This is a genomic window from Streptomyces spongiicola, from assembly GCF_003122365.1.
GTDB lineage: Bacteria > Actinomycetota > Actinomycetes > Streptomycetales > Streptomycetaceae > Streptomyces > Streptomyces spongiicola.
In genome coordinates, this window is sequence record NZ_CP029254.1 from 7070177 (window position 1) to 7180417 (window position 110241).

The 110241-nt window shown below is 71.5% G+C and carries 82 protein-coding genes and 3 pseudogenes (1 of these 85 running past the window's edge); 28 read left to right on the forward strand and 57 right to left on the reverse strand.

The genetic code is table 11. The annotated features are described in order from the left end of the window. Both DDQ41_RS30695 and DDQ41_RS30700 read right to left on the reverse strand, forming a co-directional pair. A protein-coding gene (locus DDQ41_RS30695) for a ferritin-like domain-containing protein (RefSeq protein WP_109298028.1) crosses the window boundary here: on the reverse strand, positions 1-1653 show its 5' end (the start). 1662 nt of this gene lie to the left of the window's left edge; 1653 of the gene's 3315 nt are visible here — the first part of the coding sequence; its start codon is at positions 1651-1653; its stop codon lies beyond the left edge, outside the window. Beyond that, complete coding sequence (locus tag DDQ41_RS30700) at positions 1650-3164, reverse strand: flavin monoamine oxidase family protein (RefSeq protein ID WP_109297393.1); 1515 nt, start codon at positions 3162-3164, stop codon at positions 1650-1652. Before DDQ41_RS30700 ends, DDQ41_RS30695 begins: the two co-directional genes overlap by 4 nt. Before the next feature lie 397 nt (positions 3165-3561). Between DDQ41_RS30700 and DDQ41_RS30705 the strand changes: the two genes are divergently transcribed. The 4 genes from DDQ41_RS30705 to rfbB (DDQ41_RS30720) all read left to right on the forward strand — a co-directional run bounded on the left by DDQ41_RS30705 (position 3562) and on the right by rfbB (DDQ41_RS30720) (position 8253). Then, complete coding sequence (locus DDQ41_RS30705; protein ID WP_245990876.1) at positions 3562-4821, forward strand: glycosyltransferase; 1260 nt, start codon at positions 3562-3564, stop codon at positions 4819-4821. Then, on the forward strand, positions 4818-6038 hold the full coding sequence (locus DDQ41_RS30710) for a cytochrome P450 (RefSeq protein WP_245990835.1): 1221 nt from the start codon (positions 4818-4820) through the stop codon (positions 6036-6038). The genes DDQ41_RS30705 and DDQ41_RS30710 overlap by 4 nt, the downstream gene beginning before the upstream one ends. Positions 6039-6238: 200 nt before the next feature. Continuing rightward, positions 6239-7303, forward strand: a complete 1065-nt coding sequence (locus DDQ41_RS30715) for a glucose-1-phosphate thymidylyltransferase (RefSeq protein ID WP_109297395.1) — start codon at positions 6239-6241, stop codon at positions 7301-7303. Then, positions 7300-8253 (forward strand): dTDP-glucose 4,6-dehydratase, encoded by a 954-nt coding sequence (gene rfbB, locus DDQ41_RS30720; protein WP_109297396.1) that lies wholly within the window; start codon positions 7300-7302, stop codon positions 8251-8253. Before DDQ41_RS30715 ends, rfbB (DDQ41_RS30720) begins: the two co-directional genes overlap by 4 nt. A gap of 274 nt (positions 8254-8527) precedes the next feature. On the opposite strand, the gene DDQ41_RS30725 is transcribed toward rfbB (DDQ41_RS30720), so the two are convergent. Next, positions 8528-11242, reverse strand: coding sequence for a helix-turn-helix transcriptional regulator (locus DDQ41_RS30725; RefSeq protein ID WP_262508627.1), 2715 nt, complete (start codon positions 11240-11242; stop codon positions 8528-8530). Between the two features lie 1133 nt (positions 11243-12375). Here DDQ41_RS30725 and DDQ41_RS30730 point away from each other — a divergent pair. Then, complete coding sequence (locus DDQ41_RS30730; protein ID WP_162602770.1) at positions 12376-13431, forward strand: hypothetical protein; 1056 nt, start codon at positions 12376-12378, stop codon at positions 13429-13431. A gap of 50 nt (positions 13432-13481) precedes the next feature. Continuing rightward, positions 13482-14696, forward strand: coding sequence for a DUF6236 family protein (locus tag DDQ41_RS30735; protein ID WP_162602771.1), 1215 nt, complete (start codon positions 13482-13484; stop codon positions 14694-14696). A gap of 724 nt (positions 14697-15420) precedes the next feature. Here the strand turns inward: DDQ41_RS30735 and DDQ41_RS30740 are convergent. From DDQ41_RS30740 to DDQ41_RS30825, 16 genes are all read right to left on the reverse strand, one after another. Then, entirely contained in the window at positions 15421-16146 is a 726-nt protein-coding gene (locus DDQ41_RS30740; protein ID WP_109297400.1) for a dienelactone hydrolase family protein, read from the reverse strand. Positions 16147-16720: 574 nt separating this feature from the next. Beyond that, positions 16721-18226 (reverse strand): GMC family oxidoreductase, encoded by a 1506-nt coding sequence (locus DDQ41_RS30745; protein WP_109297401.1) that lies wholly within the window; start codon positions 18224-18226, stop codon positions 16721-16723. Positions 18227-18401: 175 nt separating this feature from the next. Continuing rightward, positions 18402-19325 carry an SDR family oxidoreductase gene (locus DDQ41_RS30750; RefSeq protein WP_109297402.1) on the reverse strand — a complete coding sequence of 308 codons (924 nt, stop codon included), beginning with the start codon at positions 19323-19325 and terminating at the stop codon, positions 18402-18404. Next, entirely contained in the window at positions 19322-20389 is a 1068-nt protein-coding gene (locus DDQ41_RS30755; protein WP_245990842.1) for an ROK family protein, read from the reverse strand. The genes DDQ41_RS30750 and DDQ41_RS30755 overlap by 4 nt, the downstream gene beginning before the upstream one ends. Further along, a complete protein-coding gene (locus tag DDQ41_RS30760) occupies positions 20370-20744 on the reverse strand; it encodes a cupin domain-containing protein (protein WP_109297403.1) in 375 nt (124 codons plus the stop codon). The genes DDQ41_RS30755 and DDQ41_RS30760 overlap by 20 nt, the downstream gene beginning before the upstream one ends. Continuing rightward, positions 20741-21907, reverse strand: coding sequence for a sedoheptulose 7-phosphate cyclase (locus DDQ41_RS30765; protein ID WP_109297404.1), 1167 nt, complete (start codon positions 21905-21907; stop codon positions 20741-20743). Before DDQ41_RS30765 ends, DDQ41_RS30760 begins: the two co-directional genes overlap by 4 nt. Then, positions 21879-23981, reverse strand: a complete 2103-nt coding sequence (gene malQ, locus DDQ41_RS30770) for a 4-alpha-glucanotransferase (protein ID WP_174720340.1) — start codon at positions 23979-23981, stop codon at positions 21879-21881. The genes DDQ41_RS30765 and malQ overlap by 29 nt, the downstream gene beginning before the upstream one ends. A gap of 17 nt (positions 23982-23998) precedes the next feature. Continuing rightward, on the reverse strand, positions 23999-27307 hold the full coding sequence (locus DDQ41_RS32960) for an HAD-IIB family hydrolase (RefSeq protein WP_162602772.1): 3309 nt from the start codon (positions 27305-27307) through the stop codon (positions 23999-24001). 14 nt (positions 27308-27321) lie between these two features. Beyond that, a complete protein-coding gene (locus DDQ41_RS30790; RefSeq protein WP_109297406.1) occupies positions 27322-28242 on the reverse strand; it encodes a carbohydrate kinase family protein in 921 nt (306 codons plus the stop codon). Further along, complete coding sequence (locus DDQ41_RS30795; RefSeq protein ID WP_109297407.1) at positions 28239-29372, reverse strand: sugar phosphate nucleotidyltransferase; 1134 nt, start codon at positions 29370-29372, stop codon at positions 28239-28241. Before DDQ41_RS30795 ends, DDQ41_RS30790 begins: the two co-directional genes overlap by 4 nt. After that, entirely contained in the window at positions 29365-31458 is a 2094-nt protein-coding gene (locus DDQ41_RS30800) for a glycogen/starch synthase (protein ID WP_262508628.1), read from the reverse strand. The genes DDQ41_RS30795 and DDQ41_RS30800 overlap by 8 nt, the downstream gene beginning before the upstream one ends. A 2-nt stretch (positions 31459-31460) precedes the next feature. Next, on the reverse strand, positions 31461-32930 hold the full coding sequence (locus DDQ41_RS30805; RefSeq protein WP_109297408.1) for a phosphotransferase: 1470 nt from the start codon (positions 32928-32930) through the stop codon (positions 31461-31463). A 7-nt stretch (positions 32931-32937) separates the two neighbouring features. Then, positions 32938-33738, reverse strand: coding sequence for an ABC transporter permease (locus DDQ41_RS30810; RefSeq protein WP_109297409.1), 801 nt, complete (start codon positions 33736-33738; stop codon positions 32938-32940). Beyond that, entirely contained in the window at positions 33735-34544 is an 810-nt protein-coding gene (locus DDQ41_RS30815) for an ABC transporter permease (protein ID WP_262508629.1), read from the reverse strand. Before DDQ41_RS30815 ends, DDQ41_RS30810 begins: the two co-directional genes overlap by 4 nt. Continuing rightward, positions 34541-35560 carry an ABC transporter ATP-binding protein gene (locus tag DDQ41_RS30820; protein ID WP_262508630.1) on the reverse strand — a complete coding sequence of 340 codons (1020 nt, stop codon included), beginning with the start codon at positions 35558-35560 and terminating at the stop codon, positions 34541-34543. Before DDQ41_RS30820 ends, DDQ41_RS30815 begins: the two co-directional genes overlap by 4 nt. Before the next feature lie 2 nt (positions 35561-35562). Further along, a complete protein-coding gene (locus DDQ41_RS30825) occupies positions 35563-36855 on the reverse strand; it encodes an aspartate aminotransferase family protein (RefSeq protein WP_109297411.1) in 1293 nt (430 codons plus the stop codon). Between the two features lie 260 nt (positions 36856-37115). Here DDQ41_RS30825 and DDQ41_RS30830 point away from each other — a divergent pair, with 260 nt between their 5' ends. Together DDQ41_RS30830 and rfbB (DDQ41_RS30835) are read left to right on the forward strand one after the other, a co-directional pair. Beyond that, positions 37116-38183: a glucose-1-phosphate thymidylyltransferase gene (locus DDQ41_RS30830; RefSeq protein ID WP_109297412.1), complete on the forward strand. Its 1068-nt coding sequence runs from the start codon at positions 37116-37118 to the stop codon at positions 38181-38183. Then, positions 38180-39157, forward strand: coding sequence for a dTDP-glucose 4,6-dehydratase (gene rfbB, locus DDQ41_RS30835; RefSeq protein ID WP_109297413.1), 978 nt, complete (start codon positions 38180-38182; stop codon positions 39155-39157). Before DDQ41_RS30830 ends, rfbB (DDQ41_RS30835) begins: the two co-directional genes overlap by 4 nt. Positions 39158-39421: 264 nt before the next feature. Here the strand turns inward: rfbB (DDQ41_RS30835) and DDQ41_RS30840 are convergent, their stop codons facing one another. From DDQ41_RS30840 to DDQ41_RS30855, 4 genes are all read right to left on the reverse strand, one after another. Further along, positions 39422-40447: a LacI family DNA-binding transcriptional regulator gene (locus DDQ41_RS30840; RefSeq protein ID WP_109297414.1), complete on the reverse strand. Its 1026-nt coding sequence runs from the start codon at positions 40445-40447 to the stop codon at positions 39422-39424. Positions 40448-41525: 1078 nt separating this feature from the next. Beyond that, entirely contained in the window at positions 41526-42506 is a 981-nt protein-coding gene (locus DDQ41_RS30845; protein WP_109297415.1) for an NAD(P)-dependent alcohol dehydrogenase, read from the reverse strand. A gap of 11 nt (positions 42507-42517) precedes the next feature. Continuing rightward, positions 42518-42799, reverse strand: coding sequence for a hypothetical protein (locus tag DDQ41_RS30850; RefSeq protein WP_109297416.1), 282 nt, complete (start codon positions 42797-42799; stop codon positions 42518-42520). Next, entirely contained in the window at positions 42799-43110 is a 312-nt protein-coding gene (locus tag DDQ41_RS30855) for an ArsR/SmtB family transcription factor (protein WP_216365047.1), read from the reverse strand. The genes DDQ41_RS30850 and DDQ41_RS30855 overlap by 1 nt, the downstream gene beginning before the upstream one ends. A 422-nt stretch (positions 43111-43532) precedes the next feature. On the opposite strand from DDQ41_RS30855, the gene DDQ41_RS30860 reads away from it, so the two are divergent. Then, positions 43533-44764 (forward strand): IS3 family transposase gene (locus DDQ41_RS30860; protein ID WP_373995419.1). Its coding sequence is split into 2 segments (ribosomal slippage): positions 43533-43856 and positions 43859-44764, totalling 1230 coding nucleotides; the frame shifts between segments, so codons are not numbered across the junction. Between the two features lie 32 nt (positions 44765-44796). Continuing rightward, positions 44797-45078: pseudogene (locus DDQ41_RS30865) on the forward strand (transposase); the annotation flags it as partial. Between the two features lie 105 nt (positions 45079-45183). On the opposite strand, the gene DDQ41_RS30870 reads toward DDQ41_RS30865, so the two are convergent. The 5 genes from DDQ41_RS30870 to DDQ41_RS30895 form a co-directional block, all read right to left on the reverse strand. Further along, a complete protein-coding gene (locus tag DDQ41_RS30870; RefSeq protein WP_109297419.1) occupies positions 45184-45717 on the reverse strand; it encodes a hypothetical protein in 534 nt (177 codons plus the stop codon). A gap of 114 nt (positions 45718-45831) precedes the next feature. After that, the gene (locus DDQ41_RS31955) at positions 45832-46086 is read right to left on the reverse strand and encodes a hypothetical protein (protein WP_174720341.1); all 255 of its coding nucleotides are present in this window, start codon (positions 46084-46086) and stop codon (positions 45832-45834) included. A gap of 5 nt (positions 46087-46091) precedes the next feature. Next, positions 46092-47060: an oxidoreductase gene (locus DDQ41_RS30880; protein WP_109297420.1), complete on the reverse strand. Its 969-nt coding sequence runs from the start codon at positions 47058-47060 to the stop codon at positions 46092-46094. Between the two features lie 220 nt (positions 47061-47280). Beyond that, positions 47281-47568, reverse strand: a complete 288-nt coding sequence (locus DDQ41_RS30885) for a DUF4287 domain-containing protein (protein ID WP_109298035.1) — start codon at positions 47566-47568, stop codon at positions 47281-47283. A 707-nt stretch (positions 47569-48275) separates the two neighbouring features. Beyond that, positions 48276-50048: a molybdopterin-dependent oxidoreductase gene (locus DDQ41_RS30895; RefSeq protein ID WP_109297422.1), complete on the reverse strand. Its 1773-nt coding sequence runs from the start codon at positions 50046-50048 to the stop codon at positions 48276-48278. A gap of 418 nt (positions 50049-50466) precedes the next feature. Between DDQ41_RS30895 and DDQ41_RS30900 the strand changes: the two genes are divergently transcribed. The 5 genes from DDQ41_RS30900 (at position 50467) to DDQ41_RS30920 (ending at position 59176) form a co-directional block, all read left to right on the forward strand. Then, positions 50467-51705, forward strand: coding sequence for an acyl-CoA dehydrogenase family protein (locus DDQ41_RS30900; RefSeq protein WP_109297423.1), 1239 nt, complete (start codon positions 50467-50469; stop codon positions 51703-51705). A 164-nt stretch (positions 51706-51869) separates the two neighbouring features. Further along, complete coding sequence (locus DDQ41_RS30905) at positions 51870-53330, forward strand: FAD-dependent oxidoreductase (protein WP_217364454.1); 1461 nt, start codon at positions 51870-51872, stop codon at positions 53328-53330. A 32-nt stretch (positions 53331-53362) separates the two neighbouring features. Beyond that, entirely contained in the window at positions 53363-56041 is a 2679-nt protein-coding gene (locus tag DDQ41_RS30910) for an AMP-binding protein (RefSeq protein WP_109297424.1), read from the forward strand. Positions 56042-56119: 78 nt separating this feature from the next. Next, positions 56120-57739: a tyrosine 2,3-aminomutase gene (gene cmdF / locus DDQ41_RS30915; RefSeq protein WP_109298036.1), complete on the forward strand. Its 1620-nt coding sequence runs from the start codon at positions 56120-56122 to the stop codon at positions 57737-57739. 96 nt (positions 57740-57835) lie between these two features. Beyond that, the gene (locus DDQ41_RS30920; RefSeq protein ID WP_109297425.1) at positions 57836-59176 is read left to right on the forward strand and encodes a condensation domain-containing protein; all 1341 of its coding nucleotides are present in this window, start codon (positions 57836-57838) and stop codon (positions 59174-59176) included. A gap of 67 nt (positions 59177-59243) precedes the next feature. Here DDQ41_RS30920 and DDQ41_RS30925 read toward each other — a convergent pair whose 3' ends face one another. Then, entirely contained in the window at positions 59244-60830 is a 1587-nt protein-coding gene (locus tag DDQ41_RS30925) for a 4-hydroxyphenylacetate 3-hydroxylase family protein (RefSeq protein WP_109297426.1), read from the reverse strand. Between the two features lie 247 nt (positions 60831-61077). On the opposite strand from DDQ41_RS30925, the gene DDQ41_RS30930 reads away from it, so the two are divergent. Then, positions 61078-62262 carry an acyl-CoA dehydrogenase family protein gene (locus DDQ41_RS30930; protein WP_109298037.1) on the forward strand — a complete coding sequence of 395 codons (1185 nt, stop codon included), beginning with the start codon at positions 61078-61080 and terminating at the stop codon, positions 62260-62262. A gap of 34 nt (positions 62263-62296) precedes the next feature. Continuing rightward, on the forward strand, positions 62297-62728 hold the full coding sequence (locus tag DDQ41_RS30935) for an SgcJ/EcaC family oxidoreductase (RefSeq protein WP_109297427.1): 432 nt from the start codon (positions 62297-62299) through the stop codon (positions 62726-62728). 107 nt (positions 62729-62835) lie between these two features. Here the strand turns inward: DDQ41_RS30935 and DDQ41_RS30940 are convergent, their stop codons facing one another. The 7 genes from DDQ41_RS30940 to DDQ41_RS30970 form a co-directional block, all read right to left on the reverse strand. Continuing rightward, a complete protein-coding gene (locus DDQ41_RS30940) occupies positions 62836-64092 on the reverse strand; it encodes a cytochrome P450 family protein (RefSeq protein WP_109297428.1) in 1257 nt (418 codons plus the stop codon). A 114-nt stretch (positions 64093-64206) separates the two neighbouring features. Next, positions 64207-65073: a phytanoyl-CoA dioxygenase family protein gene (locus DDQ41_RS30945; RefSeq protein ID WP_109297429.1), complete on the reverse strand. Its 867-nt coding sequence runs from the start codon at positions 65071-65073 to the stop codon at positions 64207-64209. Next, a complete protein-coding gene (locus DDQ41_RS30950) occupies positions 65070-65333 on the reverse strand; it encodes an acyl carrier protein (RefSeq protein WP_109297430.1) in 264 nt (87 codons plus the stop codon). Before DDQ41_RS30950 ends, DDQ41_RS30945 begins: the two co-directional genes overlap by 4 nt. Before the next feature lie 55 nt (positions 65334-65388). Further along, positions 65389-66285 (reverse strand): prephenate dehydrogenase/arogenate dehydrogenase family protein, encoded by an 897-nt coding sequence (locus tag DDQ41_RS30955; protein WP_109297431.1) that lies wholly within the window; start codon positions 66283-66285, stop codon positions 65389-65391. A gap of 98 nt (positions 66286-66383) precedes the next feature. Continuing rightward, entirely contained in the window at positions 66384-67190 is an 807-nt protein-coding gene (locus tag DDQ41_RS30960; RefSeq protein ID WP_109297432.1) for a TIGR03084 family metal-binding protein, read from the reverse strand. An 88-nt stretch (positions 67191-67278) separates the two neighbouring features. Then, positions 67279-68946, reverse strand: a complete 1668-nt coding sequence (locus DDQ41_RS30965; protein WP_109297433.1) for an FAD-dependent oxidoreductase — start codon at positions 68944-68946, stop codon at positions 67279-67281. Further along, positions 68943-69521 (reverse strand): DUF5987 family protein, encoded by a 579-nt coding sequence (locus DDQ41_RS30970; RefSeq protein WP_109298038.1) that lies wholly within the window; start codon positions 69519-69521, stop codon positions 68943-68945. Before DDQ41_RS30970 ends, DDQ41_RS30965 begins: the two co-directional genes overlap by 4 nt. Positions 69522-69814: 293 nt before the next feature. Here DDQ41_RS30970 and DDQ41_RS30975 point away from each other — a divergent pair, with 293 nt between their 5' ends. After that, positions 69815-70915 carry a ParB/RepB/Spo0J family partition protein gene (locus DDQ41_RS30975; RefSeq protein WP_174720342.1) on the forward strand — a complete coding sequence of 367 codons (1101 nt, stop codon included), beginning with the start codon at positions 69815-69817 and terminating at the stop codon, positions 70913-70915. Between the two features lie 39 nt (positions 70916-70954). Beyond that, entirely contained in the window at positions 70955-71725 is a 771-nt protein-coding gene (locus tag DDQ41_RS30980) for a helix-turn-helix transcriptional regulator (RefSeq protein ID WP_109297434.1), read from the forward strand. A 114-nt stretch (positions 71726-71839) separates the two neighbouring features. Here DDQ41_RS30980 and DDQ41_RS30985 read toward each other — a convergent pair whose 3' ends face one another. From DDQ41_RS30985 to DDQ41_RS31000, 4 genes are read right to left on the reverse strand one after another with little or no spacing between them, the layout of a single operon-like run. Further along, positions 71840-73189 (reverse strand): cytochrome P450, encoded by a 1350-nt coding sequence (locus DDQ41_RS30985; protein ID WP_109297435.1) that lies wholly within the window; start codon positions 73187-73189, stop codon positions 71840-71842. Further along, positions 73186-73731, reverse strand: a complete 546-nt coding sequence (locus tag DDQ41_RS30990) for a flavin reductase family protein (RefSeq protein WP_109297436.1) — start codon at positions 73729-73731, stop codon at positions 73186-73188. Before DDQ41_RS30990 ends, DDQ41_RS30985 begins: the two co-directional genes overlap by 4 nt. Next, positions 73728-74186, reverse strand: a complete 459-nt coding sequence (locus DDQ41_RS30995) for an acyl-CoA thioesterase (protein ID WP_109297437.1) — start codon at positions 74184-74186, stop codon at positions 73728-73730. Before DDQ41_RS30995 ends, DDQ41_RS30990 begins: the two co-directional genes overlap by 4 nt. A 3-nt stretch (positions 74187-74189) precedes the next feature. After that, complete coding sequence (locus DDQ41_RS31000; protein WP_449451401.1) at positions 74190-77189, reverse strand: SDR family NAD(P)-dependent oxidoreductase; 3000 nt, start codon at positions 77187-77189, stop codon at positions 74190-74192. 128 nt (positions 77190-77317) lie between these two features. Here DDQ41_RS31000 and DDQ41_RS31005 point away from each other — a divergent pair. Continuing rightward, positions 77318-77596 (forward strand): annotated as a pseudogene (locus DDQ41_RS31005) (acyl-CoA dehydrogenase); the annotation flags it as partial. A gap of 31 nt (positions 77597-77627) precedes the next feature. Here the strand turns inward: DDQ41_RS31005 and DDQ41_RS31010 are convergent. The 7 genes from DDQ41_RS31010 to DDQ41_RS31040 all read right to left on the reverse strand — a co-directional run bounded on the left by DDQ41_RS31010 (position 77628) and on the right by DDQ41_RS31040 (position 87322). Continuing rightward, the gene (locus DDQ41_RS31010) at positions 77628-80390 is read right to left on the reverse strand and encodes a type I polyketide synthase (RefSeq protein WP_262508631.1); all 2763 of its coding nucleotides are present in this window, start codon (positions 80388-80390) and stop codon (positions 77628-77630) included. Then, positions 80387-81511: an enediyne biosynthesis protein gene (locus tag DDQ41_RS31015; RefSeq protein WP_109297438.1), complete on the reverse strand. Its 1125-nt coding sequence runs from the start codon at positions 81509-81511 to the stop codon at positions 80387-80389. Before DDQ41_RS31015 ends, DDQ41_RS31010 begins: the two co-directional genes overlap by 4 nt. 2 nt (positions 81512-81513) lie before the next feature. Further along, the gene (locus tag DDQ41_RS31020) at positions 81514-83364 is read right to left on the reverse strand and encodes a CRTAC1 family protein (RefSeq protein WP_109297439.1); all 1851 of its coding nucleotides are present in this window, start codon (positions 83362-83364) and stop codon (positions 81514-81516) included. Positions 83365-83420: 56 nt separating this feature from the next. Beyond that, on the reverse strand, positions 83421-84413 hold the full coding sequence (locus tag DDQ41_RS31025; protein ID WP_109297440.1) for a DUF1702 family protein: 993 nt from the start codon (positions 84411-84413) through the stop codon (positions 83421-83423). A gap of 85 nt (positions 84414-84498) precedes the next feature. Then, positions 84499-85476 (reverse strand): DUF1702 family protein, encoded by a 978-nt coding sequence (locus tag DDQ41_RS31030; protein WP_109297441.1) that lies wholly within the window; start codon positions 85474-85476, stop codon positions 84499-84501. Positions 85477-85581: 105 nt separating this feature from the next. Then, entirely contained in the window at positions 85582-86025 is a 444-nt protein-coding gene (locus DDQ41_RS31035) for a winged helix-turn-helix transcriptional regulator (RefSeq protein WP_109297442.1), read from the reverse strand. Between the two features lie 73 nt (positions 86026-86098). Next, entirely contained in the window at positions 86099-87322 is a 1224-nt protein-coding gene (locus tag DDQ41_RS31040; RefSeq protein ID WP_109297443.1) for an IS701 family transposase, read from the reverse strand. 412 nt (positions 87323-87734) lie between these two features. Here DDQ41_RS31040 and DDQ41_RS31045 point away from each other — a divergent pair, with 412 nt between their 5' ends. Next, positions 87735-88355, forward strand: a complete 621-nt coding sequence (locus DDQ41_RS31045; RefSeq protein WP_172607845.1) for a TetR/AcrR family transcriptional regulator — start codon at positions 87735-87737, stop codon at positions 88353-88355. 56 nt (positions 88356-88411) lie between these two features. On the opposite strand, the gene DDQ41_RS31050 is transcribed toward DDQ41_RS31045, so the two are convergent. The 3 genes from DDQ41_RS31050 to DDQ41_RS31060 all read right to left on the reverse strand — a co-directional run bounded on the left by DDQ41_RS31050 (position 88412) and on the right by DDQ41_RS31060 (position 90667). Next, on the reverse strand, positions 88412-89200 hold the full coding sequence (locus DDQ41_RS31050) for an SDR family NAD(P)-dependent oxidoreductase (RefSeq protein WP_109297444.1): 789 nt from the start codon (positions 89198-89200) through the stop codon (positions 88412-88414). Between the two features lie 50 nt (positions 89201-89250). Beyond that, on the reverse strand, positions 89251-89967 hold the full coding sequence (locus DDQ41_RS31055) for an HAD family hydrolase (protein ID WP_167450294.1): 717 nt from the start codon (positions 89965-89967) through the stop codon (positions 89251-89253). Between the two features lie 82 nt (positions 89968-90049). Continuing rightward, positions 90050-90667, reverse strand: coding sequence for a ScbR family autoregulator-binding transcription factor (locus tag DDQ41_RS31060; protein ID WP_109297446.1), 618 nt, complete (start codon positions 90665-90667; stop codon positions 90050-90052). A gap of 113 nt (positions 90668-90780) precedes the next feature. Here DDQ41_RS31060 and DDQ41_RS31065 point away from each other — a divergent pair, with 113 nt between their 5' ends. Together DDQ41_RS31065 and DDQ41_RS31070 are read left to right on the forward strand one after the other, a co-directional pair. Next, positions 90781-91725 (forward strand): ScbA/BarX family gamma-butyrolactone biosynthesis protein, encoded by a 945-nt coding sequence (locus DDQ41_RS31065; protein ID WP_262508632.1) that lies wholly within the window; start codon positions 90781-90783, stop codon positions 91723-91725. 661 nt (positions 91726-92386) lie between these two features. Continuing rightward, positions 92387-94009 (forward strand): helix-turn-helix domain-containing protein, encoded by a 1623-nt coding sequence (locus DDQ41_RS31070; protein ID WP_174720343.1) that lies wholly within the window; start codon positions 92387-92389, stop codon positions 94007-94009. Here the strand turns inward: DDQ41_RS31070 and DDQ41_RS31075 are convergent. The 3 genes from DDQ41_RS31075 to DDQ41_RS31085 form a co-directional block, all read right to left on the reverse strand. After that, entirely contained in the window at positions 93964-94731 is a 768-nt protein-coding gene (locus DDQ41_RS31075) for a DUF6008 family protein (RefSeq protein WP_109297448.1), read from the reverse strand. The genes DDQ41_RS31070 and DDQ41_RS31075 overlap by 46 nt on opposite strands. 287 nt (positions 94732-95018) lie before the next feature. Beyond that, entirely contained in the window at positions 95019-96152 is a 1134-nt protein-coding gene (locus DDQ41_RS31080; RefSeq protein ID WP_109297449.1) for a ParB/RepB/Spo0J family partition protein, read from the reverse strand. Then, the gene (locus DDQ41_RS31085; protein WP_109297450.1) at positions 96149-97387 is read right to left on the reverse strand and encodes a ParA family protein; all 1239 of its coding nucleotides are present in this window, start codon (positions 97385-97387) and stop codon (positions 96149-96151) included. The genes DDQ41_RS31080 and DDQ41_RS31085 overlap by 4 nt, the downstream gene beginning before the upstream one ends. 414 nt (positions 97388-97801) lie before the next feature. On the opposite strand from DDQ41_RS31085, the gene tap reads away from it, so the two are divergent. The 3 genes from tap to DDQ41_RS31100 all read left to right on the forward strand — a co-directional run bounded on the left by tap (position 97802) and on the right by DDQ41_RS31100 (position 101379). Next, positions 97802-100021, forward strand: coding sequence for a telomere-associated protein Tap (gene tap / locus DDQ41_RS31090; RefSeq protein ID WP_109297451.1), 2220 nt, complete (start codon positions 97802-97804; stop codon positions 100019-100021). Positions 100022-100027: 6 nt separating this feature from the next. Beyond that, a complete protein-coding gene (gene tpg, locus DDQ41_RS31095; RefSeq protein WP_109297452.1) occupies positions 100028-100582 on the forward strand; it encodes a telomere-protecting terminal protein Tpg in 555 nt (184 codons plus the stop codon). 191 nt (positions 100583-100773) lie between these two features. Then, positions 100774-101379 carry a dihydrofolate reductase family protein gene (locus DDQ41_RS31100; protein WP_109297453.1) on the forward strand — a complete coding sequence of 202 codons (606 nt, stop codon included), beginning with the start codon at positions 100774-100776 and terminating at the stop codon, positions 101377-101379. 166 nt (positions 101380-101545) lie between these two features. Here the strand turns inward: DDQ41_RS31100 and DDQ41_RS31105 are convergent, their stop codons facing one another. Next, a complete protein-coding gene (locus DDQ41_RS31105) occupies positions 101546-102262 on the reverse strand; it encodes an NAD(P)-dependent oxidoreductase (RefSeq protein WP_109297454.1) in 717 nt (238 codons plus the stop codon). A gap of 169 nt (positions 102263-102431) precedes the next feature. Between DDQ41_RS31105 and DDQ41_RS31110 the strand changes: the two are divergent. Together DDQ41_RS31110 and DDQ41_RS31115 are read left to right on the forward strand one after the other, a co-directional pair. Beyond that, positions 102432-103022 (forward strand): annotated as a pseudogene (locus tag DDQ41_RS31110) (TetR/AcrR family transcriptional regulator C-terminal domain-containing protein); the annotation flags it as partial. Between the two features lie 177 nt (positions 103023-103199). After that, complete coding sequence (locus tag DDQ41_RS31115; protein ID WP_174720344.1) at positions 103200-105743, forward strand: DEAD/DEAH box helicase; 2544 nt, start codon at positions 103200-103202, stop codon at positions 105741-105743. A gap of 48 nt (positions 105744-105791) precedes the next feature. Here the strand turns inward: DDQ41_RS31115 and DDQ41_RS31120 are convergent, their stop codons facing one another. The 3 genes from DDQ41_RS31120 to DDQ41_RS31130 are packed head-to-tail and all read right to left on the reverse strand — an operon-like array spanning position 105792 to position 108822. Next, positions 105792-106193, reverse strand: a complete 402-nt coding sequence (locus tag DDQ41_RS31120; RefSeq protein WP_109297455.1) for a DUF6009 family protein — start codon at positions 106191-106193, stop codon at positions 105792-105794. Then, positions 106190-107713, reverse strand: a complete 1524-nt coding sequence (locus DDQ41_RS31125) for a DNA primase family protein (RefSeq protein WP_109297456.1) — start codon at positions 107711-107713, stop codon at positions 106190-106192. Before DDQ41_RS31125 ends, DDQ41_RS31120 begins: the two co-directional genes overlap by 4 nt. Beyond that, on the reverse strand, positions 107710-108822 hold the full coding sequence (locus DDQ41_RS31130) for a bifunctional DNA primase/polymerase (protein ID WP_373995508.1): 1113 nt from the start codon (positions 108820-108822) through the stop codon (positions 107710-107712). The genes DDQ41_RS31125 and DDQ41_RS31130 overlap by 4 nt, the downstream gene beginning before the upstream one ends. Positions 108823-110241: the final 1419 nt, after the last annotated feature.

A 110241-nucleotide genomic window follows, 5' to 3' on the forward strand; every position in this document is an offset into this window, starting at 1 on the left:
GCCGTGGTCGTAGCCCAGCGCGGCGGAGCCGGGCCGGTCCGGGTCGCACGGCAGGTCGTCCGGGCCGGTGGACAGCAGGACCCGGGCCGTCCCGGACGCCGCGCCCCGCAGGGTGAACCAGCCCCGGCCCTCGTCGTCCGTGTCCAGAACACACGTGCTCGACCATCCACCGCCACCGCCACCGCCATCGCCACCGCCATCGCCACCGTCCCGCCGTCCCGCACGCACCCGGACGACGCCGACGTCCGAGCACCGCGCGTCGGGGGACGCCGCGACCGGGTCACGGGGCAGGGCCCGGGGGTTGAAGAACTGCCGCACGCCGATCCCCCCGACGGCGGCCGGCCGGCCCCGTACGAAGGACCGCACGAGCACCTCGGCGTCGTGGTCCGGGTCGTCCGCGTCCCTGGGGTGCTCCAGGATGAGGGCCGCGTCGTCGGCCTGGACGTTGACCTCCTTCTCGCGCAGGTGCACCACGGGACCGCCGGGGCCGGTACCGACCAGGTGCAGCGCCTCCTCGGCGGCCTCCCTCGCCGGCATCTCGACGGGGACCGTCACCAGGCCGCCGGCGAGGGCGTACGCCTCCCCGAGATAGGTCTGCCGGGGCACCCGGGCGACCAGCCGACCGCTGTCCGCCGTCCGCAGCTCGAGATCGCCCATGTCGACCGGCCGGGCCTCGGCCCGGCCGTCCCGCACCGGGCCGGAGACGGGCATCGCGGTGATCATGTTGAGCATGGCGTGGTCGTCCGTCAGATGCACGGTGAGGTTGTGCGGTCCCCCCGGCCCGGGGCGGCTCGGGACGAGCAGACGGCCCGCCGGGTAGGTGCGCGGCTCGCACGGCCGCCAGGGAGCGATGGTTCCGCGCAGCCGCCAGCGGCCCGGGCGGTCGGGGGCCTCGGGCGCGGACGCGTGGCCGAGCGCGAACTGCACGACCAGCCCTCCCGCTTCCCCGCAGGCCACCGTGTCCCGCAGGCGCCGTACGGCCGGTGAGACGGCCGCCTCGTCGAGCCAGGCCGGCTCGCCGTCCCCGGCGACGACGAACTGGTGGACCACGGACCGGCGCAGCCGCTTGGCCAGCCAGTGCTCCCCGACGTCCCGCACATGGTGGGTGTTGTGCCACCTCGGGGGGTGGAAACCGTGGACGTCGCCGGTGGCCATGTAGCCGACGTCGTGGGAGCGGCCGTCGCGCCCGAAGCAGAACTGTCCGACCATGAGGGTCGTCGTCCAGTCGGAGGCCGGGTCGACGTCGAAGACCCGCGCCCGGTTGACCGTGGTGCCGAGGTACTCGTTGTAGTGCCCCCACATGTCCACGGCGCGCCCGATCACCGGATCCCCGGTGTCCGGCTCGCCCGCGCGGCACTCGACCGCGGTGATCCGCGCGTCGACGGCGAAGTGCCCGTTGCCGGCGAAGTCCTCGCCCTTGGCCGCACTGAAGGGGCCGTCGTCCGCCGGCCGGCCGGTGCTGTCGTACCGCGGCCCGATCAGGTCGAGGTGGTCGTGGTACTCGCCCGGCGGACGGTGGGGCGGGAAGGGCTGCCCGTCGGCGGTGAGCGCCGTGTTCGTGGCCAGGTCGACGAGGCCGCTTCGGGCGCCGGTGGGGGCATGGGTGGTGGCGGTTCCGGCAAAGTGCAGCCGGGGCAGGTCGAAGACGCTCACGCCGACCGCTCCGAGCGGCTCGGTCGGGCGGCGGCGAACACGCCCCTGGCACGGGGCTCGTACCACTCGATCTCGTGCGCGGCGTCGATCGCCGACTCGATGGCGCCCTCGATCCACGCGGGCTTCGACGAGCAGTGCTCGCCGGCGAAGAAGAGGCCCCGCTGCGGCCGGGCGGCCTCGCGGCGCTCGGCCTCGCGGAGGGCGGCCTCCTGGCCCCATCGGACCGTGGCCGCTCCCCAGGACCATCGGCGTGCGCCCCAGGCCCGGCCCGCCACCCCCAGGACCATGCCCGGCCTGCGCAACTCCGGGTGCATCACGCTGAGTTCCCTGGTGACGAGGGCGTTCCGCTCGGCCTCGCCGAGCCGGGCGAGGGCGTCGGCGTCCGGGCCGATGGAGTAACTGGCGAGCAGCACCGCGCCGAGCGCGGGGTCGCCGTCGGCGGGCGGGTAGTACGTCTGCCGGACGTGGCCGCCGGTGAAGGAGGCGCCCCCGCTGATGCCGTCCTTCTCCCAGAAGGCCTCGCGGCAGTGGAAGGCGATCTTCGTCGCCGGCCAGTACTTCGTCTGGTGGACGATATCCAGCTTGTCCTGGTCGAAGCCGGTCAGCCGCATCCTCCTGAGCACGGTGAACGGAATGGTGCACACCACGTAGTCACAGGTCCTGGTGACCGTCGTGGCGCCCTGGCGGATCCGCAGGTCCACCGCGTCGTCGCGCACGTCGATGCCCACGACCTCCCGGCCCAGCGAGATCCTGCCGCGGATCCGCGCGGCGAGCCGCCGGGGCAGCGCGTCCATGCCGTCCCGCAGCCGCACGATGCTGGAGCTGGTCTCGTCGAGCACGTCGTCGAGGAAGCGCTCCAGCCGGAGCGGGCAGGACGACCGTATTCGCGGGTGGTCGGCGAAGAAGGCGTGCAGGTCGATCCTGTTGTGCGCGGTACCGCACCGGTACGGCGTCAGGTCGATGTGGTCGACGAGGTCGAGCAGTTCCACGCCGATGTCGTTGTGCAGCCCGTCGTAGAACTGGCGGGGTGCGATGGCCCTGATGCTGGCGTCCAGCCAGGCCCCGAACAGCAGGGTGTCCTGCCGGTAGTGCGCGCTCGGCAGCCCGGCGGCGAAATCGTCGACGAGGGTGTCGTGCGCCTCGCGCACCCGAAGGTATCCGGTGGGACCGGGCAGGTAGGCGGCGTCGTCGGAGAACAGCGTCCGGAACTCGCGGACCTGGTTCTGCAGGCCGAGTTCGGCGATGTAGTGCATGGTCAGCCGGTGCCCGGCGGGTATGCGCATCGCGCCGAGCTCGGCGAACGGCCCGGCCTCGCCGGCCCCGGCGAAGCGGTGGGTGTGAATACGGCCGCCCACCTCCCGGCTTCCCTCGATGATCTGGACGTCGTGTCCGAGGCGTTCCAGTTCATAGGCGGTCACCAGACCGGCGATGCCGGCGCCGATGACGGTCACCTTCTTCGGTCCACCGATGGCGCCGTCCGGCCCGTCACTGTCCTGCAAGGGTGCCGTCACAGGTTTCCTCCAGTACGCGAAGTCCGAGGCCGGGCTGGGTGGGATGAACGCGGCGCCTCTCCGTGTCCCGAAGGGGCGATGCCGGGGATTGCGCATCGGCCATTCTTCGGGTGACGCAACCGCGTCCGTATCCCCCGGCGGACCCGGGCGCGAGTGGTTCGGCGAGCCGTCCGCCGGCGTGAACGGGGCGGCGTGGCGGCGCCATCCTGCGCGAGTGCGCGGGGTTTTCCCGCCGCCGCGATCCAGCCCCCCGGCAGGGTGATGCTGGCGTGCGTGGGCGGTCGGCCCCCGTCCCGCGGGGACCAGGGCCACCGACGCAATCCGCGAGACGCCTGAGGAGGCGATGTTGACGCGCGTGCTGATCGCTACCACACCGGCACAGGGACACGTCGTGAGCATGCTCGAGGTCGCATGCGAACTGACCCGGCGCGGCCACGAGGTGCGGTGGTACACCGGCCGGGCCTTCCGGCGGCAGGTGGAACAGACCGGGGCGCACTTCGAACCCATGCACCCCGAGGTCGACTTCGGCGGCAGCAGCCGCGAGGAGGCCTACCCCGACCACGCGGGGCTGTCCGGACTCGCGAACTTCAAGACCGGAGTCCGCGACATCTTCTACCGGACCGCACCGCGCCAGATGGGCGACCTCCTGGCGGTCCTCCGACGGTTCCCGGCGGACTGCGTACTCGCCGACGACATGTGCTACGGCGCCTGCTTCGCGAGCGAGCGCACCGGCATCCCGCTCGCGTGGCTGGCCAATTCGGTCTACATCCTGGGCAGCAGGGACACCGCCCCGCTCGGCCGGGGGCTGGGGCCGAGCTCGTCGCGGCTCGGCCGGGCACGCAACGCACTGCTCCGCTTCGTCTCGGACCAGGTGGTGATGCGGGACCTGCGCCGGGAGGCCGACCGGGTCCGGGCCTCCGTGGACCTGCCGAGGCTGAACACCCCCGCCATGGAGAACATCGCCCGTCCGCCCGCGCTCTATCTGCTGGGCACCGTACCGTCCTTCGAGTTCCCCCGCGGCGATCTGCTCCCGGGCACCCATTTCGTGGGCCCCCTCCTCGGGCTGCCCCCGGAGGACTTCGACCCGCCCGCCTGGTGGGAGGACCTGCACGGCGGCCGGCCGGTGGTACTGATCACCCAGGGCACCACCGCCAACGACGTCGAGGGGATGCTCGTCCCGGCCGTACGGGCCCTGGCCGACCAGGACGTCCTCTTCGTGGTCACCACCGGGACGGACCTGGACGTCGACCGGCTCCGGCCGCTTCCGGACAACGTACGCCTGGAGCGGTTCATCCCCTACCACCATCTGCTGCCGCACGTGGACGTGATGGTGACCAACGGCGGCTACAACGGTGTCAACGCGGCCCTCGCCCAGGGGGTGCCCCTGGTCGTCGTACCGGGCTCGGAGGAGAAGCCCGACGTGGCCGCGCGCGTCAAGTGGGCCGGCGCCGGCGTCGTCCTCGAACGGCCCGTGTCGAGGGCCGGCCTGCGGGACGCGGTGGCCACCGTGCTCCACGACGGCGGCCACCGGCGGAGGGCACGCGCACTGGCCCGGGAGCACCAGGGCTGCGACGCCCCGCGACGGGCCGCCGATCTCATCGAGTCCATGGCCGATTCCCAGGGCCAGATCCCCACCGGCGGAGGTATCACACGGTGAACACCACGAGGACCGACCTCAAGGAAGCCCCCGAGACCAGCATGCCCGTGGACCCGGGTCCCTTCGACTGCATGCCGGAACTGCTGGCCGCAGCGCGCGTGGCGCCGGTCGTCCGCATCCCCTACCTCGGCGAGCACGCCTGGGTCGTCTGCGACCCCGAGCTGGTGCGGACCGCGCTCGCCCATCCCAGGATGGCCAAGGACATCACCCTGGTCCCCGACTTCATGCGCCGGCCCGGTCTGATGGTGGGATCGCAGCCGCCCCCGGAGTACGCCCGCGCCATGATCATGAGCGACGGCGCGGACCATGCCCGGATCCGGCGGGTGCACCAGCCGGTGCTGAGCCCGCGCAACACCGAGAAGTGGGGCGAACGGGTCGGCGTCAAGGTCGGTGGATTCCTCACCGAGCTGGAGCAGTCGCGATCCGCCGGGTCCGCCGGGGTCGACGTGGTCACCGACTACACCCACCGGGTCCCGCTGGCCTTCATCTCCGAGATGCTCGGCCTGCCCCTGGAAGCCGAGCGGCGGCTGCGGAGCATCACCGACGTCATGCTCTACTCCTCCGACTACCCCGCACGCCGCGAGGCGGTCGGCGCGCTGTTCGGGGCGGTCGAGGGCTGGGTGAAGGACCCCGCCCCGCTGCGGGAGGGTGTGATCACGGGCTTCCTGGCCGCGGCGGACGGGCCGGACGCCGTCACCGAGGGCGAGGTCGTCGTCTGGACCGTGGGCATGATCATCACCGGCTACGAGACGACCGGGAGCCTGATCTCCGCCTCGCTGTACGAGGCGCTGCGCCGGCCCCCGGAGGAGCGGCCGCAGTCCGAGGAGGACATCAGGGGCTGGATCGAGGAGGCCCTCCGGGTCCATCCGCCGTTCCCGCATCCCACCTGGCGCTTCCCCACCGAGGACATCGACCTCGGCGGCTATCTGATCCCCAAGGGTGCCCCGGTGCAGGTCAGCATCGCGGCGGCGAACCGCGGGCCGGACGAGGGCGCCGACAGCTTCGAGGCGGCCCGCGCCGGGCACGGCCACCTCAGCTTCGGCCTGGGCATGCACTACTGCATCGGCGCCTCGCTGGTCCGCCTGGAGGCACAGATCGCCGTACGGGAGTTCCTGCGCCGCTTCCCGAAGGCGCGCCTCACCGGTGAGGACGCCGTCGTGTGGGAGTCGGAGTGGATGATCCGGCGGCTGAGCACCCTGCCCGCCGTACTGAACTGACGACGTGCCCACCGGCGTCCTTCCCGCCTCCCGGCACCGGGAGGCGGGGGACGCCGTACGGGGCGCCCGGCCCCGTGCCGACCGCCCCGAGGACCCGGCCACCGGGCGCTCACCCGGGCGGCCCGGGCATCCAGCCCTTCCAGACGAGTTGGGGAGACGATGACTCCTGCCCTTGCGGCCGACCTACCGGCGGGGCGCCGATGAAGGCGCTCGTGCTCGCCGGCGGCTCCGGTTCCCGGCTGCGGCCGATCACCCATACGTCGGCGAAACAGCTCGTGCCCGTCGCCAACAAGCCGGTCCTCTTCTACGGCCTCGAATCGATCGCCTCGGCGGGCGTCCGCGAGGTCGGCATCGTCGTCGGCGACACGGCAGCCGAGATCGAGGCCGCGGTCGGCGACGGATCGCGCTTCGGTCTGGACGTCACCTACCTCCCGCAGGAGGCACCGCTGGGGCTCGCCCACGCCGTGCGGGTCGCCCGGGACTACCTCGGCGACGACGACTTCGTGATGTACCTGGGCGACAACTTCATCGTCGGAGGCATCGGCACGCTCGTGGACCGCTTCCGGGCGAACCGCCCGGACGCCCAGATCCTGCTGACCCGGGTGTCGGACCCGCGTGCGTTCGGCGTGGTGGAACTCGACGACGGCGGCCGGGTCACCGGCCTGGAGGAGAAGCCGGAGCATCCGAAGAGCGACCTCGCGCTGGTCGGCGTCTACATGTTCACCGCCCGGGTGCACGACGCGGTGGACCGGCTCGAACCCTCGTGGCGCGGGGAGCTGGAGATCACGGACGCGATCCAGGAGCTGATCGACTCGGGCTGCCGCGTGGAGTCGGCGCCGGTCTCCGGCTACTGGAAGGACACCGGCAACGTCGCCGACATGCTGGAGGTCAACCGCCTGGTCCTGGACGGCGTCGAGACGGACTGCTCGGGCGAGGTCGAGTCCAGCGAGCTGGTCGGCCGGGTGGTGATCGAGAAGGGCGCGACCGTCACGGGATCGCGGATCGTCGGTCCCGCGGTCGTCGCGGCGGGTGCACGCATCCACAACTCCTACATCGGCCCGTTCACCTCCATCGACAGCGGATGCTCGGTCGTCGACAGCGAGGTCGAGTACTCCATCGTGCTGCGCGGGGCGTCCATCGCCGGGGTGCGGCGCGTGGAGCGCTCGCTGATCGGACGCGAGGTCGAGGTGACGTCGTCACCCCGGGCCCTGCGGTCCCACCGCCTCGTCCTCGGCGACCACAGCAAGGTGCAGGTGGCGTCATGAGAATCCTCGTGACCGGCGGCGCCGGTTTCATCGGCTCCCACTTCGTACGGTCCTTCGCCGGCGAGGACGAGCTGACCGTCGTCGACAAGCTGACCTACGCCGGGAACCCGGCCGGCCTGGCGGCCGTGGAGGACCGCCTCACGTTCGTACACGGCGACATCTGCGACGCGGCGCTCATGGCCGAGGTGGTTCCCGGCCACGACGCCGTCGTCAACTTCGCCGCCGAGTCGCACGTTGACCGGTCGATCGCCGGCGCGGAGGAGTTCGTCCGCACCAACGTCCTCGGCGTGCAGGCCCTCATGCAGGCCTGCCTCGACGCGGGCGTCCCGAGAATCGTCCACGTCTCCACCGACGAGGTGTACGGCAGCATCGACAGCGGGTCCTGGGACGAAACCGCCCCGCTCAGCCCCAACTCCCCCTACGCCGCATCCAAGGCCGGCGGTGATCTGATCGCACTCGCCTACGCCCGCACCCACGGGCTGCCGGTCAGCATCACCCGCTGCGGCAACAACTACGGGCCGTACCAGTACCCGGAGAAGGTCGTCCCGCTCTTCGTCACCAACCTCCTCGACGGCCTGACCGTCCCGCTCTACGGCGACGGCACCAACGTGCGCGACTGGATCCATGTGGCCGACCACTGCCGAGCCGTCCGGCTGGTCGCCGACCGAGGGGAACCCGGAGAGGTCTACCACGTCGCCGGCACCGCCGAGCTGACCAATCTGGAACTCACCGCCCGGCTGCTCGACGCACTGGGCGCCGACCCGCGACTCGTCGAGCGGGTCCCGGACCGCAAGGCCCACGACCGCCGCTACTCCTTGGCCGACGCCAAGTTGCGGGCACTCGGGTACGCCCCGTCCACCCCCTTCGACAAGGGTCTGGCCGAGACCGTCGAGTGGTACACGACCCACCGCGAGTGGTGGGAGCCGCTGAAGAGGCGCGGGACCCCCTGAGGTGCGAGGGCCCGACGGCGAAACGGGGCCGTGCCGACCGGCTGCTCCGCAGCGGGGGTCCCCTCGGCGCGGGCGCGGGCGCGGGGGCGCCAAGACCGCCAAGACCCGTGTTGGCCGTGGCGGTCTTGGCGCGGGCGCGGGCGCGAGCGGGGGCGGAAGGGGAGGGAGGGAGCGCACACGAAGGAGCCGATGCCGCCCCGCCACCAGGGGGCGCCGCCGCCCGGCGACACGAAGCTGCCTGCCGGACGGCTGTCGCGGCCCTGGGGGCGAAGCGCTACGCCCTGAGCCGGATCAGTGCCGTGCGGGACCGGATCCCCAGCTTTCGGTAGATCTGCCGCAGATGGAATCCCACCGTGTGCGGGGAGATGAACAGGTGGCGGGCGGCCTGCTGGTTGGTGAGGCCGCCGGCCACCAGTTCCGCCACCTTCCGCTCGGTCCTGGTGAGGCTCTCCCAGCCGGAGAGCGGCCGCTTGGCGTGCTGCCAGTGCCGGCGTCTCACCCCGAGCCCGCGCAGGCGGGCACGAACCCGGGCGGCGTCCCGCTCGCCGCCGAGTGCACCGTAGGCGCTCATGGCCCGGTCCAACTCGCTGATCGCGTTCCCGTGGTCCCCGCGGTCGAGCAGGAGAGCGGCGTGGTCCTCGGCCGCCGCCGCCTGCGCCCACGGGTTGCGGTGCAGCCGCCCGGCACGGGCCAGGGCCTCGGGGTCGCCCTCGGCGAGCGCCCGGGCGTGCAGGGCGGTGGCGAGCACCGAGGGGAGGCGAGGGTTGCGGACAAGGACGTCCTGCGTCGTGCCGATCACCATCTCGACGAGATCCGGCCGGTCAGCGGCGAGCATGGAGCGCACACACCAGGCCGCGGCGGCCGGGTCCTCCATGACGGCTTCGCGTAGCGCACCTGCCTGGGCCCCGAGTTCCGCGAGCACCTCCGCCGCCGCAAGGGGGCCGGCCTGGGCCTCGGCCAGCCGGGCGTTCATCAGGAGGCGCGCCGCCCACCAGGGGCTGGAGACGTGCTGGGGGAAGTGCTTCTTCAGGGCCCCGACGTGTTCCTCGGCCTGGGTGAGCGCCCCCCGGCGCAGAGCGACGGAGGCCAGGACCAGCCATGCCTGCGGTGCGAGCATCGGGATGCGGCGGCCGTCGGTGCCCACACCGGCCCGGGCCTCCGCCTCGGCCTCGTCCAGTCGGCCCTGGGCGAGATGCAGTTGGGCGCGGAGAACGGCCGGGACGGCGGTGGTCAGCGCCCCGGTCACCGGGGCGCTCGTGTCGGCGGAACCGCGGACGACGGCCGCCGCCTGCTCGTACTCGTCGGTCCTGGTGAGGGCGAAGGCCAGGAACCAGCGGGGATCGAGCATCTGCTCCTCCTCGCTCGTGAGGTCGAGCGCGACCGCCTCGCGCAGGGTGCTCACCGCCTGCCCCACCTCGCCGTCGCGCCACTGGCCGAAGGCGCGGAAGGTCATCGCACCGACCACCACGGCCCGTGTGTGGCGGTCGGGAGCGTCGAGGATCTGCTGCGCACGGTCCATCGCGGTACCGTCGCCGGTCAGATAGGAGGCGGCGAGGTGGGCGATCACGGCTTCCCGGTGCTGGCTCCCGGCCCGTCGCGCCGCCAGCGCGTCGCCCGCGGCCCGACGCGCCGACTGCACGTTTCCGAGCAGCAGCAACGCGGTCGACATCGCCGCCTTCAGCGCGGCCACGTCCTCTGCGAACTCCGCGGGTAACGGGGGAGCCAGCGGCGCCGCGTCGTCGATCGCGGCCCTGGCCAGGGCGATCGCCCGCTCCAGGTGGCCCGCCTTGGTGAACGCCTCGACCGCCGTGCGCGCCAGGCGCAGGCGTTCGGCCTGACCGGGGGCCAGCAGTTCCATGCAGCGGGTCGCCAGGGACGCCGCCGTGGAGGGATCGGCGGCGAGCAGCTTCCGCGCGCCGTCGGAGATGACGCGGATCTCCTCCGCGTTCCCGGGCTGGGCGACATGGACCAGTTGAAGGGCGGCGCGTTCGACGCCGTCGGGACGCGGCAGCAGCATCTTCGCCGCCTGCCGGCGCAACAGGGCGCACACCGGCGGCGGTACGGAGTCGAGCAGGACACGCCAGATCGGCTCGGTCCTGAAGGCGAGGTCGTGTTCACCACAGACCAGCAGGCCCCGGTCGACCGCTTCGTCCACCGCCGTGAGCAGGCCGGCGGGTGCTTCGCCGAGCAGGGCCGACAGGTCCTCCGGTGCGAACGGCGATCCGAGCACCGCGGCCAGCCTGAGCGCCTTCAGGGTGGGCTCGGAGAGTGACCTGAGATCTTGCTGGATGAGCACGGAGAAGCGTTTCGGCACGGGCGCGGGCGAACCGCCTCCCAGCAGGGCGGCGCCGGGTGGGCCGAGCTGCAGCCGGGAGGTGCCGTCGACCACGCACAGGTCGTCTTCCGCGAGCCCGCGCATGAGGTCGATCACGGCACGGGGCGTGTCGTTGACGCTCTCCGCCAGGGCGAGGAGAGCCGGGTCGGGGGCGGCCCCGGTGCAGTCGGCGACCAGACGCACGAGCGCCTCGCCCTCGATGGGCCCCAGCTCCCCCACGTCTTCCACCGGAAGCCCGGCACGGAGCGAACCGAGACAGTCCTTCAGCGGCTCGTGCAGCGGGTCGCCCCGGTCCGTGCTGAAGGCGATCATCCAGAGGATCGGGAGCCCCCTGAGGGCAACCACGAGGTCGCGCAGTGCCGTCAGGGCGGGCCGGCTCGCCAGGTGCAGATCGTCGAGAACGACGGCGGTGCGGATGCCGTCGGCATGGCGAAGCCGTGTCCGCGCCGCCTCGATCGCGGCGTCGGAGCCGGCCGGGGTACCGTCCACGACCGCGAAGCCGTCGGCGTCGGCGAGCTTGGCGGCTTCCGCCAGGAAGCGGGTCTTCCCCGCACCGGGTGCCGCCTCCACCAGGAGGACCGCGCTGCGCCCGCCGCGCGCCACCCGGCGCAACTGTGCGCCGGTCCGGGCCAGTTGCTTTTCCCGGCCGCGCACCTCTGCTGGGGAAATGGGGTGCCTCGGGTGAACCGGGGCGGAATCTATCTTGCTTCTCTCCATTACCGACCGCGAAGAGGCGTGCATCTTCTCCCTCATCGACAACTTTGATCAAGCCATTTCATATCCGATCACAAGACCGCTCGGGGGGCAAGACCACCCATAGCGTCCCTTTGCCGCACCGTCGCCGTCGGTAAATCGCCCGGAAACCGACCGGAAAACCAGTCGGCGAAAATGAGCAGGGCGTCGTCAGGTACCGGCCACGAGCCATGCTGCAGGACGACCACCCCATGAACGCAAGGGATTCGGCCCCCGGGCGCGCCGTCTGGGATCTGATCGCCACGGCGGCCTCCCTGCGCGGAAAAGCGCCCACTCTCCGCCGGACCAGCACCGAAGGCAGACCGTGGCGATGACTGCATTCTCGCCATCTTTGGCCAATTCCCGGCGCGTCCTGACCGCATGCCTTCGTCTTGCCGGCGGCGCCCCTCTCCCGGGCAGCGCCCCCGCGGTCGTTGCGGTTGCCGGGCACCGGGGACCCGACCCGCAACCGTGGAGTCGTGGTGTGCGCCTTGCCCCGGAGGGGTCGACGTCGTGTCGAGGGCCGCCTCGGCCGCGACGGCCGCACCCTCACCGCTCAGCCCTCGGCGGTCTCCCGCCGGGACGGTCCCTCGACACCCCCGCGACCGCGAGGTGCCCGTCCTCGGATCCCCCGGATCCGGTGTCCCGGGTGTGCGCGATCACGTGCCCGTCAACGGGCTCACCGTTCCGTTCCGCGGCGGAGGGGCTCAAGGCGTCAACGGTCGAAGCCGAACTGAGCAAGCGTCAGATAAACGGCCCGGGGGCCGGCTTGCGCCTCCTCGGCCACCTCCTCCGCCTCATCCCGCCCAGCCGGTCCCCGGCAAGCGATCGGCGGCTGCGAAAAACTCCGGCAGAGCCCGATTCACGACACTCCCGCCGGGCCCGGCCTCTAGCATGGGGAAGCCGAAGTGGCACGGTGGTCAGCGCATGGCCGGGAGGGGAGGACCGTGGCAGCGGAGCGCAGCCTCAGCAGGTTTTCCGGTTGGTCGGAGATCCAGCCGTTGTGTACCAGCGGAATACTGGCGGACCAGCGCCCGTTCTTTTCCGGGACGCACGTGCAGAGCCGGATGTCCGAGGTGCGGCGAGCGATCAACGACATCCGCATCCACTGGGACCGCTACCCGGACTTCATGGCGGAACTGCGCTCCTATATGGAGCGGGTGAGTCCGGTTTCCCCGGGAGCGGCCGATCCCGTACTGGACAGCCAGCTGGCGGAACTCTTCGCCAGCACCAAGGACTGGGCCGACCGCCGGCCGGACGGCGGCACGCGGCCGGAGGACTACAGCGCGGTCCGCCTCTACACGTCCGACGCCGGATACCAGCGCATCTTCAGCACCATCAACAGGGCCTTCCGCACCGTGTCGCTGACGGGTGACCCCGTCGCCCTGCGCAGCGCCGCCTTCCTCGTGGAGCTGCTGAGCATCGACCTGTTCAACTACCGCCACACGCACCGCGCGGCCGACGACTTCCAGGGAACCGTCTACCGGGGCATGGCGGTCACCGCCGAGGAGGTGGAGGCATTCACCCGGGCCGCCGCAGGCCCGGTCGAGCAGCGCTACCTCTCCGTGCCCCTGGCCATGATGTCGGCGAGCCGCAGCCGGGAGAAGGCGACGGCCTTCGCACGGGAGACCGCCAGGCGCTTCCCCGACCGCATCCCGCTGCTCTGGAGCATCGACGTCGCGGGACTGCCGCCGGACCTCCTGGGCGCCTACCGCTCCGCGTTCCCGGCGAGCATGGTCACGTCGATGTGCGCCGTCCCCGTCGACGGGCTGTCGGCGTACGCGTACGAGAAGGAGGTGCTGCTGCGCGGCCCCTTCTTCCAGATCCTCGGCATGACACCGGGCGGCACCGCGGGCCCGGGCAGCGGGCCGATGCACATCATCGAGGCCGTCATGCTCAACAGCAACCGCGACCACGTCACCACGATCGCCTCGGACGAGGGGGAGGACCGCCGGTCCAGGGCCCTCTTCCGCACGGTCGTCACCATGCACCGCGCGGGGCTCTGCCTGGACTACGCGCGCACCCGCGGACTCGACGCGGACGCCGACGTCTACCGCGCACAGCTCGACAGGGACAGGGCCGAGTTCGACCGGCTCGCGGCGGCCGCATAGCCCCGGCCGCCGGCAGATCGCAGACCAGCGGACGACGATTGGCCCTCACCATGCCAGACCCCGTATCCGACCTCGGCCTCTACTACCCGTACTTCCACGTCCGCGATGAGCGCTGGCTGAAGATGTCCGCGCTGTACTGGCCCGCCATCGTGCGCATCGTCCCGGAGGACTACGCGATCCGCGACTCGCGCACCGTGCGCGTCCTGGCCGACCAGGCCGGCTTCATCGAGAACGCCAGCCCCGCGGCCGCGGTGGACGCCATCGCACCCCGCTTCCTCGAACTGCTCGCGGGCAACGAGGGAGCCCTGCGGGCCGCACTGCGCGTACAGCAGCGCGACATGGCCGCCTTCGACCGTACCGCGTCAGGCACCTCGGCCACGGCGCCCCACAGGCCGCGCCTGGCCGCGCTCCACGAGAGCCAGGTTCGCCCGGACCTGACGCGGGCCCTGGTGGAGGCGGGGCTGGCGGTCCGGGGGCGGCTGACCCTGTCCCACGAGGTGGACGCGCGCTGGCTGGTCCTTCGCGAGCGCTTCGTCTCCCTCTACATGAGCTGCCTCGCGGAGGAGTTCGGCTCGGTGAACCACCTGGAGCTCACCACCGACCAGCCGCATGCGTTCGCCCTCGCCAACGGCTGGTCGGCCGATCTGCTGGCCGGGTATCTGCTACGTACGCCCGCGCCGACGGATGCGCAGGCCGGGCCGTCACTGGCCGAGCGCATCGGGATCCTCGCCCTCGGGCTGGTGGTGCCCGCGGACATCGACCGGGTGTCCGCCGAGCAGATCGTACGGCTGCGCCGGCACCACGGCCGGGAGTTCCTCGCCTTCCGCCGGGCGGTGGGCCAGGCCGCCGCCGAGCTGGCGTCCCTGGCGGACATTCCTGATGGCCGCACCCTCGACGCCCATCTTCGGAACGAGGTCAACAACCGTTTCGCCCTCCCCCTGAACGAGTTGCGCCAGTGCCTGGCAGGGATGAAACTCGACACCGCGACGGCCGCTGTCAACGTCAGGACTCAGCTCCCCGCCGGCGTCACGCTGACGGGCGGCGCCTGGCTCGCCGGCCAGACGCTCGTGGCCGGTGCCGTCGCCGCCGGATTCGGGCTGCTTGCCATCGGCCACACCTCCCGCCAGGCGCGCAGTACGGCCCTGGCCGCCGCAGGCCCCGCCGCGTACCTTCTTCACACCGGAAAAGCCCTCAGCGAGCGCCGCCTGCTGTCCCGCACACTGCACCAGATGGCCGGCATCGCGAGCCCGGCGGTGCGCGGTTGACGCCCGGTGCCCTCAGGAACGGCCGCAAGGAGGCCGTCGGGCCGGGCGTACCGCCGGGAGGGACGAGACCGAGCAGGTGGTCGACCACCCGTGTGGCAGAGGCGGGACCCGTTCCCGAGTGGTGGACACTTCTGGGGCCGGCCCCGGCAGGGGCCGGGCGGGCGGCCACTCCTGTGGTGAGGAAAGCCCGCTCGCCCGAGTCCCGGGCGGACGGTGTCGCGCTGCACCCGTCTGATCCGAGCCGCACCTTCGAGGGCATCGGCAGGGTCCGCGCGGGCGGCACATGACCACCGTGCCCGGAACCGTCCGCCACCTCCGCGCCGGCGGTCGGCACGAGCACGGACAACGCACTCGTCGAGTCCTTCAACGCCGCCCTCGGACGCGGGACACCGCGCGGTGCCCGCCGCTTCGACGGCGCTCGCGTCCGCCGCCCGGAAGACTTCCGCTGGAGCACGCGCCACGACACCCGCCGCCGGCCCATGCGAACAGCGCACCGTCAGCGCACCGTGCGAACTCGCCCCCTGAGCATCCGCCGGTATCGGAGGCCCGGTGACGGGGCCATCGCGCCGCCGGTCGTCGCTCCGCCGAAGACCGGCAGCGAGCGCCCGGCCGCGAGGTCCGCCGAGCCCACTGCCGGCCGCGGGAGCCCGAATGACGCTGCCCAGAGCGGTGCCCCGGAGCCGCGGGCTGTCGGAGCGGGTGATCAGAACCCGGTCTGCCCGGGTCACCCCGTGACGGGCAGGCACTCGGCGAGCAGGTCGACGACGTCCCGCCAAGCTCGCCGTGCGTGCCGAGGGTGGTAGCCGACGCCGGGAAGCACGATGTGGTCGACCGGTGGGTGATGGAAGGCGTGCAGGGCGCCGCCGTAGACCACGAGCCGCCAGTCGACGCCCGCGGCCTGCATCTCGGTGGTGAACGCGTCCCGCTGCGCGGGCGGCATGATCGGGTCCTCCGACCCGACCCCGGCCCACACCGGGCAGCGAATGCGCGCTGCCTCGCCCGGTCGGCCCGTGGTCAGTCCGTTGACTGTCGCGATCGCACGCAGTTCGACGCCGTCGCGCCCGAGTTCCAGCGCGATGGCGCCGCCGGTGCCGTAGCCGACGGCGGCGATCCGGTCCGGGTCGGTCCGCGGCTCGGCGCGGAGCACGTCGAGCGCCGCGTGGCCGATGCCTCGCATGCGGTCGGGGTCCGCGAGCAGCGGTACGCAACGGGCCAGCATCTCCTCCGGGTCGTCCATATAGCGCCCGCCGTGGAGGTCGAAGGCCAGCGCCACGTAACCCAGCTCCGCGAGCGCATCGGCCCGGCGGCGCTCGACGTCGCTGAGCCCCACCCCCTCGGGCCCGACCAGGACCGCGGGCCGACGCCCGACACCGGCCGGGACCGCGAGGTGCCCGATCATCGTCAGGCCGTCGGCCGCGTATTCGATCGTGTGCGTTGTCACCGTCGTCATGAGCCGTGACTGTAGTGACCGCCGAGCCCGGTCGGGCCGGTGTTCTGCTCCGGGCGGAAGGCCGGTCTCTCGCCGTTCCGGAACCGCCCGTCGGCGGTTCACCCCAGGGCCCGCGCACCGAACCGCCGTCGGCCCGGAGGGCGCGCGCCGGACGCCGCCGTACGCGGCCGGGTTTGCCGACGGGCCCCACCGCAGAGGATGGCTGACCGGCGGGTAGCCGCCGGCCCCGTTGCCGCACCGCTGCTCGGCGAACACCGCAAGGCTCACCGGACTGCCCGCCGCCGGCAGCGTGCCGTCGACCGCCCACTCCGCGCGCCCCGCCCGGGCCGGGACACCCCGGTCCCATGGGCCTGTCGCCTGTCGCCTGTCGCCTGTTGCCCGTTGCTTGTCGCCTGTTGTCCACCGTCGTGCGGTCGGCCCCTGGTCCGTGCGGCCCCTGGTCCGTGCGGCCCCTGGTCCAACGGCCCCCGATCCGCCGCTGCCTCCCGATCCGCCCGGCCGAGATCCGTCGGTGCGGTGCCGACTCGGCCGGGCGTCGACTGCGCCTCGTGCGGCCGCGCCCCCGCGTCTCGTCTCAGCTCCGGGCCGCCTCGGTCCGCATGGCGTCGGCCAGGAGCTCGGCCACGGCGAGGACCGGCAGCTGGGTGTTGGCCGCCGGCACCGTGGGCAGCACGGACGCGTCGGCGACCCGCAGGTTGGACACCCCGTGCACCCGGCCCGTGCCGTCGACCACGGCGTACGGATCGTCCGCGGGTCCCATGGCGCAGGTCCCCACCGGATGCCAGTAGGTGCCCGTGCGGGCCCTGATCTCCTCGTCCGTGAAAGTGGCGGGAACTCCGCCGGGCGGCCGGACCAGCTTGCCGAGCGCGGCGGTCGCCGCCAGCTCCCCGACCAGGTCCAGCCCCCGCCGGACCACGGCGAGGTCGTGGCCCTCCGGGTCGGAGAAGAACCCGGGGCGGATGTCGAGGGCCTCGGTGGGGTCGGCCGAGCGCAGGGCGACCCGGCCCCGGGAGGCCGGCTTCATGAGGAAGGAGGAGATACCCGCCTCGTACCGGCCCGGCGGCAGGCTGCCGAAGAGCGGCGGGCCCGCCACGGGGAGGAGGTGCAGGTCCCAGGACCCGGGCGGGCACCGGTCGCTGGCGGCCCTGACCAGCATGCGGCTGACGTAGAGGTCGCCCGCCGCCTCCTTGCCGGCCAGCGCGGCCTCGAGTGCTCCGGTGGGTGCCAGCGGCACGAACACACCCGGTTGGTCCGACAGGTTGGCTCCGACACCGAGCAGCTCGGCCTCGGGCCGGATGCCGTGCTCCCGCAGGTGGTCCGCCGGCCCGAGGCCACTGCGCAGGAGCACGGCCGGCGAGCCGTACGTCCCGCACGCGACGATGTAGTCGTCGGCGGCCAGGGTGGTCCGTTCGCCGCCGCGGACGATGTCGACGCCCCGCACCCGGCCGCGCACGATGTGCATCCGGTCGACGAGGGCCGCGTCGAGGACCGTCAGACCGGGGCGCTCCCGCGCCGGGTCGAGGTAGGCGAACGCCGCGTTCCAGCGCAGCCCGTCGAAGGAGTTGATGAGCGGGGTGCCGTAGCCGGGGGTGCCCGAGGTGCCCATGTCGACCCGCGGGTAGCCGAGTTCACCGGCCGCCTCCAGCGCTGCGCTGCTCCAGACGGAGAACTCGCTCTCCGGGACCGGCCGCAGCCCCATCCGCTCCACCGCGGCCAGGCGGAACGGCTCCATGGCCCGCGCCGACCATCGCCCGCCTCCCGCCCGTACCCAGTCCGCGTGATCCGCGTGGGCGCCCCAGGTGTTCCAGCATCCGTTGACGCACGAGGAGCCGCCGATGATCCGGGCCCGGATGCGGTGCGCGGCCGCGTGCCGCTCCCACACGTGGTCGCGCGGCAGACTCCGGGCGTCGAGCAACGTGCGCGGCCATCCGCCGTCCCGCGGTCCGTAGTCCCGGCCGGCCTCGACCAGGCAGACCGACCGGCCCGGGTCCTCGCTCAGCCGGGCCGCGAGCACGCACCCGGCCACACCTCCGCCGAGTACGACGACGTCGTAGCCCTTCACCGATCCTGCGTGTGCCATACGTCTGCTCCACCATCTCGCCGCCGGACGGCGGCGGTCTCACGGGCCGGGCGGGGCGGGTCCGCCGCCCGGGAGGGGTGACGCGCGCGGCCACACGGTGTGCGGCACGGCGCGTGGGCCGGGTGTCCCGGCGCGCGTCCGGGCGTGCGGTCGGCCGCGGCGCCCGGCGGGGTGCTCAGCGTGCCGCCGCGAACGCCGCGGCCAGGTGCCGGGCACCCTCCCGCACGCCGCGCACGGCGATCGCCCCGGTCGCCGGCAGCCGGCCGAGCAGGGAGCCGGTCAGACACGCGTTCTCCGGACGGGAGGCGTAGCGGGTGGCCGCCCGTGGCACCGGCACCACCAGGCGCGCCGGAGCCCCCAGCGTCTCCGCGACGACCGAGGCCCACGCGGCACGGCTCACTCGGTCCGGTCCGCCGAGGTGGAGGACCGGCGGCACGGGCGCCCCGGCGCCCAGCACGGCCGCCGTGACCTCCGCCACGTCGTCCACCAGCACCGGGGTCGTCCACTGGTCCCGCGGCACCGTGACCGGCTCGCCGCGCAGCAGCCGGTGTGCGCACGCGGCGAAGAAGTTGAGCCACTTGCCCGCGTCCGCCGGTTCGTGGCCGTAGACGAGGCTGACCCGCAGCACCACCGCGTCCGCGGCCGACGCGAGCACGGTCTCCTCCGCCCGCAGCTTCGCGTGGCCGTAGGCGTTGGCCGGGGAGACCGGGGCGTCCTCGGCGTTCCCGGGGCGGGACCCGTCGAAGACGTTGTCGGTGGAGATCATCAGCAGTCGCGCGTCGCCGGCCGACGCGGCGAAGTTGGCGGCGGCGGCGGTGTGCGCCGAGACGGCCAGGGCCGGGTGCTCCTCGCACCAGGTGACGTCGGAGGGGCCGTGCACGAGGACCACGCGCCGCGGATTCAGCCTGGCCGTCAGCCGGCCGCACGCCACGGGGTCGGTGGCGTCCAGGGCGTGCCAGCGGACGCCCGGGAGGTCCGGTAGGTGCCGCGGGTGACGGCGCGAGGCGAGGGCGACGGGCTCTCCCGACGCGGCCAGCCGCCGCGCGATACCCGTGCCGACGAAACCGCTGCCGACGACGAGGGTGCCCCCGGCGGTCATCGCGCGCCCGCCGGGGACCGCCGGGACATCCGGTCGGCCAGCAGCCGGCCGACGCCGATCAGACCGTGGTCGTCGTCCGGTCTGCCGAGCGACACCATGGCGCCGACCGCGTCCGCGTCCAGGCCGAAGAGCCCCAGCCTCACCAACTCGCCCACCAGCAGCTCCCGGTAGCGTTCGCCGACCGCCAGGGCGAAACCCCCCATCACGATGTACCGGCACACACCGACGGAGGTGAAGACGGCCCCGATCGCCTGCGCGAGATACGTGAGGGTGCCGCGCAGCACCTGCGTGGTGAACGCGTCGCCCTCCCGGACCGCGGCCGCGATCGCCGGGTTGCCGATACCGGACGCGCGGCCGGCGCAGCGGGCGGCCAGCCCGGAACGGGCGAAACCGGCCGGGTCGGCCGCCGCCGCACGGCGGACCGCGGCGAGCACCCCGCGCCCGGAGGCGACGGCACCGAGGTGGCCGCGCCCGCCGCAGTCGCACAGCGGCGCGCCGGGGGAGGGATCGCACACCCAGTGGCCGAGTTCACCCCCGTGCCCGTCCGCGTCGAGCAGCACCTCGCCGCCCCGGAACACCTTGTTGCCGATGCCGGAACTGACGGTGATCAGACAGAACGGCTCGGTCTCGGTGGCCGCGTAGCGCCAGGCGGCGGCGGTCAGGTCGTTGACGACCACGACCGGCACGCCGATCCGCTCCGTCAGCAGCTGCCCGAGCGGCAGCGGTTCACCCCGCCGACCCCACACCGTGGGGGCGGCCAGCACCAGGCCCCCGGCCGAGATCGGCCCGGCGAAGGCCACGCCGACCGCGCGCGGTGGCGTACCCGCGGTGTGCCGGCCGGCCTCGCGGACGATCTGGTCCACGACGCGGCGCTGCAGGCCGGCCACGGAGTCCCGGGGGTGACGGGCCATGCCCTCGACCGGCACCCGGCGCACCCGGGAGACGGCCCCCGCGGCCGGGTCGTAGCTCCCGGTCCGCAGTGTCGTGCCCCCCAGGTCGAGTACGGTGAGGACGTCGCCGGATCCCTCTCCGCCGCCGTGGCGGTCAGACTGCGGGCTGATCACGGAGCTCCTCCTCGAAGACCAGAAGCCACAGATCGGCGGCCGAGTCGTTGACGAGGCCGTGCTCGCCGTACGGACGGTTGACGACGACGTCCCCGGTGCCGACGCGGAACTCGGTTCCGTCCCGGTACATCAGGCCGCTGCCGCTGATCACGACGTACGTCTCACGGTCCCGGGCGTGCCGGTGGCGCCCTATGGACGTCCCCGGCGGCAGCACGGCGATGTCGACGAACTCCGCTCCCGGGCTCCCCTCGGCGCGGGAGAACAGACGGTGGGCGAGGATGGTCCCCAGTCCGCCGTGGTCGTGCTCCTTGCCGCGCAGGAGCGTGTCGAGGTTCACCACGTCGCGGGCGGTCACGACATGCCCCCGTCGCGCGCCAGCGCGTCCAGGGCGGCCCGCAGCACGTCGGCGGGCACGTCCTTCAGCCGCTCCACGAAGTCCGCCTTGCCGATGCCGGTCGGCACCACGAGGTGCAGCTCGCGTCCCCGCCGCTGCCAGGACGCGTGCAGGGCCTGCGTCATCAGCTCCGGGGTGCAGGTGGCGGGGTCGAACACGGGAAGGCCGATGCGGCGCAGCAGGTCCACCACGCGCGCGCAGCTCTCCGCGTCGACGAGCCCCAGCAGCCGGGCCAGATGGGCGGACAGGGCCATGTCCACGGCGACCGCCTCACCGTGTTCCAGGCGGTGGCCGCCGGCCGTCTCGATCACCGGGCTGAAGGTGTGCCCGAAGTCGACGAGCCGGGCGAGGTCGTGCTCGCGGAGGTTGGGGCAGAGCTCCTCCATCATCAGCCGCATCGAGGTGCGCAGCACATACGTCTCCAGCGCGCCGTCGGAGGAGCGCAGGAAGGCGTCCGGGTGCTCCTCCAGCGTCCGGAAGAGGTCGGAGTCGAGGATCACGGCCATCTTCACGATCTCCGCGAGGCCGCAGCGGATCTCCCGGGCCGGCAGGGTGGCCAGCAGGGCGGGATCGTTGATCGACCCGTGCGCGGGGTGGTAGGCCCCGAACATGTTCTTCGTGTGCAGGGCGTTGACGCCGGTCTTGACCCCCACGCCCACGTCCACCTGCCCCACCAGGGTGGTGTTGACCTTGATGTAGCGGATGCCGCGGGCGTACATCGAGGCCGCGAAGCCCACGACGTCCGCGACGATCCCGCCGCCCACGGCGAGCATCACCCCGTGCCGGTCCAGGCCGGCCGCCTTGGCGACGGCGCACACCCGCTCCACCGACGCGAGTGTCTTGTTCCGTTCACCGCTGTCGACGGTGTGCACGCTCCAACTGCCCGGCTCCAGGCGCGCGTCGAGATAGGCGCGCAGCCGGTCGCCGTGGATGCGGTCCACCGTGGGGCCGACGAACGCCACCACCCGGCGCCCTTCCACGCGGTCGGCGAGGAGCGGGTTGCGGGGGTCGAACACTCCGTCGGTGACGTCCACGCGGTAGTGCGTGCCGTCCGGTGCCAGCAGGTCGAAGCCTCCGGGGTCCTCTCGGACTCCCTCAAGCTGAGCAAGGGCCTGGCCTGACATCTCTCTCCTCGGTCTTCGTTCCGTGCGGTCCGCCGTCGGTGAACACGCGGGTGACGGCCTGTACATGGGGATGGGCGGGCATTTCCTCCAGGGGGACCGGCCGGCCGTGCCGGTCCGCCACCGGCAGCCTCCAGTTGGGGTGCACCCCGGTGGTGCCGGGGAGGTTCTGGGGCCTGCGGTCGCCGGTGGCGTCCGGCAGCCAGACCCCGAGCAGCGTCGACGGCGTGCGCGTCAGGAAGCGGTGCAGGGCGACCAGCTCGCCGTCGGCGTCGGGCAGCAGGTCCAGCCGGCGCAGTTCCGCCAGCCAGCCGTCCCGTTGGGCCGCCGCCTCCGCCTTCTCCTCCGGTTCCGGGCGGGTCAGCAGTCCCAGCCGGGCTCGCAGGTCGACGTGTTCGCCGCTCAGCCAGGCCGCGGTCGTCGGCAGGTCATGGGTGGTCAGCGTGGCCAGGCAGTTCCTGCGCCACTGCCGCGGCGGCAGCGGACCGTGCCGCCCCTCGGAGCCGCCCAGGTACTCGAAGCGCTGCACCGACGTGCCGAGCACGCCGCGCGCGGCCAGCTCCTCGCGGACCCCGCGTTCCACCGTGCCGAGGTCCTCGCCGATCACCGCCACCCCGGCCCGGTGGGCCTCCAGGAGCAGCACACCGAGCATGGCCCCGGCGTCGTAGCGGACATAGGTCCCCTCGGACGGGGGCCGGCCCTCGGGCACCCACCACAGGCGGAACAGCCCCATGACGTGGTCGACCCGCAGGGCACCCGCGTGTCGCATGCCGGCGCGCAGCAGACCGGCCAGCGGCCGGTAGCCCTCGGCGGCCAGCGCGTCGGGCCGCCAGGGCGGCTGGCCCCAGTCCTGTCCGCGGGGGTTGAAGTCGTCCGGGGGCGCCCCGACGCTCATCCCGCCGGCCAGACAGTGCTGCAGCGACCAGGCATCGGCCCCCTCGGGGGCGACACCCACCGCGAGGTCGTGCACCAGGCCGATGCCCATGCCGGCGTCCTTCGCCGCGCGCTGGGCGCCTTCGAGCTGCTCGTCGGTGATCCACGCCAGCCAGCGGTGGAACGCGACGGCTTCCGCCAGTTCCCCGCGCGCCTCGGCCACCCGCGGCGACCGGGGATCCCGCAGCGCCTCGGGCCACGACCGCCAGGCGCCGCCGTGCACCTCGGCCAGTGCGCACCAGGTGGCGAAGTCCGTCAGATCCTCGCCCTCGCGGGCGACGAACGCCTCCAGCGCCGCACGGCGGCCCTGGGGTGGCGGCACCTCGTACACCCGGCGCAGGGCCTCGTACTTGAGGGCGCGTACCGACTCGCGGTCGATCAGCCCCCCGCCGCTCAGCACGCGCTCGTTGAGGGCCCGGGCCCGGGCGGCACAGGAGTCCACCGCGCGGCGGGCCTCCCCGGCCAGGTACCGGTACTCCGGCACCTCCTCCACGCGGACGTGCATCGGGTCCGCGAACCGCCGCGAACTGGGCCGGTAGGGCGACGGATCGGGCAGCGGACCCGGCTCCACCGCGTGCAGCGGCCCCAGTTGGACGAATCCGGCGCCCAGCGCGCGGCCGGACCAGGAGGCCAGCTCCGCGAGATCGGCCAGGTCGCCCATCCCCCAGGACCTGTGGGAGAGCACCGAGTACAGCTGGATCAGGAAGCCCCAGCCGCGCCGCTCGGGCACCGGGATCCGCTCGGGCACCGACAACAGCGGGGCGGACGCCCGCCGTCGGCCCTCGACGGCGTGCAGGACGTGCGCGCCGGGCGGCAGCGGCTCTCCGGGACCGCTCTCGCCGCCGCCCTCCAGGGCGACACGCGCCGCGGCGCCGGGCGGCAGCCCCAGCCGCGCGGCCGATCCGGCACGGACGACCACGCACGGCGGAAGCAGCCTGCCCTCGTCCGCCGCGCGCCGGGTCGTGAGCGCCCGCTGCGCGGCGTCCGGGGTGCTCGCGTCCACGCCGCACGCGGCCAGCACCGCGACCAGGGTGTCCGGGGCGACGGCGACGCGGTCACCGCGGTCGGTGACGTACCCGGTGCTCACCCCGTGCGCGCGGGCCAGTTCCCGCAGGGACGCGTCGGGTTTGGTGGGGCGGGTCATGGACGGTCTCCCTCCGGTCATGGACGGTCCCCCTCCGGCGCGAAGAGGCGTTCGAGGACCGCGGCGACCCCGTCCTCGTCGTTGCCCGGCGCGACCTCGTCGGCCATGGCCCGCAGGTCGTGGTGGGCGTTGGCCACCGCCACGCCGCGGGCGGCCCAGGCCAGCAGCGGGATGTCGTTGGGCATGTCCCCGAAGGCGACGGTGTCCGCGCCGGTGAGGCCCAGCAGTTCGGCGGCCCGGGCCGCACCGGTGCCCTTGTCGATGCCCGCGGGCAGGACCTCCACCATGCCCTTGACCGAGTGCACGACGGTCACCTCACCGCCCGTCAGCCGCCGGGTGACGGCGGTCAGCCGGTCCTCGTCGACGTGCGGGTGGTGCAGGATCAGTTTGTCGATGGGGGCGGTCCACAGCCCGCCGGGCTCGGTGGTCACGTCCCAGCCGTGACGGACCCGTTCCCCGAATCCCGCAGTGACCTTGAACCGGCTCTCCGGCGGCGAGGTGACGACGCCGAGCTCGACCCGGCCCAGTTCCGCCTCGACCCGCTCGACGACGTGACGGGCGAGATCGACGTCCAGGGACACCGAGGACAGCAGCCGGTCGGCCCCCGCGTCGTACAGCTGCGCGCCCTGGCCGCAGACCGCCAGCCCCCGGTAGCCGAGGGCGTTCAGGAACTCCCGGCAGGCCACCGCGGGACGCCCGGTGACCACCAGGTGGTGGGCGCCGGACGCGATGGCGCGTTCCAGTGCCCGGCGGGTGCGCGCGGATACCGTCAGGTCGCTGCGCAGCAACGTGCCGTCGAGATCGGTCGCCACCAGCCGGAACTCGGGTGCGCGGCTCGGCACGGTGTCCCAGACGACCCGGCCGGAGCGCAGGGTCACCATGGCGACGGCGTGGCTCCCGACGGGCGGCCCGTCCAGCGTCCCGGTGAACACGCCGTCGCCGTCCGCGGTGAGCGGCCGGAGGACGGCGCCGGCGGGGGAGGGGGCCGGTTCGTCGGAGGCGAGGGTCTCGGGGACCGATTCCAGCGCGGGGAGCGGCGCCCGCGGGTCCGCCGGGTCCGCAGGCGCCGCTCCCCGGTTCCCCGTGGCCGAGGCGACGGTTCCGGCCGCCCCGGCGCCCGTGACGGCGGTGGACGCGGCGCCCGGTGAGGCGACGGCTGTGGATGATCCGGCCGTGGACGAGCCGGCCGTGGAAGGGGCCGCCATGGGGGAGGCGACCGCGGACGCGCCGGTCGCCGGGGCGGCGGCGGAAGCGCCGGGCGCGCAGGCCGCGGTCGCGCACACGGCCGGGACGCCGGCCCCCTCGGCCGCGCCCCGGCCCGCCCCTGCCGAGGGCGCCTCGACCACCAGATCGACCCGGTTCGCCTCGGGGTGCCCGTACCGCACGTGCGAGGTGCCGTCCGGACCGCCGGTGAGCCGGAAACGGTCCGCGAGCCGGGCCTGCCAGTCCGGGCGGCCCGCCCACCGGGCCAGTTCGGCACAGCGCGCGAAGTCCCCCCGGAGGTGGGCCGATGCGAGCAGCCTCTCCCGGTCCTCCGCCGCGAGTTCGTCGACGCCGCACCCGAGAGCGCGGGCGAGGGCGGTGGCGTCACCGCGTTCCCTCGCCTCCCGTGCGACCAGGTCCCGGTGCCCGGCCTGCGCGGCGGGCGGCAGCGCGTCGAGCCAGCCGCGCGCCACCAGTTCGCCTACCGGGGGCTGCGCCCGCTCGCCCCGCAGCAGACGCTCGTAGGCCGCCAGGCGCAGGTCCGCGCTACGCGTCCAGGTGAACGAGCGGCCCAGGCGACGGGCGTTGCCCGACAGCCGGGCATAGGTGTCGGGGGCCGTGCGGAAGACCGTCACGGCCTGGCGTATTCGCTCGGCGAGGGCGCGGGCCAGCCCCGGGTCGTCGTCGCGGAAGGAACCGGGCACCGAGAACCCGGTCGCGTCCGGGTCGTCGAGGGGCCGCTGGTGCCCGAAGTGGGAGGTGACCCGCTGGGCGGTGGCGATGGGCACCGCCCCGCAGGCCATGGCCTCGGCCTGGGCGATGAGGAAGCCGTCCAGCTCGAACTTGGAGGGGAACACGCAGAAGTCGGCGCACACGGCCTGCGCGAACAGCGTGTCCTCGTCGGCGAGCCGCCAGTCCAGGTGGAGTTGCCCCGGATACCGGTCGGCGAGCTGCTGGAACGCGGCGTTCGCGACCGTCGCCGGGGTACCGCCGCCTCCGGTCGAGCAGCGGATCACGAAACCCACGTCCGGATCGCCGGCCAGCACCTCCTCCACGGCCCGCATCAGCTCCAGCTGTCCCTTGTGGTGCACCGCGTAGCGGGCGGCGTGGTAGAAGACCGGACCTGACCCCGTCAGGCCGAGCGACCGGCGCACCGCGGCCCGGTCCACCGCCTCCGGGGCGCGCTCCAGCCAGCTGTCCGCGATGCCGCAACCGCCGGCCAGCAGCCGGTCAGGCCGTTCGCGCAGCCGCCGGGCGACGGGCAGCGTCCGGAACAGCGCTTCGAACGGCGTGTCCTGCCACGTGACGTAGTGGTCGCGCTGACCGGAGGACACGAAGTCGATCAGATCCGCGCCGTCGACGACCAGCGGGAACACGCCCACGTGGTCCGGGCCGTACTCGACGTGCATCCGGGTGCCGGCCAGTGCCCGGGCCATCGTGGCCACGGGGGAGTCCTCGGCGGGAGGCGGCCCGTCGAGGGCGTCGAGGTCCGGGCCGCGCACCCCGAACAGCTCCAGCAGCCGCTCCACCTGCGGCCGGTACACCTTCTGCGTCACGGGGGAGTTCGCGGCGACCGTGCTCACCGTCCGGTACCGGTCGTCGCCGGCGAGAACCGCGGGCAGCAGGTAGTGGTAGTAGGGCTCGAAACCGTGGACGACGGCCGGGCCGTCCGCCAGGTACCGCTGGACGAACCGAAGACCGCCGACCTGGAAGACCAGCGGCTTGAGGTACGCCAGGTCCCGGCCCTCCGAGGCCGGGGGCGGGTAGAGCCGGTCCGGCAGCAGGTCCAGGAAGGCGTCGGACAGCAGGTACACGTCCACGCCGTCCAGGCGCAGCAGGTGGGCGCGGGTGTCGAGGCGAAGGCTGATCTCCGCGGGCCGGCCCGGCCACACCTTGGGGTCGAGCACCAGCGGCACCGTGTGCTCGTCGCGGTGATCGAGTTTCCGTACGTCGAACCGCTCGCGCAGGGCCGGTATGTGACCGTGCGCGGGGGTGACGAGCGAGACGCGGTGGCCGCGTGCGGCGTACTCGCGGGAGAGGTTCCACACGAGCGGGGACAGCCCGCCGCGCATCAGCCGGTTGTCGAAGCCGCCGCACTCGAAGGAGAAGGCGATGATGTGCACCCGGGGCGCTCCCTCTACTCCGCCGTCCCGGCGCGTGCGCAGGCCGCGCGCAGGCCGGGCAGGTCGATGAACTCGGTGTGGGTGCCGGCGGCACCGCAGGCGAAGGCCCCGGACACCGACCCCGCCAGCACGCACTCCTCCATCGGCCGCCCCTCGAGGTGGGCGTGGAGGAAGGCGGTGACGAAGGCGTCGCCGGCCCCGTTGGAATCGACGACCGGCCGCTCCGGGCGCACCGCCGGGAAGTGGCGCGCCCTGGCCTCGCCCCGCACGAGCACATGGCAGCCGTCCGCTCCGTCGGTGGCCACGACGAAGCGGGCCCGGCCCTCGCCGACGATGCGGTGCAGGACCTTGTCGAGCCGGTCGTGGACGGCCGCGGCGCTCATGAAGACGTAGTCGGAGGACAGGGCGTAGGTGAGGTGGTGGGGGTTGACGCCGTCCCAGTCGTGCAGGTCGGTGGAGCTGGTCACCCCGAGCCGGTGGATGTCCTCGTACAGGTCGCGGTTGTGTCCGACGATCGAGAGGTGCACATGGCGCGCCCGCTCCAGGTGGGGGAGGTAGAAGGCGCGGGGCAGCCGCAGGTCCTCCGGGTGCCGGGAGTCGTAGAAGGAGAAGCGGCGGCCCTGCGCGTCGACCAGGTTGACGCCGCGCGGGGTGCCGTGCGGGGACACCACGTGGCTGAAGTCGAGGCCGCGCTCGGCGTACGCGGCGAGCACCGCGTGGCCCTGCGGGTCGTCGCCGAGGAAGTCGATGAACCCGGTGGCGAGGCCCAGGGCGTGCCAGCCGAGAGCCACACCGTTGCCGGTGTGCGCCACGTAGTCGAGCACGGGGGGCACGTGCAGGGAGTCGCCCGGGGGAACCTCCAGCTTCTCGACGCGGACGACGGTGTCCACACCGGCTCCGCCGACCACCAGGACGTCGTAGGGGGACAGGCTCATGTACGGGTTCCTTCCGTGACGGCGGCGGTGTCCTCGACCCGCTGCACGTGTCCGTTCTCCAGGACCACCGCCGAGTCGATGTCCTGTCCGGGGCGGATCGTGGCACCCGGCAGCAGCACGCTGCGCCTGACCCGGGCGTCCGCCCCGACGGTGACGCCCGGGAAGAGCACGCTGTGCTCCACCCGGCCTTCGTTGACGAGGTCCGCCGGGACCAACGAGGCGACCACGCCCAGGGAGTCGCCCACCCAGCCGCGGTCCACCCCGGGGCGCACGGTCCTGGGCATCCGTTCGACGGGGAGCCCGGCCCGTGGCCCGCCGGCCGCGAGCATCAGGTGGGCCCGGTGGTAGCGCTCGACGGTGCCGATGTCCTCCCAGTGGCCGGCGACCTCGTGGCCGCGGATGTCCTCGCCGGCCGCGAGCATCGCGGGGATGACGTCCCGGCTGATGTCGTGCTGCCAGTCGGTGCCGTCCAGCTTCTCGAGGTAGCGGCGCAGCACCGCGGCGTCGAAGACGCAGAACGCGGCGAAGACCAGGTCGCTGGTCGGTTCGGCGGGCTTCTCCACGAACTCGGTGAGCCGGCCGGCGCGGTCGAAGCGCACCATGCCGAACAGGTGGACCCAGCGCCGCTCGATCCGCTGGTAGGCGACGGTCAGGGCGGCGCGGGAGGCCCGGTGCTCCGCGATCAGCGGCCGGTAGTCGAACCGGTAGACGTGGTCGGCGTGCAGGACCAGGACCTGTTCGCGGCCGCCGCCGAAGACGTGCCCGGCCTTGCGGATCAGGGCGTCCGCCGTGCCGCGCTCGGCCGGCCAGGTGCGTTCGGGCAGTTCGCGGGGGAGCGCGGCGCCCGCGGCCCGGTAGGCGTCGTCGTACGGTCCGAAGTGCACCCGGAAGCCCGGGTCCCGGTTCCACACCCGGTGCAGGTCGTCCATCAGCCGGCGTTCCTCGTACTGGGACAGCAGCAGCACTTCCCCCAGTCCCGAGGCGCGCGCGTTGGCGAGACTGAAGTCGATCAGGCGGCAGGCACCCCCGTACGGGACGAGCGGCTTCAGACGGCCCTCGCCCAGCGGTCCCATGCGCCGCCCCTCGCCGCCCGCCAGCAGCACCGCGCGCACTCCTGCCCGCTCAGCCATGACGGGCCTCGTCCCAGGTGACCCGGCCGGAGGACAGCGTCAGCAGCAGCCGGGATCCCGCCGACGGCGGCGGTCCCTCGAACGCGCCGGCCCCGGTGCGGCGCAGCTCCCGTACCTCGGGCAGTGCCCGTGCCGCCGGGCCGCGGGGTGCCGGGGTCACCAGTTCCACCCGCTCGGCGTGCGGCAGCCGGTACACCAGGGTGCCGTCGCCGGTGACCGAGCACCGCCCGCGCAGGTTTCGCACCTCCTCGGCGGTCACGGCGGTGGGGAAGCGCTCCACGATCCGTTCGCAGGCCGGGAAGTCGGCGCGCTCCCACGCCGCGTGGAAGAACCTCCGGGCGACCGGGGTGCCGACGGGAGAGCGGCGCGCGTACGCCGCCAGGTCGCCATGGGCGAGCGCCGCCTCCTCGGTGATCTCCTCGTTCTTCAGGAGGCCGAACCAGCCGTGCCGCAGGGCCCGTTCGGCCGGCAGCTCGGCCGGCTCGCCCCGCCACAGGCGGCGGAACGCGGCGAGGTGCAGGTCCGCGCAGTGCTCCCAGGTGAACCGCCGGGCGAGGGCCGCCGCGCGCTCCGACAGCTCCCGGTGGCGGGCCGGGTCCTCGGACCACAGCGTCACCGCCTCACGGATGCGCGCGACGAGCGCGGCGGTGAGCAGCGGGTCGTCCTCCGCGAAGGAGCGGTTGACGGCGAGCCCGGTGGTCTCCGGCTCGGGCCGGGCGTGCAGGAAGTGCGCCATGCCCTCCTGTGCGGTGGCGATGGGCACCGCACCGCAGACCATCGCCTCGCCCTGGGCGATGAGGAAGGTGTCCATCTCGAACTTGGAGGGGAACAGGCAGAAGTCGGCGGCCGACGCGTACTCGAACACCCGCCGCTCGTCCACCCGCCGAGACTCCAGGTGCAGCCGGCCCCGATGCCGTTCGGCGACCTCGCTGAAGTAGGGGTCGTCGAGCGGGGCGCCGGAGATGCAGCGCACCACGAAGTTCGCGGCCAGGCCGTCGCCCAGCACCCGGTCGACGGCGCGCATCAGCTCCAGCTGTCCCTTGTGGTGCAGGGCGTAGCGCGCGTTGTGGAAGAAGGTGGGCAGCGCGGGGTCCAGTCCGAGGCCCGCCAGCACCTCCGCCCGGTCCACCTCGTGCGGGTCCCAGGCGAGCCACCGGTCGGATATCGCGCAGCCCCCGACGAACATCTTGTGCGCGTTCTCCCGCACGGCCTCCGCCAGGGGCAGTTCGGCGAAGAGCGTCTCGAAGGGGGTGTCCCGGAAGGAGGCGTAGAAGTCGAGCTGGCCGGGCGAGAGGAAGTCGACCAGATCGGCGTTCTCCAGGACCAGTCGGTAGACGGCCACGTGGTCGGGCGGGTACTCGTAGTGCAGATGGGTCAGTTGCTGGTACTGGCGCACCGCTTCCAGGTCCGGCCTTGCGGGCGGGTCCTCTCGCGGGAGGACGGCCGGTGTGCCGAGCAGCTCGAGCAGCCGGCGGACCTCGGGACCGTAGACCTTCTTGGTGATCGGCATGTTGCTCTGCACCGTGCTGACGACGTGCTTCGTCGGGTCGTCGCGCAGCGCGGCCGGCAGCAGGTAGTGGTAGAAGGGCTCGTGGGCGTGGACGATCGCCCGCTCCCGGCCGAACCAGTGGCGCAGGAAGCGCACGCTGTCCACCTGGAAGACCAGCGGCTTGAAGAAGACCAGGTCGGAGCCTTTGGCCGAGTAGGGCGGATAGAAGGTGTCCGGGAGCCGGTCGAGGTGCTCGTTGGAGAGGAAGTACAGGTCCACGCCGTCGAGGCGGATGCGGTGCGCGGTGGTGCGCACGGGCAGCTCGACCTCGGCGGGGAATCCGTGCCACACCTCCGGGTCCAGCACCAGCGGCAGGCGGTACTCGTCCGTGTAGCCGAGGTCCTCGACCTCGTACCTGCCGCGCAGGTCGTCGAGCCTGCCGTGCGCGGGGGTGACGAGGGAGACCCGGTGCCCGCGGGCGGCGAACTCCCGGGACAGGTTCCACAGGTACACCGAGGTGCCGCCCTGCAGGAAGGTGTGGTCGAAGCCGCAGCATTCGAAGTAGGTCTCGATGATGTGCATCGGGGGCTCGGTCACGTTCACGTCCTTGCTGGCAGGGTCGGGGCCGGGGGGCGGGCGCCGAGCGCGAGGGCGTGGCGCAGGTCGATCGCGGCGTGGTAGGGACGGGCGTGGTCGATGTTGTAGGCGAGTTCGTGCAGCAGCCGGCCCAGGTACAGCAGCCGGCGCAGGGGGTCGTCCGCCGTTCGTCCGAGGAACAGCCGCAGCACGTGCGCCCGCCAGACGTCGGCGGCGTGGAAGACCAGGCGCAGCTCGGCGCGCGGCCCCGGCCGCCAGTCGCCGGCGCCGTCCAGCGCGCCCCGCATGGTCTCGGAGGAGTCGGCGCCGAGGCGCCGTGCGCTCTCGAAGGCCGCCTCGTCGGCGGTGAAGTACTCCAGAGCGCGCTGGACGGCGACGAGGTCCTGCACCGGTGACTGCGCGGCCCAGCCCGGCTCGCCGGGGCCGAGGGCGGGGGTGGACATGTCGATGACGTTCATCGACCAGCCGCCGTCGTCGCGCGGCCGGCACAGCAGGTGGGACAGGTGCAGGTCGCCGTGGCACGGCCCGGAGGGGAACCCCGCCGGGGCGGTGTCGAAGGCGTCGCGCAGCGCGGTGCTCTCCCGCCGCAGGGCCGCGAAGGCTGCGGTGCGCGGGGCCGTGGGCAGGGCGATGTCCGCCGAGGCCAGTTCGGCCGCCCGGACGGTGGCCCGGGACAGCACCTCCCGGACCGGGTACGGCGGTACGGGGCCTCGGCCGAGCCGGCCGGCGAGGTCGCGGTGGAAGCCGGTCAGGAAGCGCCCGGCGTCACGCAGGTTCTCCGCCAGCGGGCGCAGATGGGTCCGTACGAGGTCGTCGAGGTCGCCGGGGGTCCGGCCGTCGGTCACCTTCGGCCACAGGGACCGCATGCTGTGCCGCAGCGGCAGGTCGATCCCGTCCCCGGGCGCGTACCGGTAGAACACGCCCAGGGGGTGGCGAGTGCCGTCCGCGGGGTCGGTGTAGGTGTAGTCGCCGGCCCAGTCGGGGGTGCGGCCGGTCCGGTTCATCAGGCGCAGCAGTTCCGGTTCCCGGACGGTCCCGTCCAGCCGCCGGTAGGTCTTGTGGACGTAGGGCGTCCCGTCGTTCTCCACCAGGGACAGCACGTTGGAGGACCAGCCCCGCTCGAACGGCAGCGGGCGCACCGAGCGCGCCGTCAGTCCCGCGCCGCGGAAGAGCACGTGGCCGCCGCGCGCGGTGGGCAGGCGGAGCCCGGCGCTGAGCGCGTCCAGCACGGCCGGCTCGAACTCGGCGCTGCCGTGGGCCTCCTCGGTGCCGGTCGGTGTGGGCGCGGACCGCACCGGGACGAAGTAGCGCCGTCCCGCGGCCGGTCCGCCCACGGCGGCCACGATCAGCAGCCGGGCGGCGGTGCCGAGCAGCGCGTGGTCGACGCACTCGAAGCGCTCGGCCCGCCGGCCGTCCTCGGGCATCCAGGGGGCGGCGCGCAGTAAGGGGCCGAGATCGTCGTTTCGTATCATGCCCGACTCAACTCCCGGTCATCTCGTATCGGTTGACGCCGCGGCGCCAGACGGACAGCGCCAGTGCCAGGGCGCCGGCGGTCACCACGGGCAGCCAGCCGAGCAGGCCGGTGGTGCCGGTCAGCAGGTAGCTGCAGGGCACGTAGGCGGTGAAGGCGAAGGGCAGGACCCAGGTGAGCAGGGCCTTGAGCGAGGGGTGGTAGATGTCCAGGGGGTAGGCGGAGAACTCCGAGACCTGGTTGGCCGCGTACATCGCGGGCATGCTCGTCACGGTCCAGAAGGACAGGGAGGCGAAGAGCAGCTTCACCGAGGTGTGCAGCAGTGCCCCGCACAGCACGAGCAGGGGCGCCAGCGCCCACTGCACCGGGCTGAGGGTGAGGCCGAGTTCGCTTCCCGCGTACCCCACCAGTGCGGCGCCGACGACGAGTTCACCGAGGCCGTCGGGGTGGAAGAAGCGCTCCGACAGCAGGGAGAACAGCGGGTCGACCGGCCTGACGAGGTAGCGGTAGAACTCGCCGCGCTGGACGAGTTTGCGGCCCAGTTCCCACAACTGGTCGGTGAAGAGGTGGTCGAGCCCGCGCGGCAGCAGGGAGAAGCCCAGCAGGAACAGCACCTCGTGGTACGACCAGCCGCCCACGGCGGGAACCTGCCGGAAGACGAGCCCGACGACCGCCGTCTGGATGCCGACCCGCACCAGGAAGGCGCCCGCGCCGAGTACGAAGTCCGTGCGGTAGGCCGCCAGCCGGTGCAGCCCGACCCCGCCCAGGAACCAGGCCAGCCCCAGGTACCGCGTCACCGTGCGCGTCATCCGCCGAGCACCTCCAGCCGTCCCATGGCCGCGCGCCACAGCACGGCGCACAGCAGCGACAGCGCGGCCGCCCAGCCCACTTGCTGGGCGAGCAGCCCGGCGGCGTCCGTCCAGCCGTCGTAGCGGCCGAGCAGCAGGGTCAGCGGACCGTCGACCATCCCGCGGAAGGGCAGGGCCTTCGCGACCGCGGCCAGCGGGCCGGGCATGAGCGCGATGGGCACGAGCTGCCCGGCGAAGAAGGCCACGACGCTCTGCTTGACCATCCGCACCCCCCATGTGTTGGTGGTGAGGAAGCCGGTCATGCCGGTCAGCAGGTTCACGCAGAACGCCAGCAGCACCGACAGGGCGGTGGAGACGGCGAACAGCAGCACATCGGCCGGGCGGGGCACGCTCAGCGGGACGAGCAGGGCGAACAGGCCGAGGACCGGCAGGCCGACCAGGACGGCGTTGGCCCCCACGACCGGCAGGCAGGCGAAGAACCGCATCACCGGGTAGCTCACGGGACGCACGAGCATCACCGCGACGTCCCCCCGGTACACCTCGGCCGCGACCTCGTCGTCCACCCGGTTGGTGTGCAGCACCTGCAGGATCTGGGCCACCAGCAGGTAGGTGGTGATGTCGGACACGGTGAAGCCCCCGGGTCCGCGGCCGGGCGTGCCCTCGTACACCGCGCGCCACAGGAAGACGGTCACCGCCGCGCCGGCGGCCGCGGTCATCGCGGTCATCGCGAACATCGAGCGGTACTGCAGCAGCGACTGCAGGCCACTGGTGGCGAACGGCGTGTAGCGGCGCAGGCGGGCGGTCACAGGGCGCCGTCGCGTGCGTGGCCGGGGGAGCGTGAGCCGCCGTAGATCCTGCGGAGCACGTCCTCCAGGCCCGGTTCGGGTGCGTACCAGTCGGCGAGGTCGAAGTGGTCCAGGAGGAAGGTGAGGACCTGCCGGGAGGAGTAGCGGCCGGCCGGGTAGTCGAGGCGGATGCGGCCGCCGTCGTCCGGGGCGGCGTGCACGCCCGGCAGGCCGGCTTCGACGCGCTTGCGGACGGTCTCGGCCGCGGTGCCGTCCCGGTGGTCGAAGACGACCGAGCGGTGGTCGGCCGTGCGCAGCAGGTCCCGCAGGGTCCCCTGGTGGACGACCCGGCCGTGGTCGACGACCAGGGCGCTGTCGCAGATCGCGGCGATGTCGGCGATGTCGTGGCTGGTGAGCACCACGGTGGTGCCGAGTTCGCGGTGGGCGCGGTTGACCAGCTGGCGCACCGCGTCCTTGAGCACCATGTCGAGGCCGATCGTGGGCTCGTCCCAGAACAGGACGGCGGGGTCGTGCAGCAGGCTCGCCGCGATCTCGGCGCGCATGCGCTGGCCGAGGCTCAGCTGCCGTACGGGTGTGGAACCCAGCGCGTCGATGTCGAGCAGCTCCCGGAACAGGTCGAGGTTGCGCCGGTAGACCGGTTCGGGGATGTCGTAGACGCGGCGCAGGATGCGGAAGGAGTCGGGTACCGACAGGTCCCACCAGAGCTGGCTGCGCTGGCCGAAGACGACGCCGATGGTGCGGGCGTTGCGCTGCCGGTGCCGGTACGGCTCCAGCCCGGCGACCGTGCAGCGGCCGGAGGTGGGCGTCATGATGCCGGTCAGCATCTTGATCGTGGTCGACTTGCCGGCTCCGTTGGCCCCTATGTAGGCGGTCTTGGTGCCGGCCGGTATCTCGAAGGAGACGTCGTCGACGGCGCGCACGACGCGGTACCGGCGGGTGAGGAGGGTGGAGAGGCTGCCGAGCAGGCCGGGTTTGCGTTCGGCGAGCCGGAACTCCTTGACCAGATGCTCCGCCACGATCACGACGTCACCCGCTCGATCGCCTTCTCCAGCAGGCGCAGGCCCTCGTCGAGCAGTGCCTCGTCGAGCGTGAACGGCGGTGCCAGACGCAGGATGTGGCCCCCCAGGGAGGTGCGCAGCCCCAGGTCGAGGGCCGTCGTGTAGACGGCGCGGGCCACCTCGGGCGCGGGCGTGCGGCCGACGGGACAGGTGACGAACTCCAGGCCCCACAGCAGCCCGAGCCCGCGGACCTGGCCCAGCTGGGGAAAGGCGGACTCCAGGGTGCGCAGGCGGTCCTCCATGATCTCTCCGAGGACGCGGACGCGGTCGATCAGCCGGTCGCGCTCGACTACTTCGAGCGTGGCGCGGGCGGCGGCGATGCCCAGCGGATTGCTCGCGTACGTCGAGGCGTACGCGCCCGGGGCTGCCGCCTCCGGCCTGCGCAGCAGCTCCCCGCGGCCGGCGAGCAGGGCGAAGGGGAACCCGTTCGCCGTGCCTTTGGACAGCATCGCCAGATCCGGCTCGACGCCGAGGAGTTCACTGGCGAGGAAGGCCCCCGTGCGGCCGCCGCCGGTCAGGACCTCGTCGGCGACGAGCAGCACACCGCTGTCGCGGCAGGCGCCCGCGACGCGCTCCCAGTAGCCCGGGGGAGGCACGATCACGCCGGCCGCGCCGAGGACGGGTTCGAAGACCAGCGCGGAGACGTTGGGCTTCTCGGCGATGTGCCGGCGCACCAGGGTCGCGCAGCGCAGGTCGCACGAGGGGTACTCCAGCCCCAGGGGGCAGCGGTAGCAGTAGGGGCTGTAGCCCAGCACGCTGTTGCCGCTGAAGGCCTGGTGGCCGATGTCCCAGTGCACGAGCATCCGGGCGCCCATGGTCTTGCCGTGGAAGCCGTGGCGCAGGGCGCCGATCCGGTTGCGGCCCGGCGGCGCGGTCGCCTGGACGACCCGCAGGGCGGCCTCGACCACCTCCGCGCCGGTGGAGAGGAACGCGTAGGTGTCGAGCTGTTCGGGCAGCAGCCTGGCGAGGAGCTCCAGGAGCTCGGCGCGCTCCGGCGTGGCGCTGTCGTGGACGTTCCACAGGCGGCCGGCCTGGGCGGTGAGGGCCTCGACGACCTCCGGATGCCCGTGGCCCAGGGACTGGGTGAGGGTGCCGGCGGCGAAGTCGAGGTACTGGTTGCCGTCGAGGTCGGTCAGCACGGGACCGCGCCCCTCGGCGAACACCCGGCGTCCGTGGACTGCTTCCTCGGAGGCGCCCGGCGCCAGGTGCCGGGCCTCCCGTGCCAGGTGTTGTGACTGCCGTAAACCTGTCATCGCTGTCCCTGCTCGTCGGACCGGCCGCACGCGATCGCCGGCCGACTGCGCCGAGATGCGGCGCTGTCGGCGGCTCGGACTTGAGTCAAACACTTGAACGCAGACTGCTGCAAGACCTTGCGGATCGTTTCAGAAAGTTGTTGCGGACGGGGGTGGCGCTCTGCTTGAGTCGAGGTGCCCACGGCGACGCCGCTCCCGTCATACGAGGAGGGACCTGTGAGAACACGCCCCCAGACCGGACCGCCCCCGCGGAGGCCGAGGTGAAGGCCCTGGTCCTGGCAGGTGGCACCGGCAGCAGACTGAAACCCTTCACGCACACCGGCGCCAAGCAGCTGCTCCCCATCGCCAACAGGCCCGTGCTGTTCTACGCGCTGGACTCCCTCGCCGCGGCGGGCATCCGGGAGGTGGGCGTCGTGGTAGGCGCCTACGGCCGGGATGTCCGTGAACTGGTCGGTGACGGAGCCGACTTCGGCTTACGCATCACCTATCTGCGGCAGTCCCGGCCGCTCGGCATCGCGCACGCGGTGCGCATCGCCCACGACTTCCTCGGCGACGAGGACTTCCTGCTGTACCTGGGGGACAACTACCTCCAGCAGGGCCTGACCGGCCTCGTCCGCCGCTCGGCCGCCGATCCCGCGGCGGCCAGGCTGCTGCTCACCCCGGTAGAGGACCCGTCCGCGTTCGGGGTCGCGGAGGTCGACGCCGAAGGGAACGTGCTGCGTGTGGAGGAGAAGCCCGACGCCCCCCGCAGCACCCTCGCGCTCATCGGCGTCTACGCCTTCAGCCCGGCCGTCCACGAGGCGGTACGGGCCATCACCCCCTCCGCCCGCGGCGAACTGGAGATCACCCACGCCGTGCAGTGGATGGTCGACCAGGGACTGCGCGTACGCGCCGAGACCACCATCGGGCCCTGGCGCGACACCGGCAGCCCGGAGGACATGCTGGAGGTCAACCGCCACGTCCTGGACCGGATGGAGGGCCGGATCGAGGGCAAGGTCGACGCCCGCAGCGCGCTGGTCGGACGGGTCCGGGTGGCCGAGGGCGCGGTCGTGCGCGGATCACGCATCGTCGGCCCGGTGATCATCGGCGCGGGTGCGGTCGTCAGCAACTCCCGCGTCGGCCCGTACACCTCCATCGGGGAGGACTGCCGGGTCGAGGACAGCGCCGTCGAGTACTCGGTCCTGCTGCGCGGCGCCCAGGTCGAGGGGGCCTCCCGCATCGAGGCCTCCCTCATCGGCCGCGGCGCCGTCGTGGCTCCGGCTCCCCGTCTTCCGCAGGCTCACCGGCTGGTGATCGGCGACCACAGCAAGGTCTATCTCACCCCATGAACTCAGCCATCCTCGTCACCGGCGGAGCGGGTTTCATCGGCTCCTCCTACGTACGCCGCCTCCTGTCGTCCCGGGTGCCGGGACGCACGGCGGTGACCGTCCTCGACAAACTCACCTACGCCGGCAGCCTCGCCCGCCTGCACGCGGTGCGCGACCACCCCGACCTCACCTTCGTCCAGGGCGACGTGTGCGACGCGCCGCTCGTCGACACGCTGGCCCGACGCCACGACCAGATCGTGCACTTCGCGGCCGAGTCGCACGTCGACCGCTCGATCGCCGACGGCGGTTCCTTCACCCGCACCAACGTGCTCGGCACCCAGGTCCTGCTCGACGCCGCGCTGCGCCACGACGTGCGCACCTTCGTGCACGTCTCCACCGACGAGGTGTACGGCTCCCTCCCGCACGGGGCCGCCAAGGAGACCGACGTCCTGCGTCCGTCCTCGCCCTACGCGGCGTCGAAGGCCGCCTCGGACCTCATCGCCCTGGCCCACCACCACACACACGGCCTGGACGTCCGGGTGACACGCTGCTCGAACAACTTCGGCCCCCACCAGCATCCGGAGAAGCTCATCCCGCGCTTCCTGGCCCGCCTGCTGTCCGGCGCCACCGTTCCGCTCTACGGCGACGGACGGTACGAGCGGGACTGGCTGCACGTCGACGACCACGTCCGGGCCCTCGAACTGGTCCGTCTGTCGGGCCGGCCGGGGGAGATCTACAACATCGGCGGCGGCACCTCGCTGTCCAACCTCGAACTCACCCACCGGCTGCTCGCCCTGTGCGGCGCGGGCCCGGAGCGCATCGAGCACGTGGAGAACCGCAAGGGCCACGACCGGCGTTACGCGGTCGACCACGGCAAGATCACCACCGAACTCGGCTACCGGCCCCGCGTCGACTTCACCGCCGCCCTGGCCGACACCGCACAGTGGTACGGACGCCACGCGGACTGGTGGCGTCCGCTGCTCGCCGCCGCCTGACGGGAGGAGGCGCGTTGCCCGCCCGGGCGGTGGGTTCAGGGATGAGCGGTCGCGGGCGACGCGCACCGGCCGGCAGACGCCCCGGACGTGGGTGCCGTGGAGCGAGCGGGAGTGGAGTGTGCGCGGCCCGGTGGTGCTCTTCGGGACGAGCGGGCGCGGACCACGGGCGGTCGGGCGCAGCCGACCGGGCCCCGGCCGCCGGGGCGGCGCACTGCGCCCCGTCGGCGCGCGGCGGTCCACCGGGTCCGATCCGACCGGCGGCCGTCAGCGCACGTCGGCCGGGCGCCGACCGCGTCGCGGTCCGGCGGCGGTGGAGCCCCGGACCACCAGTTCCGGCATGAAGACGAACTCGGTGCGCGGCGTCGGCCTCCCGGCCATCTCCTCCAGCAGCGCGTCCACGGCGATCTGCCCCATCGCCTTGACAGGCTGTCTGATGGTGGTCAGGGGAGGGTCCGTGAAGGCGGTGAGCGGCGAGTCGTCGAAGCCGACGACCGAGATCTCACCGGGAACCGTGAGCCCCCTCTGCCGTGCGGCCCGGACGGCGCCGAGAGCCATCATGTCGCTGGCGCACATGACGGCCGTACAGCCCCGGTCGATCAGGGCGGACGCCGCGGCCTGGCCCCCCTCCAAGGAGAACAGCGAGTGCTGGACCAGTTCCCGGGACTCCCGTGCGGTCAGTCCCAGTTGCTCGTGCATGCCGTCGCGGAACCCCTCGATCTTGCGCTGTACCGGCACCAAGCGCACCGGGCCGAGCGCGAGCCCGATCCGCTCGTGCCCCAGTTCGGCCAGGTGCGCCACGGCCAGACGCATGGCCGCCCGGTCGTCCGGGGAGACGAAGTGCGCCTTGATCCGGGGGGAGAACCCGTTGACGAGTACGAAGGGCACGTGCCGTTCGCGCAGCCGGTCGTACCGTGCGGTCCCGGTGTGCGGTCCGGAGACGAAGACGATGCCGGACACCCCGCGGCTGACGAGTACCTCCGTCAGTTCGTCCTCGCTCGAGCCACCGGGCGGCCGCGTGGCGAGCACCGGCGTGTACCCCTGGCGTGTCAGCGCCTGCCCCATCACCTCGGCCAGCGCGGGGAAGACGGGGTTCTCCAGCTCCGGTGTGATCAGGCCGACCAGCCCCCTGCGACGCTGCCGCATGGGGTGGGCGTAGCCCAGCGCGTCGAGTGCGGCGAGCACGGAATCGCGGGTGTCCGCGGCCACACCGCGGTTTCCGTTGAGCACGCGGCTGACCGTGGCCTTGCTGACGCCCGCCCGGGCGGCGATGTCGGCGAGCCGCGTGGTCATGGTCGTGCACTCTACCCGCCGGCCCTCACCGAGCCCACTGCACGGGGAGGCCGGCGGGGCTGGGACGTGACGACCGTCTTCGCGCGCTGTCGCACGGCACGCGCACGCCGGTGACCCCGCGGCTGGCTCCGCAGCCCGGGCATGCGCCCCGTGTGCCCCCTCGCACAATGGCTGGAAGTGCTTGCTGAACCTGGATCCGCCGCGTGATGGTCGGTCTGCGGGCGACGAATGGAGAAGAGGTGCCTGCTGGCCTGGGATGATGGGAGTTCCTACGCCCACATCAGTCCCACGTGGCAAGGCACCTCCCTGTGGACAGCCACCGGTCAGCGCATGCTCACCTGAACCGGGCGACCACCCTGCCGCCCGCGATCCGGAAGGACCTCGGAGACCCAGCACCGGACGGCCACCCAGCCCATCGCGCTGCCCGCACCCCGAAAGATCACCCCGAGCCCACCCGATACTGAAGATCAGAATTCACGCGGTGGATCCAGGTTCAGTGGACGCCCTTCGCGGCAGAACTCATGAGAAGAAGAGGCACTGGAGAGCCGGATGCGATTGACGTCGCACGTCCGGTTCGGTGGAGGCCGTTGGAAAAGGGCCTGGTCACAGGCACCTTGCTGGCGGCCTACCCAACCGCACGCCGGGTTCGGCGAGCGGCCCGGAGAAACGGACCGGTGGCAACAGCAGCACCGCGCTCCGGGCCGACTCAACCGACGCATGGTCCAGCGGGCCTGCCCCTTGCGGCCGGTGTCGGCGCTGAGCGCCGACACCTCGGCCCGGGCCTGGCGGGAGCGGAGCGCGTCCCGCACCCGCAGCCGGTCGCGCACAGCCAGGCGCAAGTGACGCCCAGGTCACGGTCGTGGTCGATACGTTCCCACTCAAGATCCGGACATCGGGGCGGGAAGCGCGCAGGCGCGGCGGCCTGCCTTCGTACAGACTCGTCGGCGCCGACGCCCTGCAGCGGTCACCCCGCCCCCGTCGCCGTATCTCGCACACCACGGCATGCAGTCACCGCTCCGAGCCGACCAGGCACTTCACCAGATGCACCCTGCCGAGCCGAACGTCAGTAACGCCAGGCTCAGAGGGTGACGACGACCTTGCCCTGGGCGTGCCCGGCTTCGAGGTAGCCGATGGCCTCGGGGAGCTCGCTCAGGGGATAGGTCCGGTCGATGACCGGCGCGACCTTTCCGGATTCGAGCAGGTCGCGGACCGCCTCCAGGCCGTCCTGGGCGGGGTCCGTGATGAAGAAGACCAGCCGCTGCCGCGTGAAGCGCGACAGCACGAGCGCACGGGCCACCCGGCCCAGGGGGCCGAGGAAGCGGCCTCCCGCGCCGCTGACGAGGACGAGCGTCCCCTCCGGGGCGAGCACCCGCCGGTACGCCGACAGCGGACGGTTGCCCACGTTGTCGAGGATGAGGTCGTAGCGCCGCTCGCCGGTGGTGAAGTCCTGCTGGGTGTAGTCGACGACGTGGTGGGCGCCGAGGGTCCGGACCATCTCCACGTTCGCGGTGCTGCACACGCCGGTCACGTCGGCACCCAGTGCCCCGGCGATCTGCACCGCGAACGTCCCCACGCCGCCCGCCGCGCCGTTGACCAGTACCGCGTGCCCGTCTCGCAGCCGCCCGTGGCGGTGCAGGGCCAGGTAGGCGGTGAGCGCCGCTACCGGCACGGACGCGGCCTGAGCGAAGGTCAGGCCGGCCGGCTTCTTCACCACTCCGGCGTCGTGGCGGATCGTCACGTACTCGGCGAACGTACCCAGACGGTCAAGCCCCTGGCATCCGAACACCTCGTCTCCCGCCCGTAACGTGGTGACGTTCTTGCCGACCGCTTCGACGTGCCCCGCCAGGTCGGCGCCCAGTCGGCCGGTCCTGGGCCGTGACAGCCCGCCCTGCACCCGCGTGATGTAGGGCGTGCCCCGCATGGTGTGCCAGTCCAGCGGATTGACCGAAGCGGCCCGGACGCGGACGAGCACGTCGTCGTCGCCGACGACGGGCATGTCGAGGTCCTCTAGTTCAAGGACCCCGGGTGGGCCGTAGGTGTGGAACCGGATGCCTCGCATGGTGCCTCCTCTCATTCGACGCTCAGCAGAATCTGTTCGATCGACGCGGTCCGCGCACGCAGCTCGGCCAGGTCGGCGGCCACGCGTTTCTGCGCGTCGAGGGTGTTATCGGCCAGTTGTTCGAAACGATGTGCGAGCTGCCGCAGGTCTTCCGCTCGGGCGGCCGAGTGCTTCTCCTTGCGGGTGTCGAACAGGCCGACGATGACTATGGCGACCAAGAAGGCCGCCACGATGACCACGGCAACGAGGAAGATCGCCGAAGGCCAGGACATTTCCCCTCCGAAGGGGTCCATCAGGTGTGCTCCTTGGGTCGGGGACCCTTCTCCGGGTCCTGCTTGGTGAGGGTCTTGGCCGCCTCGGCCACGGCCGACGCGGTCAGGTGCAGGCTGAAGTCGGTGATGTCGTAGTACTTCATGGCCTTGCCGTCCTCGGACAGCTCCAGTCGGCCGACGACCAGGCCCGCGGCTTCCAGCCGCCGCAGGTGCATGTGCAGGAGCGGACGGCTCACTCCCATCTCGCGGGCCAGCCGGCTCACGTAGTCGCGGCCCCCGGCCAGTGTCGCGACGATGCGCAGCCGAATCGGATGGGCGAGCGCCGCCAGCATCTCGACCAGTTCGTCTCCGCTCGGGCCGCTTGCTGTCACAGAACACCTCTACGTGTAAGAAACTTCTGACACGTGAAGAGTCTAGCTTGCCACCACCGGTGCCGACAATGGCGATGAAGGCGCGGAAGACGGAGGGCGTGGGGAGAGCCCCCGGCACGGCACGTGGGCGCGCCCGTGGCCCAGGACGGGCTTGCACCAGCCGTGCAGATGCCGTCGGGGGCTGGTCGGCCCGCTGGGCGCGCAATCGTTCGGCGGCCGATCGCCCCGGGTCCCCCATGACGGGCGGCGGGCGGCGCGGGTTCGTCGCGCACGGCCGCGGTCGGCGGTGGCGGCGAATTTCCCGGCCGCGGCCGGGACCTGTCCCCGAGTGGTGGACACCTCTGAGCCCGGCCCCGGCAGGGGCCGGGTGGGAGGCATCTTTTATGGTGATGAAGGTCTACTCGCCCGAGTTCAAGGCGGACGCTGTCGCGCTGTACCTGTCGGACCCGAGCCACACCTTCGAGGGCATCGGCAAGGATCTGGGGATCAGCCGCGAGACGCTGCGTAACTGGGTGCGGGCCGAACGGGCCCGCCACGGCGGGGGCAGCACGACGAGCACGGAGAAGAACAGGGTGGATTCCCCGCCGACGGCCGAGGAGCTTCAGGCCGAGAACGAGGCCCTGCGCCGGGAGCTGGCGGCAGCGCGCAAGGAGATGCAGAAACTCGCCACCGAACGGGACATTCTCCGCAAGGCGACGAAGTTTTTCGCACAAGAGATGACCTGGTGACCAGCCGCTTCCAGTTCGTCGAGGACCATCACCGCGCCTGGGGCGTGAAGCGGTTGTGTCAGGTGCTGGAGGTCGCCCGCTCCAGCTTCTACAAGTGGCGGGCCGGCCGCGCGGCCCGCGCCGCGCGTGAACAGGCCGACGTCGCTCTCGCCGAGCGGATCAGGGCCGTGCACGCCGAATGGGACGGCACCTACGGCCGGCCCCGTATCACCGCTGATCTGCGCGAGGACGGCGAGCGCGTGAACCACAAGCGCGTCGGACGAGTCATGCGCAAGTACGGCATCGCCGGGCTGCGGCTGCGTAAGCGCCAGGTCACCACCGTGCCCGAACCGTCCGCCGCAGCGATGCCCGACCTGCTGGGGCGCGACTTCACCGCGAGCGCACCCAACACGAAGTACGTCGGCGACATCACGTACCTGCCGGTGGGCGACGGCGAGTTCCTGTATCCGGCGACCGTGATCGACTGCTTCTCGCGGCGGCTGGTGGGCTGGTCGGTCGCCGACCACATGCGCACCTCGCTGGTCACCGACGCGCTCCGGGCCGCCGCCCGGACGCGGGGCAGCCTGGCCGGCGCCGTCTTCCACAGCGATCACGGAGCCCAGTACAGCTCCCGTGAATTCGCGGCCCTATGTACCGAGTTGGAGGTGAAGCAGTCCATGGGCGCGGTCGGGACCAGCGCGGACAACGCCCTCGCCGAGTCGTTCAACGCGACCCTCAAACGCGAGACGCTCCGTGGCGCCCGCCGCTTCGACGGGGCCCGTGCCTGCCGCCTGGCGGTCTTCCGCTGGACCACCCGCTACAACACCCGCCGACGGCACTCGGCGAACGGACAGCAGGCACCAATCGCCTACGAACAGCATTCAGCTACCCTGACGCTTGCCGCATAACGACACGAACAGGTGTCCACCCTTCGGGGTCAAGGCCCAAGAACTATCGGTACTCCACCTACCGCCGGGTCGTCATCGACGCTGACACCCGTCTGGTCGTTGTGGTGGGCCGGCCGCTTGCGGGGAACCGCAACGACTGTAGGGCGTGGGAGGAGTTTGGGGCCAAGGCTGCCGTCGGCAAGATCCTCACGATCGCCGACGGCGGTTACCTGGGCACCGGACTTGTCATCCTGCACCGCCGGCAGCGTGGCCAGACCGAGCTCCCGGACTGGAAGGAGGGACACAACAAGTCCCATACGCAGGTCCGAGCCCGTGGCCGCCTACGGCCACTTCGGCCGCGAACTCCCCGACTTCACCTGGGAACGCACCGACCGCATCGACGCCCTCCGCGCCGCCGCCGGCCTCGCATGACCCCGGGGTCATCGCAGCCGCGGCCGGCTCCGCCTGACGTCCAACGCCGTTGGGACCTCATGCCAACGGCTCCGCCGGGCGTGCCTCTCGGGGCGCCTGCCGGGCCCGTTCGTCGTGGCTCTCAGACGGCCCAGGGCGCCGAACACGCCCGCGGCGATGAACGCCGCCGCCATCAGTGCCGACGCGCGGCTCGGCTTCGCCGACATCCAGTGGTGCAGACGGTCACAGAAGAGACCGGTGACGACGAGGAGCAGCACCGCCGTGACGACGATGTTGCCGAGCGTTTGAAGTCCGAAGACCGCCGCACCGTACAGCACGTTGCGGCTCTCGGCCGCGTCCCTGAACAACTGGCGGAACAGCGGGAACGGACGCCCGACCAGGAAGGCGCCGATCAGGCAGCCCATGAACACCATCGGCGCGTTCGGGAAGCGCGCCGCGACCCGCCTGAGCGGGCCGCGCACGATCCCGAGCGACGCCAGACCCGGATACGTCATGACGAGGCCGATCAGCCCGTACGAGGCGCCCCGAGAACCCGGAGCCACCGCCCTGACCCTGGTCGAACTGCGGAATGCCGGTACCGGCCAGCGCCACGATCACCCCGTACACGGCCGACACGGCTGTCGCCCTGGCCGTCTGTGTCTTGGGGAAGTTGGTGGCTACCAGGGGCCGCCGTAGGCGAAGTGGGTGTGGTCCTCGGATTCGGTCGTGTCCTGTGGCGAGGGCTGACTCGGTCGCTCCTCGTGCTGTTCCGTGCGGTCGGGTGCCGCGGGGCCCGTCTGCCATGTGGCGCCTCCCACATCCGGCAGCGGTGTTTCGAAGCTGCGCCAGACCCACGCCCACGCGGCGACCGCGTGGAAGCGTCTGTGGCCGATGCCCGTACCGACATCGGCCGCGATGCTTTCGTTCGTCATCGTGTTCACCGTCCTGTCGCCTGGGGCGGGCGCGCCGCTGGTTCGGGCGTACATGCCGGTGTGTCCGCGGGGGTGAGTCGGTAGCGCACCCCGGTCAGGTCCTGCGACAATTCCCAGAGTCGGACCTGCGCCGACACATCCAGTGACACCCGGCTCGAGCGCGCCGGCATCGGCTTACCCCGGCTCTCGAAGAGCGCGTGCGGGCCGAGGTAGGCGCCACCCGGCACGAGGTAGTCCGTGGCGGCTCGCAGTGACGGCAGGGCTGCCTGCTCCGGAGGCTGCGCCAGCCACCGCAGGGCCGCCCCGGCCACCGGCCGCAGCAGTGCCGGCGCGTCGCCGTGCCACAGCCCGGTCGCCGACAGGCCCGGGTGCGCGGCGAGGGAGACGGTGGCTGCGCCCGCACCGGCGAGCCGGTGCTGCAGTTCCCTGGCGAACATCAGGTTCGCGAGCTTGGACCGCCCGTATGCCGTCACCGAACGCCTGCCGCTCGTCGAGCGGGCCTGCCCGTCGTCGAAGCCGGCGGTGCCGGCCCGGTGTGCCAGGCTTGTGACGGTGACGACGCGGGAGCCCGGCACATGCCGCATCAGGTCCAGCAGCAGGCCGGTGAGAGCGAAATGCCCCAGGTGGTTGACACCGAAGTGGGCCTCGAAGCCGTCCTCGGTGCGCCGGAACGGCGGGAACATCACCCCGGCGTTGTTGACGAGCAGGTCCAGGCGCTGATGTCGGCCCCGTATCTCGGCAGCCGCCTGCCGTACGGAGTCCAGCGAGGCGAGGTCGAGGCGTACTACCTCGGTGCGGCCGCCGATGCGGGCCGCGGCGGCAAGGCCCCGTTCGACGTTGCGGCAGGCGAGTACGACATGAGCCCCGCGGGCCGCGAGCGTTCGGGCCGTCTCCAGCCCGATCCCTCCGGAGCCTCCGGTGACCAGCGCGGTCCTACCGCTCTGGTCGGGAACATCTGCCGTGGACCAGTCCATGTCGCCTCCTCGTCGCCCGCGCAGACCGGTCCTTCATCGTCGGTACACGTGCACGAAGCGGCCAACTTCCAGAGTGCGGACCAGTCGGCCGCCGGTCGTGTTCCACACCGTTGGCCGGTTCGCATACCGCCCCGGTCTGCAGGGCGTCTGCCTTCCGAACCGAGCCGAAAACGACGACTCCGGCTGGTTCACGGCCTGGCGTTCTTCGTCCGCGACGGGGTCAGGGCCGGTTGTTCTTCCCGTCGAGCCACAGCACGTCGGAATCGTCGCGGTGAGTGCCGTCCGAACCGACGTGCTTGCCGGAGATCTTCGCGCCGTTCTTGAAGACGTGCACCAACGCCATCCCGTGGCCCCGGCCCAGACCGTGGTCTTCCTTCAGCCACTCCAGGACCGGGCCGGCCTTCAGCGTCGGGCCTTCGAAGCCGCGCTCCTTCGCCAGCTCGATGAACTGCCGGGGCGTCAGGCCCGTCTTGTCCTCGATGTTGTCCAGATAAGCCTGAAAGGACATGTGCTCCTCGCATTCCGATTCGTCCACACGGCCGGTGCCGACCACCTCCAGTGTGCGCGCGTGAAGGTCTGCCAGGGCCCTCGCCCGGGACTCGGCACGACCTAGCCACGTCACGGGATGTCCAGCCATCCTTCGGCAGAAATCCCGGTGCCACCGGCGTCGCCAGATCGTCCAGCGGCACGATCACCTCGGTCGTGCCGTTTCTTCTCCTGTGCTCTCACTACGCTCCCCTCCTGCGGAGTTGGCACGTGACCTGTTCAGATGTGTCCACGGCGCGTCCCATCGGAGGCGGGAAGTGAAGAAGATCCCCGTGGAAGGGTGCTAGATGTCGCGGGCAGGATCCCGGCTCCGACCACAGGGTGAGAGCGTGCCGAGGGGACGATCCGTTACGAGGGAAACCAGAGATGGCGTACGTCGAGATGGTCTACGGCAGCCAGGCCGAGTGGGATTCCTTCCCGGCCGAGGCATGGCCCGAGGCGTCGCCAAACCGTGGAACCCACCTGCTGGAACTCCTCGGCGACCACACCGCGGCGGGAGCCGCACACCACGAAACGTCCCCGGCATTGCCGAACAGAGTGACCTCACCGCAGGAGCCTGCCGTCTCGAAAGCCTGGCAGGCCCCTCTTCAACGACCAGCCTGTCAGGATGACACCATGATCGAATCTACTGCTCTGGCGACGTTCCGGAACTGGACCCGCACTGACGGATCATTCCACTCCTCCTGGTCGAAGGGTTCCGCACTGTCGTTGGGTTCGTTTGGTTCGGGTTGGTTCTTGGTTTGGTGAGTTGTGTTGGTTGGTGCTGTTTTGGTGTTTTCGGGGTGGTTTGTTGGTGGTTGGTGTTTTGGTTGTGTCGGTTGGGGTCGTGTTGTTTGTTGAGGGGTTGATTGACTGTTTGTGGGGGTGGGTGTGTTTTTTGTTTGTCTGGGTTTTTTGATGTTGTGTCAGGTTGATGGTGTGTTTTGGTGGGGTTGTGGTCGGTTGAACCACCGGGTGGTCGGTTGAACCACCGGGTTGTGCCGGTTCCAGTTTTGATCCCTGGCCGGCGGCGATCAGGCAGAGCCGGGCCATGATCTCCGCCTCGGAGAGCTGCCCGGGTTCGAGCGGGAGGACCGGTGGCGAGAACCGGGTGTAGTTGCGCACGGTGACGGTGAGCAGCAGCAGGTCGTAGTGGGGCATCTGCATCATGCGCGGCGGCGGCAGGATGACGTGGGCGCGCCGGGTGGTCTCGTTGAGGTACGGGTCGACGCAGACCATGAAGTCCAGGCCGTCGAGGGCCCGTCCCAGGCGGGGGCCGTTGGGCGCGGACAGGACCAGGTTCCCGGCCACGCAGATCAGCGCCCTGACCTGCCCCTCGCCGGGGGTCTCCATCTCGTCGGCGAGGGTCGCGACGGGCAGTTCCCCGAGGGCCTCCGGCAGTCCCCGCACCCGGCTGTGCCAGCGGCCGGAGGTGAAGGGGCGCGGGCCCCAGGGCACTTCGAGGGTGGCGGGGCGGGTGAACATGACGCCGCCGGGCCGGTCGAGGTTGCCGGTGAGGGTGTTGAGCACGTCCACCAGGTACTGGGTGAGGGTGCCGAAGTCTGCGGTGCTGGTGCCCACGCGGGTGTAGACGGCGGCGGTGGGCGCGGAGGCGAGTTCGCGGGCGAGCCGGACGATGGTCGCGGCGGGCACCCCGGTCGCGGCGGACACGGCGTCGGGGGTGAAGGGGGCGGCGTGCTCGCGCAGTTCCCCGAGCCCCTCCGTCTCGACGCGTACGGTGGTGAGGTCCTCCGCGAACAGCGTGTGGACCATGGCGAACAGCAGCAGGGCGTCGGTGCCCGGCCGGACGAAGACGTGCTCGTCGGCGAGGTCGGCGGTGCGGGTGCGGCGCGGGTCGACGACGACGATCCGGCCGCCGCGCGCCCGGATCGCCTTCAGCCGTCCGGGGAAGTCGGGGGCGGCGCACAGCGAGCCGTGTGACTCGGCCGGGTTGGCGCCGATGACCAGCAGGTGGTCGGTGCGGTCCAGGTCGGGCACGGAGATCGCCATGGCGTTGCCGAACATGAGACCGCAGGAGACGTGCTTGGGCATCTGGTCGATGGTGCCGGCGCTGTAGAGGTTGGTGGTGCCCAGGGACTGCGAGAGCGGGCCGCGGTAGAAGATGCCGCCCATGGTGTGGAAGGTCGGGTTGCCGAAGTAGGCGGCGACGGACTGGCGGCCGTGGTCCTCGACGACGCCTGCGAGGCCTTTCTCGACAGCTCGGAAGGCCTCGTCCCAGGTCGCCTCGCGCCACTGGTCGCCGGTGCGGATCATCGGCGTGCGCAGCCGGTCGGGGTCCTCGTCGATCCGGCCCAGGCTGGCGCCCTTGGGGCAGACGTAGCCCTTGGAGAACGGGTCGTCGGCGTCGCCGCGGACGCCGGTGACGCGGTCGTCGTCGTCGAGCTCGATCCGCAGTCCGCAGACGGCGTCGCAGACGGGGCAGGTGCGGTGCGCGGTTCTCAACGGGACTCCAGGTCGTCGGGTGGCGGATCCGTCGCGGCCGGCACGACGGACCGGGCGGTCCGACGATCGCACCGCGCCTTCGCGGGCCGCATCTTCCCGCGTGCGGTCGTGCCCGCCCGACGGGCCGCCCGTACGGCCGGTGCCGCCGGTGCCGCCCGTACTCCCGGTGCCCCCGGTGCCGCCCGTACTCCCGGTGCCCCCGGTGCCGCCCGTACTCCCGGTGCCCCCGGTGCCCCCGGTGCCGCCCGTACCCCCGGTGCCGCGGCGGCGCTGCGCAATCAAGGAGATGCCCGCCTCGGCGAGCGGGTGCGACGCTGCGAGCCATGGCCGTGGGCCAGGGTCGCAGTGCGGCGCGACATGGGCGGGTGCCCTGTGCCGCGGTGCGGCTTCATTCCAAGGCGAAGGAAACCGCGCAGCAATGACCGTCACCGCGAGTGCTTCCGAACGGACCGCCGTCCCGGTACCCGAACCCGGACTGACCCCGGACGAGGTCGTGGCCCGGGCCGAGGAGCTCGCCCGCGGGCTGATCGGCCGCCAGGCCGAGACGGAGCAGCGCGGCTTCTACGCCGAGGACACCCATGAGGCGTTCCGCCGGGCGGGCCTGTACCGGATCCTCGTTCCACGGCGCTACGGCGGTTACGAGTTCGGTGTCGAGACCTTCATGCGCGTGGTGGTCGCCCTTTCGCGGGGCTGCCCCTCGACGGGCTGGATGTACTGCCTGGGCGCCGCCCACGCGCACGCGGTGGCCGCCCTGTTCGACGAGCGGGCGCAGTCGGAGATCTTCGCCTGCGGCGACTTCCTGTGCCCCGCGACGGTGGCTCCGAGCGGCACGGGCCGGCGCACGGCCGACGGGCGGTGGCTGATCGAGGGCACCTGGCGCTACTGCTCCGGATCGCCGTACGCCACGCACTTCCTGGGCCACACCCTGGTCGACGACGGGGACGGCGAGGTACGCCCCCTGCTGTTCGTCGCCCCGCGCGAGACGTTCAGCCGGCTCGACGACTGGGGTGCGCAGCTCGGTCTGCGGGGCAGCGGCTCGCACGGCCTCCGGATCGAGAACGGGCTGATCCCTGACCGGTTCACCCTGGACACCCACCTCAGCCAGGTGAGTGTCGCCGACGGCACCCCGGGGCGCGCCCTGCACGGCAACCCGATGTACGGGGGCGGGCCGCTGAGCTTCATGATCCTGGAGGACGCGGCGCTCGCGGTCGGCATGGCCAAGGGGGCTCTCGACGCGTACGAGGAGCTGATGAGGTCGCGGCAGACGATGTTCCCGCCCGTCGTCACCCGCTTCGAGGATCCCGACTTCCAGTACTGGTACGGCGAGGCGGCCGGTCTGGTGCTCTCCGCGGAGGCCGGCCTGCTGGGCGCGATCCGGATGTGGGACGAGGCCGCCGCTGTGGGAGGCGTCACTCCCGAGCACGAGCTGCGGGTCGCCGCGGTCTGCCGTGAGGCGGTGCGGATGAGCTGGCGCGCGGTCGAGAGGTATCTCTTCCCGACCGCCGGTTCCAGCGCCGTCCGCAACGGCGAGCGCATGGAACGGATCTGGCGCGACATGTCCATGCAGCAGAGCCATGCCGGAATCGCCGTCTTCCTGTTCACCGCCGCCAACCGGGAACTCGCGCGCGCCCGCTTCGGTGCCGCGGGCGCCCGCTGAGTTCCCCGGCCGCCCGCCCGGACGGCGCGGCGGCCGGGGGCAGCACACCAGGAGATGCGCCGCGGTGAGCCGGGGCGCGACGATCGGCTCCTCTGGAGCCGATCACCTGATTGCAGACCAGACCAGAATTCCACCCCATAGCGGGGAATTTCGAGGAGGTACCCGTGTCGGGCGACAAGACCGGTACTCGCGCGGTGGTACTCGGCGGAAGCATCGCCGGCCTGTTCGCGGCCAGAGTGCTCGCCGATGCCTACGACGACGTACTCATTGTGGACCGCGACGTCCTGGTCGGGGTGGAAGGGCCGCGCAAGCACTGCCCCCAGAGCCGGCACATCAACGGCCTGCTGGCCCGCGGCCAGCTCGCCATGGAGGAGATGTACCCGGGGATCACCGAGGAGATCTTCGCGGACGGCGTCCCCACCGGCGACCTCGCCGGCCATGTGCGCTGGTACTTCAACGGTCGGCGCCTCAAGCCGGAGGTCGCGGGCCTGACCTGCGTGGCCGCGAGCCGCCCCATGCTGGAGAAGCACATCCGCCGGCGCACCGCGGCGCTGCCTGCGGTCTCCTTCCGCGAACAGCACGACATCCTCGGCCTGGTGACGACCCCGGACCGCGGCCGGGTCACCGGCGTCCGCGTCCAGAGCCTGCTCGGGGAGGGCGGCGAGGAGGTCATCGAGGCCGACCTCGTGGTCGACGCGACCGGCCGCGGCTCGCGTACCCCCGTATGGCTGGAGGAGCTCGGCTACCCGCGGGTTGTCGAGGAGCGCAAGAAGATCGGCCTCGCTTACGTCACCCAGCACTACAGGCTGCTGGCGGACCCGTACGACGGCGATCTGTCCATCAACCCGGTGGCCTCGCCCGCGCTGCCCCGCGGCGCCATCTTCACCAAGACCGACGGCGACCGGGTGGAGCTGACCACGTACGGCCTGCTCGGCGACCACCCGCCGACCGACCAGGAGGGCCTGTACGCCTGGGTGAAGTCGCTGGCGGTACCGGACATCCACGACGCGCTGCAGCACGCCGTGCCACTGGACGAGCCGGTCGCCTTCCGCTTCCCGACGACGCTGCGCCGCCGTTACGAGGACTTGGACCGCTTCCCGCTGGGCCTGCTGGTCACCGGCGACGCCGTCACCACCTTCAACCCGGTCTACGCCCAGGGCATGACGGCCGCCGCGCTCGGCGCCCTGACCCTGCGCGACCATCTGCACACCGGCGCGGCCCCGATCCCCGCGCAGTACTTCCGCGATCTCGCCACCGAGGTCATCGACCCGCCGTGGGAGATGACCAACGCCGTCGACCTCACCTTCCCCGGGGTCCAGGGCGAGCGCACCAGGCAGGTCAAGGCGGCTCAGACCTTCCTGAAGCTGGTGCAGACCGCGGCCGTCCACGACGGCAAGGTCACCGCCGCGTACATGCGGGGCGCCGGACTCGTCGACAAGCCCGACGCCATGATGCGCCCGGCGTTCCTCGCCCGTGTGCTGTGGAACGTGGTGCGCGGCGCGATCACGGACCGGCTCGGCGGCGGCGCGGAGGGCGCCTCCGCCCGCCGCCCGGTGGCGACGGCCCCGCCGTCGCCCCAGGCCTCCTCACCGTCCCGCGGCGACGAACTCGTCTCGACGAACTGAGCCGCACCCGGCCTGCGACGAAGGGAGTGGGCGTGACCGAGACGGCCCGGGTGGTCCGTGCGTACGCCGTGACCGGCGGCCTCCGCCTGCCGGCGCTGCGCGCCGCCTGGCACGGCGTCGCCGCGCGGCACCGCGCCCAGGACGGCGGTGCCGCCGGGCCGGGCGGGGACGCCCGCCCGATCGCGGAACTCGGCGACGTCACGGATCCCGGTCCGTGGCAGGCCGCCGAACGGCTGTGGGCCGACCCCTCGTCCCTCGCCTTCCCCGCCGGGCACGGTCCGGCCGCGCGCCTGACCGTCGCGCGGTGCGCCGATGGCGGACACCTCGTGCTGCTGGCCGCGAACCGGGCGTTCGCGGCCGGCGGCCACCGGCTCGCCTCCCTCGTCGACGGCCTCGGCGCCGCCTACGCGGCCGCGGTCGGGACCGGGGGCGACCCGGCCGTCGCCTCGTTCGACGGGGGTACGGGGCCGGCCGGGGCCGTCGGGGCGCTGGCCGCCTCCGAGGGGGCCGCCCCTTCCGACGTCCTGCTGGCCGCGTACTGCTGCCTCGTCGGGCGCCACCGCGACACGGAGCGGCCGGTCGTGGCCGTGCGTGGGACGGACGGCGGCCGGACGGCGGTCCGCGCCGACCTGTCCGGCGGCGGCCTGCCCGGCGGCCCGTCCTTCCGTGAGCTGGTACGGCAGATCTCCGTGTCGGCCCACGAGCCGGCCCCGGACGCTCCCGTGGACGCGGCGTTCGTCGTGGAGGGCCCGGCTGAACCGGTGCTCCGGCTGCCCGGTGCGCGGGTTCGGCGGCTGCGGGCCGGCGGTGACCTGCCCGACACGGATCTCACCCTCGCGGTGCACGACGGCGCGCCCCGCCTCACGGGCTCGCTGGAGTACCGGACCGCTCCCTCCGACTCCGCGGCCGCTCCCGGTCTGCTCGGCCAGCTCCGCACCCTTCTGGACGCGGCGCTGACCGACCCCGGCACACCGGTGGCCGCCCTCCCCCTGGAGACGCCCGAGCGGCTCAGCTCGGCCGTGCGCGAGGCGGACCTCACCGGCACGGGGCCCGGCAGCGGGCCGCCCGTGCACGAGCGGGTGCGTGCCGCGGCCCTGGCCACGCCCGGCGCGCCCGCACTGGACACCGCCCAGGGCACCGTCACCTACGCCGAGTTGAACGCCCGGGCCGCGGGAGTCACGGACGCGCTGCGCGCGCTCGGCGTCGGCGAGGGCGCGCCGGTGGCGCTGCGGCTGCCCAACGGCCCCGGCCAGGCCGCGGCGCTGCTCGGCGTCCTCGGCGCGGGCGCCCACGCGGTGGGCCTCGCCGCCCGGGACTCTGGGGAACGCGTCAAGGCCGTGCTCGCCGGGCTGCGCCCGCACTGCCTGGTGGTGGCCGGGGAGCAGGCCGCCGCGCCGCTGCCGACCTGGTACCGCGTCGAACTGGGCGGCCACGTCCTCGACCTGGACGCCCTGCCCCTGCCGGACCCCGGTGGCTCCCCCGGCTCCGCCGCCCCGCTCCCGAAGGACTTCCCGACCGGCCCGGCCTCCCCCGTCCGGGCCCTGCCCTGCGCGGGCGGCGCGGTCGCGCCGCCCGCGCAGGGCCCCTCCGGCGCCGCGTCCGACCGGTGGGCCTACATCGCCTACACGTCCGGCTCGACCGGCGCGCCCAAGGGCATTCCGCAGACCCACCGGACCTTCGCACAGTTCGTCGACTGGTTCGCCGGCGCCTTCGGCATCGGGCCCGGGTCCCGTGTGGCGCAGTGGGCCCAGCCCGGCTACGACGCCTCGCTGGTCGAGCTGTTCTCGGCACTGACCACGGGTGCCGCCCTGTGCCCGGTCCCGGAACGGCTCCGGGCCCACCCGGAGAAGCTGGCCGGCTGGCTGGAGTCGGAGCGGATCACCCACTTCCAGACGGTGCCGAGCTTCGCCCGGGAACTGCTCGCCGCGCTCGACACCGCGGGCGTGCGGCTCCCCTCCCTGAGCCACCTCCTGCTCGCGGGCGAGGCGTTGCACGGGGAACTCGCCGATGCCCTGCGCGCCGCGCTGCCCGGGGTCCGGCTGGTCAACCTGTACGGCGCCACCGAGACCGTCCTGGCCACCTGGCACGAGGTGGACGGGGCGGTCGGCGACGGCTTCGTGCCGGTCGGACGTCCGATCCCGGGCCGTCAGGTGCTGGTCCTCGACGAGCACGACCGGCCCTGCCCCACGGGTGTCACCGGCCGCATCGTGGTGTGCGGCCCGTACGTCACCCCCGGCTACGTCGGTGCCGAGCGGCCCGGCGAGGCGTTCCGTCCCGTGGCCGGCCCCGCCGGGTCCGGTCTCGTCGGCGGAGCCTGCTACCGCGGCGGGGACCTGGGGCGCCGGCGCTGGGACGGTTTGCTGGAGTTCCGGGGGCGGGCGGACTCCCGGGTCAAGATCCGCGGTACCCGGCTGGAACTCACCGACGTCGAAGCCGCGCTGGGCTCCGACCCGTCGGTGGCCGCGTGCGCCGTGGTCGCCCGTACCGCCGCGGACGGGCTGGTGGAGCGGCTGGTGGCGTACGTGGTGCCGAGCGGCGGACCGGACGGCGATCCGGCCGACGCCTCGGGCGCCTGGCGCGCCACGCTTCGCGGCTGGTTCGGCAGGGCGCTGCCCGCGGTGTCGTTCGTGACGCTCGCGCGCCTGCCCCACAACACCGGCGGAAAGGTCGACCGGCGTGCGCTGGCGGACCTTGCGCAACCCCCGCGCTGAGCGCCTTCCGGCGCCCGCCGTGGGCCGGATTCCTACCTGTATACGTTTCCAATCCATGATGGGGTGAATGTCGTGACCATGCTCGAAACCGGCTTCTCGGTCGAATCGGACGGGTCGAGCGTCAGCTTCGACGGCGAGACCCTCGACGTCCCGGCGGTGCGCCGGGTCGCCGAGGACCTGGCCCGGGTATCCGTGGCCCCGGAGGCCCTGGCCAAGGCCGCACGGAGCCGCGCCCAGTTCGAGAAGATCATCCATGACGGCGCCCCCGTCTACGGCGTCACCACCGGTTACGGCGAGATGATCTACATGCTGGTCGACCCCTCCAAGGAGGTCGAACTCCAGACCAACCTGGTGCGCAGCCACAGCTCCGGCGTCGGCCCGCTCTTCGCCCAGGACGAGGCCCGCGCAGTTGTCGCCGCCCGCCTCAACGCCCTCTCCAAGGGCTACTCCGCGGTCCGGCCCGAGCTGCTGGAGCGCCTGGCCCTCTACCTGAACCGGGGCATCACCCCGGCCATCCCGGAGATCGGCTCGCTGGGCGCCAGCGGCGACCTCGCCCCGCTCTCGCACATCGCGTGCACGCTGATCGGCGAGGGGTACGTCCTCCGGGACGGCAAGCGGGTGCCGACCGGCCAGGTGCTGCGCGAGGAGGGCATCGAGCCGCTCCAGCTGCGGTTCAAGGAGGGCCTCGCGCTCATCAACGGCACCTCGGCCATGACCGGCCTCGGCTCCCTGGTCGTGGGCCGCGCCCTGGACCAGGTGCGCCAGGCCGAGATCGGCACCGCGCTCGTCCTGGAGGTACTGCGCGGGTCGACCAGCCCGTTCCAGGCCGAGGGCCACGACATCGCCCGCCCGCACCAGGGCCAGATCGACACCGCGGCCAACATGCGGGCGCTGCTGGCCGGCAGCGGCCTGGTCCTCGACCACGCCGAACTGCGCCACCAGGCCGAGGAGCAGCGCGGCGGCGGCGACGTCTCGCGCACCGAGGTCTACCTGCAGAAGGCGTACACGCTGCGCGCCATCCCGCAGGTGGTCGGCGCCGTCCGCGACACGCTCTACCACGCCGCGGAGAAGCTGCGGACCGAGCTGAACTCCTCGAACGACAACCCGCTGTTCTTCGACGGCAAGGAGGTCTTCCACGGCGCGAACTTCCACGGCCAGCCGATCGCCTTCGCGATGGACTTCGTCGTCCTGGCCCTCACCCAGCTCGGGGTCTTCTCCGAGCGGCGCACCAACCGCCTGCTGAACCGTCACCTCAGCGACGGGCTCCCGGAGTTCCTCGTCGCCGGCGAGCCCGGCCTCAGCAGCGGCTTCGCCGGCGCCCAGTACCCGGCCACCGCCCTGGTCGCCGAGAACCGCACGATCGGCCCCGCCTCCACCCAGTCCGTCCCGTCCAACGGCGACAACCAGGACGTGGTCAGCATGGGCCTGATCGCCGCCCGCAACGCCCGCCGCGTGCTGTCCAACAACACCCGCATCCTCGCCGTGGAGTTCCTCGCCGCCGCCCAGGCCGTCGACCTCTCGGGCCGCCGCGACGGACTCAGCCCGACCGGCCGGGCGACCTACGACACGATCCGTTCGCTGGTGCCCACGCTCGACCGCGACCGCTACATGTCCGACGACATCGAACTGGTGGCCGCGGCCCTCTCCCGCGGCGAGTTCCTCGGGGCCGCCGAGCAGACCGGCACCGTGCTGGTCTGAGCCCCGCGCTCCCCCGACCCGGTCGCTTCCGGCGGGGCCGCCCCGAGGCGCCCCGCCGCGAGCGACGCCCGACCCCACGAGACCTGGGACGAACCGATGAGTATTCCGCTCTCCTTCAACCAAGAGTTCCTCTGCATGTTCGACCAGGGCGACGAGGAGGGCCCCTTCGGGCCCCTCTACAACATCGTCGGCGGCTGGCGGCTCACCGGAAAGGCCGACACCGAAGCACTCCAGGAGGCACTGAACGACGTCGTGGCCCGTCACGAGGCGCTGCGCACGACCGTCGTGCGCACTCCTGGCGAGCAGCGCCAGGAGATCGGCCCGCCCTCGCCGGTGTCCCTGGACGTCCGGGAGATCCCCGAGCCGGACCCGGCACTGCGCGACCGCCGCGCCGAGGAGCTGCTCATCGAACTGGAGGGCGGGCGGTACGGCGTCACGGAACTGCCGCTGCTGCGCGCGGTGCTGGGCCGGTTCGACGAGGAGAACGCGGTCCTGGTCCTGGTCGTCCACCACACGGCGGCCGACGAGGTCTCCATGCAGCTCATCATCCGCGACCTCGGCGTGCTGTACGCCCGTCGGCGCGGGCACGACACCGGGGAACTGCCGGAGGCGACGCCGTTCCGCGACTTCGCCGTCTGGGAGCGGGAGCGGTACGCGCCCGACGCGGAGGTCAGGGCCCGCGCCTACTGGCGCGAGCAGCTCGCCGGGGCGACCATCACCGGTGTTCCCAGCGACCACCCGAAGTCCGCGGCCGTGCCGAAGACGACCTCCGTGCATCGCTTCCTGGTCGGCGCGGAGCTGACCTCCGCGGCGCTGGCGGTGGCGAAACAGACGCGCAGCTCGGCCTTCATGGTGCTGCTCGCCGCCTACAAGGTGTTCCTCAACGAGCGGGTCGGCGTCACCGACGTCGCCGTACCGACGATGGCCTCGGGCCGTGGCCCCGCCCGGTTCCAGAACACCGTCGGAGCGTTCTTCAACTTCGTCCCGCTGCGCACCGACCTGTCGGGGGCGGCGACCTTCCGCGAGGTGGTGGAGCGCACCCGCGCCACCTGCCTGAAGGCGTACGGGAACTTCCTGCCGTTCGGCCAGGTGGTTGCCGAGGCCCCCGCCTCGGCGGCCTCGTTCGCCGCGGACGACCTCGGTGTCGTCGCCTTCCAGGTGTTCCAGTTCCCGGCGCTGGAGGGCGAGGAGGCCGGCGACCTGCGGATCTCCGAGATCCGCCGCCGCCTGCTGTCGCAGGACGTCTCCACCGACATCCCGGACGGTGTGATGTTCCAGCTCGACATCGACCCCCTGTCCGGCGAGATGCTCGGCCATCTGGGGTTCAACACCAACCTGTTCCACGAGGCGACGATGCGGGAGTTCGCCGCCGGGTTCGTCAGGGTCCTGGCCCGTACGGTCACCACCCCCGACACACCGCTCGAGCTGGCCTCCTGAGCTCTCGCGGCCCGTACCCCGTCCGCCCGCACTCCCCCGGGGACCGCGGGCGGACCGCTGGGTGCGCTCAGCCGTCCGCCAGGGAGCCGCGGACCCGGGAGCGCAGCTCGTCGAAGGAGGCGAGGTCCGGCACGGTCCAGCCGTCCAGGTCGTACTCGGAGAGGCACTCGTCCACGAAGGCCTTGTACCCGTCGACCTGACCGGAGGTCACCTGCGAGAGCAGCAGCTCCACCCGGGAGTTCTCGTGGTTGCCGGCGTAGTTCCGCTCGTACAGTTCGTGCCGGCCGCCGAACTCGGTGCCGACCGCGTCCCACAGCAGCTTCATCACCTTCACCCGGTCCACGGCCTCCACACCCCCCGAGCCGCGGAGGAACTTGTCGAGGTACGGCCGCACGTCGGGATTCCTGAAGTCCTCGGCGCCGGAGTTGACGTAGATCAGGCCGCTGGCGACGTCCTGCTGCACGATCTCCCTGATCCGCGGGTAGCCGATCTGCATGAACCAGCGGTAGGCCATCCCGTACTGCGGATTGGGCAGCAGCGCCCCGTTCTTCCACTCGACGGGGTTGCGGGCGGCTGCGTCCGAGAGGCCCCAGAACAGGTTGCGCCAGGCCAGCACCTCGCCGACGCGGCTCTGCACGCCCCGGAAGTCCTTGGTCCCGGTGATCTCCAGCGCCTTGACCAGCAGACCGGCGATGAACTCCAGCTTCACGGCGAGGCGGGTGCAGCCGTGGAAGGTGAAGCGCTCCACGAAGCCGGACCGGCCGGGGAACATCTGCACCTTGCCGAGGTGCCCGTAGACGAAGACGTTCTCCCAGGGGATGAGGACCTTGTCCAGGACGAGGATGGTGTCGTTCTCGTCCAGCCGGGACGACAGCGGGTAGTCGAACGGGCTGCCCATGGCGGCCGCGGTGGCGGTGTAGGACGGGCGGCAGATCAGCTTCATGCCCGGCGCGTCCATGGGCACGGTGGCGACCAGCGCGAACTCCCGCTTCCTGACCGGCAGGCCGAAGTGGGCGATGAAGTTGTAGTGGGACAGGGCGGAGCCGGTGGCCACCACCTTGGCGCCGCTGACCACGAGACCGGCGTCGGTCTCCTTCTCCACGTGGATGAAGACGTCCTCCACCTCGTCGGGCGCCCGGTCGCGGTCGACCGGGGGGTGCACGATGGCGTGGTTCCAGAAGAGGACCTTCTCCTGCGACTCCCGGTACCAGCGGCGCGCGTTCTCCTCGTACGGGGCGTAGTAGTCGGCGTTGGCGCCGAGCGTGCCGAGGAACGAGGCCTTGTAGTCGGGGCTGCGCCCCATCCAGCCGTAGCCCAGCCGCGCCCATGCCGCGATGGCCTTCTGGTCGGCGACCAGGTCCTCGGCGCTGCGCGGGGTGGTGAAGAAGCTGTGGGTGTACCCGTCGCTGCCGGTGTCCGTCGGCTTGGTGAGGATTCCGCGCTGCGCCGGGTCGTGCAGGGCGTCGTACATCCGCGCCGTCATGCGGATCGGATTTCTGAATGCGGGATGGGAGGTGACGTCCTTTACCCGTTCGCCGTAGAGGTATATCTCCCGGTCGTCCCGCAGACTCTCGATATATTCGTCACCGGTCAGCGGGCGGGTTTTGCGCTGCCCTTCGGCGGGGCCGGCGGGGATATCCTGACGATCGGTCATCGGATTTCTTCCCTCTTCCTCTTCCACGAGGCGCTTTCGAAGACATGCTGCGCGCCTCATGGTCGCAGCCGGGGCCGGTCGGGGCTTCTCCCAGGATGCGGCATCGGGCGTCGCGAGGTTCGGCACGGGAGGTCCCGCAATCCTGAAGATGCAGGGCCTCGCAGCCGGCTGGGAGGGTCGTCGTCATGTATCGCGGACGGCCGTTTTCCGTCGTCCGGGGATGGGACGTCCTTTGGAGGATATGGTGCTGACGACGACCGATGTTCCTACGCGGGAACAGCTTGTTCGTCGAGCGTCCGAACTCGTGCCGCAGCTCCGTGAGAACGCAGCCTGGTCGGAGCAGAACCGGCGTATTCACGACGATTCGATCGATGCCCTGGCAGACGCCGGAGTCTTCCGGATGCGGGTGCCCGCCCGTTTCGGCGGGTACGAGGCCGACACGCGCACGCTCGTCGACGTGGCGGCCGAGATCGGCCGTGCCGACGGCTCCACCGGCTGGACCGCCTCGGTGTACTGGATCCCCACCTGGATGGCCGGCCTGTTCCCGGACCACGTCCAGGACGAGGTCTTCTCCACCCCCGACGTCCGGATCTGCGGCACCCTGAGCCCGAGCGCGATGGCCTCCCCCGCCGAGGGCGGCCTCGTCGTCAACGGCAAGTGGGGCTTCATCAGCGGTGCGCTGCACGCACACTGGCAGGTCGTCGTCGCCGTCCGGATCGAGCCGGACAGCGAGCCGATGCCGGTCATGGCCCTCGTACCGCTCTCGGACCTGCGGATCGCCGACGACTGGGACACCTCCGGCCTCAGAGGCACGGGCAGTGTCAGCACCGTCGCCGACGACGTCTTCGTCCCGGCCGACCGCGTCCTGCCGCTGGGCGTCGTCATGCAGGGCCGGGGCGGCGCCTCGCAGGCGAACGCCGGATCCGCGATCCACCGCGCCCCGCTGCTGCCGGTCGCCTCGGCGTCCTCGGTCGGCGCGGTGCTGGGCATGGCGCGCGCCGCCAGGGATGCCTTCCTGGAGCGACTGCCCGAGCGCAAGATCACGTACACGGACTACGCGAGCCAGGCCGAGGCCCCGCTCACCCACCACCAGGTCGCGAACGCCACACTCAAGATCGATCAAGCCCAGTTCCACGCCCACCGCCTCGCGGACCTCGTCGACTCCAAGTCCGCGCAGGACACGCCGTGGACCCTGGAGGAGCGGGCGCGTGCCCGCGCCGACATGGGCGCGGTGATCCAGCTGGCCAAGGAGGCCGTGGACATCCTCGCCTCGGCGAGCGGCGGCTCCTCCGTCTACAGCGGCGTGGCGATCCAGCGCATCGCCCGGGACATCCAGGCCGTCAGCCTGCACGCCCTGATGCACCCCGACACCAACACCGAGCTGTACGGGCGGGTCCTGTGCGGCCTCGAGCCCAACACGCTCTACGTCTGACCCGACCGGACCAACGCACAGCAAGGGGACCAGCATGACCGCAGCACCACCGGCCGCGCCCGCCACCGCCGTCTCCGACGCGGACAAGGCGGCCGTCGCCGCACTGCCCGGCCGTATCGTCGAGGCCTGGGCCGCGCACGACGCGGCGGCCTTCGCCCGGGTCTTCACGGCCGACGGCACGATGATCCTGCCCGGCGTCTACCGCAGCGGGCGCTCGGACATCGAGGCGTTCATGTCCGCTGCCTTCCAGAGCCCGTTCAAGGGCACGCGGGTCACGGGCGCGCCGCTGGCACTGAAGTTCCTCGGCGAGGACGTGGCCCTCGTGATCACCGAGGGCGGTGTCCTGGCCCCGGGCGAGTCCGCCGTCGCCGACGAGCGTGCCATACGCGCCACCTGGGTGGCCGCCAAGCAGGACGGTGCCTGGCTGCTCGCCGCGTACCAGAACAGCCCGCGCGACAGCGCCTGATCCGTCCGCGGCGGCGTCCGACCCACCCGGCGCCGCCGCGGCACACACCAGGAGCGGCACCCCCCGGGTCCGGAAGCGGGGGGTGCCGCTCTTCCTCGTGCCCGGGGTCAGCGGGTGCCCGCACCGGCCGGAACGGGGGCGGTCAGGCGCACGGGCAGTGCGCGGTGGCCGTTCATGATGAACGTGGGCAGCGGCTGCAACTCGTCGGCAGGCACCGCCAGGGACAGTTCGGGGAAGCGCTCGAACAGGGTGGACAGGCCCACGGTGGCCACCAGGCGGGCGACGCCGGCACCAAGGCAGTAGTGGGGTCCGTGGCCGAACGACAGGTGCTCCTTGTCGGCGCGGGTGATGTCGAAGTCGCCGGCGCTCTCCCCGTGCAGCTTCGGGTCGCGGCCGACGCCGCTGTAGTTGACGAGGATCGGGTCGCCCCTGGGGATCGTCACCCCGTCCAGTTCGATGTCCTCGACGGCGTACCGCAGCGGCAGGTGGGCCAGCGGCGACTCCACGCGCAGTGTCTCGTCGATCACGTCGTCCCACGAGGCGCGGCCGGACCGGACGAGTTCGAGCTGCTCGGGGTGGGTGAGCAGGGCGGTGATCGCGTTGTCGAAGAAGTTGATGGTGGTCTCCGAGCCGGCGCCGAGGATGGCGAAGATGGTGTCGCACAGCTCGGCCTCCGACAGCCGGGAGCCGTCCTCGTCGCGGGCCGCGATCAGGTCGCTGGTGATGTCCTCGCCGGGGTCGGCGCGCTTGTGGGCGACCAGCTCCTCCATCGCGCCGCGCCAGTTGAGCAGGACCGCCTGGGCCTGCTCGGGGGTGACGGTGGTGTCCACCATCATGTCGATGACCTTGGCGGTGGCGGTGCGCGCCTCCTCGGACATGCCGATCAGCTCGGCGACGAGCATGGCCGGCAGCGGGTACGCGAAGCGCTCGCGCAGATCGACGACCTCACCGGGCTCGGCGGCCTCCAGCGCGTCGAGCAGCCCGTTGGTGAGCTGCTCGATGAGCGGGCGGACGGCCTGGGTGCGGCGGGGTGTGAAGGCCTTGCCGACGAGCCGGCGCAGCCGGACGTGGTCCTTGCCGTAGGCGGTGACCATGTTGTCCATGGCGACCCAGCTGATCATCTCCCAGTCGGGGCGGACCCGGCCCTCGATGAAGTCCGGCCAGTGGTTGCGGGCGCTCTTGGTGACCTTCGGGTCGGTCAGGATCCTGCGCACGGACGCGTAGTCGTTGACGGACCAGGCGTGGACGCCGCCGGGGAGTTCCACCCGCACGGCCGGTCCTCGGGCGCGCAGGTCCGCGGCCTCGGAGTGAATGTCCCGGCCCGTGGTGTCGAGGGTGTGTGCGACGGGGCATTGCAGCGACATGGGTTCTCCCGCGATGACGTTTTCGGTGGTGGGGGCCGGGCGGGTCGGGCGTCGGTGCCGGCCGTGGAGTGGCGGAGCCGGCCGGTGCGTACCGGCCGGCATTCCCGGGGGGTGCTACGGGACGGGTGCCGGGCGGGGCCCGGGGCCGTCGTCGGCCAGGAGGACGTACGGGTCGTCCATCTCGTACCAGCCGAGGCCGGGCGGGCAGCGGTCGTAGCCGAGCAGCCTTCGCACCTCCTCCGGGTAGGCCAGGACGGACTCCCGGGGCACCGCGAGGTACTGGTTCTCCTCCTGGCGGAGGTTGCCGAGGTCGAGCGCGATGGTCAGGCCCGTACGCGGGGTGTCGGTGGTGTTGGCGCCGCCCCCGTGGTAGACACCGCCGAGCCAGACCAGGCCCGAACCGGCCCGCATCTCGGTGGGGACCGCCTCCTCGGCCCGCGGCGGGCGCTCGTCGTCCCAGTGATGGCTTCCGGGGATCATCAGGGTGCCGCCGTTGTCGGCGGTGAAGTCGCTCATGGCCAGCATCAGCTGCACCCGGCTGGTGGGCCCGGGGTGGCGGCGCAGATGGAGCGCGTCGTCCCGGTGCAGGGGCTGTTTGCCCTGACCCTGGTGGATCTGGATGGCCTGGGTGCCGCTGATCTGGACGGTCGGCACGAGGGCGGTACGGGACCGGCCGATCCAGACGTGGACCGGCCGTTGCATGATCCGGCGGGCGGCGCCCAGGAACAGGGGGTGCGTCACCACCGGGGTGAGCCGGTCGGTCCGGGCGAAGACGGAGGAGACCCGGCGGGTGCGGGTCCCGTTGTACCAGTCGCCGCTGTAGTCGCGGGCGTCGAGGGCGGGGCCCAGGTCGTCCCACAGCGCCTTGAGGGTGCCGGCGTCGGCGAGGTCCTCGACGACCAGCGCTCCGTCGCGTTCGAGGATCTCCACGGCCTCCTCGAGGCCGCTGTCGGGTGCGACCCGTCGAAGACCGTCCGTCACGGCGTCACCCTGGTGCCGCCGGAACGGGCCCCGACGAGGCGGACGAGGGACTCGAGGGTCGGGTCCTCCTCGAAGATGTCGCCGACCTCGATCTCCGCGCCGAGTTCCTCCTCGATACGGATCACCAGGCGGGTGGCGGAGATGGACTCACCGCCGGACTCGAAGAAGGTGGCCCCGGACCCGGCCCCGGGTGCGTCTCCGAGAACCTCGGTCCAGATCTTCCTCACCGTCTCGGCGGCCGTCGCCACATCGGTGCTCATACGCTGCTCTCCCTCTCCCGTCGGGCCGCCCACCGGGGCGGGTGCGCTGGCAGCTTCACACCGGCGTCCGGCAGCGGGCATCTCCTGGATTGCGGGACCCTGTGGCGTCGAGCAGGGCGGCCCGCCCGCGGTGGCCCTGGAGGAGCAGTCCGCCGACGGAGACGGAGCAGGTGTCGCCGCCGTCCCTCAACGCCGAGGCCATCAGGACGAGATCGGCGGCCACGCGCTCCACCGAGGCGGCCACGGCGGGGGCGTTGTGGGTGAGGATGTCGCTCCACAGGCCGGGGTCAGAGGCGGCGATCCGCGTGGTGTCGCGCAGACCGCCGCCCGCGAGGGCGAGGACGTCGGGGGCGGCGTCCGCGAGCTGGGCCGCGAGCGCGACGGCCACCAGCATCGGGGTGTGGGAGACGGTGGCGACGGCCTCGTCGTGGGCCGTGGGCGGCATCGTGTGCGCGACCGCGCCGCACAGGGAGACGAGTTCCTCGACCGCGGCCGCGGCCTCGGGGTGGACGGAGGGGCCGGGGCACAGGATCCATGGCCGGCCGGCGAACAGGCCGGGCTCGGCGGCGGCCGTGCCGGACAGCCCCCGTCCGGCCATCGGGTGTCCTGGAACGTAACCGCGCAGGTCGCAGCCGCGCAGCACGGCCTCTTCCCAGATCAGCCCCTTGGCCGCGGCGACATCGGTGTAGGCGCGGCCCAGCCCGCGGGCCTGGGCCTCGTAGAGCACGTCCACGACGGCGGACGGCGGGGTGGCGACGACGACGAGGTCGGCGGGCGGGGCGTCGGGCGCCAGCGGGGCGCCGGCCCCCCGGCCGGCGCCCAGCGCCACCGCCGCGGGGTCCGGGTCGGCGAGGGAGACGGCGATCCCGGAGCGGCTGAGGCGCAGAGCGAGGGAGGTGCCGATCAGCCCGCAGCCGATCACGGTGACGCTGCGCAGTCGGGGGCGGCTCATGGTGTCTCCTGGTGGGCTTCTGCTCTGCGCGGGCGGCCGGGGCCGCCGGGCGGAGACGGGGGTCCACCGGGCGGCCCGGCGGCGGCGCGGAGGGCGGGTCAGTCGCAGCACGGGTCGGCGAACTGTCCGGGGGTCCGGCCCTCTCCGGCGGGACCGCGGTAGGCCTGGGCGATGTCGAGCCAGCGGTCGGCCTCGTCGCCGGCGGCGGTCAGGGCGAGGTCGTCGCGGTGGCGGCGCCGGGTCACCAGGAGGCAGAAGTCGTGGACAGGGCCGGTGATCTTCTGTGCGGCGTCCTCGGGGCCGAAGGCGAGAACCTCGCCGGCGGGGGTCGTGAACTCGAAGCGGAACGGCTCCTCCGGCGGGGTCAGACCGCGGGAGAGATATCCGAAGTCGCGGGTCAGGACCGCGAATCGGGCCAGGTGGCGAAGGCGCTCGGTGGGTTCGCGGCGCACCCCGAGGGCGTCGGCGATGTCCTGTCCGTGGCCGAACAGCTCCATGATGCCGGCGGAGGCCAGGACGGCCGGCGGCAGCGGGTTGACCAGCCACGGCACCACCGAGTTCTCCGGGACGGCGGCCAGCGCCTCGACCGAGGCGTCGCCCTCGCTGCGGAACCGGGCGAGCAGCTCGCTCGGCGGGAAGCAGTTGAACTGCTGGAGGGCGGCGTTGACGGCTCCGTCGAAGTTGTGCGAGGCCGAGGCGGCGATTCCCCTGAAGGTGTCCGGGTCGGCGGCGGCCGTCTTGGCGAGCCGGAAGATGAAGGTCAGATGGGCGACCTGGTCCGCGACGCTCCAGCCGGGGGCCGGGGTGGGCTTGCTCCAGTCGGCCTCGTCGATGTCGCGTACGAGGCTCTCGACCTCGTCGATGTCGGCGGCCAGTGCCTTGAGTACGTCGTTGAGGGTGTCCATGTCCTGATCACTCCCGAGAGGTGGGTACGAGGTTGATTGTTTGATGCAACTCACTGTTGCCGCTGAGTGCTTCGGCGCGACTCGCCGATCAGACGCCGGCCAGCTCCTTCTTCCGCAGCAGCGGCAGCACGGCGTCGCGTCCGCTCTTGTAGCCCGTGGGGGCGGGGGCGCCATAGGTGACGGCGATGCCCTTGGCCCGGGCGGCGGCCACGATGTGCGGCACGGCGCGCTCGGCGAGGGCGGCGATGGTCATCGCCGGGTTGACGGTGAGGGCGCCGGGCACGGCGGATCCGTCGGTGACGAAGATGCCGGAGTGGCCGCGCAGTTCGCTGGTGTCGTCGAGGGCGGAGGTGTGCGGGTCGTCGCCCATGCGGCAGGACGCCAGGGGGTGCACGGTGTAGGCGCCGACGAGGTCGTTGGTCCACGGCATCACCTTGGCGAGGCCGTCCTTCTCCAGGATCTCCTTCACATCGGCGTCGGCCTGGTTCCATCCGTGCCAGGTGTTCTCGGTCGGCTTGTAGGAGAGGTTGCCGCGGCCGAGCATCTGCTGGGAGATGCGGTGGGAGTTGCCGGTGGCCGGCGGCGGGCCGAAGACGCCCTCGTTGTCGTCCTCGGTCATGCAGAAGATCGTCAACCAGGACTTCCAGTGCTTGAGGATCTCCTTCTTCTCCTTGCCGAACCAGGTCGGGCCGGAGGCGTCGGGCACCTGGGCGAGGATGGTGCCGAGGCCCGGCGGGAAGTAGAGCTGCTCGAGGGAGTAGCGGGAGTACTCGGGCAGGGAGCCGTCGAGCTTGTCCCAGCTCGCCACGGTCGGGCCCTTGCCGATCGCGTTCGCGCCGTAGGGCAGCTGCCCGTCGCCGCGGCTCAGGCCGAGGATCTCGGCGACCTTGTCCTCGTTGAGGATGGCGGTGTTGAGGCGTTCCCCGTTGCCGGAGAAGTAGCGGCCGACCGCGTGCGGCATCGTGCCGAGGCGGGTCTCGCTGCGCTGCAGGATGACCGGGGTGGCGGCGGCGCCGGCGGCCATCACGACGATCTTGGCCTCGATGACGCCGGAGCCGCTCTGCAGGCGGTAGTCCTCGTCGTCGACGATGTTGTAGTGGACGCGGTAGTCGCCCCCGGGAGTCCGCTCCAGGTACTGCACCTCGTGCAGCGGGCGGACCTCCGCGCCGTGGGCGAGCGCGCCGGGCAGGTAGTTGACGGTCAGCGACTGCTTCGCCTCGAAGCGGCAGCCCGCCATCATGAAGTTGCAGTTGACGCACTTGGAGTTGTCGATGGCCGCGGCGAGCGGGTTGGCGGTGCGCCCGGCGTGGTTGCAGGCGGCGGCCCACAGGCCGCCCGCGTAGGAGGCGTCGCTCCAGTCCTGCTTGCTGACCGAGAGGGACTCCTCGATCCGGTCGTACCACGGGTCGAGGGTCTCGCGGCTGACGGACTTCGGCCACATCCGGCGACCGATGCCGCCGTGCCGGTCGAAGACGAACCTGGGGGCCCGCGGCATGGCCGCGAAGTAGACGACGCTGCCGCCGCCGACGCAGTTGCCGCCCAGCACGCTCATGCCGTCGCCGACGACGAAGTCGAAGATCCGGGTGTAGGAGGAGCCGAGCTTGTAGTCGTGCTCGAACTCGTCGTTCTTCAGCCAGGGCCCCCGCTCCAGGACGGTGACCTTCGCGCCGCCGGCGGCCAGGTGGTAGGCGGTGATCGCACCGCCGAACCCGCTGCCGATGACCAGGACGTCGGTCTTCTCGGTCGTGTCGCTCATGCTGGGCTCCCGGAGGGGGTGGTGTCGGGGTGGAGGTCGGCGAGCCGGCGGCCGTAGCCGAAGTCCCGGAAGCGCCACAGCCCGTCGGTGTCCGGAACGGTGATGCCCATGGCCGCCAGGCCCGGGTGGCCGTTCTCGATGGACTCGTCGGTGTGCAGATGGGCGGCGGAGTCGAAGGCCATGTTGCAGAAGAGGGAGAGCAGGACCCAGAAGTCCTTCTCCGGGTGGCCCGGCGTCGTCAGTTCCTCGATGAGCCGGACGCGGTCGTCGTAGTCGAGGGACACGAACGGCGGGACGGTCCCGTCGAGCGTGCGGCCGGTCTTCTCGGCGTAGGCCCTGGCGTGGTCGTTGACCCGGCTCGCCAGGTCCTCGAGCCCGTCGTGGATGCCGGTGGCGTCCCAGCGGAGCAGGTCGAGGGCTCCGCAGGCGACCGCGCCGCCGCCGGTGCTGACTCCGGCGACAGCCCGGTCTCCGGGCCAGCGCTTCTCCCCCGGCACGATGGTGTCCGCGTAGGCCTCGAGGGTGAAGGTGGCAGCTTCTGCGATGTCGACCTTGCGCTCGGGGATCCTTCTGATCCTTCTCACGGCAGTCAACTCATCCTCCAGTCGGTTGGCGGGGACTTCCTGCTGGCGACGAGGAGAACGTAGAACTGCTGAGTTCTTTCAAACAACCAACACATACGGCGTTCACCGAACGCAAGTTGCACCACACAACCAGACGAAGTCGAAGCGTCGCCCCCGTCCGACCCCAAAGAAAAACGATCGACCGGTTATATTCTGGGGTGCGTGTCGCGTTCTGTGGTTCCCAGGCCTCCTGCGGATACGAGGCGGAATGCAGTGGCGGCCCTGTCCGACCCAGGGGGGTGGAGATGGAGAGCACGGACAAGCGTCTGAAACTGCCCACGAACTTCACTCACCGGATCCGCATAGCGGCCCTTCTCCCGGCGGATTCGCCCCGGTTGAACGGTGTCGACGAGAGCCATGTACGACGACTCGCCGACGCCTACGCCTCGCTTCCGCCGATCCTCGTCCACCGTCCGACGATGCGCGTCATAGACGGCTCGCACCGGGTGGCGGCCGCCGCGCTGGTCGGTCAGGACAGCGTGGAGGCGCACTACTTCGACGGCCCCGAGGAGGACCTCTTCCTCCGGTCGGTGTCCGCGAACACGGCACACGGCCTCCCCCTGACGGTCGGCGACCGCAAGGCCGCCGCCGCACGCATCCTCCGCTCGCACACGGACCTGTCCGACCGCACCGTGGCCGCCTACACCGGCCTCGACGCGAAGACGGTCGCCACCGTGCGCCGCAGTTCAACCGAGGATGCGAGACGGTCGAACACCCGTATAGGGAGCGACGGCAAGGCGCATCCCCTCGACCGCACCACCGAGCGTCTGCACGCCGCCCGGCTGATGGCCAGCCGGCCGGATCTGCCGCTGCGGGCGATCGTCAAGGAGACCGGGCTGTCCCTCGGCACCGCCCATGACGTGCGGCAGCGCCTGCGGCGCGGCGAGTCGCCGGTCCCCGACCAGCGCCGCGGTACCGCGCCGGTCCCCGCCCGCGCGACCGCCACCGCCCCGCCCGGCACCGGCCGGCCCGCCCCTCCCTCGGTGAAGGCCCCGGGCGGACCCGTGAGGCCGGCGGTGCGGCAGCCGACGGCCGGGAGCACGGGAAGCTCCGGACGGACCCGGACCTCGCTGGAGACGCTGCGCAACCTCGCCGGGGACCCGTCGCTGCGCCACTCCGAAACCGGCCGGCACTTCCTGCGCTGGCTCCACACACACTTCCTGGTGGACGACTCCTGGCGGCAGCAGCTCGACGCCGTGCCCCCGCACTGCACGGCCACGGTCGCCGAACTCGCCCTTCAGTGCGCGCAGACCTGGCGCAGGTTCGCCGAGGACCTGAGCAGCAGGCGCCTGACCGACATCGCGCCCGCCCCCACCGCACGGCCCGCCTCGGAATCCCGGCACTGACGAGGCCGGACATCGTCAACTCAACGACAGGGAGAAACGGTGACCTCCACCGCCATCGAGCGTGCCGTCCGCAATGTGATCCAGGACATGCACACAAATCTCGGTCAGGATCTGACGATTGACGACATGGCCCGCACCGCCATGTTCAGCAAATTCCATTTCACCCGGGCATTTCGAGACGTGACCGGTACGTCTCCCGGACGCTTTCTGTCCGCTCTCCGGCTCCAGGAGGCGAAACGCCTCCTCGTCGACACCGGATTCAGCGTCGCCGACATCAGCAGCCAGGTCGGATACAGCAGTGTGGGCACTTTCAGCTCGCGCTTCAAAGCGTGCGTCGGAGTTTCCCCGAGCATGTTCCGCGAACTCGGCGGATTCACACCCGCCATCGAGACCGACCCGGCCGGAGACGACATCTCCACGAGCAACATCCTGCGCGGCCGCATCGCCCTTCCCGAAGACCGCGCCCCGGGCAACTGCTTCCTCGGCCTCTTCCCGGCGCCTGTCCCCCAGGGGCAGCCCGTGCGCTGCGCCGTCCTGGACGGCCCGGGCTCCTTCGAGCTGCGCGACGTCCCTTCCGGCACCTGGTACGTGCTCGTCCACTCGGTCCCGTACGGCTACGAGCACCTGGCGTCGGGAACCGGTGACGAGGACGTCGTGTCCGTCGGCCGCTACGGGCCGGTCACCGCGCACCCCGACACCCTGCTGCTGCCCGTCGAGATCACGCTCCGCCCGGTGGAGCCCATGGACCCGCCGGTCCTGATGGCCCTGCTCGACCTGCGGGCCAACGCCCGCGAGAGCCACGCCGCCTGACCTCCGGGCACCAGACCGGGACCGCGCCCGGACACCCGCGAAGCCACGAAGGGGGCCGGCCGCGGTGCCTCCACCGCGGCCGGCCCTCTTCCCTCCTCGTACGTCCCGGCGCGCTCACTCCGCCGGACGGACCGTCATCGGCAGCCCCCCGCGCATCCGCAGGGACATCATCGGCTCGGCGACCGCCTCGTGCCCTGGCACCACGGCCAGGTCGAGATCCCGGGTGACCAGCGCCGTGACGAACACCGCTTCCATCATGCCGAGGTTGCTGCCCACGCAGAACCGCGGTCCCGCACCGAAGGGGATGTAGGCGTACCGCGGGCGGCTCGCGACCCGTGACGGGTCGAAGCGGCCCGGGTCGTACCGTTCCGGCTCCTCCCACAGGTCCGGATGGCGGTGCAGCGTGTACGGGGATATCAGCACGTCGGCGCCGGCCGGCACCGTGAACCCGCCGACCTCGTCGTCGCTCTGGGCGACCCGCGGCAGGATCCACACCGGCGGATACAGCCGCATGGCCTCCTGCACGGCCTGGGTCGTGTAGGTGAGCTTGTGCAGGTCCTCCGCCTCCGGCACGCGGCCGCCGGCCAGCACCGAGCGGGTCTCCTCACGGACCAGACCGCGGATGTGCGGGTGGCGGGCGAGCAGCAGCAGGGTCCAGCCGAGCGTGCTCGCCGTCGTCTCGTGGCCGGCGAGCAGCAGCGTGACCAGTTCCTCCCGGAGGAGCCGGCGGCCGACTGCCGGATCACCGTGCTCCCGTGCCGCGAGGATCATCCGGGCGAACGCGTCGTCGGCGCCGTCGCCCTCGGACATGCGGGCGCTGCGATCGGCGACGAGTCCGGTGACGGTCCTGGCCAGTTCCCGGCGGGCCCTGCGGAACCGCCGTTGGGTCCCCAGCGGCACCCAGGTCGGCACCAGGCCCTGCGTGACCATGTCGAACATCGCCTGGTCCTGTACGGCCTCGAAGGCGTGGGCGATGCCGTCGTACCGGTCGAGGGCCGTGTCCATCAGGGTCCGGCCCAGCACCCCGAGGGTCAGACCGGTGACCTCGCCGAGCACGTCCACGGGTCCCGCGCCGGCGCGGGCGCGCAGCAGTTCCACCAGCCGCGCGGACTCCTCCGCCACGGCCCCGGCCTGGGCGGCGATCCGGCCGGGCTTGAACGCGGGCTGCACATTGCGCCGCTGGGCGCGCCACAGCTCGCCCTCGCTGGTGAGCAGACCGTCGCCGAGTACCTTGCGGGACTCCACGAGGCCGATGCCCTTGTGGTAGTTGGCGGCGTTGTCCGCCAGCACGTGCTTGGCGTAGTCGGGCCGGTTGAGGATGTACATCTTCTTCGGGCCCATGGAGACGCGTACGGCGTCGGAGAGCGCCGCCGCGTCCCGCATCATGCCGAGCCGGTCGACCGCCAGCTTCCGCAGCAGACCGGGCAGGGCCCGCACGGGCGGGCCCGGCGGATGGACGCTCATGCCGCGCCTCCCTGCGCCTGGGCGGCGAGCTGCCGGAAGCGGCCGCGGTGGAACACCAGCGGGTCGCGGTCCGGCAGATCGTCCAGGGTGGTCACCCGCCCGAGACGGATGGTGTGGTCGCCACCGTCGTACGCACCCCATCGCACGCACTCGAAGTGGGCCGCCGCCCCCGCTATCAGCGGGGCGTCGGTCGCCCGGCCGGGCAGCCAGTCGACCGCTTCGAACTGCTCGGCGCCCATGGGCCGGGACCGGTCGGCGAAGTGCCGGGCCACATCCTCCTGACCGGCGCCGAGGACCGACACCGCGAAGGTGTCGGACTCGGCGAGGGCGCGGTTCATGACCGCGTCGTTTCCCACGCACACCAGCACGAGGGCCGGATCCAGCGACACCGATGTGAAGGAGTTGGCGGTCATGCCCCGCGGTGAGGCTCCGCCGACCGTCACGACGGTCACGCCGGTGGCGAAGGCCCCCAGTGCCCGCCGCAGCCTCGCGGGGTCGCCGACGACGGCGGCCCCCGGCGCTGCGGCGGTCAGGGTGCTCATGCCACCTGCCCCGTCAGAACCCGGCCCTGGACGGCGTACGGCTCCAGGGCGCGCGCCAGGCCCTCGGGAATACGGGAGGGCACGGTGTTGGTGTTCGGGCCGCGCATGCACGCGATCCGCTGCCGGCCGCGGGCGATCAGCACCTCCGCCCCGCCGGTCACCTTGACGTAGTCGAAGGTGAACTCCAGTTGGGTCTGGCCGAGTTCGGACAGCCGCATCCGGATGGACAGCTCGTCGAAGGCGGTGATCTCGGCGAAGAACTCGCAGTCCACCTTCAGCGTGAACAGCTTCAGGTCGTCCTGCACCTCGGCGAGCACGTCCGGTGCCTTCTGGTGCAGGAACAGCTCCCGGCACCGGCCCTGCCAGCGCAGGTAGTTCACGTAGTACACGTTCCCGACGAGGTTGGTCTCCTCGAAACCCACCGTGTGCCGGTACTCGAAGTAGTCTTCCGCCATGGTCTAGGACCGCCCTTCGGTGAGATCCGATGCGTGCGTGAGAAAGGCGAAGACCGCGGGCTCGAGGGCGTCGCGCAGGGCGGTGACGAAGGTCGCGATCCGCAGCTCGCCGACGGCGAACACCACCCAGGCGTCCTTGCGGCGCGGCAGCACCGTCAGCGGCGCTCCCGCCATGATCCCGGCCTTGGCCAGGCACTCCACGGCGCTCCACACCCGGGTAGCGGCGGTGTCGGGCGCCTCGCCCGTCTCCCTGGCGACGAGTTCCGCGACGGCCGCGTGGTCGCCGATCAGGCCCTTCCACTCTGCGGCCGTGCGCATGCTGACGGCCTCGATGTCGCAGGACACCTCGGTGTCGGAGACCGCGCTGAGGGTGACCCCCAGGCCGTGTGCGGCCGACATCGACATGTGCGTGCCCGCCTCCAGCTCCGGTCGGCCGTCGGGACGGTGCCGGACCGCGACCGGGGTGCCGAGCGCCCTGGAGGCCGCGTCGGAGGTGAAGCCCCGGCGCTGAGCGACCGACTCTGCGGGGGCGTCACCGTGCGGTTCGACGGCGACCGCGATACGACCGCCGAGGACGTCCTCCAGCGAGCGCTCGAGGTAGGGGCCGAGGAGCGGCGCGACCCAGGGGCCGGACCCGTCGTTCTTCCGTACGGCGTGGAGGGTCAGGCCGTCCCAGCGTTCGACGACGGTGCCGTTCCCGTCGCGCACCGCGATGTCGTACACGTAGGTGTCGCCGTCCCGGCTGCGCTCGACCGCGGTGTACCGCAGCTGGTCGGGAACGCGGTCCCCGGAGCCCAGCGGATGGATCCGCTCCACGCCCGAGGGCAGCAGCGTCGCGTCGGGTACGCACACCTGGTTGCCGTGCATGAGCGAGTCGCGCATGCCGGGATCGGCCAGGAGCAGCTCTCCGGGCAGGAAGCCGGCGAACCAGCCCTCGGGGTGCCGCTGGACGGCGACTTCGGCGTCGACGTGCCGGGCGGCGGCCCGGTGGAAGCGGCGCAGCCGCTGGAAACGGGCGCCCTGGAACAGGATGCTGCCGTACAGGTCGGCGGCCGGATCCAGGGGGACGACCGGGGTGTCCTCGGGCACCTGGAGCGGCGGACCGTCCGGTGCCGGGGCCTCGGTGTAGACCAGCCGCGCCCGGAAGTGTTCGGCGACGAACCCGGTGTCCTCGGCGTGGATGGCGACATCGACGGTGTCCGCGCCGGTGACGGTCGCCGCGATCCGGATCCGGGTACTGCCGTTCGGCGGCACCACGATGGGCCGCAGGAACCTGGCGCCCTCGATGACCGGGGCCGAGGTGCGGCCGGTGACCGCGGACGCGACCTGGGCCATGGCCTCCATGCCGATCACGGCGGGCAGCAGCAGGTTGCCGTCGAGCAGGTGGTCGGCCAGGTAGGGGTCGCTGCCGGCGTTCAGTTCGACCTCGGTGACCAGCTCGACGCCGTGGTACCGGACCAGCGGGGTGCCGGTGAAGCGCAGCATCGGCAGCGCGGGCAGGTCGCGGCGGACGGTGCCGATGCCCTCCGTACGGCCGCTGATGACCGTGACGACGGGCGCGTCCGGGTCCGAGATCAGGCGCAGCAGGATCTTCACGCCCTGGTCCGGGGAGACGGGGGTGATGCCCTCGCGGGACAGCGATTCGACGACGGAGAGCTTCTCGCCCATGCCGACGCCGGACCACACCGACCACTCCATGCACCGGGCGCGGACCTGCGGGTGGTTGCGGGCGACGTCCTCGGTGAGATCCGCCAGCCACTCGTTGGCGGTGGCGTAGTGCGCCTCGCCGCGCAGGCCCGCCCGGCCGATGATGCTGCCGAAGGCGACGAGCAGCTTCAGACTGCCGGCTCCCACCGCCTCCAGAACCGTACGCAGCCCGTCGACCTTGGGGGCGAAGGTCCGCCGGAAGTCCTCGGCGCCGAGCTGGGTCAGCGGGGCGGGCTCGTTGCGGCCCGCGCCGTGCAGCAGACCGGTGATCCTGCCGAGTTCGCCCTCCAGTTCGGCGACGGCCGCCGTGACCTGCTCCGGCTCGGTGACGTCGGCGCGCGCGTAGTGCACGGTGACGCCGCTGTCGCGCATCCGGCCCAGGTTCTCGGCGAGTTCGCGGTCCTGCGCAGGGTCGGAGCGGCCGAGCACGGCCAGCTTCGCCCCCGTGTCCAGGGCGATGGCCAGGGCGCACTCCGCGGAGATGCCCTTGCCGCCGCCGGTCACCAGCAGGACGTCGGTGGCGTCCAGGGGCGAGTCGGTGCGCAGCGGCTCCACCGGCAGGGCCCGCAGCGTCGGTACCCGACGCACGTCGGCCTCGTCGTAGTGGACCTCGGTGAACCGGCCGGTCGCCGCCACCTCGGCCACGACCCGCTCCACCGCGTCCCGTGTCACCGGAGTGTGGACGATGGTGGTGCGCAGATGCGGTGCCTCCAGGTGCAGGGTCTTGGCCAGACCCGCGGCACCGCGGCCGTCCTGCACCAGGACGAAGCGCCGCTCGCGGCCGCCGGCGAGTGCGTTCTTCGCGGCGTCGAGTACCCGGTCGACCTCCTGTGCGGAGCAGCCCCTGGGCAGGACGGCCAGGACGCCCGAGCCCAGCCGGGACGTCGCCAGAGCCTGCCTGAGGCGCTCGGCGAACGGGTGCCCCTCCGGGGCGAACAGCTCCCATGCGCCGTCGGTTCCGTCGGCCGCGGCGGGCGGCCGGGCCAGCTCGTCGAGGTCCACGGCGAAGGGCCGCGCCCAGGCGGCCGCACCCGCGATCGCGGGGCCGGCGGTGGGCTCCTGCCCGTCACCGCCGGTGCTGATGAGGGTCTCCAGCGCCTCGGCCAGCTGGGCCAGGGTGGCGGTGGCGAAGTTGGTCGGCACCTGGGCCGCGGCGATCCCGAGGCGGGACGCCGCCTGGTTGACGATCTGGCCGACGGTGATCGAACTCATGTGGAGGTCGTCCAGGAGCCGGCTGTCGGGGTCGACGAGATCGGCCGGAAGTTCCGCGCGTTCCGCGACGAGGGTGCGCAGCACATCGAGTACGTCGGTGCCGCCCTCGTCCGAGGGCTCGGCGGCGGCGCCGGCGGGAGCGGTGGTGGCCGCGGCGGGACCCGGCCGGTCGGCCGGTGCGGCCTGCTCGGGCCCCGGGGCCGCGGCGGGGCATCGTGATGGGCAAGACCGATCCGGAGGGCGCGGACATCCGGCGCCAGCAGTCGATGCTCCTCGTCCCGCGCGACACCCCGGGTGTCGAGGTGCGCCGGGCGATGCGGGTGTACGGCTTCGAGGACCACTCCCACGGCGGCCACGCCGAGGTCGTGTTCGACGACGTCCGGGTGCCGGTGTCGAACCTGGTCGGCGAGGAGGGCGGCGGCTTCGCCATCGCCCAGGCACGGCTGGGGCCCGGCCGCATCCACCACTGCATGCGGCTGATCGGCATGTCCACCATCCGCAACGGCACGGTGACCGGATCGGCTACGCGCGCGGGCGCGCCCGGCGGCCGGCCGCAGCCGGGAGGCCGCGCGGGGCCTGCTCGCAGGGGCTGGCGAGGAAGGAGAACTCCTGGCCGACCTCCAGGGGCCGGATCAGCCGGTCCTGGAAGAGCCGTTCGAGGGCGACGGGCGCACCCGCGACGAACGCGGCACCGGCGACCTGGAGGACGCCGCGCAGCGACTCGTCGTCGGTGTTCAGCGCGATGGCGGGAACTCCGGTGGTGGCCTGGGCGAGTCCGCTGAGCACCCGTCCCGGGCCGACCTCGACGAACAGGTCGACGCTCTCGGCAGCCAGGCTCACCGCCTGGGTGAAGCGGACGGGTCCGGTGATCTGCTCCCGGAGCAGGCCGGCCAGGTCGGCGTCACGGGGCAGTTCGCCGCCGGTGACGGTGGAGACGACCCGGCCCGAGACGTCGCCGGGGCGGATGCCGTCGAGCCAGGCCCCGAAGGACGCGGCGGAGGCGGCGACGAGCGGCGAGTGGAAGGCGTGTGAGACGTTGAGGCGGGTGCAGGCCACGTCGGCGAGACCGGCCCGGCGCTGCACCTCCTCGATGTCCGCGACCGGTCCGGCGACCACCGTCTGTGCGGGGCAGTTGTAGCCGGCGATGACGACGCCGAGGCCGTCGATGAGTTCCCCGGCCCGCTGGGGCTCCGCGTTCAGCGAGGCCATCGTGCCGGAGGCGCTGTGCTCGGCCATCGCCCGCCCGCGTACCCGGGCCGCCTCGAGCAGTGTCTCCTCGTCGAGGGCGCCGGCCCAGTGGAGGGCGGAGAGTTCGCCGAGGCTGTGCCCGACGGCGACGGTCGCCTCCAGGCGGAGCGAGTCCAGCACCCGCAGCCCGGCGGCCGAGCCGGTGGCGATGCGCGGCTGCGCCACGTCGGTGGCGACCATGTCCCCGGTCGTGGGCAGGGCGGACCGCTCGAAGACCTCGGCGGCCTCGGGGAAGCGGCGGCGCAGCGCGCCTCCGCCGGTTCCGCTGCCCGAGCCCTGTCCGGGGAAGAGGAAGCCGATCCGGGCGCGGCCGTTGGTGCGGGCCATGAAGCTGCGGCCGTCCGTGGCGGTGTAGGCGCTCTCGCCCGAGTCGAGCAGGCCGGCCAGGTGCAGCAGGCGGCGTTCGGCGTCCTCCGGGGAGGAGACGACGACCGCCGCGCGGTGCGGCAGACCGCGCAGTTCGCGTTGCAGCGTGGCGGCCAGGTCCGCGACCTGCCCGTACGAGACCTGGGCGGCGAAGGCGGCGACCTCGGTGAGCCGGGCACGCAGTTCGCGCGGCGACTCGCCGTCGACGGCGAGCAGTTCGCAGTCCTGGAGCGAGTCGGCCAGTACGGCGGAGCGGCGGCTCGGCGCCGGGCGGCGCCGGGCGGCGGGCTCGTCCAGGACGACATGGGTGTTGATGCCGCCGAAGCCCATGGCGGTGATGCCGGCGCGGCGCGGCCCGTCCCCGGGCCAGGCCTCGGCCTTGCGCAGCGCCTTGAGGTTGGCGTCGGCTGCGAGCAGTTCGTGCGGGTCGACCGTGCCGATGGACGGGGGGAGGGTCTGGTCGTCGACGGCCATGGCCGCCTTGATCAGACCGGCGACGCCGGCGGCGGCCTTGGTGTGGCCGATCATGCCCTTGATGGAGGTGATGGCCGCGACCGGGGCGTCGGGGTCGGCCTCCCGGCGTGCGCCCATGAGGGCGGTGAGTTCGGTGGCGTCGCCGACGGCGGTTCCGGTGCCGTGGCCTTCGAAGAGCCGTACGGTCTCGATGCCGAACCCGGCCCGCTCGTAGGCGCGTGCGAGGGCCAGCTGGTAGCCGTTGACCTCGGGGCGGGTGATGCCGCCGTGGCCGTCGGAGGACACGCCCCAGCCCGCGATGGTCGCGTAGACGCGGTGGCCGGCGGCGAGAGCGTCCTCCTCCCGCATCATCACGATCATTCCGCATCCCTCGCCCGGCCAGAAGCCGTTGGAGCCGCGGTCGTACAGCTTCATCTCGCCCTTGGCGAGCGCGCCTGTCTTGGCGAAGCCGATGATCTCGAACGGGTCGATCGACAGGTCCACGCCGCCGGCGACGGCGACGTCGATGTCGCCGTTGATCAGCGAGGTTCCGGCGGTGGTCACCGACAGCAGCGAGGAGGAGCAGGCGCCGTCGACGGTGTAGCCGCCGCCGTTGAGGTCGTAGTGGTTGCAGATCCGGCCGGCGATGGTGTTGGCGAGTCCGCCGGCGAGGGTGTCCTCGTCGATCGCCGGGAACGGCTCCTTGTACGCGGTCTCGACTTCGTCGAGGAAGTCGGCGATCCGGGACTCGTCCCAGTCGTCCTGGCCCTTGAGGGCCGCGGCCATCACCCGCCGGACGTACGGCCAGCGCAGCCGCATCACGTTGGCGCGGGAGAACTCGCCGGTGAGGGTGTTGCCGACGACGACGCCGGTGCGTTCGCGCGGCAGTCCCTCGCCGGCGGGGAACCCGGCGTCGGCGAGTGCGCGGCCGGCGGTGTCGAGGGCGAGCCAGTGTGTGAGGTCGGTCGACCGGAAGGTGCTGCCGGCGATCTTGTGGGCGATGCGGTCGAACGCGTAGCCCTCGATGACCGCGGCGTTGCGGGCGTAGAAGGCGTCGGGGGCCGCCGGGTCGGCGTCCCAGTAGTCGTCCAGGTTCATCCGGACGTCGGGCAGGCGGCGGAACGCGCGCCGTCCGGCGACGGCGTTGTCCCACAGCTCCTTCGGGTTCGAGGCGTCGGGGTAGCGGCAGGCCATGCCGACGATGGCGATTCTGGTCATGCGGGCACCGGGACCTTCTTCGTCTCGGCCTCGGCTGACGCCGGGGCGGGGCAGGCGCAGGCGCCCTCGGGGCACGCGCACGCCGGGGCCCCGGAAGCGGCCGGGGCGGGGCAGGTGCAGGCATCCTCGGGGCACGTGCACGCGGCGGTGGTGCTGCCGGTCTCGGCGGCGGCTCCGGCCTCGGTGACGGACCGGGTGACGGCGTCGAGGGCGAGAGCCTCCTCGGCGCGCTTCCTGGAGACGATGTCGGCGGTCCACAGGAACGCGCCGCGGACGGCGCAGACGAGGGCGGTGGCGAAGAACAGGCCGTAGGCGACGCTCATGGCGGTCAGCACGCCGTACAGGGCCGCGACGCCTCCGCCGAAGGCGATCTGCCCCCACTTCGAGGACGGGGTCGTGCCCGGGTCCGTGATCATGTAGTTGGTGAAGAGCACGAACGCCACGCCGGTCATCATCGCCAGGCCCGCGGCTATGGAGGTGTCGAACAGCAGGCCGCGGACGATCGCCTGGAGGGCGAAGACGCCGACCCAGCCGAGGATGAGCCACATGCGCTCGGTGAGCTTGGCGTTGAGCATCGTGCCGAGGACGATGATGATCGCCGGCACGAGCCAGTCGAAACCGCCGTCGAGGTACTCGGTGAAGTGGTACGGCGGGGCGATCGAGGCCCACGGGAAGAGCAGCAGGATGACGGCGATGCCGAAGTTCGACGGGTTCATGAAGTGCCGCATCCGGCCCTTGACCGGGGCGCGCAGCACCCACTTGGTGCCGACGGCGACGATCACGCCGAACACCATGACCCATACGAGGTCGTTCACGTAGGTGAGCATGTTCACCGCGAGGGCGGTGATGTGGGCCGGGAAGAGGAACTCGACCAGGCCCTTGAACCCGCCGCCGGCGAAGCGCGGTGCGCGTCCCTCGGCGCGGGCGCCGAAGATCTCCAGGACGATCTCGACGGTGTAGGCGGTCGCCAGCGCGATGAACGGCCAGGTCCAGGGCTGCTCGAAGCCGAGGACGGTGTAGCCGAAGATGTTGAGCACGGAGATGGAGATCGCGAACCGGCGCAGCGCCGTCGTGACCTTCGGGTTGTGCCGTGGGGCGGCGGCGGTCTTCGTTGCGGACATCGTCACTTCTCCTTGACCTCGGTGCCCAGCTCGAGGCTGTGCCAGCCCGGCGTGAGCTTCAGCTTCTCCTCGTGGACCTCACCGGTACGGTCGCGCCAGGTGATCACGGCCGGGACGGAGCCCCGGACGTCCTTGCCCAGACCGATGTGGACGTCGGTGCTGCGCTTGCCGGAGTGGCCGCCGCCGCCGTCGAGACGGGTGACGCGCCTGGTGCCGTCGGGCAGCCGGACGAGGACCTCCGCACCGACCACGGGCGCTCCGTCCGGGTGGGTGAGCTTCAGGCCCAGGTGGGAGCCGGTGGACTCGGCGACGTTGTGCAGGAAGACCGGCTCGCCCCACTGGCGGGCGACCGCCAGGTCGAGCCGTCCGTCGCCGTCGACGTCGCCGGTGGCCAGGCCCCGGGTCGGGACGGGCTCGCCGATACCGAGGGCCCCGGAGAGGTTGTGGTACTCGCCGGTGCCGGGGTCCTTGGCGAAGAACCGCATGCGCTGGCTGCCGGCGATGTCGTCACCGTGCTCGACGTTCGGCCACCACACGGGGTTGGGGACGAGGGCGTCGTTGGCGGTGGCGAGTTCCTGCAGCTGCGGCCAGCGGTTGTTCTTGCCCTTGAGGAAGCCGAGGGCCTGGGTGATCTCCAGGTCGCCGTTGTTGTCGAAGTCGCCCATCTTCACGTCCCAGCCCCAGCCCGACCAGGCCAGCTTCAGATCGGTGGACCTGTCCGTGTACGGGGCCTCGCCCTCCTTGAAGCGGCCCTGCAGCTCGGAGCGGGAGTCGGCGTCGTTCAGGAAGGCGAAGTTCGACTCCTGGATGCCGAAGGACGTGGTGATGTTGCTGACGAACATGTCGTAGACGCCGTCGTGGTCCAGGTCGCCGAAGTCGACGCCCATGCCCTTGAAGGAGCTGCGCCCCAGTTCCTTGGACTTGGGGACGGTGCCGCTGTGGGCGGCCTTGACCTCGGAGAACCGGATCTTTCCGGGGGTGGAGGTGTTGTACAGCAGCGCCGAGGTGCCGAAGTCGTGGGCGAGGAACATCTCCGGCAGCCGGTCGCCGTCGAGGTCGGCGGCGGAGGCGCCGAGCGACCAGCCCTTGTTCAGGCTCTGCGGGAGGGCGCCGTCGGTCTTCTCGTAGCCGTCCGGCGTCCACCGGAAGAAGTGGCCGCCGCCGCCGTTCTGGGCGTGCGACAGCGACGCGTTCATGGTGACGTCGCCGTCCTTGGACGGGTCCAGGACGGGGCTGTCGGGGAAGTAGTTGCCGATGTAGATGTCGTTGTGGCCGTCGCCGTCGAAGTCGGCGACCGCGGCCGCGTTGGAGTTCCACAGCGGGCCGGTGTAGGTCCTGCCGGGCTTGCCGGGCAGCAGTTCGGTGGCCGTGAAGGAGGCCGCGGTCAGCGGCTTCCCCTTCTCGCCCTTGTTCACGAAGATGACCGGCGTGCGGCCCCAGTAGTAGACGAGGAGGTCCATGCGGCCGTCCTCGTCGTAGTCGCCGGGCATACAGCCCATCGGCGCCATGGTCGTGCTGGTGCCCAGCGGCGCCGGGTCCAGTGCGAACGGCGCGTACGCGTCCTTCCGGGTCGGCGCCGGGGTGACCACGGCCTGGTCGATCCGCACGTCGTTCACGCACAGGTCGTTGGCCAGCCCGTCGCCGTCGAGGTCGTTGACCGCGATACCGGCGCCGACCGAGGAGATCCAGGCGTCGATGTGCTTGTATGCCTTGTTGACCTTTCGCACCTCCTGTTTCGGGAATCCCGCGGGCAGGGCGATGGACATGGGCTCGAATGCGAAGTTCTTCGCCAGATTGTTGACTTCGGAAGCCGACGACTCGGGCAGCCGGACGGCGTAGAACGTGCCCACCATCAGGGCGAGCGCGACGATTCCCGGTGAATTCCTGCGGAGCCAGTTCTTTGTTACCGTCACTGGTCGGCACCTTTCGAGATGAGCGAGTCTGAAGCGAGTTCTGCGGCGATGTCGCGCCGCCAGGTCTCGTAGGCCGGGGCCGCTCCCCCGCCGGGCGCCTGGGGCCGGGTGTCCCGGCACACCCGGGAGGCCCGCTCGGCCGTCGTGCCGCACACGACACGGGCCGCCAGGTGGGTGTGGTCGATGACGGTGCCCGCCTTGACCCGCGCCTCGGTGGCGAACGCGGCCCCCTGGGCGAGCGACCAGCGGTGGCGGCCCGCGCTCTGGGCGAAGTGCGCGAGCTCGTCCTCGCTCGCCCCGCCCGCGTAGGCGCAGGCGAGGCCGGCGCCCGCGTAGAGGTCGCCGCGGCGCCGCTCGGGATAGGCGCGGATCAGGTCGGTGACGACCTCGGGATCGGTGCCGCCGACGAACCACAGAGCGCGGCCAATGCCCTGGTCGATGGCGTTGGGCGTGTAGTGGTTGTGCCCGCCGTTCCAGCGGAACGGGTGCTGGGTGCCCGGAGTGCGCACATAGGCTCCGGTCCTGAAGTACGCCTGGTGGAAGCCGTAGCCGTCCAGTGCCAGCCAGCGCAGCAGCGGGTCGGTGGTGCGGATGTCGGGCCACAGGGGCTTCGGCAGGCGGGCCATCGCCCAGCCGATACCGACGTAGATCATGTAGTCGTGGTGACGGCCCTCGCCGGTCAGCAGCCCCGCCAGGCGGCCGCCGTGCCCCGGCAGCGAGTCGTACACCGCCGCTCCCATGCCGGCGCCCTCGTAGGCGAAGCCGCGCATGTCCGTCGGGACGTCCTCCAGCAGTCCCTCCGCCTCGGCAGGGGAAGCGGCCTCCACGGCGTACGCGTATCCCTTGAGAAACACCTCACCGATGTGCTCGAGCCGTGCCTTTGCCTCCGCGTTCTTCACATGGAATCCGCGTACTTCCATGGTCGTCTCGGAAACAGGTGGCGTGAGCAATCGGCGGCGGAGTGCGCCAAAAAAAACTGGACACGGCAGAAGACCGCCCCTCTCGAATCCCTGGAATAGCCCGGCGAATCGAATCTAGCCAGGGGGCCGGGAGGGGCGTCTACTTCGTAAGTGCTCAAACAACTGCGGTGGTCAGTCGTGTGCGCACACCCCGCCGCCAGACCTCGTAGGCGGGGCCTACGCCCTTCTCGGGAGCGGTGGCGGCGCAGTCGTCGGCGAGTCGCGCGACGGCGCCGGCCGTGAGCCCCGTGAACGCGTGGACGGCGGCACTGCTGTGCTCGGGGACGAATCCGGCGTGGTGGCGTGCCTTGGCCGCGAAGACCGCGCCCTGGGCCAGATGGCCGGCGAGTTCCGCCGCCTCCTCGCGCAGCGCGGCCAGGTCCGCGGGCGAGCTGCCGCCGGCGAAGGTGGCGGCAAGTCCGACACCGCTCCAGAGATCCGCCTGCCGGTCGACGGCGAAGGCCCGTACGGCCGCGGAGACGTTGCTGACGCGCCCTCCGTGGATGAACCACAGCGCCCGGCCGACGCCCTGGTCGAAGGCGCGCTGCCAGTACGAGGGGTCCTCGTCCCAGTCGTACGGCGTGTCCAGGCGCTGTCCGGCGACCCAGGTGCCGGCGTCGAAGTAGGCGCGGTCGAAGCCGTAGCCGTCGACACACAGCCAGCTCATCGCCGGGTAGAGGTCCGGCTCGGTCAGATCGGGTGTGAGCTTCCCCCAAAGCGGCCTGGGCAGCTTGGCCATGGCGAAGCCGATGCCGATGTAGTTGAGGAAGATGTGCGGCCTGCCGCCGCCCCGCAGCAGGTCACGGGTGCGGTGCCGGTTCGGGCCCATGGCGTCGCGGACGGCGCAGGCCATGGTCGCGCCCTCGTAGGCGAAGCCCCTGTTCAGCGGGTCGACGAGCGCCAGCCGGCGCTCGGTGGTGGTCAGTTCCCTGTCCTCGATGCCCCACTCGAAGCCGGTGACGACGGCCTGCGCCACGGCCTCCAGCTGCCGTGTGCGCTCGTTCGGCTCGACGGGGAAGCCGCGCCCGGCGAAGCTCACGTCGTCCAGGGACGGGGCCAGGATCAGCCTGCGCAGCGCTCCCAGTGCGGGCACGGGCGCCTCCTCTTGTGCGCCGCTGCTGTCGGCGGCGGGAGGGGCCATCGTGGGCGCACCGTGCGGCGGGCGGCATCTTCGCGTGTGCGCTTGGGGGTGAGGTGTTCAGCGGTTGCGGCGCACGTCCACTTCCTCGTCGTGCACGGCGCGCCCGCACTGCCAGCAGCGCAGTTCGACGTGGACTGGGCCGTCGCAGCCGATGTGGTCGGCGCGGCGCGGCGGCACCGGCTCCTGCGGCAGATTGCGGTCTCCCCACTGCATCAGGGCGATGACGGCCCGGGTCAGGTCGCGGCCCGCGGGGGTCAGCCGGTACTCGTGCCGGACGGGCTTGTCCTGGTACGGAACCCGTTCCAGGACGCCGTGCTCGACCAGCCGGGCCAGCCGGCTGGCGAGCACGTTGCGGGCGATGTCCAGGTGGGAGAGGAACCCGTCGAAGCGGGTGGTGCCGAGCAGCGCCGACCGGATGATCAGAAGGGTCCAGCGCTCGCCGATGACCTCCAGGGACCGGGCGAGGTTGCAGTCCTGTCCCGCGTACGTGTGTCTCAGCATGAATTCACTCTAGGGCTCGGTGAGTTGCGTGAAGGAACTCGATGTGGCGAGGTCGTCGTGGCGGCCGGGCCGCTCAGGCGGCGGCGAGCATCCTCTCACCGCCCTCGGCGGGAAGCCGTTCCATGCGGCTGTAGGCGTACGCCGCCGAGACCAGTGACATATGGTGGTGCCAGCCCGGGTACGAGCGGCCCTCGAAGTCGAGCAGACCGAACTCGTCCGACATCTCCCGCACCGAGCGCCCCGCCTGCCCCAGTGTCCGCGTCAGAGCGAGCAGCGTGTCCGTCCGGGCGTGTGTGAGGCTGGTCAGCCACAGCTGGAGGGGCCGTCGTCCGCTTTCGGACCGGGTGGCGAGCAGCCGGTAGGTGCGGTGGATCCGGTCGCCGTTCCCACCGCGCTCGCCGTTCCCACCGCACTGCGGCAGCCTGACGAAGCTCGACATGACGGTGGTGTGGCGGCCCCGACCGCCCCGGGGTGCCACGCTCTCCATCCGGGTCAGGGTGCCCGCGTCGAACTCGAAGAGGCTTCGGGCGGCGAGTACCAGGCCCCGCCCGTCGCCTCCGTGGGGAGGCTGGAGCCGCAGATGGCGGCCGACGGCGACCTGGAGGGTGTCCGGGACGGCGACGGCGAAGTCGCGCCCTCGAAGGGCGAGTCCCCGGACCAGGGCCTCTGCGCTGGTTCCGCCGACCGCCTCCAGGTCCGCTACGACGGGCAGGGGCGCGGTCCGGCTGGCGGCGGTGAGAGCGTCCACCAGGTCGAGGGCGTGCTGCTCGACGGAGCGGGGGCCGACCCCGTCGGGTATGCGGGTTCGCACACGGCGCCCGGGGTCCCTGGTCCACGAACCGGGAAGCAGGAGGCGCCAGTCGACGGGAAGGGCCTGGTCGTAGGAGGAGAGGAAGACCCCGACGCCCAACTGGCAGGTGACCGAGCGGCCCGTGGAGGGCAGGAACCGGCGGTGCACACCGCAGGAGTGCTCCCCGCGCTTGCGCAGTACCGCCTGGCCGAGCACCCAGGCGCGTGGGGTCATCTGCTGCTCGGCCCACCTGGTGAGCTCCGCCCGGACGGGCATCCAGTCCCAGGGGCTGGCGTTGACGAACTGGTGGAGGGACTGCGAGGTGGCGGGTGAGGAGGAGATCGCTGCCGCGAGGCGGCGCACCGACTTCTTGCCCGAGGTCGTCAGCAGGCTCTGCACGTAGGCCTGAGCCCAGCGCCGCTGGTCGGCCCGTGGCAGGCACTCGAAGATCCTCTCGGCGAACACCGGCAACGATGTGCGAGTGGCCGTCAGAGCGTACGCACCCATGGCTAGTTTCCTCCCCTGCTGTCGGCCTGCGGCTGCCGACCAGGATAAAATAATAGCGAACGCCCTCTTTTTTTTGCGACTCAGGAGAGTTGCCGAATGCACTTCGCCAAGTCCGACCCCGCCACCCGCGGCGGCGGCGGCCGCCCCGCCGCCCCGAGAACGCCCAGCAGAACTTCCGAAGGCATCCCGCCAGGGCTGCCCTCCATCCCCTGACCTGCCGTTATCCGGAACGTCTTGGGCAACTCCGCCTTGCCGGCCGGAGGAAGGGAACGACAGTCTTGGAACGAAGAGTGAACGTCCGTCCCACTCGGGACGCGCCGGCGGTGCACCGACGGGCCGGAGTCAGGACCCTCGCATGTCCGGTGGCCGAGAGCCCTCTTCGGGAGACGGTGTGGTGAAGCAGGAGAGGGCCGTGCGCACGCGTCAGGCGCTGGTCGACGCGGCGGCCGCGGAATTCGACCGCTACGGGTACGACGGGACGTCGCTGTCGCGCATCAGCACGGTCGCCGGCATGTCCATCGGCGCCGTGACGTTCCACTTTCCCTCGAAGGTGGACCTCGCGGACGCGGTGCAGCAGGAAGGGCGGTCGGTGACGCTGGCGGCGCTGGAACTCCTCACCGCGGAGCCCGTGCCGCCGCTGCGCATGGTGGTCGACCTGACCCTCGAACTGGCCAGGCTGATGGAGCAGGAGCCGGCGGTGCGCTCCGCCATCCGCCTGGGCCGGGAGCGCCCCGGCACCGAAGCCTGGTCGGAAGCCTGGCTGCCGACGGTCCGCGGGCTGCTCGACCGGGCGTACGAGAGCGGCCAACTGCGTACGGACGCCCTGCCCGCGGACGTCACGACGCTCGTGGAGCACCTGACGAACGGGGCCGAGGCGTACCTGCGCCGCCGGACCGGCTCGGACCCCGCCTTCGAGAGCGCCGTCGCCCAGCTCAAGCGGGTCTGGCATCTCGCGCTCGTCGGCGTGTCCGCCGAGGGGTCGGACGTGCGGCACCGGGCGGGCCCGCCGCCCGAGGGTGCACAGGCGCACTGACGGGCCCGTCGGGCGGACGACCGCTGTCCGCCCGACGGGCCCGGTCGGGCACGCCGCTACACCGCGGTACGGCCGCCGTCCACGGCCATCGCGGCCCCCGTCACGAAGGAGGCACGCGAACTGCTGAGCCAGAGCGCGGCGTGGGCCACTTCCTCGGGAGCCGCCATGCGCTTCTGGATCTGACGCGCGACGAACACGTCCTGCAGATGGGGGTGGGCCTCCAGCGCCCCGTCGATGAGCTCCGTCCGAGTGCTGCCCACGACCAGGGAGTTGACCCGGATACCGCGATCGCCGTACTGGGCCGCGGCGGCCTTCGTCATCCCGATCACCGCGTGCTTGGCGGCGACGTACGGTGCTCCCGCCACCGTCGCCACCACTCCCGCCGTGCTGGCGGTGTTCACGACGGCACCCGCCCCGGAGGGGAACATCGCGGGAAGCTGATGGCGCAGGCAGTTCCAGGTCCCCCGCACGTTCACGTCCATCACCTGCTCGAACACGGCGTCGTCGGTTTCGTGCAGATCGGTGCCCACCGTGCCCCATCCGGCGTTGTTGAAGGCCACGTCCAGCCGCCCGAAGGCCTCCAGAGCCGCTCCCACCACCCGTCCCACGTCCTCGGGGAAGACGACGTCGCCCGGCGCCGCCAGCGCGCGCCCCCCGCTCGCGACGATCTCATGAGCGACCTTCTTCAGCCGGTCCTCACGCCTTGCCATGAGGACGACCGCCGCCCCCTCCGCGGCGAACAGCCGGGCCGCCGCTGCCCCGATCCCGCTGGAAGCCCCGGTGATCATGGCGACCTTGCCGCTCAGCAGACCGCCGGCCTCACTTTCCGCACCCTTGTCCAACATCTTGCCCCCTGACGAATGAGAGAAGGAACCGCGTGTGCGATCGGGCCCGTTCAGACCGGCGCGACGGCCGTGTGCTTCCAGACGGTCCCGTCCGCGGCCTCTGCATCGACGGCACGCAGCATCGCCTCGTCGATGTGGTGCAGCGAGTCCGCGAGGTGCCGCACACCCACCTCCTGCATCAGTCCGCGCTGGAATCCGTGCTCGAAGTCGCTCGGGTGCCCGATGAACGGCACGTCGAGTTCCTTGGCCTTCTCCGCCACGCGGGCCACGTCGTCGATGAACACCGCCTGGGCACCGGCGAGACCGAAGACGTCGGAGGTGATCTCCGTGATGCCAGGACGGAAGTCGTTGGTGCAGACGTATCCGGGACCGTCGAAGAGGTGGGCCCATTCACCGAGGAAGCGGTCGAAGTGCTCCCTGCCCAAACCTCCGTAGCAGATCGTCTTCAGCCCCAGATCCCTGAGGCGCCGCACCAGTTCGATCGCACCGTCAAGGACACGGACCGGATGCTCACTCATGTGGGCGACCCGTTCGGCGAAGTACGCCTCAAGGGCTTCCTGCCCGGTCATAGGCACGCTCACCACGCGCGCCAGGTACTCACTCGCCACCTGCTGCGGCTGCGAGAAGACACGCCGCTCTACCTCCGCGGTGTAGGCTCCACCGCGACTGACGACGAAACGGTGGATAACCGGGCTGAAGGTGTCGTTGAGCAGCACGCCGTCGATGTTGAGCGCGGCGAGCCGCAACTGCCGAAGTCCTTGGGGCAACGAGGGCCTCCTGAGTCGGTCGCGAACGGTGGACTGGACGAGAGGGTGTTCTCCGGAAGGGGCGCCGGCGGGGATGAGACAATCAGGCGAAGCGGTGCACGTTCAGGTCGATGGACGCCGCGACACGCTCGGACGTGATGCCGGGCAGCAGGATCCGCCACATCGCAACGGTCCGCTCGGGGAGATCCTGGCGCCCGGACACGGCGTTCGCGTACATCTGCATCCCGGTGCAGGCTCCGACGATGAACTCGGCGAGCTGACCGATGTCGATCGACTCCCCGATCTCGCCCTCATCCTGAGCCCCCGCCAGGGAGAACTCCAGGATCCTGGCCCATTCCAGAAACGGCGTCGCGTCCCGCACGGTGGCCCCGTCCTGCTCGTTGGTGAGCCGCACACCCGCGCGGAGGAGGACGTCGCGCTGTATCTGCCAGGCCCACACGAACGTCATGTCCACGATGCGCTGCAGTCCCTCGGCGCCCAGGCGGGGCACGACGGTGTCGGGCTGCGCGGTCATCACGGCACGCGCCAGGTCCTCCTTCGACTTGAAGTGGAAGTACATGGCGCCCTGGGAGACACCGGCCCGCTTCATGATCTTGCTGATGCTGGCGCCTCTGAACCCGTACTCGTCGAAGACCTCGGCAGCGCCGAGGATGATGGCCTCCCGCGTCTTGACTGCTCGATCCTGCTGCGGCTTGGCCATCGGTCTTGTGCTCCCTCTCGACAAAAAAAAAGAACAACCGATATTTTAAGCCCAACCCGCGGTCACCGGTAGTGGCCATCGGGAAACACATACGCACGCCCTAGGGGAGAGGCATGCTGACAACCACAGAGCCGCAGACCGCGGCAAGACCGGCACTCACCACGACCGTCGCCAGGGAGTACGTGCACCGGGCGGCTCTGTCGGAGGTCTTCCTGACCGACTGGAGCAGGGCCGGGCGCGACGCCTTCACCGTCAAAGCGCAACTGCCCCGCTGCCACACCTTCTACGTTCCCGAGTACGGGATATACGACCCGCTGCTGCTGTGCGAGACGATACGACAGTCCAGCACCCTGCTGACGCATGTCGCCTACCAGGTCCCGTTCGGCCACCAACTGTCATGGTCTCGCCTGCAGTTCGCCGTCCACCCGCAAGCCATGCGCATCGAGGACACCCCTGCGGACGTCGAACTGCACGTGACCTGTTCGGACATCCGCTACCACCGCTCGCTGCCGGTCACGATGTCGATGCACCTGGAGGCCGTCCGCAACGGCTCGCTGCTCGCCATGGCCAGCGTCCGCTTCGGCAGCCACTCGCCCGCCGTGTACCAGCGACTGCGCCCGGGACGGGGCGACACCGAGGAGACCTTCTCCAATGCCCCGAAACCTCCGGAGCCCGTACCACGCAGTACCGTCGGCCGGCTGCGGAAGCAGGACATCGTGCTCTCACCGGCCGCGGAGCCGCTGCGCTGGCAACTCCGCGTCGACACCAGCCATCCGGTCCTCTTCGACCATCCCCTCGACCACGTTCCGGGGATGCTGCTCCTGGAATCCGTACGGCAGGCGGGACAGGCCGTCCGGCCTTCGCAGGCCGGCGCATCCATCCCCGTGTCGATGGATGTCTCGTTCAACCACTACGTCGAATTCGACGAACCGTGCTGGATCGAGGCCGACGAGACCTCACCCACGGGCACGCGCCGAACGATCCGCGTCAACGCCCTCCAGAAGGGCTCCTTCGCGTTCAACGCGAGTGCAGAGCTGGCGGAGATCGGCTCCTTCTGAGCTGACCGCTCCCCCGTTGACTGCGAGCCGGACCGGATCCGACCCGGGAACGGCCCGAGTCCACAGGCAGATCAAGGGAGGACGTGACGTAAAGGCCCTGGCGACTGACCCACGAGGGGGCAGCCGCCGACCGACCACCACTGGAATGCGAGGCCAAGTCTCACAGCGCCCGTCGAGCTGCAACTCGACGGGCGAAGGCCCGTTCTGGGTACCACCCCAGAATCGTGTTACTGCAGCGGTTCTTCCGGAACCAATACCACCCGATCGGATCATGTGCCTTTCCCGAAAGGGGGTCTCACACCACCTCACTCCGGAGAGAGACCCCATGCCACCCCGGATAGACCGCATGCCACCTCAGAGAGACCACATGTTGCCCGTGAGTGAAACCACATGTTGCCCGGAGTGAGAACGCATGTCGCCCGTGAGTGAACGCACGTTGTCCCAGAGAGACATGTCGCCCGCAAGCGAGACCCATGCCGCCCCAGAGGGAGACCCCATCATGATGAACCAAACCTCCGTGATTCTCCAGCCCCCCGTAGATACCGATGGGGCGGATCGCCGTATTGATGCCGATTTTTTACCGACTAGTTCCAGCCATCCTCAGCCCGGAACGAGCCCCTCCGATACGGCTTCCACCCAGCGCGGGCGCATGAAGGTACCCATGCGGCTTGTGGAGTCCCCCCACTACTCCGACGCGGCGCTGAACGTCTACATCAAGGTCAAGGCCCTCTCAGTGCGCCGAGAGGGCTGCACAGCGAGCATCGACACCCTCGCCTCGTATGTCGGGCTCTCCGCCTCTACCGTGCAGCGCGGCCTTGCGCAGCTTCGCGCCACAGCCCCCGACGGTGTGGTCGAGCTTCCCGACAGCCGGCGCCGGTCCCTGCCCGGCGGCTCCGGAACCACGGCATGCCGCAGGGTCCGCCTCCTGCCGCCCGCTGAGCGGTACATCTGGATACCCGTCGTCGCCAGCGAGAAACTGCGGCCCCGCCTGCTGCGCGCATACACCGTGATCGCCTATGCCGTCACACAGGGGATCCCGCTCTCCGAAAGCGATCTCGCAGGCTTCCTTCGCCATCACTCCGGCCCTCGTGCGGGCAAGCCCGTGACCACGGAAGCCGCCGGCCGCATCATCGACGAACTGGCCGCAGTCGGCTGGATCAGCGTATGGCGCCGGGCCGGCTTCCAGGGGCGTCATCTCTTCCTCGTGCACAACGACGAGCACCCGGAGACTCCCGCACTTGATGACCGATCGGGTTCCGACGTTGATGACCGATCGCTCGCGAACAAGGAAGACCTAAGAATTGACCGACTCGAGAACGGGGGGGTGCCTTTGTCACCCGCCGTAGGCGAAGTACCGGTAGAAGCGCCCGCGAAGGACCGCACCGACAGCCCCGCGCCGGTGAACATCCAAGATCATCGCGCGCTGCGCGCGGAGGACACCGCCCCAGCCCCGAAGCCCACGGTTCGCCGCACCCCGCAGACCGCCTGGAGCGGCCCGCAACTGACCTTCAGCCCACGACTCAACTCCGTGCTGGAGCCGGTACGCTTCCTGCTCAGCCAGGTCAACACCTACGTCCAGCGCCGCATCGGACGGGAGATCGCCAGGCAGCTCGACGACGGCTACGGCCCCTCCCGCCTCCGCGCCCGGCTCAGCCAGCGCCTCACCCAGACCCTCGTCGCCGACATCCGGGATCCCGGCCGCTGGCTGCTGGGAGTCGCACTCCCCCGCTGGGGCTGCGCCGACCCCGACTGCGAATCGGGGGTCCTCTGGTCGACCGGTACGAGCTGCACCGCCTGCCGGGAGGTGGTCGCCCAACGTGCGGCGGCCCGCCGGGAGCGGGCCGCGGAGAACACCTGCGCCGACGCGCACCAAGACCAGGACCGCCGACCTCGGCAGCATCCGGCGGCCGTCCCACGGGTCCTGGAGTGCTGTCCCGACTGCGAGCGCCCCCATCTGCCCGGAGGCGCGGGTCTCTGCGCAGAGTGCCGTATGCGCACGTCAACGCCACCGGCAGCCGGGCCCCCACGCACACCCACCACTTCGGCCGTCAGCAGATGCCGTGGGCGGAACGGCCTCTGCGGCCGTCCAGCCCCGCACGGCCTGTGCTGGCGTTGCCGCACGGAGTCCGAGGCCTCCCCGCCCGGGGAGGCACTCGGCCCACCCGGCAGTTCACCGCCCGAAAACCACCGGGAGAAGCCATGCGTCCTGCCGGACCCAGCCGAGGTATCCCCTCGCCGCTACGGCCGTCCGGCCAGCGCGGGCTCGCGCTCGGTCCGCGCATGAGCGGCGGATACCGGCTCCTGCGCCCCGGCCTCGTCGTAGGCGGCCTTGACCGTGCGCTTCTCCTTCCACAGGTGGTAGAGGGCGATGGCGAGGATGGCCGAACCGATCATGTTGGCGACGAAGTGCCACCACACCCGGTACGTCACGAGCGCCGCTCCTGGCTCTATGAGGCCGAACCAGGTGGACAGACCGATCGCACGACTGGCCCCCAGCGCGATGGACAGCGTCAGCACCACGTGCTCGAGACCGTGGATGCCCTGCATCCAGACCCCCATCCTGGCCCACTTGCGGGACTTGAGATCCCCGGTGACCCGTCGGGTGATCTGCACGATGCCGACCAGTCCGGCGAGGAAGACGAAGTTTCCGGTGAGGTGCAGGATCTCCATGCCGAGCGAGGGCTTGGTCATGTCCACCTGGCCCATCCCACGGGCGAGACTGTGGGCCCATGGAGTCATCCACGCCGGCGCATAGGGATTGGCGATCCAGTAGGCGGCCTGGGCCAGATGCTCCTGGAAGTGGCCGATCTGGCCGACGACACCGAGTCCGATGACACCCGCAGCCGTCTTGTACAGCCAGGGGCGGACCGGGCCACGGTTCGCGTACGCGAGTACGGCGACGGCAAGCCACATCGCAGCGGCCCAGGCGATGAAGAGGACTGCGCCCGCGGTGTCCACGAACGACACGGCACTTCCCATACCGTGCATACCGGATGGATGCTCCATGTGCGCTCCTTCTCCACGTTCGTACCGGACGACGCCTTTCGCCGTGCCACCCCTGACGCTAGGAAAGAGCGTGCGGAGTCCTCCACTTCAGCCGTGCGGACTTGGGCGGGCTGTCGTTCGTACACCCCTCCGGCAGCGGGGCACGGAAGGCGCCTGCACGACGCCGGCCCGGTGGTGCACGGAGTATCTGCTGCATGCGCCACCGAGGAGCCGGGCGGCCCACGCACAGCGCGAAATTATTACGGCGTAATGGCCCACCCTCAGCAACACGGAGCCACCTTCAGCTCCTACCTGTCCTCCAGGAGAAGGTCGACCACCTGCTGCAGGAACTCTGTGCTGGTGGCGGCAGTCAGGTCGGCAACGAACGCCTCGGGGCCACCGAGCAGTTCCACGTATCGCGCGACCAGCCGGTGACGCTCTCGCTCGCTGACCTTGTCGAAGATGATGTCCATGCTGGCGACACCGTCAGCCCATGGCATCTTGACCTGACGTGGGCTGAGAGCCGGTGCCGGACGTGGGTCGGGCACGGTGGCCACGGGAGACGCGTGTCCCGGTTTCTCGGAGTCCTCGCCGGCAGACCTTATTACGTCGTAATGAGCTGGCTCATCAGGCATCTGCGCTGCGGCAGGAGTTGGCCTGAGCGCGGACTCCGCAGCTGCTGAGCCGGTGCTCCGACGGACGCTCGCCCCAGTGTGCTTGTCAGCCTTTTCCTGTGCACGCCTGTCCTTGAGGCGCTGTAGGTGTTCTTCCTGCTCCTCCGGATTCTTCCGGCCCACAAGGCGCAACAGGTCCGGGCGCTCCTCCCCCGCCTCGAGCTTGTGCTTCAGCTCGGGAGTGAGGGTGAGCAGGGCGAGCCGCTGCGAGATCCAGCCCTGAGAGCGGTGCAACCGCACTGCGAGCGCCTCCTGAGTGCCGTGTACCCCGAGCAGTTGCTGCAGGGCCTTGGCCTCGTCGAGCGGGCTGAGGTCCTGCCGGTGGATGTTGGCGACGAGGGCGGACTCCAGGAGTTCATCGGGATTGTTGCCGAGGCTGTCGTCGAGCATCACCTTGATGCTCTCCAAGGAGGCTTCTCGCGCAGCGGCAAGGCGGGAGTTTCCGTCGATCACGACGTACTTGGTGCCCGGCTCGAGTTCGCGTTCACGGGTCGGGTTGGCCTCGAGGTAGGAGAAGCGGGACATGATGGTGATGGCCTGCTTCTGCCCGTGGTCACGGAGGCTGCCGGCGAGATCGGCCAGATCGCCGAGTTCGGTCCGCGGGTTGTCCGGGTTGAGACTGATGGCACGGACGGGAAGGGTGACCGGTGGGGGCGCGCCTTCAGTGGGGGCGGCCGTAGCGGCGTTGATGGCCGCGCGCCGGGAGCTGATGGGTTGCGCCTGCTGGAAGGAGGCGCCCGCTCCGAGCTTGGCGGCCTTGCTGCTCATGAGATCTCCCGAGCGAGCGCGCGGAGTGCTACAGCCTGATCGCATCGTGGGGCGTAGGCGAGCAGGGGCTGTTTCACGCGGACGGCTTCCTTCTGCTCCTTCAGGTCGCCGATGACGCCGACGACTCGAGGGTCCTTTATGGCCATCCAGGCTTCGAGGGAGGAGGTGGCGATGTAGCCCCGGCGGGCGTCGTAGTGGTTGACGACGATACCGAGGTACTCGAGTTCGAGGCCCATGTCGCCGCGTAGGTCCTCGATCTGGGAGGTGAGCAGGGCATAGGCGTCGGCACTGCTGTCTTCGGCCTGGACCACGACGAGGACGCCGGAGTTGCCGGGGTCTTCGTCGTGGCGGCGGCGTCCGTAGAAAGCGGCGGCGTCCATGCTGAGGCCGAGACTGGGTGGGCAGTCGACGAGTATTACGTCGTAATAGTGCTCGACGGGGGACAGGGCGCGTTCAAGGGCTGCCTCGCGGGCTCGGACGCCGGAGAGTTTCACATCCAGCAGGAACGCGTCGGTGCAGGCCGGCAGCAGGTGGAGACGGCCGCCGAAGCGAGGTGCGTCGACTTCGACGATGAGGTCGCGAAGCTCTCCCTTGGGCTCACCTGCCATGTGCTTGGTGAGACTGTCGCCGTCGAGTTGGAGTGGATCGTGACCGGTCTGCTTCGTCAGATGGCCCTGGGGGTCGAAGTCCACGAGCAGTACCCGGAGCCCCGGCCCGGGCAGGTCCTCGTAGTCGAGAAGTGAACCGGGCTGTTTGTCGTTGAGGAGAGCGGCGAAGTGCTTGGAGATGCGGACCGGGTGGAGCAGGTCGGCCCCTTCGGCCAGGGCCTGGCCGGCTCCGGAGGTGACCGCGGTCTTGCCGACGCCTCCCTTTTGGTTGCAGACGATGATGCGCCGGACGACCGCAGGGCGCTGCACGTTCGGAGGCGGGTTCTTGTCGAGCCACACCTGCACGGACTGGGACAGGCCCTGGACGAGGGAGACACCGCGAGCTTCGCAGTCTCCCCTGAAGGCGTCCCACTGGCCCGGGGGAAGCCAGGTGGAGAACGACTTGGCACCGGCGGTGTCGATGGGGGACCGGTTCGCACCGAGCCCGCGCCAGGCGGTGATGCCCGCCTCGACCGCACGCTGGATGTCGATGCCGTGCTGTGCTGTGCGGATCTTCAGATCCTGCTGCAAACCGGCTGGGAGCTTGGAGACGACCTTCTCCCGGTCGCTGGATGAGGGCGAAGTCATGCGCGACACCTTACTAACATTCAAGATCCTCTGTTGCGTCAACACGTTAGTAAGCCACAACTTGGGGATCGTGGAGTCGGCGGGGAGCGCCTCTCCCGTGTATTACGCCGTAATACCGCCTCGGTGATCGCCGGGCCGGCGTGGCGGATTATTACGCCGTAATGAACACTCGCTCGGAGCACGGCAGCCGTTCGCCGCCTCTCTTCGCGCCTGCGCGGAGTGGGCTCAACCCGGAAACCGCCTGCCTCTGCAGTCCACCCACTCGTCGTTCAGTTCCTCCGCTCTGCTCGGACGGGATGAGCGTGCGCTACTCACGGCCGCCCCCGGTCGGCTGGGGAGACTCCCTGCACGCTCGCGCGATCCATGCGCGATATATCGTGCGATTGATGTAGCGTTCAGAACGGAGGTGGTGGTGTGCCGAGCGATGATGACGCGCTGTTCGGTGCGGTCGACGCCCTGCTGGAGGAGGTGGCTTCGAGAGAGCCTCTGCCGGCCCCGGCTGAGCGGAAACGGCTTCGCGAGGCCGCCGGCCTCAGTCAGGAGCAGGTGGCCGGCGTCCTGCAGGTCCGCCGTGAGGCGGTCAGCGGCTGGGAGGCCGGTCGCACGGAGCCCAGGGCGCCCAAGCGCGCAGCCTACGCCCGACTGCTGGAGGGGCTCGCGGCCCGCTACCCGGCACCGGAAGCGGAGCCGACGGCTCCGGACGTCGCAGTCCCCGGCCCTGGTGGCACTCAGCCGGCGCGGCGGCCTGCTGCCGCGCCGGCCCCGCCGGACGCTGCCCGTTCGGCGGCTGCTCTTCCCTCACCGTCCCGCCCCGCGGGCGGCACCGCGCCCGCCCGGTCGCACGCCCCACGCCGCACCGTCGGGCCGGAGGACGCGAGGCGTGCGTCGGCCGCTTCCGCGGTCGACGCAGGTTTCGCATACGGCCCGCTGGGGGTGCTCGACGGCGACGGTTCGGTGTACTGCCTCGATGGGCTTGTGCTGGACTGCCCGGCCGGGACCGTCGTCGAGGTCGTGGAATGGGTCCTGAGCGAGGCGAAGCTGGGGGCGGCTCGGCTGCATCGCGCGGGGAGGGATGCCGACCCGCTCATCGTGGTCACCGCCGCCGCGGCGGAACGACTCGGGCTGCCTGCGGTGTTGGAGGACCGGCGGAGCCTGCGGCTGCCGCAGAGCCACGCGGTGGTGAAGCAGATCGCGAAGGCGGGGTGGAAGCTCACCAAGCGCGGGTTCGGCCCGTGGGCCCGGGTCTACCGGCCCGCTGACGGCGACCGGCGGCAGTGCGTGCAGTTCGCCGTACTGCCGTGGGACGCGCTCGACACCCGCTCTTGGGGCGACACCGCCCTGCTGCCTGCCCCGGACGTCGCCGCCGTCCTCGGCACCTATGCCTGCCGCGTGATCACTCCTCGCGGGTCGACGGCCGTGTGCGGGCTGGAGTTGATGACCGCGCTGCGGCCGCCGACCCGTGCAGTACGCGACGAGGCCTCGGGGACATGGGTGCCGGGCCCGGTACCCGGATCCCTGTACGAGGCGGTGGATCCGGCTCCACCCGAGGCGCCGGCAGAGCATCCGATCGTCGCCGGCCTGTACCCGCGCCACCACCGGCGCACCGCGGACCAGGTGCTCGACGAGGAGGCCTTCGACTGGATCCGCGAGCCGGAGCTGCTCACCGGTGCCGAGTGCGCGCGCCGGTTCGCGGTGGGCATCGACGTGAACACCGCCTTCCTCGCCGCCGCCAACCGCCTCGTTGTGGGCCTCTCGGCCCCGGTCCATGTGAAGAAGCCCGCCTTCGACAAGAAGGTTCCCGGGGCCTGGCTGGTCGACCTGTCCGGTATCGAGTTCGACCCCCGGCTGCCCAACCCCTTCACTCCCCACGGGAAACGGCCCGGCGGGCCGGCCTGGTACGCGACACCCACCGTCGCGTACGCGGCCGAACTCGTCGCGGCCTACGGACTCCCGGTGTCGATCGAACCCGTCGAGGCATGGCTGCGGCCGGAGTCGGGCCCGTACCTCGACCCCTGGTACAAGCGGTTGAGCGAGGCGTACAGGGCGACGATGGCCGACCTCGGTGTGGTGGCCGGGATGGGCGACGCCGAGTTCCTGACCGCGATGGCGACGCACCGGCAGGCCGACCCCGGCAAGGCGGCGGTGCTGTCCGCCATCAAGGCGACGGTCAAGGGCGGGATCGGTAAGCTGCGTGAACGGCCGCAGGGTGCGGGATACCGGGCCGGAGAGCGCTGGCCCGCTTTGGAACGCCCTACCTGGCGCCCCGACATCCGGGCCGCCGTCATCTCCACCGCACGCGTCAACATGCACCGCAAGATCCTCAAGACAGCGCTCGCCACACAGCACGCACCCGCTCCCACCGGGCATCTCGGCCTCGGGGACGACGCCCTCGTTCCGCTCGCCCTGCTGTCCGACTGCGCCGTGTACCCGTCCGACGGTCCTTCACCGCTGGACGTCCTGCCGTGCACACCGGACGGCAAGCCCGAGCCAGGGACCTTCCGGCTCGGGGTCAGTCCCGGCATGGTCAAGCACGAGGGCACCCAGGACCTCATGTGGGCCGTCCGGATGCTCGAAGCGGGACACAACCCCGCCCAGCACATCAAGGGCACCGACGCCGCCATCGAGGGGGAGTAGAGCGCGATGGGCATGTTCGACGACAGCCTCGACAAAGCCGTGGCGAACAGGACCACGAAGCCGGCGCCGAAGAGTGCACCGGCGCAGATGCGGTACCTGGTCAAGCAGCTCAAGGGGACCCGGCCGGTGGCCGAACTGCTGGGCATCTCCCAGCGCACCGTCGAGCGCTATGTGAGGAACCAGATCAAGCGGCCCCGCCCGGAACTCGCCGCCCGCCTCACCCAGGAGGTGGGCCGGCGCTGGCAGCCCCGGGTGCGGGAGCGAGCCAGAAGACAGGCAGCCACGTCGACGGGCATCGTGATCGAGACCCGCGCCAGGTTCGGGTTCACCGCCGCCCCGGGCAGCACCGACGACGCCCGCATCCGGCTCATCACACACCATCTGCCACCCGCGTACGCCGCACGCCTCTTCGACGCCCAGACCCAGGGGGCCACCGACCGGGAGCTGAGCGCCATCGCGGCGGAGGGACTCCAGGAGGAGTACTTCAAGGACCGCGGCCGCCGGGCCGCCGGCCTGTCCGTGGAGTTCACCGACATCGACTACGTCGAGTTCGACCTCTGACGCGGCACGGAACTGCGGCCGGGCGCGCGTTGATGTGACTGAGTGTTTCAGTTGGCCCCTGAGCGTTGTACTTGGCCCGGCTGAGCGTGTCGGTGGGCCCGGCCCGCTTTCTCGATACTCCCCAGCGCGGCCGATGAGTTTGTGGCTCCCGGCCAGTCCATGCTCGTGACACCCCAAGAAAGGACGCCGCCATGCCGGAGCTTCTCGTCGACTTCATCACCTCCCTCGACGGCCACGCATCGGGACAGGGATGGCCCGGGTTCTGGGGCCTCGAGGGCCCGGAGTACCTCGCCTGGCTCGGCGAGCAGCCCAAGGCCACCCACCTGATGGGAGCGAACACCTACCGCCTGATGTCGGGCTTCGCCGCGGGCGAGGTCCCAGATGGCCAAGACGAGTTCAGGCCCGAAGAAGAGGCGTCCGTGGACAAGCTCACGCGAGCGTCCAAGGTGGTGTTCTCCTCCTCGCTCAAGGAGCCACTGACGTGGGCCAACTCCACACTTGTCCGGGACGACGCCGTCGAGGCGGTCCGCGCCATGAAGTCGAGTGGCTCGGGGCTGCTCAGCACGATCGGCAGTCTCAGCCTGTGCCGGTCACTGCTGCGAGCCGGGCTCGTCGACCGCTTCCGGGTTGTGATGTTCCCGGTGATCACCGGGGCCACGGGTGAAGAGCGCATCTACGACGGCTATCCGGACGTTGCCCTCGAGATGAGAGAACACCGCACCTTCGACGGCCGCATCCAGCTGGTGGAGTACAAGCCCCGTGTGCTCGAACACCCGCCGCTCGGCGCACCTTCGTGATGACGCGCCCCGGCCGCCGAGCCTCGTGAGCTGAGCGCTCCGCATGGCCGATGGGGCCAACTGAAGCGCTCAGTCACAGTTGATACCGAACGGTGCGCAGGCGACGTCTCCGGCCGGAGTCCCACTGGCCCTTCAGCCTCGGACTTCGAGCGAAACCGAAGGCCGCTCAGGCGTACTCGCCGGGACCCGGGCCATGGGCGAGTGCGCTGGGGGTACGGCAGCCGACGATCGCCGGGGCCTCCTGAAGAAGCGAGTCGTCGGTGAGCGCCTCCACCATGAACAGCGCGAAGTCCACACGGCGCGTCAGATCGCTGGCAAGCACCGGGTCGCCCACGTGACGGCTCCATACGGGCAGGCCCTGGCTCTCCCCCTCCTCCAGGCTGCTACCGCGCACCACGGTCCACCGGGTGCCACTGGCGAACACACGGCGGCACGCCTCCACCTGGTCGTCGATCTCGACGGCGCGGACCAGTCTGCCCAGCAGGGCGGCGACCCGGACGGCCGCCAGGAACGTCCGTGAGTACCTGTCCTTGCCATCGCGTGTGATGTGCCAACCGCAGGAGAAGACCAGGCGGGCGCCCGGCTCTGCGTGGTCCAGCACCGCCTGTGCCGTGCCCGACGCGTACTGCCGGACCCCCCAGGGCACCAGCACCGTCAGCACCCCGTCACACCCGGCGACCGCCCGCCGGATCACCTCGGGATCGTTCGTGGCCCCGGGGACGACGGTCATCCGCCCTTCGAACGGGGCCAGCTTCGGCACGCTGCGCTCCCGGCACACGCCGACCACCTCGTAACCGCGCTCCAGCGCGTGCCGGACCATGTACTGCCCGAGTTTTCCCGAGGCCCCGACGATGCAGACCTTCCCCACCCGATCCGTGCCCATCGGCCCAGCCCTTCGCCAAATGTCAGCCTTATGTTGTAAGGCAAGCTAGCCTTATGCTGTAAGGTAGTCAAGAGGAGCGAAGGGAGGGCCTGTGCGCGAGCGAGGAAAGGGCCGGCGGGGAGCATCGGTGCGCACCCCACTCAGCCGCGAGCGCGTGATCAGCACCGCGATGGCGGTGGCGGACGAGAAGGGGGCTGCCGCGCTCACCATGCGGGCCATCGCCGAACCACTGGGCGTCGAGGCGATGTCGCTCTACCACCACGTCGCCGGCAGGGAGGAGATCCTCGACGGCATGGTCGACGCGGTCTTCGGCGAGATCGACCTGCCGCCGTGCGGCACGGACTGGAAGAGCGCCATGCGCCGACGGGCGTTCTCCGCCCGCGATGCCCTCCGGCGCCATCCCTGGGCCATCGGCCTGATGGATTCCCGCTCCCACCCCGGCCCCGCCACCCTGCGCCACCACGACGCCCTCATCGGCGCGCTGCGCGCCGGAGGATTCTCCGTCCCCATGGCCGCTCACGCCTTCTCACTGATCGACAGCTACCTGTACGGGTTCGTCATCCAGGAGCTGAGCCTGCCGTTCAGCAGCTCGGCGCAGTTGGAAGAGGTCGCGGGCGCCATCCTGCGCGACGCGCCCGCAGGCGCCTACCCCCACCTCACCGAACTCGCCACCGAACACGCCCTCAAGCCCGGCTACGACTACGCCGACGAGTTCGCCTTCGGCCTCACCCTCATCCTCGACGCCCTCCACCCGGACGAGACAGGGGCCCCGAATCGAACGACCCCGACGACACACCCAGGCAGCGGCCCAGCCGGGACGGACACCGACCCCGCCCCACCAAACACGCGACACCGTCGAAACCGCCCAAAAGCCACCGGCTGAAAGCCCGGTCGCCTCCACCCACCCCATGGCGCCACGGAAACGAAGACTCTGCACATGACGAAGCCCATGGACCCGCACCAACGCGAGGCGGTGGATGCGGTCCTCCGCGCCCTTGAGGTACGCCCCGGCACGACACCGCCCGAACACGGGCTGCGCACCCAGGTCATCATGGCCACAGGCTCGGGTAAGACCCTGGTCGCCACCCGCAGCGCCGAGGAACTCCGCGCCGGCCGGGTCCTGGTGCTCGTGCCGTCCCTCGACCTTCTCACCCAGACGGCCGCCGCGTGGCGTGGGGGCGGCCGCCGAGGGCCGCAGATCGGGGTGTCCTCCCTGCGGGCGGCGGAGGCGGCCTTCCCCAGCACCACGGACCCCGGCGAACTGGCCGAGTGGACCCGCCACCTGAGCAAGGTGACGGTGTTCGCGACCTACGCCTCGCTCGGGCTCGGCACACTGGAGCGCGCCCACACCGCCGGCATGCCCGCCTGGGACCTGATCGTGGTCGACGAGGCACACCGCACCTCCGGCCGGATCGGCAAACCCTGGGCCGTCGTCCATGACAACCTGAGGATCCCCGCCGCGCGCCGCCTCTACATGACGGCCACCCCGCGTCTGTGGCAGCTCGAGGAGGACCGGGGCGCGCCGGACGGGCTGGTCGCCAGCATGGAGGACGACCCCGACGGTCCGTTCGGCAGCCGCTGCTTCACCCTGACGCTCTCGGAGGCCATCGAGCGGGGAGTCTGCGCCCCCTATGAGGTCGTGTGCGTGGACGTGTCCGACCCCGGCTTCCAAGCCGCGGTACTCCTCAGCGCCGACGGTCGCTCGCCACAGGTACGCGGCACCCGCATGATGGCCCTGCAGACCGCCTTGATGAAGGCAGCAGCCCGGCAGCGCCTCCGACGCACCCTGGTCTTCCACCACCAGGTGAAGGAGGCAGAGGCATTCGCCACGGGCCTACCGGACGTCGCTCGACGCCTCCATCGGGCCGACTCCGGCCGGTACCCGGCCACCATCCGGGCCGACTGGCTCTGCGGCGACCACGCACCGCTCCACCGCCGCCGCCTGCTGGGGGAGTTCGCCGACGGCACCACCCCCGAGGGCACCCCCGTCGACGTGTCCTTCCTCAGCTCGGTGAAGGTCCTCGGAGAAGGCGTCGACACCCCCAACTGCGACAGCGTGTACTTCTGCGACGTCCGAGGCTCCATGCCCGACCTGGTCCAGGCCGTCGGCCGCGCGCTGCGGATGCGGCCCGGCGAGGGCAAGGTCGCCGCGCTCGTCGTCCCGGTACTCCTCGGCCCGGGCGAGACCCCCGAGAACATGCTCACCTCGAAGGCGTACGACGGACTCGCCAAGCTCCTGGGAGCACTCAGGGCACACGACACCCGCGTGGTCGAACAACTTGCACAACCGCAGGCCCCCAGCCCCTACAGACCCCTCCCGCAGGCGCCCTCGGGCCCCTCAGCCGGCGAGGGGGAGACAGTGACGGCCGAGGTCTCAGCTCCGGCTCGGGAACTGCTGAGGTTCTCCACACCACGCGATCCGGCCCTGCTGGCGGCCTTCGTCAGACTCCGTGTCATCGACCCTGAGGACGCCTACTGGAAGCGCGGCATCGAGGCGGCCGTCCGCTACTTCTGCCACCACCGGCACCTGCGGGTGCCCTTCACCTACCGCATGCCCGAAAGCCGCACCGCGGCACCCGCGCCCGAAGGCGGTACCGAGGATCAGGGAGTGCCACCCTGCACAACGGCCGGGTTCCCACTGGGGCAGTGGATCGCCGACAACCGCCGAGCCCATGCCGCCGGCCGGCTCGCAGACGACCGCGCGGACCAACTGGACGAACTCGGCATGGTCTGGTCACACGTCGACGTCGCCTGGGAGGAAGGCCTCACCGCGGCCCGAGGATGGGCCGCCGACCACGGACATCACCTGCTGGCCCCGGCAGACGCCACCTACCACGGCTACAGGGTGGGCATCTTCCTCAAGAACGCCCGGGCCGCCGCCCGCCGCGCCGAACGGATCGAGCAGCGCCGTGCCGAGGGCCTCCCCGTCGAGTCCGGGAGGGGCGCGCTCTCCCAGGAGCGCCGGGACTCACTGGAGCAGATCGACCCCTCTTGGTGCCCAGCCTGGTCCGTCGACTGGCAGCGCGCCTTCCACCTCACCCGCCGGCACATCGAAGAGGGCGGTACCCTCCCCACCGAGCCGGGTGCCGTCACCCGCCACGGCGAGGACCTCGGACGGTGGGTACGATCGCAGCGCCACCGCTGGGACGGGCTCAGCAGCGGCCAGCAGTGGATGCTGCGGACGGTCCTCGGCATCGAACCCGCGGACGACTCCGGTGAACAGCCGAAGCCGCGCACCACACACGCGGACAGATGGACCCTCAACCTCACCGCCGCCACCCAGTACTACGAGCGCGAGGGGCACCTCAGGGTCCCCCGCAAGCACATCGAGACCCTCACCCTCCCCTCGGGGGACGGCAACGCCCAGGAGCAGCATCCGGTCAAACTCGGGACCTGGATCAGCAACCAGCGGTCACGCGCCAAGGCCCTGTCCGCTCAACGGGTGGAGCAGCTGACCGCGCTGGGCATGCGCTGGTCGTAGCCGGCTGCACGGCGTCCCACACCGAACGCCGACGGCGTCCTCACCTCGTCACCGGGGGAGTGTTATGCCCAGCTCCTGCATCGCGCTGGACGGCGGTCCGCCTTCGGAGCGCTCGGTCTTGTAGCCCTTGGTACGTGCCGCGATGGTTCGAGGGTCGACGGCCTCCGCGGGTGCCCCCATGGCGTAGAGCCCCTCAGGGGCGGCGTCCCGGTCGTGGGGGAGGAGCCAGAACACCCGCCGCCGGAACGTCCCGGAGGAGCGTGAGGCCTTGGCCTTCGGGCCTAGAAGCGCATACCCCACCATGCGTCCGTCGCGATGGTAGGGAGGCTTGCCGGTGCGCGTAGGAAGCCGATCAAGGCTTTGCCGGACGTAGTCGAGCCGGGTGACGTCCTCGAGCCAGATGATCTCGGATTCGTCTCGGATCTCGTCCTCGGTGATCAGGGAGCTCATGCGCTGGCTTGCCTCTCCTCGTCAGCGAGCACTCCGATGCCGGGGTAGTACTTGCGCTGGTTCGACAGGATCATTTCCTTCGGCGAGGCGAGCCCGACCAGTTCCCGTGCACGCGCGGCGAACGCGCGTGAGGACATGATGGGTGCTCCTTCGTTCTGACACCACGCCCGGTACGCGGCGTACAAGCCGGTCTGCTCCGCTCGCAGTTCGCCGCCGATGACACAGCACTCCTCGAAGAAGCGGCCCGTGTGGTCCTCGGTCTCCGCGTAGGCGGTTGTCGCGATACGCACACGCTCAGGGCCTGTCAGGTCCTTCTCCCCGCCGACGTATCGACGGGCCCCTTGGATGAGCCAGCCCAGAATGCCGGGCCCTTCCTCCGTCACGAGAATGTCCGCCAGGTTGTCGATCTTTCGGTCGTCGGAGACGACTCGCTCGAACGGGATCAGCCTCATTCGGCGCCAGAAGGCGAAGCCTCCGGTGCCGACCTCTGGTCGGTGGTTGCCGAGCAGCCACAGCTTGTGGGTGGGCTGGAAACTGAAGAAGTCCTGCCTCATCCGGCGGGCCTTGATGCGGTCGCCGCCGGTGAGGAGTTTGACCCGTGCTTCGTCGAACTTGTCTCCGTGCTTGACCTCCGAGCAGACGATCACACGTCGCCCGTGGAGTTCGGCCAGGTCCGTCGGGTGGCCTTCGTAGGGGCGGGCCATGAGGAAGCCGGGCGGGGCCGCGTCCGCGTAGTCTCCGAGCAGTTTCATCAGCACGTCGAGCAGCACGCTCTTGCCGTTCTTGCCAGCCCCGAAGAGGAAGGGCAGGATCTGACCTCCGACGTCGCCGGTGACCGAGTAGCCGAGAAGCAGTTGAAGGAAACCGATCATCTCCCTGCCCTCGGCGTCGTCCCCGAAGGTGTCGGTGAGGAATCGGTCCCAGCGTGGCGTGGGCCCCTGCTGGGGGCCCACCGCGGTGGAGCGCGAGTGGAAGTCCTTGTTCGGGTCCGGAGTCTTCACCAGACCCGTGCGGAGGTCGACGATGCCTTCAGGCGTGCACAGGGCATACGGATCGGCGTCCAGCAGGGCCGCGTTGAGGACCATCCCCGGGGCCGCCTTGGCTTGGGTGAGCATCGCGTTCACGCCCGAAGTGGACAGGGCTCGCCGCCGGTGCTGGTGGAGGGCTTGTGTGGTGAACAGCCCTCGCGGGTCGCTGCCGGCGATGTTCTCCGCAAGGTCACCGGCTGCCCATACCACCGTGTCGTCTTCGTCGATCTGCCACCGGGTGGTGTCCCACCGGTACCACCCGATACCCGGGACGTGACGGTAATCATTGGCGTACAACTTCACGAACAGCTTCGCGTTGCCCCGGTCCGTCAGGGTGTCGGGCAGCAGACCGTACTGGGTCGCCCCTCCGGTGGCGACGGGCGGCTCGCCGCCCTGAGCCGGGACGGGAAGTACACCCTGAACACGGATCTGCGCGGCAACGGCGGCGGGATCGAAGTCGAACAGGACATCGTCATTGCCGGTAGAGGTCATCGGCAGCTCCCTGGATGCAAGGGGCGCTTGAGGCCGGCCGCCATACCGCTACGGATGATCTGCTCTGCCCTGCGCTCCTGACCAGGGCGGGCTGAATGTGCGGTCTCGACAAGGGCGCGCTCGGCATCCTCCTGGACGAGACGGCCCGCCGCTACGAGCCCTCCGAGAGTGTAGGCCGCCCGGTTGAGGGCGTCCGTGAACCCAGCTCCCTCGGCCACCTGACCACACTCCTGAACGGGGGCCAGGACAGCGCCCAGTACGTGGGTCACCGCACCTCGGCCGCCACCAGCCGCCAGTACCGCCTGCTGAGCTCGGGGCGGGACCGACCGCGGAGCGGGGATGTGAGGCCCGGGAAGATGTCCGGTGCGCTCGAGTTCCTGGGCAAGCCAGGTGGGAAGCACTGCCGGATGGCGGACTTCCCCGACAGGCAGGTATGTTCCCGCGCTGGTCGTCGTACCGGGCGCCACAATGTAGCCACCGTGAGCCCGGACGTCGACCTGCCAGGCAAGGGCACGGCTCCCACTGGACCCGCTGGAGCACTGCCAGCGACGATTGTCTCCTGCCCGGTACCAGACGTGGAGCCCACCGGAAGGAGTCCTGACCCGCAGCGTGCCCTCGTCGTCCGCAGGGCTGGGAACTCCTCTCAGGGCCGCCAGAACGGCGATCGTATGGAATCCGTTGGCGAGACCGGTGAGGTCCACGTTCTCGGAGATGGGGATGCCGGGAAGAATGCGGTTCCGATCTGGAGGCTCAGCCTGATGAGCATCGATGTCGATGACGACCAGCCCTGCGGGGCCACATGCGACACCCACTCCGAAAAGGGGGTTCGCCGTCCACCATCGGTTGATGCGTCGCTGGTCCAGGGTGGCCGCGTGGAAGCCATGACACCAGCGGCCGGAGTGCAGGCACGCACAACCCGCGGCGACATGGCCGGGACGCCTGCAGCCGTCACAGTTCGCGGCAGGGGTCTTACGACCGTGGGCGAGGGGATGCACCGGCCAGCCGCGACGCGCGCACCACTGAGCCACGGTCAGCGACCCACTGACGAACGAGGCCTCTGAGGCAGGCCTGTGTGAGTCGCTGAGTGAGGACCCCAGCTCAGCAGGCATTTACTCCCCCATCAGCGACTGAAGCGACTCAACAACGGACACACCTTAGCGAACAGGTGCTCCAGAGATGCGCAGCGCGGGGAGACAACCCTCGATCGTGTCGACGATCGACTGGGCGGGCGACGTCCCAGCGACCCAAGTCCTTGGGCAGCGACTCAGGACGAACAGTCGCTGTGCCCCATCTCAGACATAAACTTGCAGGTCAAATGGGCCATGGTGGAGCAAACAGCGACTGAAGCGACTCAAGCCTCCTATATATGACGCGCACGCGCGCACAGGAGTAGCTTATATATACGTCGCTTGAGTCGCTTCAGTCGCTTCCTATCAGTACAAGACCCTCTGACCTGCGCTTTTCTCACCACTCACACCAGCGACTCAGACCGGCCTCAGTAGCTGAGCTTCAGTCGCTGCCGACATTCGGGCAGCGACTGAAGGGATCCAAGCGACTCTGACTCGGAGGTGGCGGCCGTTCCGTAGCGAGAGACCTCGTGTCTGGTGCCTCCTGGTCGAAGGGTTCTGTGCTGTCCAGCCGACTGGACCCACCGACAGCACCGATCCCACGGGTCCGATGGAGAGGACCGGGCTCACCGAGCTGAGTGGGGAGCCGATCGAACCGATGGACAGCAGTGTGCTGTCGGTGGGTTCGATCGGCTCGGTCCTCTCTGTCGGTTCGGGTTGGTTCTTGGTTTGGTGAGTTGTGTTGGTTGGTGCTGTTTTGGTGTTTTCGGGGTGGTTTGTTGGTGGTTGGTGTTTTGGTTGTGTCGGTTGGGGTCGTGTTGTTTGTTGAGGGGTTGATTGACTGTTTGTGGGGGTGGGTGTGTTTTTTGTTTGTCTGGGTTTTTTGATGTTGTGTCAGGTTGATGGTGTGTTTTGGTGGGGTTGTGGTCGGTTGAACCACCGGGTGGTCGGTTGAACCACCGGGTTGTGCCGGTTCCAGTTTTGATCTATCCACTACCTCGATGCATTCCGGTAGGGACGGAGCAACCAACACCCGCGACGAGTGTCACCCCACCCCCAGTCCACACACCTCCACCGCAGTCCGCGACCGGCCTCCCCGCCCGGCCCCGTGCTGCTCTCTACAACGTGCTCGAGGCGGCGACACACCCCCAAGGCGGGCAGAGCGCTGGAGCGCAGCGGAAGCCCCCTTGCCTACTTCAAAGTTGAGCTGTGAGTACGGTAAAGGGCCCACCTGCCCAGCCAGGGGGTATACCCCCTCACCGAGGGCGAGCGGAGCGAGGCCCACCCCCACGCAGTCCAGGGCGCAGCCCCAGACCGCGCCCCGCGAAGCGGGGCGCAGACAATGACCGAGCGAAGCGAGACCCCCCGAGCGAAGCGAGGGGGGTCGTTGGCGTAGCGCGCAGCGCTACGGGACCCGCTCCGCGGGCAGAGTAGTGGGCGCGAAGGACAGCGGCTCGATCC

Bases quoted from the DNA above. Each gene is read 5' to 3' on its own strand.
- DDQ41_RS30885 (WP_109298035.1), bottom strand. From the start codon at position 47,568: ATGTCCTTTCAGGCTTATCTGGACAACATCGAGGACAAGACGGGCCTG.
- DDQ41_RS31065 (WP_262508632.1), top strand. From the start codon at position 90,781: ATGCTGACAACCACAGAGCCGCAGACCGCGGCAAGACCGGCACTCACC.
- cmdF (WP_109298036.1), top strand. From the start codon at position 56,120: ATGCTCGAAACCGGCTTCTCGGTCGAATCGGACGGGTCGAGCGTCAGC.
- DDQ41_RS30955 (WP_109297431.1), bottom strand. From the start codon at position 66,285: ATGAGCCGCCCCCGACTGCGCAGCGTCACCGTGATCGGCTGCGGGCTG.
- rfbB (WP_109297396.1), top strand. From the start codon at position 7,300: ATGAGAATCCTCGTGACCGGCGGCGCCGGTTTCATCGGCTCCCACTTC.
- DDQ41_RS30825 (WP_109297411.1), bottom strand. From the start codon at position 36,855: ATGACAGGTTTACGGCAGTCACAACACCTGGCACGGGAGGCCCGGCAC.
- DDQ41_RS31120 (WP_109297455.1), bottom strand. From the start codon at position 106,193: ATGAGCTCCCTGATCACCGAGGACGAGATCCGAGACGAATCCGAGATC.
- DDQ41_RS30750 (WP_109297402.1), bottom strand. From the start codon at position 19,325: ATGACCGCCGGGGGCACCCTCGTCGTCGGCAGCGGTTTCGTCGGCACG.
- DDQ41_RS30845 (WP_109297415.1), bottom strand. From the start codon at position 42,506: ATGCGAGGCATCCGGTTCCACACCTACGGCCCACCCGGGGTCCTTGAA.
- DDQ41_RS31080 (WP_109297449.1), bottom strand. From the start codon at position 96,152: ATGAGCAGCAAGGCCGCCAAGCTCGGAGCGGGCGCCTCCTTCCAGCAG.
- DDQ41_RS30935 (WP_109297427.1), top strand. From the start codon at position 62,297: ATGACCGCAGCACCACCGGCCGCGCCCGCCACCGCCGTCTCCGACGCG.
- DDQ41_RS31115 (WP_174720344.1), top strand. From the start codon at position 103,200: ATGACGAAGCCCATGGACCCGCACCAACGCGAGGCGGTGGATGCGGTC.
- DDQ41_RS31125 (WP_109297456.1), bottom strand. From the start codon at position 107,713: ATGACCTCTACCGGCAATGACGATGTCCTGTTCGACTTCGATCCCGCC.
- DDQ41_RS31100 (WP_109297453.1), top strand. From the start codon at position 100,774: ATGCCGGAGCTTCTCGTCGACTTCATCACCTCCCTCGACGGCCACGCA.
- DDQ41_RS31035 (WP_109297442.1), bottom strand. From the start codon at position 86,025: ATGCTGAGACACACGTACGCGGGACAGGACTGCAACCTCGCCCGGTCC.
- DDQ41_RS30920 (WP_109297425.1), top strand. From the start codon at position 57,836: ATGAGTATTCCGCTCTCCTTCAACCAAGAGTTCCTCTGCATGTTCGAC.
- DDQ41_RS30850 (WP_109297416.1), bottom strand. From the start codon at position 42,799: ATGGACCCCTTCGGAGGGGAAATGTCCTGGCCTTCGGCGATCTTCCTC.
- DDQ41_RS30715 (WP_109297395.1), top strand. From the start codon at position 6,239: ATGAAGGCGCTCGTGCTCGCCGGCGGCTCCGGTTCCCGGCTGCGGCCG.
- DDQ41_RS30940 (WP_109297428.1), bottom strand. From the start codon at position 64,092: ATGTCGCTGCAATGCCCCGTCGCACACACCCTCGACACCACGGGCCGG.
- DDQ41_RS30995 (WP_109297437.1), bottom strand. From the start codon at position 74,186: ATGGCGGAAGACTACTTCGAGTACCGGCACACGGTGGGTTTCGAGGAG.
- DDQ41_RS31060 (WP_109297446.1), bottom strand. From the start codon at position 90,667: ATGGCCAAGCCGCAGCAGGATCGAGCAGTCAAGACGCGGGAGGCCATC.
- DDQ41_RS30985 (WP_109297435.1), bottom strand. From the start codon at position 73,189: ATGAGCGTCCATCCGCCGGGCCCGCCCGTGCGGGCCCTGCCCGGTCTG.
- DDQ41_RS31130 (WP_373995508.1), bottom strand. From the start codon at position 108,822: ATGCCTGCTGAGCTGGGGTCCTCACTCAGCGACTCACACAGGCCTGCC.
- DDQ41_RS30805 (WP_109297408.1), bottom strand. From the start codon at position 32,930: ATGATACGAAACGACGATCTCGGCCCCTTACTGCGCGCCGCCCCCTGG.
- DDQ41_RS30925 (WP_109297426.1), bottom strand. From the start codon at position 60,830: ATGACCGATCGTCAGGATATCCCCGCCGGCCCCGCCGAAGGGCAGCGC.
- DDQ41_RS31020 (WP_109297439.1), bottom strand. From the start codon at position 83,364: ATGGTGGGCACGTTCTACGCCGTCCGGCTGCCCGAGTCGTCGGCTTCC.
- rfbB (WP_109297413.1), top strand. From the start codon at position 38,180: ATGAACTCAGCCATCCTCGTCACCGGCGGAGCGGGTTTCATCGGCTCC.
- DDQ41_RS30740 (WP_109297400.1), bottom strand. From the start codon at position 16,146: ATGACGACGGTGACAACGCACACGATCGAATACGCGGCCGACGGCCTG.
- DDQ41_RS30975 (WP_174720342.1), top strand. From the start codon at position 69,815: ATGGAGAGCACGGACAAGCGTCTGAAACTGCCCACGAACTTCACTCAC.
- DDQ41_RS31040 (WP_109297443.1), bottom strand. From the start codon at position 87,322: ATGGGTGCGTACGCTCTGACGGCCACTCGCACATCGTTGCCGGTGTTC.
- DDQ41_RS30810 (WP_109297409.1), bottom strand. From the start codon at position 33,738: ATGACGCGCACGGTGACGCGGTACCTGGGGCTGGCCTGGTTCCTGGGC.
- DDQ41_RS30840 (WP_109297414.1), bottom strand. From the start codon at position 40,447: ATGACCACGCGGCTCGCCGACATCGCCGCCCGGGCGGGCGTCAGCAAG.
- DDQ41_RS31105 (WP_109297454.1), bottom strand. From the start codon at position 102,262: ATGGGCACGGATCGGGTGGGGAAGGTCTGCATCGTCGGGGCCTCGGGA.
- DDQ41_RS30990 (WP_109297436.1), bottom strand. From the start codon at position 73,731: ATGAGCACCCTGACCGCCGCAGCGCCGGGGGCCGCCGTCGTCGGCGAC.
- DDQ41_RS30960 (WP_109297432.1), bottom strand. From the start codon at position 67,190: ATGGACACCCTCAACGACGTACTCAAGGCACTGGCCGCCGACATCGAC.
- DDQ41_RS31050 (WP_109297444.1), bottom strand. From the start codon at position 89,200: ATGTTGGACAAGGGTGCGGAAAGTGAGGCCGGCGGTCTGCTGAGCGGC.
- DDQ41_RS30855 (WP_216365047.1), bottom strand. From the start codon at position 43,110: ATGCTGGCGGCGCTCGCCCATCCGATTCGGCTGCGCATCGTCGCGACA.
- DDQ41_RS31075 (WP_109297448.1), bottom strand. From the start codon at position 94,731: ATGGAGCATCCATCCGGTATGCACGGTATGGGAAGTGCCGTGTCGTTC.
- DDQ41_RS30795 (WP_109297407.1), bottom strand. From the start codon at position 29,372: ATGGCTGAGCGGGCAGGAGTGCGCGCGGTGCTGCTGGCGGGCGGCGAG.
- tpg (WP_109297452.1), top strand. From the start codon at position 100,028: ATGGGCATGTTCGACGACAGCCTCGACAAAGCCGTGGCGAACAGGACC.
- DDQ41_RS30965 (WP_109297433.1), bottom strand. From the start codon at position 68,946: ATGAGCGACACGACCGAGAAGACCGACGTCCTGGTCATCGGCAGCGGG.
- DDQ41_RS30900 (WP_109297423.1), top strand. From the start codon at position 50,467: ATGACCGTCACCGCGAGTGCTTCCGAACGGACCGCCGTCCCGGTACCC.
- DDQ41_RS30950 (WP_109297430.1), bottom strand. From the start codon at position 65,333: ATGAGCACCGATGTGGCGACGGCCGCCGAGACGGTGAGGAAGATCTGG.
- DDQ41_RS31955 (WP_174720341.1), bottom strand. From the start codon at position 46,086: ATGACGAACGAAAGCATCGCGGCCGATGTCGGTACGGGCATCGGCCAC.
- DDQ41_RS30765 (WP_109297404.1), bottom strand. From the start codon at position 21,907: ATGTCAGGCCAGGCCCTTGCTCAGCTTGAGGGAGTCCGAGAGGACCCC.
- DDQ41_RS30880 (WP_109297420.1), bottom strand. From the start codon at position 47,060: ATGGACTGGTCCACGGCAGATGTTCCCGACCAGAGCGGTAGGACCGCG.
- malQ (WP_174720340.1), bottom strand. From the start codon at position 23,981: ATGACCCGCCCCACCAAACCCGACGCGTCCCTGCGGGAACTGGCCCGC.
- DDQ41_RS30705 (WP_245990876.1), top strand. From the start codon at position 3,562: ATGCTCGAGGTCGCATGCGAACTGACCCGGCGCGGCCACGAGGTGCGG.
- DDQ41_RS31010 (WP_262508631.1), bottom strand. From the start codon at position 80,390: ATGACCAGAATCGCCATCGTCGGCATGGCCTGCCGCTACCCCGACGCC.
- DDQ41_RS31015 (WP_109297438.1), bottom strand. From the start codon at position 81,511: ATGTCCGCAACGAAGACCGCCGCCGCCCCACGGCACAACCCGAAGGTC.
- DDQ41_RS30790 (WP_109297406.1), bottom strand. From the start codon at position 28,242: ATGAGCCTGTCCCCCTACGACGTCCTGGTGGTCGGCGGAGCCGGTGTG.
- DDQ41_RS31085 (WP_109297450.1), bottom strand. From the start codon at position 97,387: ATGACTTCGCCCTCATCCAGCGACCGGGAGAAGGTCGTCTCCAAGCTC.
- DDQ41_RS30745 (WP_109297401.1), bottom strand. From the start codon at position 18,226: ATGGCACACGCAGGATCGGTGAAGGGCTACGACGTCGTCGTACTCGGC.
- DDQ41_RS31070 (WP_174720343.1), top strand. From the start codon at position 92,387: ATGCGGCTTGTGGAGTCCCCCCACTACTCCGACGCGGCGCTGAACGTC.
- DDQ41_RS30735 (WP_162602771.1), top strand. From the start codon at position 13,482: ATGCCAGACCCCGTATCCGACCTCGGCCTCTACTACCCGTACTTCCAC.